The sequence below is a fragment of the Streptomyces sp. NBC_01288 genome (assembly GCF_035982055.1).
GTDB lineage: Bacteria > Actinomycetota > Actinomycetes > Streptomycetales > Streptomycetaceae > Streptomyces.
Genome location: NZ_CP108427.1, coordinates 9030157 through 9142300, shown reverse-complemented (window position 1 = coordinate 9142300; position 112144 = coordinate 9030157). Strand labels below are relative to the sequence as shown.

Annotated in this window: 110 protein-coding genes (2 of these 110 running past the window's edge); 54 read left to right on the top strand and 56 right to left on the bottom strand. The window is 70.3% G+C overall.

Translation table 11 applies throughout. The features are described 5' to 3' along the window. Positions 1-916 carry the 3' portion of an NAD(P)-binding domain-containing protein gene (locus OG194_RS41120; protein WP_327405799.1) on the top strand. It extends 161 nt beyond the left edge of the window, so only the last 916 of its 1077 coding nucleotides appear in the window; its start codon lies beyond the left edge, outside the window; it ends in the stop codon at positions 914-916. Positions 917-1124: 208 nt separating this feature from the next. Here OG194_RS41120 and mltG read toward each other — a convergent pair whose 3' ends face one another. Further along, positions 1125-1967: an endolytic transglycosylase MltG gene (gene mltG / locus OG194_RS41115; protein ID WP_327405798.1), complete on the bottom strand. Its 843-nt coding sequence runs from the start codon at positions 1965-1967 to the stop codon at positions 1125-1127. Positions 1968-2010: 43 nt separating this feature from the next. Further along, complete coding sequence (locus OG194_RS41110; RefSeq protein ID WP_327405797.1) at positions 2011-3813, bottom strand: ABC transporter ATP-binding protein; 1803 nt, start codon at positions 3811-3813, stop codon at positions 2011-2013. 130 nt (positions 3814-3943) lie between these two features. On the opposite strand from OG194_RS41110, the gene OG194_RS41105 reads away from it, so the two are divergent. Further along, positions 3944-4462: a MarR family winged helix-turn-helix transcriptional regulator gene (locus OG194_RS41105; protein WP_327405796.1), complete on the top strand. Its 519-nt coding sequence runs from the start codon at positions 3944-3946 to the stop codon at positions 4460-4462. Between the two features lie 173 nt (positions 4463-4635). Here the strand turns inward: OG194_RS41105 and OG194_RS41100 are convergent, their stop codons facing one another. After that, the gene (locus OG194_RS41100) at positions 4636-5274 is read right to left on the bottom strand and encodes an HD domain-containing protein (protein ID WP_327405795.1); all 639 of its coding nucleotides are present in this window, start codon (positions 5272-5274) and stop codon (positions 4636-4638) included. 106 nt (positions 5275-5380) lie between these two features. Between OG194_RS41100 and OG194_RS41095 the strand changes: the two genes are divergently transcribed. Then, a complete protein-coding gene (locus OG194_RS41095; protein WP_327405794.1) occupies positions 5381-6385 on the top strand; it encodes a GlxA family transcriptional regulator in 1005 nt (334 codons plus the stop codon). A 22-nt stretch (positions 6386-6407) separates the two neighbouring features. Here the strand turns inward: OG194_RS41095 and OG194_RS41090 are convergent, their stop codons facing one another. After that, positions 6408-7091, bottom strand: coding sequence for a TetR family transcriptional regulator (locus OG194_RS41090; RefSeq protein ID WP_327405793.1), 684 nt, complete (start codon positions 7089-7091; stop codon positions 6408-6410). Between the two features lie 83 nt (positions 7092-7174). On the opposite strand from OG194_RS41090, the gene OG194_RS41085 reads away from it, so the two are divergent. Beyond that, the gene (locus OG194_RS41085) at positions 7175-8038 is read left to right on the top strand and encodes an SDR family NAD(P)-dependent oxidoreductase (RefSeq protein ID WP_327405792.1); all 864 of its coding nucleotides are present in this window, start codon (positions 7175-7177) and stop codon (positions 8036-8038) included. A gap of 98 nt (positions 8039-8136) precedes the next feature. On the opposite strand, the gene OG194_RS41080 is transcribed toward OG194_RS41085, so the two are convergent. The 3 genes from OG194_RS41080 to OG194_RS41070 form a co-directional block, all read right to left on the bottom strand. After that, positions 8137-9549: a cation:dicarboxylate symporter family transporter gene (locus tag OG194_RS41080; protein WP_327405791.1), complete on the bottom strand. Its 1413-nt coding sequence runs from the start codon at positions 9547-9549 to the stop codon at positions 8137-8139. A gap of 174 nt (positions 9550-9723) precedes the next feature. Next, on the bottom strand, positions 9724-11385 hold the full coding sequence (locus OG194_RS41075) for a peptide-N4-asparagine amidase (RefSeq protein WP_327405790.1): 1662 nt from the start codon (positions 11383-11385) through the stop codon (positions 9724-9726). Positions 11386-11395: 10 nt separating this feature from the next. Then, a complete protein-coding gene (locus OG194_RS41070; RefSeq protein WP_327405789.1) occupies positions 11396-12157 on the bottom strand; it encodes a L,D-transpeptidase family protein in 762 nt (253 codons plus the stop codon). Between the two features lie 226 nt (positions 12158-12383). On the opposite strand from OG194_RS41070, the gene OG194_RS41065 reads away from it, so the two are divergent. From OG194_RS41065 to OG194_RS41050, 4 genes are all read left to right on the top strand, one after another. Further along, positions 12384-14291 carry an ABC transporter ATP-binding protein gene (locus OG194_RS41065; protein ID WP_327405788.1) on the top strand — a complete coding sequence of 636 codons (1908 nt, stop codon included), beginning with the start codon at positions 12384-12386 and terminating at the stop codon, positions 14289-14291. Then, positions 14288-16069 (top strand): ABC transporter ATP-binding protein, encoded by a 1782-nt coding sequence (locus OG194_RS41060; protein ID WP_327405787.1) that lies wholly within the window; start codon positions 14288-14290, stop codon positions 16067-16069. Before OG194_RS41065 ends, OG194_RS41060 begins: the two co-directional genes overlap by 4 nt. 342 nt (positions 16070-16411) lie before the next feature. Then, the gene (locus OG194_RS41055; RefSeq protein WP_327405786.1) at positions 16412-16888 is read left to right on the top strand and encodes a DUF5709 domain-containing protein; all 477 of its coding nucleotides are present in this window, start codon (positions 16412-16414) and stop codon (positions 16886-16888) included. Between the two features lie 51 nt (positions 16889-16939). Then, complete coding sequence (locus tag OG194_RS41050) at positions 16940-17212, top strand: type B 50S ribosomal protein L31 (RefSeq protein ID WP_327405785.1); 273 nt, start codon at positions 16940-16942, stop codon at positions 17210-17212. A 44-nt stretch (positions 17213-17256) separates the two neighbouring features. Here OG194_RS41050 and OG194_RS41045 read toward each other — a convergent pair whose 3' ends face one another. After that, a complete protein-coding gene (locus tag OG194_RS41045; protein WP_327405784.1) occupies positions 17257-18048 on the bottom strand; it encodes a metal-dependent hydrolase in 792 nt (263 codons plus the stop codon). A gap of 145 nt (positions 18049-18193) precedes the next feature. Here OG194_RS41045 and OG194_RS41040 point away from each other — a divergent pair, with 145 nt between their 5' ends. Then, positions 18194-20707: a DEAD/DEAH box helicase gene (locus tag OG194_RS41040; protein WP_327405783.1), complete on the top strand. Its 2514-nt coding sequence runs from the start codon at positions 18194-18196 to the stop codon at positions 20705-20707. A gap of 19 nt (positions 20708-20726) precedes the next feature. After that, on the top strand, positions 20727-21590 hold the full coding sequence (locus tag OG194_RS41035) for an acyl-CoA thioesterase (RefSeq protein WP_327405782.1): 864 nt from the start codon (positions 20727-20729) through the stop codon (positions 21588-21590). Between the two features lie 24 nt (positions 21591-21614). On the opposite strand, the gene OG194_RS41030 is transcribed toward OG194_RS41035, so the two are convergent. After that, a complete protein-coding gene (locus OG194_RS41030; protein ID WP_327405781.1) occupies positions 21615-22622 on the bottom strand; it encodes a DUF6397 family protein in 1008 nt (335 codons plus the stop codon). A gap of 126 nt (positions 22623-22748) precedes the next feature. Further along, positions 22749-23162 (bottom strand): roadblock/LC7 domain-containing protein, encoded by a 414-nt coding sequence (locus tag OG194_RS41025; protein ID WP_043668693.1) that lies wholly within the window; start codon positions 23160-23162, stop codon positions 22749-22751. Between the two features lie 92 nt (positions 23163-23254). Here OG194_RS41025 and OG194_RS41020 point away from each other — a divergent pair, with 92 nt between their 5' ends. Then, entirely contained in the window at positions 23255-23683 is a 429-nt protein-coding gene (locus OG194_RS41020; RefSeq protein WP_327405780.1) for a PPOX class F420-dependent oxidoreductase, read from the top strand. Between the two features lie 10 nt (positions 23684-23693). Here OG194_RS41020 and OG194_RS41015 read toward each other — a convergent pair whose 3' ends face one another. From OG194_RS41015 to OG194_RS40995, 5 genes are all read right to left on the bottom strand, one after another. Then, positions 23694-24299, bottom strand: a complete 606-nt coding sequence (locus OG194_RS41015) for a GTP-binding protein (RefSeq protein WP_327405779.1) — start codon at positions 24297-24299, stop codon at positions 23694-23696. Positions 24300-24481: 182 nt separating this feature from the next. Next, complete coding sequence (locus OG194_RS41010; protein ID WP_033278301.1) at positions 24482-24895, bottom strand: DUF742 domain-containing protein; 414 nt, start codon at positions 24893-24895, stop codon at positions 24482-24484. A 22-nt stretch (positions 24896-24917) separates the two neighbouring features. Continuing rightward, on the bottom strand, positions 24918-25355 hold the full coding sequence (locus OG194_RS41005) for a roadblock/LC7 domain-containing protein (protein ID WP_019062684.1): 438 nt from the start codon (positions 25353-25355) through the stop codon (positions 24918-24920). Further along, positions 25352-27877: a sensor histidine kinase gene (locus OG194_RS41000; protein ID WP_327405778.1), complete on the bottom strand. Its 2526-nt coding sequence runs from the start codon at positions 27875-27877 to the stop codon at positions 25352-25354. Before OG194_RS41000 ends, OG194_RS41005 begins: the two co-directional genes overlap by 4 nt. A gap of 49 nt (positions 27878-27926) precedes the next feature. Beyond that, a complete protein-coding gene (locus tag OG194_RS40995) occupies positions 27927-28700 on the bottom strand; it encodes an MHYT domain-containing protein (RefSeq protein WP_327405777.1) in 774 nt (257 codons plus the stop codon). A gap of 143 nt (positions 28701-28843) precedes the next feature. On the opposite strand from OG194_RS40995, the gene OG194_RS40990 reads away from it, so the two are divergent. The 3 genes from OG194_RS40990 (at position 28844) to OG194_RS40980 (ending at position 31152) form a co-directional block, all read left to right on the top strand. Next, the gene (locus OG194_RS40990; RefSeq protein WP_327405776.1) at positions 28844-29452 is read left to right on the top strand and encodes a class I SAM-dependent methyltransferase; all 609 of its coding nucleotides are present in this window, start codon (positions 28844-28846) and stop codon (positions 29450-29452) included. 299 nt (positions 29453-29751) lie between these two features. Continuing rightward, positions 29752-30048, top strand: a complete 297-nt coding sequence (locus OG194_RS40985; protein WP_327405775.1) for a hypothetical protein — start codon at positions 29752-29754, stop codon at positions 30046-30048. A 135-nt stretch (positions 30049-30183) separates the two neighbouring features. Then, positions 30184-31152: a hypothetical protein gene (locus OG194_RS40980; protein WP_327405774.1), complete on the top strand. Its 969-nt coding sequence runs from the start codon at positions 30184-30186 to the stop codon at positions 31150-31152. A gap of 202 nt (positions 31153-31354) precedes the next feature. Here OG194_RS40980 and OG194_RS40975 read toward each other — a convergent pair whose 3' ends face one another. Further along, a complete protein-coding gene (locus tag OG194_RS40975) occupies positions 31355-31537 on the bottom strand; it encodes a hypothetical protein (protein ID WP_043668661.1) in 183 nt (60 codons plus the stop codon). 133 nt (positions 31538-31670) lie between these two features. Continuing rightward, positions 31671-32735 carry a fatty acid desaturase family protein gene (locus OG194_RS40970; RefSeq protein WP_327405773.1) on the bottom strand — a complete coding sequence of 355 codons (1065 nt, stop codon included), beginning with the start codon at positions 32733-32735 and terminating at the stop codon, positions 31671-31673. A 375-nt stretch (positions 32736-33110) separates the two neighbouring features. On the opposite strand from OG194_RS40970, the gene rox reads away from it, so the two are divergent. Next, positions 33111-34535, top strand: a complete 1425-nt coding sequence (rox, locus tag OG194_RS40965) for a rifampin monooxygenase (RefSeq protein ID WP_327407371.1) — start codon at positions 33111-33113, stop codon at positions 34533-34535. 438 nt (positions 34536-34973) lie between these two features. Further along, complete coding sequence (locus tag OG194_RS40960; protein ID WP_327405772.1) at positions 34974-36320, top strand: esterase-like activity of phytase family protein; 1347 nt, start codon at positions 34974-34976, stop codon at positions 36318-36320. Positions 36321-36343: 23 nt separating this feature from the next. Here OG194_RS40960 and OG194_RS40955 read toward each other — a convergent pair whose 3' ends face one another. Next, positions 36344-36595 (bottom strand): hypothetical protein, encoded by a 252-nt coding sequence (locus OG194_RS40955; protein ID WP_327405771.1) that lies wholly within the window; start codon positions 36593-36595, stop codon positions 36344-36346. 350 nt (positions 36596-36945) lie between these two features. After that, complete coding sequence (xylA, locus tag OG194_RS40950) at positions 36946-38112, bottom strand: xylose isomerase (protein WP_327405770.1); 1167 nt, start codon at positions 38110-38112, stop codon at positions 36946-36948. A 184-nt stretch (positions 38113-38296) separates the two neighbouring features. Between xylA and xylB the strand changes: the two genes are divergently transcribed. The 7 genes from xylB (at position 38297) to exaC (ending at position 48293) form a co-directional block, all read left to right on the top strand. Further along, the gene (gene xylB / locus OG194_RS40945; protein ID WP_327405769.1) at positions 38297-39742 is read left to right on the top strand and encodes a xylulokinase; all 1446 of its coding nucleotides are present in this window, start codon (positions 38297-38299) and stop codon (positions 39740-39742) included. 28 nt (positions 39743-39770) lie between these two features. Continuing rightward, positions 39771-41027 carry an ROK family transcriptional regulator gene (locus OG194_RS40940; RefSeq protein ID WP_327405768.1) on the top strand — a complete coding sequence of 419 codons (1257 nt, stop codon included), beginning with the start codon at positions 39771-39773 and terminating at the stop codon, positions 41025-41027. Positions 41028-41264: 237 nt separating this feature from the next. Then, the gene (locus OG194_RS40935; protein WP_327405767.1) at positions 41265-42728 is read left to right on the top strand and encodes an APC family permease; all 1464 of its coding nucleotides are present in this window, start codon (positions 41265-41267) and stop codon (positions 42726-42728) included. Continuing rightward, positions 42725-43738 carry an acetamidase/formamidase family protein gene (locus OG194_RS40930; protein ID WP_327405766.1) on the top strand — a complete coding sequence of 338 codons (1014 nt, stop codon included), beginning with the start codon at positions 42725-42727 and terminating at the stop codon, positions 43736-43738. Before OG194_RS40935 ends, OG194_RS40930 begins: the two co-directional genes overlap by 4 nt. Positions 43739-43798: 60 nt before the next feature. After that, the gene (locus tag OG194_RS40925; RefSeq protein WP_327405765.1) at positions 43799-44398 is read left to right on the top strand and encodes an N-acetylmuramoyl-L-alanine amidase; all 600 of its coding nucleotides are present in this window, start codon (positions 43799-43801) and stop codon (positions 44396-44398) included. Positions 44399-44616: 218 nt separating this feature from the next. Continuing rightward, on the top strand, positions 44617-45894 hold the full coding sequence (locus OG194_RS40920; protein ID WP_327407370.1) for a GAF domain-containing protein: 1278 nt from the start codon (positions 44617-44619) through the stop codon (positions 45892-45894). Positions 45895-46769: 875 nt separating this feature from the next. After that, complete coding sequence (gene exaC, locus OG194_RS40915) at positions 46770-48293, top strand: acetaldehyde dehydrogenase ExaC (protein WP_327405764.1); 1524 nt, start codon at positions 46770-46772, stop codon at positions 48291-48293. A 65-nt stretch (positions 48294-48358) separates the two neighbouring features. Here exaC and OG194_RS40910 read toward each other — a convergent pair whose 3' ends face one another. The 13 genes from OG194_RS40910 to OG194_RS40850 all read right to left on the bottom strand — a co-directional run bounded on the left by OG194_RS40910 (position 48359) and on the right by OG194_RS40850 (position 60344). After that, positions 48359-49627 carry a sulfate adenylyltransferase subunit 1 gene (locus tag OG194_RS40910; protein ID WP_327405763.1) on the bottom strand — a complete coding sequence of 423 codons (1269 nt, stop codon included), beginning with the start codon at positions 49625-49627 and terminating at the stop codon, positions 48359-48361. A 2-nt stretch (positions 49628-49629) separates the two neighbouring features. Further along, complete coding sequence (gene cysD / locus OG194_RS40905) at positions 49630-50565, bottom strand: sulfate adenylyltransferase subunit CysD (protein WP_327405762.1); 936 nt, start codon at positions 50563-50565, stop codon at positions 49630-49632. Continuing rightward, entirely contained in the window at positions 50562-51143 is a 582-nt protein-coding gene (gene cysC / locus OG194_RS40900) for an adenylyl-sulfate kinase (protein WP_327405761.1), read from the bottom strand. The genes cysD and cysC overlap by 4 nt, the downstream gene beginning before the upstream one ends. Then, positions 51140-52276 (bottom strand): M20/M25/M40 family metallo-hydrolase, encoded by a 1137-nt coding sequence (locus OG194_RS40895; RefSeq protein ID WP_327405760.1) that lies wholly within the window; start codon positions 52274-52276, stop codon positions 51140-51142. The genes cysC and OG194_RS40895 overlap by 4 nt, the downstream gene beginning before the upstream one ends. Beyond that, on the bottom strand, positions 52273-53205 hold the full coding sequence (locus OG194_RS40890; RefSeq protein WP_327405759.1) for a [LysW]-aminoadipate kinase: 933 nt from the start codon (positions 53203-53205) through the stop codon (positions 52273-52275). The genes OG194_RS40895 and OG194_RS40890 overlap by 4 nt, the downstream gene beginning before the upstream one ends. 35 nt (positions 53206-53240) lie before the next feature. Next, entirely contained in the window at positions 53241-54266 is a 1026-nt protein-coding gene (gene argC / locus OG194_RS40885; RefSeq protein ID WP_327405758.1) for an N-acetyl-gamma-glutamyl-phosphate reductase, read from the bottom strand. Beyond that, complete coding sequence (lysX, locus tag OG194_RS40880) at positions 54263-55165, bottom strand: lysine biosynthesis protein LysX (RefSeq protein WP_327405757.1); 903 nt, start codon at positions 55163-55165, stop codon at positions 54263-54265. Before lysX ends, argC begins: the two co-directional genes overlap by 4 nt. A 4-nt stretch (positions 55166-55169) precedes the next feature. Next, complete coding sequence (locus tag OG194_RS40875; protein ID WP_327405756.1) at positions 55170-55346, bottom strand: lysine biosynthesis protein LysW; 177 nt, start codon at positions 55344-55346, stop codon at positions 55170-55172. Positions 55347-55399: 53 nt separating this feature from the next. Then, positions 55400-56371 carry a transketolase family protein gene (locus OG194_RS40870; protein ID WP_327405755.1) on the bottom strand — a complete coding sequence of 324 codons (972 nt, stop codon included), beginning with the start codon at positions 56369-56371 and terminating at the stop codon, positions 55400-55402. Then, the gene (locus OG194_RS40865) at positions 56368-57240 is read right to left on the bottom strand and encodes a transketolase (protein WP_327405754.1); all 873 of its coding nucleotides are present in this window, start codon (positions 57238-57240) and stop codon (positions 56368-56370) included. Before OG194_RS40865 ends, OG194_RS40870 begins: the two co-directional genes overlap by 4 nt. After that, a complete protein-coding gene (locus OG194_RS40860; protein WP_327405753.1) occupies positions 57237-58577 on the bottom strand; it encodes a DegT/DnrJ/EryC1/StrS family aminotransferase in 1341 nt (446 codons plus the stop codon). Before OG194_RS40860 ends, OG194_RS40865 begins: the two co-directional genes overlap by 4 nt. An 83-nt stretch (positions 58578-58660) precedes the next feature. Next, complete coding sequence (locus tag OG194_RS40855) at positions 58661-59734, bottom strand: BtrH N-terminal domain-containing protein (RefSeq protein WP_327405752.1); 1074 nt, start codon at positions 59732-59734, stop codon at positions 58661-58663. Continuing rightward, on the bottom strand, positions 59724-60344 hold the full coding sequence (locus OG194_RS40850) for a hypothetical protein (protein WP_327405751.1): 621 nt from the start codon (positions 60342-60344) through the stop codon (positions 59724-59726). Before OG194_RS40850 ends, OG194_RS40855 begins: the two co-directional genes overlap by 11 nt. A gap of 312 nt (positions 60345-60656) precedes the next feature. Between OG194_RS40850 and OG194_RS40845 the strand changes: the two genes are divergently transcribed. The 3 genes from OG194_RS40845 to OG194_RS40835 are packed head-to-tail and all read left to right on the top strand — an operon-like array spanning position 60657 to position 62997. Continuing rightward, positions 60657-61358, top strand: coding sequence for a sulfotransferase family protein (locus OG194_RS40845; protein ID WP_327405750.1), 702 nt, complete (start codon positions 60657-60659; stop codon positions 61356-61358). Between the two features lie 44 nt (positions 61359-61402). Next, the gene (locus OG194_RS40840; RefSeq protein ID WP_327405749.1) at positions 61403-61951 is read left to right on the top strand and encodes a MarR family winged helix-turn-helix transcriptional regulator; all 549 of its coding nucleotides are present in this window, start codon (positions 61403-61405) and stop codon (positions 61949-61951) included. Next, on the top strand, positions 61948-62997 hold the full coding sequence (locus OG194_RS40835; protein WP_327405748.1) for a DMT family transporter: 1050 nt from the start codon (positions 61948-61950) through the stop codon (positions 62995-62997). Before OG194_RS40840 ends, OG194_RS40835 begins: the two co-directional genes overlap by 4 nt. Here the strand turns inward: OG194_RS40835 and OG194_RS40830 are convergent. Continuing rightward, entirely contained in the window at positions 62958-63617 is a 660-nt protein-coding gene (locus OG194_RS40830; protein ID WP_327407369.1) for a response regulator transcription factor, read from the bottom strand. The two genes, OG194_RS40835 and OG194_RS40830, sit on opposite strands and share 40 nt — an antisense overlap. 645 nt (positions 63618-64262) lie before the next feature. Between OG194_RS40830 and OG194_RS40825 the strand changes: the two genes are divergently transcribed. Then, entirely contained in the window at positions 64263-64790 is a 528-nt protein-coding gene (locus OG194_RS40825) for a hypothetical protein (protein ID WP_327405747.1), read from the top strand. A gap of 72 nt (positions 64791-64862) precedes the next feature. Here OG194_RS40825 and OG194_RS40820 read toward each other — a convergent pair whose 3' ends face one another. Beyond that, positions 64863-65549: a DUF2848 domain-containing protein gene (locus OG194_RS40820; protein WP_327405746.1), complete on the bottom strand. Its 687-nt coding sequence runs from the start codon at positions 65547-65549 to the stop codon at positions 64863-64865. A 182-nt stretch (positions 65550-65731) separates the two neighbouring features. Between OG194_RS40820 and OG194_RS40815 the strand changes: the two genes are divergently transcribed. From OG194_RS40815 to OG194_RS40805, 3 genes are read left to right on the top strand one after another with little or no spacing between them, the layout of a single operon-like run. Beyond that, entirely contained in the window at positions 65732-67129 is a 1398-nt protein-coding gene (locus OG194_RS40815) for an MFS transporter (protein WP_327405745.1), read from the top strand. A 43-nt stretch (positions 67130-67172) separates the two neighbouring features. Further along, positions 67173-67964, top strand: a complete 792-nt coding sequence (locus OG194_RS40810; RefSeq protein ID WP_327405744.1) for a carbon-nitrogen hydrolase family protein — start codon at positions 67173-67175, stop codon at positions 67962-67964. After that, complete coding sequence (locus tag OG194_RS40805; RefSeq protein WP_327405743.1) at positions 67961-68290, top strand: cupin domain-containing protein; 330 nt, start codon at positions 67961-67963, stop codon at positions 68288-68290. The genes OG194_RS40810 and OG194_RS40805 overlap by 4 nt, the downstream gene beginning before the upstream one ends. Before the next feature lie 15 nt (positions 68291-68305). Here OG194_RS40805 and OG194_RS40800 read toward each other — a convergent pair whose 3' ends face one another. Next, positions 68306-68932, bottom strand: a complete 627-nt coding sequence (locus tag OG194_RS40800; RefSeq protein ID WP_327405742.1) for a GntR family transcriptional regulator — start codon at positions 68930-68932, stop codon at positions 68306-68308. A gap of 247 nt (positions 68933-69179) precedes the next feature. Between OG194_RS40800 and OG194_RS40795 the strand changes: the two genes are divergently transcribed. Continuing rightward, entirely contained in the window at positions 69180-69674 is a 495-nt protein-coding gene (locus tag OG194_RS40795; protein ID WP_327405741.1) for a peptidylprolyl isomerase, read from the top strand. Between the two features lie 119 nt (positions 69675-69793). Here OG194_RS40795 and OG194_RS40790 read toward each other — a convergent pair whose 3' ends face one another. From OG194_RS40790 to OG194_RS40760, 7 genes are all read right to left on the bottom strand, one after another. Further along, positions 69794-70762 (bottom strand): alpha/beta hydrolase, encoded by a 969-nt coding sequence (locus OG194_RS40790; RefSeq protein ID WP_327405740.1) that lies wholly within the window; start codon positions 70760-70762, stop codon positions 69794-69796. Between the two features lie 140 nt (positions 70763-70902). Further along, positions 70903-71760, bottom strand: coding sequence for an alpha/beta fold hydrolase (locus OG194_RS40785; RefSeq protein ID WP_327405739.1), 858 nt, complete (start codon positions 71758-71760; stop codon positions 70903-70905). Positions 71761-71801: 41 nt separating this feature from the next. Next, complete coding sequence (locus OG194_RS40780; RefSeq protein ID WP_327405738.1) at positions 71802-72977, bottom strand: DUF5624 domain-containing protein; 1176 nt, start codon at positions 72975-72977, stop codon at positions 71802-71804. Positions 72978-73058: 81 nt separating this feature from the next. Beyond that, positions 73059-74168 carry a hypothetical protein gene (locus OG194_RS40775; protein WP_327405737.1) on the bottom strand — a complete coding sequence of 370 codons (1110 nt, stop codon included), beginning with the start codon at positions 74166-74168 and terminating at the stop codon, positions 73059-73061. Positions 74169-74272: 104 nt separating this feature from the next. Beyond that, on the bottom strand, positions 74273-74884 hold the full coding sequence (locus OG194_RS40770) for a TetR/AcrR family transcriptional regulator (RefSeq protein ID WP_327405736.1): 612 nt from the start codon (positions 74882-74884) through the stop codon (positions 74273-74275). A 113-nt stretch (positions 74885-74997) separates the two neighbouring features. Further along, the gene (locus OG194_RS40765; protein ID WP_327405735.1) at positions 74998-75705 is read right to left on the bottom strand and encodes a response regulator transcription factor; all 708 of its coding nucleotides are present in this window, start codon (positions 75703-75705) and stop codon (positions 74998-75000) included. Next, positions 75702-76946 (bottom strand): sensor histidine kinase, encoded by a 1245-nt coding sequence (locus OG194_RS40760; protein ID WP_327407368.1) that lies wholly within the window; start codon positions 76944-76946, stop codon positions 75702-75704. The genes OG194_RS40765 and OG194_RS40760 overlap by 4 nt, the downstream gene beginning before the upstream one ends. Positions 76947-77220: 274 nt before the next feature. Here OG194_RS40760 and OG194_RS40755 point away from each other — a divergent pair, with 274 nt between their 5' ends. The 4 genes from OG194_RS40755 to OG194_RS40740 all read left to right on the top strand — a co-directional run bounded on the left by OG194_RS40755 (position 77221) and on the right by OG194_RS40740 (position 82104). Beyond that, positions 77221-77964, top strand: coding sequence for an ABC transporter ATP-binding protein (locus tag OG194_RS40755; RefSeq protein ID WP_442811702.1), 744 nt, complete (start codon positions 77221-77223; stop codon positions 77962-77964). Continuing rightward, positions 77961-80330 (top strand): FtsX-like permease family protein, encoded by a 2370-nt coding sequence (locus OG194_RS40750; RefSeq protein ID WP_327405734.1) that lies wholly within the window; start codon positions 77961-77963, stop codon positions 80328-80330. Before OG194_RS40755 ends, OG194_RS40750 begins: the two co-directional genes overlap by 4 nt. Before the next feature lie 100 nt (positions 80331-80430). Continuing rightward, positions 80431-80790, top strand: coding sequence for a DUF779 domain-containing protein (locus tag OG194_RS40745; protein WP_327405733.1), 360 nt, complete (start codon positions 80431-80433; stop codon positions 80788-80790). 75 nt (positions 80791-80865) lie between these two features. Then, positions 80866-82104: a phosphodiester glycosidase family protein gene (locus tag OG194_RS40740; RefSeq protein WP_327405732.1), complete on the top strand. Its 1239-nt coding sequence runs from the start codon at positions 80866-80868 to the stop codon at positions 82102-82104. A gap of 26 nt (positions 82105-82130) precedes the next feature. Here OG194_RS40740 and OG194_RS40735 read toward each other — a convergent pair whose 3' ends face one another. The 6 genes from OG194_RS40735 to OG194_RS40710 form a co-directional block, all read right to left on the bottom strand. After that, positions 82131-82325, bottom strand: a complete 195-nt coding sequence (locus OG194_RS40735; protein ID WP_026150825.1) for a hypothetical protein — start codon at positions 82323-82325, stop codon at positions 82131-82133. 107 nt (positions 82326-82432) lie between these two features. After that, entirely contained in the window at positions 82433-83296 is an 864-nt protein-coding gene (locus tag OG194_RS40730) for a phosphatidylinositol-specific phospholipase C/glycerophosphodiester phosphodiesterase family protein (RefSeq protein ID WP_327405731.1), read from the bottom strand. A 179-nt stretch (positions 83297-83475) separates the two neighbouring features. Next, the gene (locus tag OG194_RS40725) at positions 83476-84549 is read right to left on the bottom strand and encodes an acyl-CoA dehydrogenase family protein (protein WP_327405730.1); all 1074 of its coding nucleotides are present in this window, start codon (positions 84547-84549) and stop codon (positions 83476-83478) included. Further along, the gene (locus OG194_RS40720; protein WP_327405729.1) at positions 84546-85751 is read right to left on the bottom strand and encodes an acyl-CoA dehydrogenase family protein; all 1206 of its coding nucleotides are present in this window, start codon (positions 85749-85751) and stop codon (positions 84546-84548) included. The genes OG194_RS40725 and OG194_RS40720 overlap by 4 nt, the downstream gene beginning before the upstream one ends. Continuing rightward, entirely contained in the window at positions 85748-86725 is a 978-nt protein-coding gene (locus OG194_RS40715) for an NADPH:quinone oxidoreductase family protein (RefSeq protein ID WP_327405728.1), read from the bottom strand. Before OG194_RS40715 ends, OG194_RS40720 begins: the two co-directional genes overlap by 4 nt. 198 nt (positions 86726-86923) lie before the next feature. Beyond that, entirely contained in the window at positions 86924-87505 is a 582-nt protein-coding gene (locus OG194_RS40710; RefSeq protein WP_327405727.1) for a helix-turn-helix domain-containing protein, read from the bottom strand. Positions 87506-87551: 46 nt separating this feature from the next. Here OG194_RS40710 and OG194_RS40705 point away from each other — a divergent pair, with 46 nt between their 5' ends. The 5 genes from OG194_RS40705 (at position 87552) to OG194_RS40685 (ending at position 92294) form a co-directional block, all read left to right on the top strand. Then, positions 87552-88526: an NAD(P)/FAD-dependent oxidoreductase gene (locus OG194_RS40705; RefSeq protein WP_327405726.1), complete on the top strand. Its 975-nt coding sequence runs from the start codon at positions 87552-87554 to the stop codon at positions 88524-88526. A gap of 29 nt (positions 88527-88555) precedes the next feature. Next, positions 88556-90094 carry an ATP-dependent DNA ligase gene (locus OG194_RS40700; RefSeq protein WP_327405725.1) on the top strand — a complete coding sequence of 513 codons (1539 nt, stop codon included), beginning with the start codon at positions 88556-88558 and terminating at the stop codon, positions 90092-90094. Further along, positions 90091-90567 (top strand): NUDIX domain-containing protein, encoded by a 477-nt coding sequence (locus OG194_RS40695; RefSeq protein ID WP_327405724.1) that lies wholly within the window; start codon positions 90091-90093, stop codon positions 90565-90567. Before OG194_RS40700 ends, OG194_RS40695 begins: the two co-directional genes overlap by 4 nt. A 79-nt stretch (positions 90568-90646) precedes the next feature. Next, positions 90647-92032, top strand: coding sequence for an NADP-dependent succinic semialdehyde dehydrogenase (locus OG194_RS40690; protein ID WP_327405723.1), 1386 nt, complete (start codon positions 90647-90649; stop codon positions 92030-92032). 25 nt (positions 92033-92057) lie between these two features. After that, complete coding sequence (locus tag OG194_RS40685; RefSeq protein ID WP_059198358.1) at positions 92058-92294, top strand: DUF6213 family protein; 237 nt, start codon at positions 92058-92060, stop codon at positions 92292-92294. Positions 92295-92343: 49 nt separating this feature from the next. Here the strand turns inward: OG194_RS40685 and OG194_RS40680 are convergent, their stop codons facing one another. Both OG194_RS40680 and OG194_RS40675 read right to left on the bottom strand, forming a co-directional pair. Further along, positions 92344-92673: a hypothetical protein gene (locus OG194_RS40680; protein ID WP_327405722.1), complete on the bottom strand. Its 330-nt coding sequence runs from the start codon at positions 92671-92673 to the stop codon at positions 92344-92346. Then, positions 92640-92933 carry a hypothetical protein gene (locus OG194_RS40675; protein WP_327405721.1) on the bottom strand — a complete coding sequence of 98 codons (294 nt, stop codon included), beginning with the start codon at positions 92931-92933 and terminating at the stop codon, positions 92640-92642. The genes OG194_RS40680 and OG194_RS40675 overlap by 34 nt, the downstream gene beginning before the upstream one ends. 182 nt (positions 92934-93115) lie before the next feature. On the opposite strand from OG194_RS40675, the gene OG194_RS40670 reads away from it, so the two are divergent. From OG194_RS40670 to OG194_RS40655, 4 genes are all read left to right on the top strand, one after another. Then, entirely contained in the window at positions 93116-94180 is a 1065-nt protein-coding gene (locus OG194_RS40670) for a type III polyketide synthase (protein ID WP_327405720.1), read from the top strand. Between the two features lie 4 nt (positions 94181-94184). Continuing rightward, positions 94185-95399, top strand: a complete 1215-nt coding sequence (locus OG194_RS40665; RefSeq protein ID WP_327405719.1) for a cytochrome P450 — start codon at positions 94185-94187, stop codon at positions 95397-95399. A gap of 7 nt (positions 95400-95406) precedes the next feature. Then, on the top strand, positions 95407-95928 hold the full coding sequence (locus OG194_RS40660) for a cupin domain-containing protein (RefSeq protein ID WP_327405718.1): 522 nt from the start codon (positions 95407-95409) through the stop codon (positions 95926-95928). A 61-nt stretch (positions 95929-95989) separates the two neighbouring features. Next, positions 95990-96520 carry a GNAT family N-acetyltransferase gene (locus tag OG194_RS40655; protein WP_327405717.1) on the top strand — a complete coding sequence of 177 codons (531 nt, stop codon included), beginning with the start codon at positions 95990-95992 and terminating at the stop codon, positions 96518-96520. A 75-nt stretch (positions 96521-96595) separates the two neighbouring features. Here the strand turns inward: OG194_RS40655 and OG194_RS40650 are convergent, their stop codons facing one another. After that, on the bottom strand, positions 96596-97825 hold the full coding sequence (locus OG194_RS40650) for an acyl-CoA dehydrogenase family protein (protein WP_033278259.1): 1230 nt from the start codon (positions 97823-97825) through the stop codon (positions 96596-96598). 171 nt (positions 97826-97996) lie between these two features. Between OG194_RS40650 and OG194_RS40645 the strand changes: the two genes are divergently transcribed. After that, positions 97997-98641 (top strand): TetR family transcriptional regulator, encoded by a 645-nt coding sequence (locus OG194_RS40645; protein ID WP_019070916.1) that lies wholly within the window; start codon positions 97997-97999, stop codon positions 98639-98641. A 132-nt stretch (positions 98642-98773) separates the two neighbouring features. On the opposite strand, the gene def is transcribed toward OG194_RS40645, so the two are convergent. Continuing rightward, positions 98774-99319, bottom strand: a complete 546-nt coding sequence (gene def, locus OG194_RS40640) for a peptide deformylase (protein WP_327405716.1) — start codon at positions 99317-99319, stop codon at positions 98774-98776. 154 nt (positions 99320-99473) lie between these two features. Here def and OG194_RS40635 point away from each other — a divergent pair, with 154 nt between their 5' ends. From OG194_RS40635 to OG194_RS40605, 7 genes are all read left to right on the top strand, one after another. Further along, positions 99474-100712, top strand: a complete 1239-nt coding sequence (locus tag OG194_RS40635) for a Mur ligase family protein (protein WP_327405715.1) — start codon at positions 99474-99476, stop codon at positions 100710-100712. Positions 100713-100733: 21 nt separating this feature from the next. Beyond that, on the top strand, positions 100734-101462 hold the full coding sequence (locus OG194_RS40630) for a type 1 glutamine amidotransferase (protein WP_327405714.1): 729 nt from the start codon (positions 100734-100736) through the stop codon (positions 101460-101462). Positions 101463-101664: 202 nt separating this feature from the next. Next, positions 101665-102690, top strand: a complete 1026-nt coding sequence (locus OG194_RS40625; RefSeq protein WP_019059555.1) for a 6-phosphofructokinase — start codon at positions 101665-101667, stop codon at positions 102688-102690. A gap of 186 nt (positions 102691-102876) precedes the next feature. Beyond that, positions 102877-103827, top strand: coding sequence for a cytochrome c oxidase assembly protein (locus OG194_RS40620; RefSeq protein ID WP_327405713.1), 951 nt, complete (start codon positions 102877-102879; stop codon positions 103825-103827). A gap of 116 nt (positions 103828-103943) precedes the next feature. Next, entirely contained in the window at positions 103944-105245 is a 1302-nt protein-coding gene (locus OG194_RS40615; RefSeq protein WP_327405712.1) for a PASTA domain-containing protein, read from the top strand. A gap of 25 nt (positions 105246-105270) precedes the next feature. Then, positions 105271-107112 carry a serine/threonine-protein kinase gene (locus tag OG194_RS40610; protein ID WP_327405711.1) on the top strand — a complete coding sequence of 614 codons (1842 nt, stop codon included), beginning with the start codon at positions 105271-105273 and terminating at the stop codon, positions 107110-107112. Between the two features lie 13 nt (positions 107113-107125). Then, positions 107126-107284 carry a hypothetical protein gene (locus OG194_RS40605; protein ID WP_019070924.1) on the top strand — a complete coding sequence of 53 codons (159 nt, stop codon included), beginning with the start codon at positions 107126-107128 and terminating at the stop codon, positions 107282-107284. Positions 107285-107290: 6 nt separating this feature from the next. On the opposite strand, the gene OG194_RS40600 is transcribed toward OG194_RS40605, so the two are convergent. The 4 genes from OG194_RS40600 to OG194_RS40585 all read right to left on the bottom strand — a co-directional run bounded on the left by OG194_RS40600 (position 107291) and on the right by OG194_RS40585 (position 111393). Next, the gene (locus OG194_RS40600; protein ID WP_327405710.1) at positions 107291-108496 is read right to left on the bottom strand and encodes a sensor histidine kinase; all 1206 of its coding nucleotides are present in this window, start codon (positions 108494-108496) and stop codon (positions 107291-107293) included. Between the two features lie 67 nt (positions 108497-108563). Beyond that, the gene (locus tag OG194_RS40595) at positions 108564-110276 is read right to left on the bottom strand and encodes a sodium/solute symporter (RefSeq protein WP_327405709.1); all 1713 of its coding nucleotides are present in this window, start codon (positions 110274-110276) and stop codon (positions 108564-108566) included. 5 nt (positions 110277-110281) lie between these two features. Further along, complete coding sequence (locus OG194_RS40590; protein WP_327405708.1) at positions 110282-110641, bottom strand: hypothetical protein; 360 nt, start codon at positions 110639-110641, stop codon at positions 110282-110284. Between the two features lie 2 nt (positions 110642-110643). Next, positions 110644-111393, bottom strand: coding sequence for a LytR/AlgR family response regulator transcription factor (locus OG194_RS40585; protein WP_327405707.1), 750 nt, complete (start codon positions 111391-111393; stop codon positions 110644-110646). Positions 111394-111470: 77 nt separating this feature from the next. Between OG194_RS40585 and OG194_RS40580 the strand changes: the two genes are divergently transcribed. Further along, a complete protein-coding gene (locus tag OG194_RS40580) occupies positions 111471-111974 on the top strand; it encodes an Lrp/AsnC family transcriptional regulator (RefSeq protein WP_327405706.1) in 504 nt (167 codons plus the stop codon). A gap of 123 nt (positions 111975-112097) precedes the next feature. Beyond that, positions 112098-112144: the start of a dimethylargininase gene (gene ddaH, locus OG194_RS40575; RefSeq protein ID WP_327405705.1), read on the top strand. Its footprint extends 766 nt past the window's final position; the window shows 47 of its 813 coding nt (coding positions 1-47); it begins with the start codon at positions 112098-112100; its stop codon lies beyond the right edge, outside the window.

The window sequence follows — 112144 nt, the reverse complement described above, 5'->3', positions numbered from 1 at the left end:
GTCGTTGACGTACGGCAAGGTGCACGGAATGCACGCGCTGCCGGGCATGGAACTCACGGACGCCGATCCGACCCGGCCGTCCGCCGAGGTGATCGCCGAGTACTTCGCCGCGTACGAGCGGGCCTTCGACCTGCGGGTACGGCGGCCGGCGGACGTGAAGGCGGTACGGGAGGGCGAGGGTGGCCGACTGCTCGTCGAGACGTCGGACGGTACGTGGTCGACGCGGGCGCTGATCAACGCGACGGGTACCTGGGACCGGCCGTTCTGGCCGCGTTATCCCGGTCAAGAGACCTTCCAGGGGCGGCAGTTGCACACCGCGCAGTATCCGGGGCCGGAGGAGTTCGCCGGGCTGCGGGTGGTCGTGGTGGGCGGGGGCGCGTCCGGCACGCAGCATCTGATGGAGCTGGCCCCCTACGCGGCCGCGACGACGTGGGTGACCCGGCGCCCGCCGGTCTTCCGCGAGGGCCCGTTCACCGAGGACGTGGGCCGGGCGGCCGTGGCGCTGGTCGAGGAGCGGGTGCGACAGGGGCTGCCCCCGAAGAGCGTCGTCTCCGTGACCGGGCTGCCGCTGAACGACGCGATCCGGCAGGCGATCGCGGACGGGGTCCTCGACCGGCAGCCGATGTTCGACCGGATCACACCCGACGGGGTGGACTGGAACGACGGCCGCCATGTGGACGCCGATGTCATCCTGTGGGCAACCGGCTTCCGGGCCGCGATCGACCACCTGTCCCCGCTGAAGCTGCGCGAGCCGGGTGGCGGTATCCGCGTCGAGGGAACACGCGCGGTCGCCGATCCGCGGGTCCATCTCGTCGGGTACGGACCGTCGGCGAGCACCATCGGCGCGAATCGGGCGGGACGGGCGGCAGTGCGGGACATCAGACGGTTGCTGGCCGGGGAGCCGGTGGCAGTCTGAGGTTGTTCGGGGCACTTACCGGCCGGCCCAGGGTCTTTTGAGGGGCGCGGGGAACTGCGCGACCAGCCACAGCGGACCCGCACCCGCCAACGAATCACAAGCCACTCACCCCGAAACGCGCACATGAGCCTGCCGCCGCACAGCCCCGCGACACATCAGGCGGCGCCGGCCGGAAAGCCGAGCGCCGCCCTACGGCGTCCCGCTCGGGTCACTTCACGGGCGACGCACTGTTCTTCTGGGCCGCGTTGAACTCGGCCACGTTGCGCTGGTGTTCCTCGTAGGTCGCCGCGAAGCGGGTGTCGCCGGGCTTGACCGTGACGAAGTACAGCCAGTCGCCCGGGGGCGGGTTGATCGCGGCGCGCATCGCGTCCTCGCCCGGGTTGTCGATCGGGGTGGGCGGCAGGCCCATGCGCTGGTAGGAGTTGTAGGGGCTGTCGAGCCGGGTGTCACTGCCGGTGGTCTTCAACGTGGCGCGGTTGAGCGCGTAGTTGATGGTGGAGTCCATCTGCAACGGCATGCCGCGTTCGAGGCGGTTGAAGATGACCCGGGCCACCTTCCCCATGTCGGCCGTGGACGCCGCCTCGGCCTGCACGATGCTCGCGATGGTGACCGCCTGATAGACGTTCATCGCGTTGCGCTGGGCGCCGGCCGCGACCGGGGCTCCGTTGAACTTCTTGTTCGCGGTGTTGACCATGAACGACAGAAGCGACACGGGCGTGGACTTCTTCTCCAGCGGATACGTCGCCGGGAAGAGATAGCCCTCGGGGTTGCCCTCCGCATCGGTCGGCAGTTTCAGGCCCGCTTTCGCGATCGACTTCTTGGTGGTCCCGACCGGCAGCGTGAGGACCTTGTCCACGGCCTCGTAGATCTGGCCCGAGCGCCAGCCCTCCGGGATCACCAGCGAGGTGGGGCGTGTGTCGCCCTCGCTCTCCAGGCTCAGCAGCGGCACCGCCACGGCGGTGCCGGCCACGACGGCCCCCGTCGCGATGAGGGCGACCCGGCCCCTGCGGGTCAGTCGAATCGTGCTCCGTGGCGGAGTGTTCATCTGCATGCGGGCACGGTAACCCGCACATCGTCACAAACCCGGCATATCTTCAGCTTGTCGGTTCCAGTTGGGCATCCCGGCGTACGAGAGCCGCGTACCGCCCGTCCCGATCGAGCAGTTCCTCGTGCGTGCCCCGCTCCGCGATCTGCCCGGAGTCGAGGACCATTATCTGGTCGGCGCTCCGGATGGTGGACAGCCGGTGCGCGATGGTGAGCGTGGTGCGGTTGGCCGACAGGGCGTCGATGGCGTCCTGGACGGCGGCCTCGGTGCGGTTGTCCAGCGCGCTGGTCGCCTCGTCCAGGATGAGGACCGGCGGGTCGCGCAGGATCGTGCGGGCGATGGCCAGTCGCTGCTTCTCGCCGCCGGAGAACCGGTGGCCGCGCTCGCCGACGACCGTGTCGTACCCGTCGGGCAGGCCCGCGATGTGCTCGTGGATCTGCGCCGCGCGCGCCGCCGTGTGCAGCTCCTCGTCGGTGGCGTCGGGCTTGGCGAAGCGGAGGTTCTCGGCGACCGAGGCGTGGAAGAGGTACGTCTCCTGGGAGACGACGCCGACGGCACGCGCGAGCGTGTCGAAGTCCAGGTCGCGGACGTCGACCCCGTCGAGGGTGACCCGGCCGCCCGTCACGTCGTAGAGCCGGGGTACGAGATAGCCGAGGGTCGACTTTCCGGCGCCGGTAGGGCCGACGATCGCGAGGCTGTTGCCCGCGGGGACGGTGATGTCGATGCCGTCGAGGATCGCGCCGCTCTTGTCGTCGTAGTGGAACTCGACGTCCTCGAAGCGGACTTCGCCCTTGATGGTGTCGAGGTGGACCGGGTTGTCGCGCTCGGTGATGTCGATCGGCAGGTCGAGATACTCGAAGATGCGCGCGAAGAGCGCCAGCGAGGTCTGGATCTGGACGCCGGTCGACAGCAGGCTGACGGCCGGGCGGAACAGGCCCTGCTGGAGCGAGACGAAGGCGACGATGGTGCCGATCGAGGCGTCCGGGCCACCCAGGTGCAGGGTCATGCCGGCCGTCCAGTAGATGACGGCGGGCATCGCGGCCATGACGATCGAGATGACGGACATACGCCAGCGCCCGGCCATGTTCGACCGGACTTCGAGGTCGACCAGGCCCTCGGACTCCTCGGAGAAGGAGCGGGTGAGCGAGTCGGAGCGGCCCATCGTGCGGCCGAGCAGGATGCCGCTGACGGACAGTGACTCGGTGACCGTGGCGGCCATCTCGGCCATCTGCCGCTGGCGTTGGGTCGCGATCTTCTTGCGTTCGTTGCCGACGCGGCGGCTGATCCACACGAAGACCGGGAGCAGCAGCAGCGAGACGACGGTCAGCCGCCAGTCCAGGGCGATCATCGCGATGATCGTGGCGACCACGCTGGTGAGGTTGGACACCAGGGACGTGGCCGTGGAGGTGACGGTCGCCTGCATGCCGCCGATGTCGTTGGCTATGCGGGACTGGACCTCGCCGGTGCGGGTCCGGGTGAAGAAGGCGAGCGACATGCGCTGGAGCCGGCCGTAGACCGCTGTGCGCAGGTCGTGCATGACGCGCTGGCCGACCGTGGTGGAGATCAGGGTCTGGAGCACGCCGAAGATGCTGGTCAGGACGGCGCTCAGGATCATGCCGAGCGCGAGGAGGCTCAGCAGGCCGGTGCGGTTCTGCGGAATGGCGACGTCCAGCGTCTCCTTCAGCAGGAACGGGGTCGCCACGGTGACCAGGGACGCGGCGCCGACCAGGAGGCCGACGACCGCGAGCCGGGCGCGGTAGGGCTTGAAGAGCTTGAGGATGCGGCGCACCTGCCGGGGTTGGTCGGTCGAGGTGCCGGGGGACGGTGTCCAGTTGATGTCGTCGCGGGGCATGGTCTCCTACGGATGGTGAGGCGATCAGGACTGGTCAAGCGCTCAGAACTCGTGGAGCGATGAGGCTTGGTGGAGCATAGCTCATTGTTACCTATACTCACAATGAACCAGGTCCTGATATTGTTCCCGTATGACCACCCCCGATTCCGACGGCCTCCTCGCGGAGCAGTTGCTGCGGCTCACCCGCCGGGTGCACCGCATCCAGAAGCGCCATCTGGAGCAGCGCGACCTCGGCATCACCCCCGCCCAGTCCCGGCTGCTGCGCACCCTCGCGCACTTCGACGCCCCGCCGCGCATGGCCGACCTCGCCGAGCGGCTTGAGGTGGTGCCGCGTGCCGTGACGACGCTGGTCGACGGCCTGGAGGCGAGCGGCAAGGTACGGCGCGCACCCGATCCGTCCAACCGGCGGGTGATCCGGATCGAGATCACGGACGACGGCCGCAAGGCGCTGCAGGAACTGCGGGGTGCGCGGCGGGGGGCCGCGGACGAGATCCTGGCGCCGCTCACAGATGTGGAGCGTGAGGTGTTGCGGGCGTTGCTGGACACGTTGGTGGACGGGGCGCCCGGTGCGCACGAGGGGCATGAGGGGCATGACGCCCACGGGGTGCACGGGGTGCACGAAGGGCATGGGCGCGGCCGGTCCTGCTGACCCGCTACCCGCCGCACCCCGTTGACCCGTTGACCCGTTGACCCGTTGACCCGTTGACCCGTTGACCCGTTGACCCGTTGACCCGTTGACCCGTTGACCCGTTGACCCGTTGACCCGTTGACCCGTTGACCCGTTGACCCGCGCCGAGGCTGCCGCCTGAGACCGGGTTCGCCTCACTCCGGCCAGTTCGACGCCTTGATGCGCTCCACGAAGTCGCCTCGCACGAAGCCCGGCACGAAGTGGGCCAGCACGTCCGCCTTGATGTTGCCGAACGTGGTCTCGGGGCGGTCCCTGATGCCCTCGGTGAAGGCGGCGAGGATGCCGTTCTTGAAGTCCGGGCGGGGGTGTGCCGCCACGACGGCCGCGCGCTGCTCGTCGGTGACGGCGTCGTAGCCGATGCCCACGACGTCCAGCCCCACACCCCGGTTGACCAGGGCGATCTCGGCCGCCATGTGCAGCGGGATCTCCTGCGTGGTGTGCAGGGCGATGCTCGCCCAGACCCGGTCGGCCGGCTCACCGGTGATGCCGTGGATGTGCAGGAACCGGCGGGCCTCGTCGGCGCCGTCGATCTCGAAGCGCTGGTCGGTGCGGCGGAACTTCTCGGTGAGCCCGAGGTCGTGGAACATCGCGGCCACGTAGAGCAGTTCGGGGTCGTAGTCGAGCCCCTGCTCCCGGCCGCGCAGGGCGCCCCACAGGAACACCCGCCGGGAGTGGTCGAACAGCAACGGCGACGTGGCCTCGCGCACCAGCTCGGTCGCCTCCCGCACCAGGGCGGTGTCAGGGATCTCCACGCCTGCGATCACTTCACTCATCGTTCTTGCCTCTCCTGGATGCCGTTGGATGCCGTATGCCTCCAGGATCGTCAGCGGCGTACGCTGGGGCCATGTCCTCACAGCCAGGAAAACCACAGATTCGGACATGGCTTCGGACGCGGGTCCAGACGCGGCTTCCGGCATGACACACCGGGTCGGATTCCTCGTCTTCGACGGCGTGACCATGCTCGACGTCAGCGGCCCCGCCGAGGTGCTGCACCAGTCCGGCAAGCTGGGGCACCCCTACGAGCTGGTGCTGGTCTCGCCCCACGGCGGCACGGTGACCGCCTCGAACGGGCTGACGCTGACCGGTACGGTGACCGCGGCCGAGGCCGGGCCGGTCGATACCGTCATCGTCGCCGGAGGTGATCGGCTGGCCCAACAGCTCGCCGAGGACGGGCTGTTGACCGCGACCCGTACCCTGACCGACCACGCCACCCGGGTCACGTCCGTCTGCACGGGCGCCTTCGTCCTCGCCCAACTCGGCCTGCTGGACGGCCGATCGGCCACGACCCACTGGCGGCACGCCGAGACGCTGGCCCGCCGTTACCCCCTCGTGCACGTCGAGCCGGACGCCATCCACGTCCGCGACGGGCACTTCGTCACCTCGGCGGGCATCAGCGCCGGGATCGACCTGGCGCTCGCCCTCGTCGAGGACGACCACGGCGCGGACGTGGCCAGGGACATCGCGCGCGAGCTGGTCGTCTTCATGCAACGCCCGGGCGGGCAGTCGCAGTTCTCCGCCGCGACCGCCACCCCACCACCGCGCACCGATCCGCTACGGTCGCTGATCGCCTCGGTGTTGGCGGACCCTGCCGCCGACCACAGCCTGCCCACCATGGCGGCGACCGTGACAGTCAGCCCCCGCCACCTGACACGCCTCTTCCGCACCGAACTCGGGACCACGCCCGCCCGTTGGGTCGAGCGGGTCCGTCTCGACCGCGCCCGGCATCTCCTCCTCGAAGGCCACAGCGTCACTTCGGCCGCGCACCACAGTGGGCTCGGCACCGACGAAACCCTCCGCCGCGCCTTCGCCCGCCATCTGGACACGACGCCGACGCACTATCGCAGCCGGTTCGCCAGTACGCGCGACCGGACATCCCTGCCGTGAGCCGTGGCCTGCCGGCTTCAACTCACGCCGACGCGGAAGGCCGCGTTGGCACCGTCGAGGCGCGCAGCCCTGTCAGCAACGCGGCCAGGATGCGTGTCAGTTGGGGTTCGACGTCGACCAGCGCATGTGCCAACTCGGGGCGGGATTCGTAGAGCGTTCGGAGGCGGGTGCCGGGTGCGGCCATCTGCAGCAGCGCCCCGGCCATGCTCGTCGCCGTGGCGATCACATCGATGGCCGAACGCTCGGTGATCGCGAGTATCCGGCACAACTCGGTTGCCAGCGAGGTCACTTCGCTCAGTACGACCGTCTTGAACTCGTAAACCGAGTCCAGTGAGACGTTGCGCTCCAGGTTCAACGGCGCCTGAGCCAGCAGGTCGCAGAAGAACGGCCGCGCGACGAGCGTCTGCGCGACAACGGCGGCGACCGCGCCGGAATCCCCGTCGGCGACTTCGCTCAACCGCGCGCGCAGCTCCGCCGACCAGTCCTCCCAGCCTTCGGCGGTCAGCGCCAGGAAGATCTGCTCCCGGGTCTCGAAGTACCGCAGCATCGCGGACTTGTGCATGCCCACGGCGGCGGCGATGTCCGTGAGGGTGACCTCGCGCACGCTGCGTTCGGCGCCGAGGGACCGGGCGGCGTCGAGGATCGCCCGCTCGCGCTGCTGCTTGGCGGCCGCGCTGCGGGCGCGCTGGGGACTGGGCGTGCTCATGACCCAGAGCGTAGCGCAACTTGGTTGCATTAATGTAGCGCAACCGGGTTGCACTAATAACGAAACAGTGTTTCGCTAGAGACATGACTCAGACATGGTTCATCACCGGTTCGTCCCGCGGCTTCGGCCGCGACCTCACCGTCGCGGCCCTGGAGGCCGGCGATCAGGTCGTCGCCACGGCACGCAAGCCGGAGCAGCTGGACGACCTCGTGGAGAAGTACGGCGACCGCGTACTCCCCGTAACGCTCGACGTCACCGACCGGGCAGCCGCAACGGCGGCTCTACAGGCCGGAGTTGACCGCTTCGGCGGGATAGACGTGGTCGTCAACAACGCCGGGTACGCCAATCTCTCTCCGGTCGAGACGACACCCGAGGACGACTTCCGTCGACAGTTCGACACCAACTTCTGGGGCGTCTACAACGTCTCGACGGCGGCGCTCCCGTTCCTGAGGGCGCGGGGCGCGGGCACGGTCGTACAGTTCTCGTCCGTCGGCGGCCGGGTCGGCGGGAATCCCGGGCTCGGGTCGTACCAGGCGGCGAAGTTCGCGGTCGACGGCTTCACGCGCGTGCTCGCGGCCGAGACAGCGCCGTTCGGCATCAGGTACCTCGTCGTGGAACCGGCCGGCTTCGCGACCGACTGGGCCGGTTCGTCGATGCAGATCCCGGAGGTGGCGCCGGAGTACGACGAGACCGTCGGCGCGATGATCCGTCTCTTCGACGGTCCCGTGGTCGCCGCGGGCGACCCGAAGCGCGCCGGGGAGATCCTGGTCCGCATCGTCAAGCAGCCGGACCTCCCCTCCCACCTCCTCCTGGGCGCCGCTGCCGTGGACATGGCGCAGAGCTATTCACGCGACCAGATCGCGCAGGCGGCCGCATGGGAGCCGGTGAGCCGCTCGGCCGACTTCGACCAGGACTACCCGGTCGACCTCATAGACACCGAGGCATAGGAAACCGCCCCACCCGGGCCACCGAAAAACGGGCCGCGACTCCCCCACCGTAGAAACGGAGCAGGAGCCGCAGCCCGCCGCGACGAACCGACTCACCCTCAACTGGACTCGGGGGCAGTCTCCTTGACGCGCTGCGCGGGAATCTCAGCCTCTTCCCGAACGGCTTCTTCCGGCACGGCCTCTTCCTCTACGGCCGTGACATCGCCTTCTTCCACGTCCGTGATCTCGCCGTCGAGGACCTTCTTCGCCCGCTCGATGTCGAGGGCGCCCTCCCAGCGGGAGACCGCGAAGACGGCGACGCAGTTGCCGAGGAGATTGGTGACGACGCGCATCGAGTCCATGATGCGGTCGACGCCGAGGAGCAGGGCGACCGCGCCGGCCGGGATCGCGCCCAGGGAGGAGGCGGTCGCGGACAGGGCGAGGAAGGCCGAACCGGGGATGCCGGCCATGCCCTTGCTGGTGAGCATGAGGACCAGGACGACGGTGATCTGTTGGCCCAGGCTGAGGTCGACACCGACGGCCTGGGCGATGAACAGCGTGCCGATGGAGAGGTAGAGCGAGGCGCCGTCGAGGTTGAAGGAGTAGCCGGTGGGCAGCACCAGGCCGACCGCGTCGTCCCGGGCGCCGGCCTTGCGCAGCTTCTGCATCACGCGCGGCATGACGGACTCGGTGGAGGCGGTGCCGAGCGCGAGGAGCATCTCCTCACGGATGTAGCGGAGGAACTTCCAGAGGCTGAGCCCGGTGACCATGCGAAGGGCGACGGCGAGCACCACGAGGAAGAGCGCGGCGGCGACGTAGCAGAGGATGATCAGCTTGGCGTAGGTCTTCATGACGCCGAGCCCGTACTGGCCGACCAGGACGGCCATCGCGCCGAAGACGGCGAGCGGGGCGAGTCGCATGACGAAGCCGACGATCGCGAAGATGATCTCCTGGGCCTGCTCGATGGCGGGCAGGACCTGCGGCACCTTGGTGTGGCCGAGGTGGAGCAGCGCGGCGCCCACCAGGCAGGCCAGGATGAGGACTTGGAGCAGGGAGTTCTCGGCGAAGGCGCCGATGAAGCTCGTGGGGAGCGAGTTGACGATGAACTCGGTCGTCGAGGGCAGCGCGGCGCCGCCCGTCTTCGCGTCCACCGCCGAGGTGTTGAGCGTCGACGGATCGACGTGCATCCCGGAACCGGGCTGGACCACGTTGGCGAGGACCAGCCCGATGATCAGGGCCGCGGTGCTCGCGACCTCGAACCAGATCAGCGCCTTGAGGCCGATCCGGCCGAAGGCCTTCAGGTCACCGGCCTTGGCGATGCCGACGACGACCACGCAGAACACGAGCGGCGAGATGATCGTCTTGATGAGCCGGGTGAATCCGTCACCGAGCGGCTGGAGGTCCGTGGCCACGTCGGGCCACAGCTTTCCGACGAGGATGCCGAAGACGAGCGCGCAGGCGACCTGCGCGAAGAGTGAGGTACGCAGTATGCGTGCGACGCGTCGCGGCAGGGGCGGGACGGACGGCGGCACGGGCACTCCTTGAGGGGGGACGGTCGTTCGCGGAAGTCGATGGGGGACGACTTCTGCGATACGGAAAGCGGCTTCCGAGTGGACACTTTGAAGCCGTTGTTGATCGTCCGGAAAACCTCCGTGTGACGGCCGTGTAAATCACACACCTGAGTGACGCATCGCACGCACAACGCCTCAGCAGCCGCTGCGGTCCTCGGTGAGCACCCCCTGCGCGGTCGCCAGCGAACGGTCGTAGCAGCCGCCCGAGCCGTACAGCCGGTAGCGCTCGCTCGACGTCCCGACCGCGTGCCGCTGGTCGCGGGGCACGTTCAGCGTGTAGGTCGCGTCCCCGGCGTAGGTGTCGTCGAGCCGCGACCACCCGGTCCGCCGCCCGTCCCGCGTGTCGACGACCGCCGCCCGGTCGCCGAGCGTGAGAACGGTACGCAGCCGGTCGTCCGTCCCGATCGTCGTCGCGCCGTTCATCGTGTACGTCCGGTGCGTGGCCGTCGTCCTGGCCGGTCCACGCCCGTCCACGGTCACCGACTCGTCGTCCGTCCAGGTCGCGTCGAGCCCGTCCATGTTCTCGCCGTCGGTCCAGCGGTGTACGGAGGTGTTCGCGAGCGTCCGGTCGACGGTGGTCCGTACCCGGCCGTGCGAGGTGTCGACGTACCCGGCCGTGGTCAGCCGGTGGCCCGCGTCGGTGTCCACGCGTTCCTCCGAACCGGGCGTGTACGTCGAGGAGTTGGCTAGCTCTCCGGCCCGGTCGAGGGTGAGTTTTCCGGTGACGTGGGCGCGCTGCGCATCCTGCCAGACGAGTACGTTCACCGGCGCGCTCCACCCGCTCTGTCCCTCGGGCACGCCCACGACGGAGACGTCGACATGGTGCGGGCGACCGTCGTTGAGCAGCCCGGCGAAGGGAGTGAGGTCGTATTCGATCGGCTTGACGTCGAAGGCGCGCGGGCCGGGAATGACGTACCAGAGGAAGGGGTCGGACCAGCCGCCGGTCCACACGTTCGGGAACGGGGCGGCGATTCCGGCGAGTTGACCGTCGACCTTGATCTGCACCTCGCGATAGGGGCCTTTGTCGGCCTGGCAGGAGTACGGCGCCGAGTCGGGCACGGCGAGATACCAGAACTCCTCGCAGCCGCCGCCGGATCCGGTGGCGTAGACCTCGGCGACGATGCGTTCGGTGTTGCGCGGGGTGGTGAGGGTCGAGTCGGTGGCGAGGGTGAGGACGCGGTCGGGAGTCTGCGCCGCCGCGGGTCTGCCCTCGTAGAACGTCAGTGTGGCCTTGACGCCGATGACTCCGGTGTACGTGTCGTCGACGACGTTGCCGATGAGCATCTCGACGTCCTGCGTGCTGCGGAAGGTGGCACTGTAGCGGGTGACGTCCTTCTCGACGGACCAGGCGATGCCGTCGGGCGAGGGTTCCGGCGTCGATGTGCGGAGGATCTCGACGCCGCCGACGTGCAGGTAGCCGAGTCGGTCGTACTGCCGGCCCTTGACCGTGCCGTCGAGGCGCAGGACGACCTTGCTCCAGTGGTCGCCGCAGGCCTTGGGCGGGGTGTAAGTGCCCTGGTACGGGGTGAAGTCGCGGAACTCGGTGTCGGCGAGGGTGACTTGGCAGGACTTCGTCGCGGGCCTGGCGATGGGTGGGGCGGCGGTGAGGGGGTCGTGCCAGTCGGTGCCGAACTCGGCGGGGATGTCTGCGACTTGGGCCTTCGTGTCGACCGACCGGCTCTTCGTGTCGGCTACTTGGGCCGTCGTGTCGGCCGCCTGGGCGGGGCTCGCTCCGAGGAGGGTGCTCGCCAGGAGGGTCGCTCCGGCGAGCATGGACATGACTATCCGGCTTCTCATGGGCGGTGTTCTACCCCTTGAGGTCCGCCCTGTCCCCCATCAGCACCACGGGATGCCGGGCCGGGTCGAGTGTGCGCAGCAGGTACTCCATCGCCTCCTTGGAGAGGCTGACACAGGCGGACGTACCGCTGCCGTGGTCCAGGTGCAACCAGATCCCGCCACCCTTGTCCTCGCCCTCGGGCTGCTCCGCGTCGTCGGGCGGGGTGCCGGGGACGCGGTTGTAGTCGATGGCGATGACGTAGTCGAAGTCGTGCCAGTGCGACTCGTCCCAGTCGCGCGGCGCCTCGTACGACTCGTCCTGGGAGTACGGCAGTGCCGTGCCCGGGTCGTCGAGCACACCGCCCGCGGCGGTCAGCGTGAACACGCCGACGGGGCTGCGTTTGTCGCCGAGGTGGTGGTCGGTGGTCCAGCCCAGCTTGCCGTTGTGCGCGGGCCAACTGGCGGCCCGGGCCCAGGTGTTGCCATGCTTGGTGAACAGGACGGCGGTGGAGTCCGGAGAGTCCTTGCCGTTGCCGTAGACCGTGAGGACCTGGCTCGTGTCGGTGAGGACGGCGCGCTGGAGCCGGTCGCCGACGTCCGGGATACGGGTCGGGTCCGGGGCGGAGGTGGTGACGGCCGGTCTCGGGTGGGTCGCCCGGGCGCCGGGTCTCCCTTCCGTGCCGCCGGGGTGTCCGGAGTGCGCGCTTCCGCACGCGGACAGGGTCGTCATCGTCAGGAGGGAACCGAGAGCCGCCATCGCGACCGTCGCACGTCGTGTGCCGCCACTCTGCATCGAGCCATGGTCACATCGCATTCGATGGCATTGCGTGAGGTCACGGACATCTCGCCCCTGATGGGTGAACGCCGGTTCTGACCCCTGCCAGGGAAAACCGCTTGCTCCGGACCACTCTGCGACGCGAACCTTTCACGGTTTGTTGCCGTACTCCGCTCGCGGTGTGTTGCCGCGCTCCACGCTTCCTCCCTCCCCCTTCCCGTCTGACAAGAGCCACTGGGACGTCATGCAGATTCAAGACCTTCCGTATCCCGACCCGGGTGTGCCCGACGCGCGCTCGGGGCCCCGATTCCTGTGGTGGCTCGGCCGGAATCAGCTCGGTGGTCAGCTCAAGTCCCTGGCCTGGGGACTGCTGCACTTCGTGTCCGTCTCCGCGCTGCCGTTCTGTGTGGGGTTCGCCGTGCAGGCCGTGGTCGACCGCTCCGGGAGCCGGCTGGCCCAGACCGGCGGGCTGCTGGTGCTGTGCGGGGCGGGCATCGCCGTGGGCGACACCTTCCTGCACCGGGCCGCCGTCACCAACTGGATCACGGCCGCCGCCCGCGTCCAGCAACTGCTGGCCCGCCAGGCGGCCCACCTCGGCTCGGCACTGACCCGGCGGGTCGCCGCCGGTGAGGTGGTGGCCGTGTCCACGGGTGACGTCGAGAAGATCGGCTGGTTCGTGGAGGCACTGTCCCGCTTCCTGGCCGCCGCGCTGACGCTCGTCATCGCGTGCGTCGGCCTGCTCCTGTACCAACCCGCGCTCGGTGTCGTCGTCGCCGTGGGGGTGCCCGTGCTGGCGGTGTCCGTGCTGCCGCTGCTGCCCCGCGCCACCCGGCGCGCCGACGTGCAGCGCGAGAAGGCGGGCCGCGCCACCGAACTCGCCTCCGACACCGTCGCCGGGCTGCGGGTGCTGCGCGGCATCGGCGGCGAGGAGCTCTTCCTCGACCGCTACCGCCGTGCCTCCCAGGAGGTACGCCACGCGGCTGTGCGCAGTGCCCGGATGTGGGCGGTCATCTCCGCGATCCAGGTGCTGATGCCGGGTCTGCTGCTGATCGCGATCGTCTGGCACGGCGTGCGGCTGGCCCGCGAGGGACGGATCACCGTCGGCGAACTGGTCACCGTCTACAGCGCGGTGATGGTCATGTCCTACCCGCTGCGGCACTTCGAGGAGATCGCCATGGCGTACTCCTTCTCCCGGCCCTCCGCCAAACGCGCCGCGCGCGTCCTGTCCCTGGAGCGGGTCACCGACACCGGGGGGACGCGCGCGGCCGAGGTGCCCGCCGGCGATCTGTACGACCCCGACACCGGTCTGCTCGCGCCCTCCGGCCGGCTCACCGCCGTGGTGTGCGGCGACCCGGACGCGGCCGGGCGACTGGCGGAACGGCTCGGCGGACACCCCGCCGAGGCGGGCGTCTCCGTGCTCCTGGACGGCGTACCGCTCGACGAACTCCCCCTCGACTCGGCGCGCACCGCCGTCCTCGTCCAGGACAAGGACCCGGTGCTGCTGTCCGGTTCGCTGCGCGAACTGCTCGACGTGCCCGCCTCGGGTGCGGTCGGCGCGGCGGAGGCCCTGGCCGCCGCGCAGTGCGGGGATGTGCTGGTGGCGCTCGCGCAGGGTTCGCTCGACACCGAGGACCCGATGGACGCCCGCATCACCGAACGCGGACGCTCCCTCTCCGGCGGCCAGCGCCAACGGCTCGCCCTGGCACGGTCGTTGATCACGGACCCGGAGGTCCTCGTGCTGGACGAGCCGACCTCCGCCGTCGACTCCCACACCGAGGCCCGGATCGCCGACGGCGTACGGGAGTTGAGGACCGGCCGGACCACGGTGGTGTTCACCTCCTCGCCGCTGCTCCTGGACCACGCGGACCGGGTCGTGCTCGTGCACGAGGGCGAGGTGGTGGCGGTCGGTGCCCACCGCGACCTGCTCCGGAGCGAGCCCCGGTACCGGGCGGTGGTGACGCGCGAGACCGAGGAGGAGTCCGCGTCACGGGAGGCGTCGGACGGCGAACAGGCCTCCCTGCGGGGCGAGTCGAACCAGGACGAGGCTCCCCTCCTGGATGCCGTGGAAGACGACGATGCCTCCCTGCGAGGCGCCCTGGACGACGAAACCGCTCTGCGGAGCGCACTGGAAGAAATCGAGGAGAGCGCATGATCGGCGTGGCGCCCCCGGCCTACGACCCGGCGGCCCCGACCACGGCGAACACCCTGCCGGTCGGCGCCCCCGCGACCGTACGCGCGTACGTGTCCGAGCTGTTCCACCGGCATCGCCGTGCCTTCCTCCTTCTCGTCACCGTGAACACGGTCGCCGTGATCGCCTCGATGGTGGGTCCCTATCTGCTCGGCGATCTCGTCGAGCGGGTGTCGGACGGCGCGCGGGAACTCCATCTCGGCCTGACCATCGGGGTGTTCGTGGCCGCGCTCGCCGTGCAGGCCCTGTTCATCCGGCAGGTGCGGTTGCGGGGCGCGATGCTCGGCGAGCGGATGCTGGCCGACCTGCGCGAGGACTTCCTCGTCCGGTCGGTCGGGCTGCCGCCGGGCGTCCTGGAACGGGCGGGCACCGGCGACCTCCTGTCCCGCATCACCACCGACATCGACCGGCTCGCCAACGCGATGCGGGAAGCCGTGCCGCAACTGGCGATCGGTGTGGTGTGGGTGGTGCTGCTGATCGGCGGTCTCGTCGTCACCGTGCCGCCGCTCGCGCCCGCCGTGCTGATCGCGGTGCCGGTGCTGGTGATCGGCTGCCGCTGGTACTTCAAGCGCGCACCGGCCGGCTACCGCTCCGAGGCCGCAGGGTACGCCGCCGTGGCCGCGGCCCTCGCCGAGACCGTGGACGCCGGCCGGACCGTCGAGGCCCACCGCCTCGGCGACCGGCGCATCGCCCTCTCCGAGCGCCGCGTCAAGGAGTGGACCGCCTGGGAGAACTACACGCTCTGGCTGCGGTCGGTGCTCTTCCCGGTGATCAACGTCACCCATGTCACGGTGCTCTGCTCGGTCCTGATGCTCGGCGGGGTGTTCGTCCTGCGGGGCTGGATCGACGTGGGCGAACTGACGACGGGCGCCCTCATCGCGCAGATGCTCGTCGACCCGGTGAACCTGATCCTGCGCTGGTACGACGAGCTCCAGGTCGCCCAGGTCTCGCTGGCCCGGCTGGTCGGCGTCCGTGACATCGAGCCCGATGCCGGGGACGCCGCGCTGTCCCCCGAGGGCCGGGACGTGCACGCGGACCGGGTGCACTTCGGCTACCGCGAGGGCGTCGACGTGCTCCGCAAGGTGTCCCTGGAGGTCGCGCCCGGCACCCGGCTGGCCCTGGTCGGCCCCTCGGGCGCGGGCAAGTCCACGCTGGGCAGGCTGCTCGCCGGCATCTACGCGCCCCGGGACGGCCGGATCACCCTCGGCGGCGCCGAACTCTCCCGGATGACCGCGGAACACGTCCGCTCCCATGTGGCCCTCGTCAACCAGGAGCACCACGTCTTCGTGGGCTCCCTGCGCGACAACCTCCTGCTCGCCCGGACCGACGCGGGGGACGCCGAGCTGTGGGCGGCGCTGGGCGCGGTCGACGCGGACGGGTGGGCGCGGGCGCTGGACGAGGGTCTGGACACCGAGGTCGGCTCGGGCGGGCTCGCGCTCACCCCGGCCCAGGCCCAGCAGATCGCGCTGGCTCGGCTGGTGCTGGCCGATCCGCACACCCTGGTCCTGGACGAGGCGACCTCGCTTCTCGACCCGCGCGCGGCCCGGCACCTCGAACGGTCCCTGGCGCGCGTCCTCGACGGTCGCACGGTCGTCGCGATCGCGCACCGTCTGCACACCGCCCATGACGCGGACGTCATCGCCGTCGTCGAGAACGGGCGGATCAGTGAGCTGGGGAGCCATGACGAGTTGGTGGCGGCGGAGGGGGCGTACGCGGCGCTTTGGCGGTCGTGGCACGGGTAGCTCCGCTGGTTGAGCGGGGACTGGGGTGCGGGTCGGTGGGGGGCTGGTCGGGGAGGGACGTGAATGACCTGCGGATCGGTGGGAACCTGCGGGCCGGTGGGGGCTGGTCGCGCAGTTCCCCGCGCCCCTTTCGGGGCGCCTTGTCGCGCCGGAACCGGATGCGGGCCGGGGTCGTGGCGTTGCGCGGTGGGGAAAAGGGGTGGAAGGCTGGGGAGTGGCACCGGTTCGGGGAGTGCCCGGGGACCATGTGGTTCGTGCCGGGCGCCGAGTGTGCCCCGCACAGCGGCGACCCGCCGCCGACCGCGGTGAGAACGGGCCGGTCCCCACCACCTGGAGGTACCCGTGAACAGCGCCGACGGATGGGGAGACGACGTCTACCAGCCCGACGGATCCGAGGTGCAGGACGACGCGGGTCTGCTCGACGCGGAGGACACCCTGGTGGCCGACGGCGTGGAGGACCCCCTCGACCGCGGCTGGTCCCCACCGGACCGCCCCTGGGCGGTGGAACGCGACGACGTGACGGCCGCTGGGCGCGAGCACGGCGAGACGCTCGACCAGCGCCTCGCCGAGGAGGTCCCGGATCTCGGCGTGTCCGACGGCGACGGCATCGGCGACTCCGAGGACACCGACGGCGAGCTCCTGGACACCGAGGTCGGAGACACCCGCTCGGGCCGGCTCGTGGCACCCGACGAAGGAGCACACGAGGACCAGGAGAGCGGCCTGGTCGCCACGGACGTGGGCATCGACGGTGCCGCCGCCTCCGCCGAGGAGGCCGCGATGCACATCGTCGACGAGGACGAGGACTCCCTCTACGGCTGACCTCGCCGGCCCTTCGCCGTCCACCGCACCAACGTCGCAGGAGGAGCAGTCATGCAGCAGGACAAGCAGCCCGACTACCACCCCGTGGTCTTCCGGGACCGCGCCGCCGGATACGCCTTCCTGACCCGGTCCACCGCGACCAGCGACCGGACCATCGAGTGGGACGACGGCGAGACCTACCCGGTCGTGGACGTGGAGATCTCCTCGGAGAGCCACCCCTTCTACACCGGTAAGGCGCGGACGGTGGACACGGAGGGACGCATCGCCCAGTTCGAGCGGCGCTACGGCGGCGGCGAGGCGGGCCAGGGTTCCGACGGGGCGTGAGCCGGCATCCGCGTCGGTGCGGACGCCGGGACCGAGGCCGGGCCTCAGATCACGTTGAGCGCCGCCGCGCAGCCCACTCCCCCGAGGAGTATGAACACCGGCATCAGCACCTTGAGCTCGATCCAGCTGCCCGCGCGGAACCGCATCACCTTCGGCGGCCCGATCGGGTACCAACGCTTGCGGCCCAAGGGGATCGGCCACAGGATCGGGCAGCCGGAGACGGTCAGCGCGTCCCCGATGTCGTGCACCAGCGCACCCAGCACGACCGGCAGTCCCAGCCACAGGTACTGGTGCTGGTCCGTGAACAGCCAGTCCGAACCGTTGCCCGGCTTGTCCAGCACTCCGGCCAGGATCCACGCGCTGGTCGCCGCCAGCAGCCACACCAGGATGTCGCTGCTGGAGCCGCGGGCCGCCCGCCACAGCAACCCCTCGATGGCCAGCACCATGTGCACGAAGAGGATCACCAGCACCCCCCAGCGACCGCCCATGATCGCCACGGCCGCGCTCCCCGCCCCGATCAGAACCGCCCACAACCAGGTATGGGTAAGGGTGCGGTGCCCTCCGGAGCGGCGCGGGTCGCCCTGCTTCCTGGTCCCCTTGTACGCGGCGTACGAGAGCTTGTCGACGATCTCGCACAAAGCCTTGGATACGGGTCCGAAGGCCCGGGAGATGGTCGCCGCCTTGTGGTCGAGGTCCGGGGCGAGCGCGGCGCCGGCGCAGATCAGGGCGCCGACCAGGATCACCGGCCAGGGCATCGGATGCCCGGCCGCGGCAGTCGCCGCTCCGACGCCGAGCCAGGCCGCCGCTCCCGACAGTGAGTGTGCTGGTCCCATCATGGCCGTTCCCCGCCCCATTCCTCTTACGCCGCCGGTCAGTTGCTCGGGCGCCCTGACACTCTGTCGGCGACACAGCGTAGCGGTAGCGATCTTCGTCCCCGCAGCCGATTCCCCCATCGGCCACGGCGCCAGGCAAGATGGGGTCGTGACCCTCATCGACCAGTTGCCGCCGACCGCAGATCCCGACGCCCTCTACGAAGCCTTCGAGTCCTGGGCCAAGGAACGCGGTCTCACGCTCTACCCCCATCAGGAGGAGGCGCTGATCGAGGTGGTCTCCGGTGCGAACGTGATCGTGTCGACGCCCACCGGCTCCGGCAAAAGCATGATCGCCGCCGGTGCGCACTTCGCGGCGCTGGCCCGGGACGAGGTCACCTTCTACACCGCCCCGATCAAGGCCCTGGTCTCGGAGAAGTTCTTCGAGCTGTGCAAGATGTTCGGCACCGATAACGTCGGCATGCTGACCGGCGACGCGTCCGTCAACTCCGACGCCCCCATCATCTGCTGCACCGCGGAGGTCCTCGCGTCGATCGCCCTGCGGGACGGCAAGCACGCGGACGTCGGCCAGGTCGTCATGGACGAGTTCCACTTCTACGCGGAGGCGGACCGCGGCTGGGCCTGGCAGATCCCGATCCTGGAGCTGCCGCAGGCGCAGTTCATCCTGATGTCGGCCACGCTCGGCGACGTCGCGATGTTCGAGAAGGACCTCACCCGTCGTACCGGGCGCCCCACTTCGGTGGTCCGTTCGGCGATCCGGCCGGTGCCGCTGTCCTACGAGTACCGGCTGACCCCGCTCACCGAGACGCTGACCGAGCTGCTGGAGACCAGGCAGGCGCCGGTCTACATCGTGCACTTCACCCAGGCGCAGGCCGTGGAGCGGGCGCAGGCGCTGATGAGCATCAACATGAGCTCGCGCGAGGAGAAGGACCAGATCGCCGAGCTGATCGGCAACTTCCGCTTCACCACCAAGTTCGGCCGCAATCTCTCCCGTTACGTACGGCACGGCATCGGTGTGCACCACGCCGGCATGCTGCCCAAGTACCGGCGCCTGGTGGAGAAGCTCGCGCAGGCCGGTCTGTTGAAGGTCATCTGCGGTACGGACACGCTCGGGGTGGGGGTCAACGTGCCCATCCGCACCGTGCTGTTCACGGCGCTGGCCAAGTACGACGGCATCCGGGTGCGCACGCTGCGCGCCCGCGAGTTCCACCAGATCGCGGGCCGCGCCGGACGCGCCGGCTTCGACACGGCGGGGCTCGTGGTCGCGCAGGCCCCCGAGCACGTCGTCGAGAACGAGAAGGCGCTCGCCAAGGCGGGCGACGACCCGAAGAAGCGCCGGAAGGTCGTCCGCAAGAAGGCGCCCGAGGGCTTCGTCGGCTGGTCGGACGGCACCTTCGAGAAGCTCATCACCTCCGACCCGGAGCCGTTGACGTCCCGCTTCCGGGTCACGCACACGATGCTGCTGTCGGTGATCGCCCGCCCGGGCAACGCCTTCGACGCGATGCGGCATCTCCTGGAGGACAACCACGAGCCGCGCAAGCAGCAGTTGCGGCACATCCGGCGCGCGATCGCCATCTACCGCTCGCTCCTGGACGGCGGCATCGTCGAGAAGCTCGACACCCCGGACGCCGAGGGCCGCATCGTGCGCCTCACGGTCGACCTTCAGCAGGACTTCGCGCTCAACCAGCCGCTGTCGACCTTCGCGCTCGCCGCGTTCGAGCTGCTGGACCCCGAATCGCCGTCGTACGCGCTGGACATGGTGTCCGTCGTCGAGTCCACGCTGGACGACCCGCGGCAGATCCTGGCCGCCCAGCAGAACAAGGCGCGCGGCGAGGCCGTCGCCGCGATGAAGGCGGACGGCGTCGAGTACGAGGACCGCATGGAGCGCCTCCAGGACGTCAGCTACCCCAAGCCGCTGGAGGAGTTGCTCTTCCACGCGTACAACACGTACCGCAAGAGCCACCCCTGGGTTGGCGACCACCCATTGTCCCCGAAGTCCGTGATCCGTGACATGTACGAACGGGCCATGTCCTTCACGGAGTTGACCTCGTACTACGAGCTGGCCCGCACCGAGGGCATCGTGCTGCGTTACCTCGCCGGCGCCTTCAAGGCCCTCGACCACACCGTCCCGGACGACCTCAAGTCCGAGGATCTGGAGGATCTGATCGCCTGGCTCGGCGAGATGGTGCGTCAGGTCGACTCCAGTCTGCTGGACGAGTGGGAGCAGCTCGCGAACCCGGCGGAGATGACCGCAGAGGAGGCCCAGGAGAAGGCCGACCAGGTCAAGCCGGTCACCGCGAACGCGCGCGCTTTCCGAGTCCTGGTGCGCAACGCGATGTTCCGCCGCGTCGAACTCGCCGCCCTCGACCATGTCGACGAACTGGGCGGGTTGGACGCCGAGTCGGGCTGGGACGCGGACGCGTGGGGCGAGGCGATGGACAAGTACTGGGACGAGTACGAGGACCTCGGCACCGGCCCCGACGCCCGTGGGCCCAAGCTCCTGCTCATCGAGGAGGAGCCGCAGCACAGCCTGTGGCGCGTTCGGCAGATTTTCGCCGACCCGAACGGCGATCATGACTGGGGCATCAGCGCGGAGATCGATCTCGCGGCCTCCGACACCGAGGGCCGTGCGGTCGTCCGTGTCACCGACGTCGGCCAGCTGTGAGCACAGGAGAATCCCACCCATGACGAACCCGGCAGAGCGGCTCGTCGACCTGCTCGACCTGGAGCAGATCGAGGTCAACATCTTCCGTGGCCGCAGCCCGCACGAGTCGCTACAGCGGGTCTTCGGCGGCCAGGTCGCCGGCCAGGCGCTGGTCGCCGCGGGGCGCACCACGGAGGGCGACCGGCCCGTGCACTCGCTGCACGCGTACTTCCTGCGCCCGGGCCGGCCGGGCGTGCCGATCGTGTACCAGGTCGAGCGGGTGCGGGACGGGCGGTCGTTCACCACCCGTCGGGTCACCGGCGTACAGCAGGGCCGCACGATCTTCAATCTCACCGCCTCCTTCCACAAGCCTGAGCAGGGTCCCTTCGAGCACCAGCTGCCGGCCCGCGAGGTCCCGGACCCGGAGTCCCTGCCGACGGTGTCGGAGGAGGTCCGGGCCCATCTGGGCGTGCTGCCCGAGCAGTTGGAGCGGATGGCACGCCGTCAGCCCTTCGACATCCGGTACGCGGACGGGCTGCGCTGGAGCGCCGAGGAGATCAAGGACGCCGAGCCGCGCAGCGCGGTGTGGATGCGCGCGGTCGGGCCACTCGGCGACGATCCGCTGGTGCACACCTGCGCGCTGACGTACGCCAGCGACATGACGCTCCTGGACGCCGTCCGCATCCCCGTCGAACCCCTGTGGGGACCGCGGAACTTCGACATGGCGTCGCTGGACCACGCCATGTGGTTCCACCGGCCGTTCCGCGCGGACGAGTGGTTCCTGTACGACCAGGAGTCCCCGATCGCGACGGGCGGCCGCGGTCTGGCCCGCGGGCGCATCTACGACCTGGAGGGACGCCTGCTCGTCTCGGTCGTCCAGGAAGGGCTTTTCAGAGCGCTGTAACCGGTGGACGTGCTGCGCTGTGGCTCACGCACTTCTGCGGCGCAGCCAGCCCAACATGCCGCGTGATCGCTCGGGTTCCGGCACCGGTTCCTGCTCCGGCGGATGTTCGCTCAAGGACGCCAGCGGTCCGACAGGTTCGGCGGTCCGCGGCGATCCAGCCGGCTCGGCGGTCGCTCGTGGTTGAGTGAGCTCGGCGGTCGGTCGTGGTGCGGCCCGTTCGACGGTCGACCGCGGTGCGGCCGGTGCGGCTGTCGGCCGTGGTGCGGGGCGGTGGCCGCGGGCCTCGTCCAGCACCTGGGCCAGATCCGCTCGCAGCCATCCGATCTCGTCCGGGTCCTCCGCCGTCATGATCCGCTCGGCGAGGTGGGTGGCGGCCGAGCCGGGAGCCCCGTGAGCGGGCGGGTCCGGCCGGAAGCGGTTCAAGTAGGCGCGCTCGTACGGGTCCTGGACGATCTCGGCGACCTGGACGGGATCGAGCAGCGCGGCCAGGGCGCCGGCGCGCTCCCACGGGCCGTCGGCCTGGCGGAGCAGGAACCCGAGATGCCGTCCTCGCCAGTTGCGGGACCTAAGATCCAGGCCCTCTCGCAGTTGGTCCCGCATTCCCTCGGGCGTACGGCCGTTCAGCAGCGTGGTGTGGTTCTTGTCGGCCGCGAACTGCCGTAGCTCTTCGGCGAGATAGAGCCAGACCACGGCCCGATAGCGGTTCAGATAGAACTTCACCGGCACGACCAGTCCCAGCCGGGCGAGGCGGGTGAACCTGGCGGAGGTGACGTCCATGAGGGCCGCGCCGTCCGTGGTGCCCACGGTCCTGACGCTTTCCAGGAGTGTTTCCGGGAATCCGTCCGTCGAGCGCAGTCGGTCGATCTCGGCGTGGGCGACGCTTCGGCCGCCGCCGCCTTCGTCGGGCGCGGTGCGGATGCGTCCGAGATGTACGGCGAGGTCGAACTCGCCTCGCTTGAGCCCCAGTTCCCGTGCCGCGCGACTGGGCGTGCACGAGAGGTCGGACGGTTTGGTGATGGTGTTTCCTGCCATGGTCGATCTCCCCCGCGGAGTCCGATGCTCACGCTGTGTGCGTTTGCGATGAACAAACCGTAACCGGATCGGCGGATCTCGTGGCAGGCCTGTGGATAACTCTGCGGAGGCCAGTGAAGTCGCAGGTCAGAGCTCTGTGACGGGGGTCCGCTCGGGCTGGCGGGCGTCCACGCCGAGGTGCTCGCCGACCCGGTTGACGAGGAGCGTCATCTCGTAGGCGATCTGGCCGATGTCCGCTTCCGCGCCACTGAGGACGCACAGACAGCTGCCGCTCCCCGCAGCGGTGACGAACAGGACGGCGTCGTCGAACTCGATCATCGTCTGGCGCACGCCGCCCGCGCCGAAGTGGCGTCCCGAGCCCTTGGCCAGGCTGTGCAGTCCGGACGAGACGGCGGCGAGATGTTCGGCGTCCTCGCGGCGCAGTCCTGTGCTCGCGCCCGTCACCAGTCCGTCGTTGGACAGGACCAGCGCGTGGCGTACGTGCTCGACGCGCTCGGTCAGATCGTCCAGCAGCCAGCTCAGTCCCTGGTTCTGCGCCATGTTCCGGCCTCCCCGTGTCGCCTCTCCCCCTGGCCGGAGGATCTCCGGTCAGCCTTCCCCACCTCCGTCGCCCGGGCAAGGAGGATAGGCGCATGGCACAGAAGATGACCGACGAGGAATGGCGGGCGTTCGTCTCGCTCGGCACGCGCACCGGCAAGCTGTCGACCGTACGCGCCGATGGGAGCCCTCATGTGGCGCCGATCTGGTTCCTGCTGGACGGCGACGATGTGGTGTTCAACACCGCGAAGGAAACGGTAAAAGGGCGCAATCTGTCCCGTGACGGGCGAGTCGCCCTGTGCGTGGACAACGATCGGCCGCCGTTCGACTTCGTGGTGCTCCAGGGGCGCGCCGAGTTGTCCGAGGAGCCGGGTGAGCTCCGGTACTGGGCCGCCCGGATCGGGGCCCGCTACATGGGCGAGGAGCGCGCCGAGGAGTTCGGTGCCCGCAACGGGGTCCCGGGCGAACTCCTCGTCCGCGTCACGGTCGAGAAGGTTCTCGCGCAGAAGGGCATTTCGGAGTGAGACGCCCCCGTCAGCCCACCGAGTCGAGCATCCGGGCGGTGTGCATCCGCCCGGCGTACTCGACGAGCCGGATCAGCACCTCCTTCCCCGAGTCGCGGTCACGGGCGTCGCAGAGGACGACGGGTGTTCCCTGGTCGAGGTCCAGCGCGCGGGAGACGTCGCGGGCGCCGTAACTGCGGGAGCCCGTGAAGCAGTTGACGGCCACCACGAACGGGATGTGCCGGTGCTCGAAGTAGTCGACCGCCGGGAAGCAGTCCTCAAGTCGCCGGGTGTCCGCGAGGACCACGGCCCCCAGGGCGCCCTGCGACAGTTCGTCCCACAGAAACCAGAAGCGGTCCTGGCCCGGTGTGCCGAACAGGTAGAGGGAGAGGCCGGACCTGATGGTGATGCGGCCGAAGTCCATGGCGACCGTCGTCGTGACCTTCTGGTCCACGCCGTCGGTGTCGTCCACCAACTGACCGGCCTCGCTGAGGAGTTCCTCGGTGCGCAGCGGCCTGATCTCGCTGACCGCGCCCACCATGGTGGTCTTGCCCACGCCGAATCCGCCGGCGACCAGGATCTTCAACGCCAGGGCGGTCGTCTCGCCGTCCTCGGCGTCGGACTGCTCGGAGACCATCGATCACTTCTCTCGGGAGTGCCGGCAACGCTCGACGTCTGTAGGTGTGCATCGTGGCAAGTACGGCCTCCCCCAAGGGGGTTGGACCGCTATGTGCCCGATGTGACCGCCTCGCACCTGTTCGATGAGCGAAAGGGTGCACAAGTCGGCTTCGTACGCGTTCGGGTGGTTCTGAAGTTTCGTCACAGTGCCCGTAGTCCCTCGATCACCTCGCGCAGGATCCGTTCGTCGGGCAGCTGCGCGGGCGGCACCGGACGGCTGACGGTGACGCAGCCGAGCTCCAGGAGGTCGCCGAGGAGCACCCGGACCACTCCCAGTGGGAGGTCCGCTCCGGCGGCGAGTTCGGCGACGGACTGTGTTTCGGGGCGGCACAGGTCGATGAGGGCACGGTGTTCCGGTCCGAGTCCGGTGTCGTCGTCGAAGCCGGGCGCGCCCGTGTCCAGCGTGACGAGTGCGATCAGGTCGAAACGCACCCCCGTAGGACCTGATTTGGTACGTCCGCCCGTCATCGCGTAGGGGCGGACGAGAGGTCCGGCTTCCTGGTCGTACCACTGGCTGCCCGGTTCGCGCTGGGCGCCGGTCATGTCTTCGGTCATCGGAGCGGATCGCCCTCTCGCCTCATCCGGCTGCGGGCGGTCGCGCGCCGACGCGCGGCGGCGTGTACAGGTGCTCGCCTACGCGCTTGACCAGCCGCGCCATCTCGTACGCCACCAGGCCTATGTCGGCCGTGACGGCGGTGAGGACGGCGAGGCAGGAACCGTCCCCGGCCGCGGCCACGAAGAGGAAGCCGTCGTCCATCTCCACCATGGTCTGCCGCACTCCGCCGGCTCCGAAGTGCCGCCCCGCGCCCTTGGCCAGGCTGTGGAATCCGGAGGCGACCGCGGCGAGGTGTTCGGCGTCCTCGCGCTTGAGGTCGGTCGACGCGCCGACGGCGAGGCCGTCGTTGGACAGCACCACGACATGCCGTACCTCGCTCACGCGCAGCACCAAGTCGTCCAGCAGCCAGTCGAGTTCGCCGGACCGCTGGGCGGCCCTCATGCTCGGGTCCTGGATCACGCGGGGTCTCCTTCGCTGCTGTCGCTGCCCGTCGCGGGGCCTGGGGTGGCACCGCGGCCCGGTTGTCTGCCGCCGCCGCGCGTCCAGCCCTCGCGGTAGGCCGACATCCGGTCCCGTACGACCTCCGGGGTGCGGTGCTCGTCGCGTGGGGCGACCGGTGCCTGTTCCCGTTCCGCTGTGGGCTGTTCGCGGAGCTGGGGGGCGAGGTGCGCCTGACGTACGCGGCGTGGGAGGTCGTCGTTCTCGTCGGTCCCTTCGGCGTCCTCGGGGGGACGGTGCAGTCGCAAGGTGGTGACTCCGGGGGGCGGGGTGTCGTTCGCCGACTCCGCGGCGGCCCGTGCGGAGACCGCCAGGGCGGGCCGGTCGGCCGAGGCCGGGACGGACTCCTGGTGCTGGGGCGCGGTGGGTACGCGCGCGTACTCGCGTTCCACGGCCCGCTCCCCGTCCTCGACCGCCGCGCGCGGGGCACGTTCCGCCGCGCCGCCGTGCAGCAGCGCCGTAGGCAGCAGGACGACCGCCGTCGTTCCGCCGTAGGGCGAGGTCCGCAGGTGCACCTTGATGCCGTGGCGGGCGGCGAGCCTGCTGACCACGAAGAGGCCGAGCCGGTCGCTGTCGAAGAGGTCGAGGGCCTCGGACTGTTCGATGCGACGGTTGGCGTCGCCCAGGGACTCCGTGCCCATGCCCAGGCCCCGGTCCTCGACCTCCACGACGTAGCCGTTGCCGACGGGTTCGCCGGTGACCCGCACGCGTGTGTGCGGCGGCGAGAACTGGGCCGCGTTCTCCACGATCTCGGCGAGCAGGTGCGTGAGGTCGGCGACGGCGGCGCCGACGACGGCCGCCTCGGGGAGTTGGCGTACCTCCACGCGCGCGTAGTCCTCGACCTCGGAGACGGCCGCGCGGACGACGTTGGTCAGCGAGACCGGCATGCGCCAGGCTCGGCCGGGTGCCGCTCCGGAGAGGATGATCAGGCTCTCGGCATGCCGTCGCATACGGGTGGTGAGGTGGTCGAGGCGGAAGAGGTCGCTCAGTTCGTTCGGATCCTCGGAGCGGCGCTCCATGCTGTCCAGCAGGCTGAGTTGACGGTGTACCAGGACCTGGCTGCGGCGGGCGAGGTTGACGAAGACCCCGGAGATGCCGCTGGCGAGTTCGGCGCGTTCGACCGCGGCGCGCAGAGCGGCGCGGTGCACGGTGCTCAGGGCCTCCACGACCTGTCCGACCTCGTCCTCCCCGGGTGAACCGGGCGGGGCCTCCGCCCTGATGTCGATCTCCTCCCCCGCGCGCAGTCTCCGCATGGCCTCGGGGAGCTTGTGGCGGGCGATCCCCAGGGCGTCGTTGCGCAGACTCACGAGTTCGACGACGAGGCCGCGTCCGATGCGCACCGAGATGACGAGCGACGCGATGACGGCGGCGAGTCCGAGCAGGACCGCGGCACCGGCGGAGGTGAGCAGTCCGCGGGTGAAGGGATCGGCGCGGTCGGCGACCCCGCTGCCCGCGTCCGACTCGATGGTGCGCATGCCGTCCTGCACGCGTGCGTGCGCGTTGTTCCAGGTGGTCTCCGGAGCCGCGGCGATCGCCCTGGTCCCAGAGTTTGCGGCAAGGACCTTGTCCTCGACGGTGCCGACCGCGGCGTAGTCGCTGGTGTCGGCGAGGTGCTGCCAGGCGGCGCGTTCGGAGCCGCGCAGATCCTCCACGGCGGAGTCGGTGAGCGTACGTCGTGTGTCGACGGCGCCCGTGAACAGCCTCAGCCGCTCCCCGTCAAGCCTGCCGTCGAGACGGGCGCCGGCGAGCATCGCGTCCTCCTGGGACAGCGATTCCCCGGCCCGGGAGAATTCGAGGAGCACGCGCGCGTCGGACCCGAGGTCGGCGTCCTGGATCCCGGTGAGCGCCCCGCCCACGGCGAAGGCCGTCGCGATGGTCTTCGTGTACTGCCCGTAGGTCTCGTCCCATCCGGCGCGGTGGGCGAGCACGTCGGCCCGCAGTGAGCGCAGTTGTTCGGCTCCGGTGACGAAGGTCTTCAGGCGGCGGGCGACCCCGGCGGGCAGTTCCTCGCCGTCGGCGACGGTGTTGTCGTCGCCGAGCCGCAACCTGGCGACCGACCGGTCCGTGCTCACCGCCAGCTTCTTCAGGTCCCCGCTCCGCTCGGCGTCGGGGTCGGTCGCGTAGCGCACGGCGGCCGACCGCTCGGCCTGCAGCGCCGCCACGGCGTCCGCGACGGGGCTGCGCACCGCGGAGTCCACGCGCTGCAACTGCCGTAGCCGGGAGACGTCCTGGGCGGTACTGACGGTGGCGTACGCCCACAGTGCGAGCAGGGAGACGACCGGCACCATCAAGAGGCAGACGATCTTGGCCCGCACGGTGCGCGGACGCATCCGCCATCGTCCCGCGCGCGGGGGTATGTCCTCCGACGGGGCGTCCAGAGGGTCGTCGAAGAGTTCGTCGGCGGGTGGTCCGGCGTGCGCGCGACGACCGCGCACGGGCGGCGTCTCGGCGCCGGCTCTCGGGGTCCTACGGGGGGTACGCATGGCCTCCTCGCTCGGAAGTGGTTCTCAAGGGCGTGCTGCGCGGGCCGGGCTAGCGGGCGACGCCCTCGACCGGCCGCTGGGCCGAGGCGGTGGCCTCGCGTTCTCCCGTGGTCGGCGACAGCGCGACGAACGCCGAGGTCAGGAACAGGTAGGACCCGAGGCCCACGGCGAGGGGGAAGATGAACTGCATCGCCGTGGCGCCGGGAAGGACCGCTCCGGAGGGCGTGACGTGCACGCGCACCGCGAACATGCCGGTGTAGTGCATGCTGCTGACGGCCGCTCCCATGACGAGGGAGGCGGCGGTGACCGCCACGGGCGACTTGATGTTGAGGGCCGCCCACAGGGCCGCGGTCGCCGCGACCACGGCGATGAGCACGGAGAGCCCGACGAGCATCGGGTCGTAGCTCACGTCTCCGTGCAACCGCATCGCCGCCATGCCCAGGTAGTGCATGCTCGCGACGCCCAGTCCGGTGGTGAGGCCGCCGAGGACGAGCGCGCGGCCCCGGTCGCGGCCGTAGCCGACCGCGAAGACGCCCGCGCAGACGACGACCATGGCGACGAGGAGGCTGAGCACGGTCAGGGGGACGTCGTAACGGATGTCTGTGCCGCTGACGCCGAAGCCGAGCATGGCCACGAAGTGCATGGTCCAGATGCCGGTGCCGAGTGCTGAGGCCGCGGTGATGAGCCAGTTGCGGCGCGACCGGCCGGTCGCGCCGAGCGCGCGGACGGTGCAGCGCAGCCCGAGTGCGGAGCCCATGCAGGCCATCACGTATGACAGCACGGGGGTCAGCCAGCCGAAGGTGGCGTGGTCCAGGTGTCCCATGACCAGGGGACGCTAGTAGGGGCACGGGTGCACAAAGGGGGCGCATTTCGAAAGGTGTTGCAATGTGACGCAGAGAGGTACCTGAACGACCGCGTCACGCTCGAACATGTGCACCGAAGCGTCATCCGTGTCGGTGAGGGATCATGCGGAACATGAGCGACGACCACACACACGTCCAGGAGTTCTTCGGGGCGCGCGCCGCCGACTGGGACAGCCGCTTTCCGGACGACGGCCCCGCCTACGCCGCCGCGGTCGCCGAACTCGGACTGCGCGCGGGAGACCGGGTGCTGGACGCGGGCTGCGGGACCGGGCGTGCGCTGCCGCCGCTCCGTGGGGCCGTGGGCCGGTCCGGAGTGGTGCTCGGGGCCGACCTGACCCCGGCCATGCTGGAGGCCGGCGTACGGGCCGGACGGGGCCGCGACGGGCACCTGCTGCTCGCCGACGTCGCCGCGCTGCCGCTGCGGTCGGAATCGCTCGACGCCGTGTTCGCGGCGGGCCTCATCGCCCATCTGCCCCAACCCGAAAAGAATCTGCGGGAGTTGGCGCGTGTGGTGCGCCCCGGCGGCACGCTGGCCCTGTTCCATCCGATCGGCCGGGCGGCGCTCGCGGCGCGTCAGGGACGGCAGATCACACCGGACGACCTGCGCGCGGAGCCCAATCTCCGCCCGCTCCTGGCCGGTTCGGGGTGGCGCATGACGTCGTACGCCGACGAGGACGTCCGCTTCCTGGCACTGGCGTTGCGCGAGAGCTGAGCCCGCGCGCGGGTCACACGTTTCCCGCGACCGGCGCCGTGAAGGCTTCCGGGTTGTCGAACATGACACTGCGCCGGCGCGGCATCCTCACGATCGCCCGGGCCACGAGCCACACCGAACTGACCTGGCTGAGCGCCCCGTTGGACTCTCTCGACGGCTGACCCGCCCCCGCGCGGAGTGCTCGATGCGTGCGCTTCACCGCACCGTTCCTCTTCTGTCGCCGCGACTCCAACTCTACGTTGGGCAGCAGTAGATGAACGGTCAGCGACAGAGAACCACGCAGGGGGAAGGTGGTCAGCATGTTCGACAGGCCCCGTAAGACCTTCGCCAGATTTCTCACCTCCACGCGCGCGGAACCGAGCAGCAGCCCACAACGGCGCCCGCACAATCTCTTCGAGGCCGCCGCCGTGTACGTCTCGGCCCGCGCGGAGGACGATCAGGACCGGATCGACGAGGCCGCGGGCTGGGTGTCGCCGGAGGCGCTGTCCTTCGGGGTGAGCGAGCTGGCATGCCGGGCCGTCGTCGCGCTCGCCAGGGAGCGTGACGAGTCGCCAAGGACGGTGGCTCGTGCGCTTCTTGGGCTCCCCGCGGCCTGACAGTTCGGGTCACCGGAGGTCATTTCGCCCTGTCCAGCCGGAAAACTGCAGCTCCGGGTGTACTTGGGAGTCGTGACAAGCGCCTTCCGCGCACACTAGGGTGCGCGCGGTTGGACGAATGATGGGGAGGCTGGGATGGCCGACACGGATGAAGAGGCCGTCGCCGCCGAGGACGATGCGCTCTATGTGCTCACGGCGGTGCTGCTGACGCCGGCGAAGTTCCCGAGTGTGCTGGGCGACGACTACCCGGAGGCCTGTGCTGCGCTCGGTATGGCGCCGCTCGCCGACGGGTACGGCCTGGTTCTCGGCCAGGACGGCGACGGGTCGCGGTGGACGGTCGTCATCGACGACGTGTCACTGGTCGCGGTCGCCATCGCGTCCTGGGACTGCGGCATGGAGTACGACCTGTCGCCGAGCGAGCGCACGGTGGTCGCCGCCCTGCCGGGCTGGCCGCTCGCGGTCGCCGTCGCGGCTCCCAACGTGCCCGCGCCGCACGATCCGGACCCCGACCTCGTGGACCGGCCACCGCTGACTCCGCCGGACACCACCACCTGGGGTCCGGCACAACGACGGCTCGGTGCCGACGAGATCGCGCTGCAATGGGCCTTGTGGCGCGAGCAGATCGACGACTCGACCTTCTCGGCCCAGGAGGTTCAGGAGGCGCAGGAGGCCCAGCACGGGGCGGGCGACGCGTCGACGACGGGCAAGGCCGCCTCGGACGCCATCCGCGAAGCTGCCACCCCCGGCGCCGCGTCGGAGGCGGATGGGACTCCGGCGGACGACAACGCGGCGGACGGCGCCTCTGCGGGCGACACCGGGGAAGGCCCTCAGGCGGGCCACAGCGGGGTCCGTCGGGTGCTGACGGAGGTCCGCGCGTACGTCGACTCCCCGCCGCCCCTCGGCCGCGTCAGATCGTCCTTCGCACCGGGCGACGCACGCACGCTGCGCGCCGACGGCCCCGGCTGGTCGCTGGTCGCCCGAACCGACGACATAGCGTTCGTCCTCCTCGACGACGAGCCCGGCGAGGTACTGCCGGTCGGCCGGGGACCCGAGCTTCCCGGTCTCTTGGAGGCACTCGACAAGCTTGCCGTGCGGCCGAGTTGAGCCCTTGGGCGCGGATCTGGGCGTCCGAAGGCCCGCACGTCCGGGTCACGCTCGATCGACCGGGTCGACGAGGAGAGCCCGGTTCGTGGACGGTGTTCGGCAGCGCACCGTCCGCAGGGCTGCTACCGGCAGTCCCGCGGACGGCGCTGTGCTGTGATCTGCTCCCGTAGGCCACCCGGGATCGCAGCCGGGCATCCGTGGGTCAGCGGCCGATCTCCTTGCCTGCCACGCGGCGCAGCCGACGCCGCTGCGAGGGGTCCAGCGTGAGGTATGCGGCCGTCGGCACTCCCACGACGATCAGGAATGAGACCCACCAGGGCAGCCAGATCAACAGGATCAGTCCGACCGCCACACCTCCTACGGCGATCTTCGCGTTCTTCGACATATGTCGCCTCCTCCGCGGCCGCAGCCGCTCTCTGATCTGAAAACGGGTCCGCGCTCCGCACAGTTCCGGATCGCGACCCTGAGACATCCCTGAGGCGCTTCCCCTACTGGTATCCGGGCCGTCGGTCGTTCCGTCACTCCGTCCACTCCATGCGCAGCGGCTCCCCCACCTCGTGGAGGTGGCGCAGGGCCTGCCGGTAGGAGTCGACGAGCCCCGTCTCCACGTAGGGGATACCCACATCCTGACAGTGGGCGCGCACCAGGGGTTGTGCGAGCCGCAGATCGGGGCGTGGCATGCTCGGGAAGAGGTGGTGTTCGATCTGGTAGTTGAGGCTGCCGAGGAACCAGTCGGTCAGGACGCCACCCCGGATGTTCCGCGAGGTGAGGACCTGGCGGCGGAGGTGGCCCCACCGTTCCCCGTTCGGGTCCGGCATCTCCATGCCCTTGTGGTTGGGCGCGAAGGCCAGGCCAAGGTGCAGGCCGAACAGGGCCTGGTGCAGTGCGGCGAACGCGAGTGCCTTCCCCGGGGACATCGAGATGAGCAGCAGCGTCGCGTAGGCCACGACATGGCTCACCAGAAGAGCGCCTTCGACGATCCGCTCGCGACGGGGCTGGCGCCGCAGATCCTGGAAACCGTGGACCTTGAGGGCGACGCCTTCGAGCAGCGTGAGCGGGAAGAACAGCCATGCCTGGTTGCGGGTGAGCCACCGCCGGAACCCTGAACGGTCCTTGGCCTGCTCGCCGGTGAAGACGAGGACGTCGGCGACGACGTCCGGATCCTTGTCGATGTGATTGGGGTTGGCATGGTGACGGTTGTGCTTGTCGTTCCACCAGGAGTAACTCATCCCCAGCAGCAGATTGCCGTGGATCAGGCCGATGATCCGGTTGACGGCCTTGCCGCCGGCGATCTGGGAGTGGCCCGCGTCATGGCCTATGAAGGCCGTGCGGGCGCCGAACACAGCCAGCAGCGGGGCCAGGAGCAGCGTCAGCCAGGAGTCGCCGATCAGGACGATGCCGGTGACGATTCCGCCCAGCGCGAGGGTGTTGGCGGCGATGCAGCGCGCGTACCAGGCATATCGCCGCTCCAGCAGTCCTCTTCCCTTGACCGTGCGCAGGAGGGGCGCGAACTCGCTTCCTGGGGGCGCCACGACGGCATCCCCCGGATCCTGCGCGCCGATGACTGCGGTGGTCTGGGACATGTCCGATCTCCGGCTCTCTCAGGCAACGGGCTGACCTGAGCAAACGTACGAATCGGTGACCGGTCGCGACCATGGCGGAACCCCCCGTGTCCGTACGGGGGTCAGCCGGGTCCTCACAGGGGGGTTGACGACACCCTCGCCGAGTCGGTCCCCAGGGATCGAGCCTGCGGAGAGGTACCCGGAAAAAGGCGATGGCAAGGAGTTCGTCCACTCCTTGCCACACCCAAGGTATAGCGCAGCCGGGGGCTTGCGGCAAGGCCCGGGTCGTCCCGCAAAATGGCCGACCGAGGCCGGGACCTGCGGAAACGAAAGATCGCGAAGCGCAGTTCCACGGAGCGGCCGACCGGAAACGAATCTCCTTGGATGGGCGTTCTGATGATTGACGTGATCGTGGTCGGCGGCGGACCGACCGGCTTGATGCTGGCCTGCGAGTTGCGGCTGCACGGCGTGCACGTGGTCGTGCTGGAGAAGTTGACCGAGCAGACCGGGGAGTCCCGCGGGCAGGGTCTGCACGCGCGCAGTGTCGAGATCATGGACCAGCGCGGCCTCCTCGACCGGTTCCTCGCGGTCAGTGAGAAGTTCCAGGCGGGCGGTCTCTTCGGAGGCATCGTCAAACCGTGGCCGGACCGGTCGGACACGGCCCACCCGTACGGCGTCGCCACCCCGCAGCCGGTCACCGAGCGGCTGCTCGAAGAGCGCGCCGTCGAACTCGGCACCGAGATCCGACGCGGCTGCGAGGTGATCGGGTTGAGTCAGGCCGAGGACGGGGTGACCGTCGAGCTGTCGGACGGCTCGCAGCTGCGCTCGCGCTACGTCGTCGGATGCGACGGCGGCCGCAGCACGGTACGCAAGGTGCTCGGCGTCGGTTTCCCCGGCGAGCCAGCGACGGTCGAGACGCTGCTGGGCGAGATGGAGGTGGCGGAGGATCCGGCGACCATCGCCGCCGCCGTCGAGGAGGTCCGCAAGACCCAACTGCGGTTCGGCGTCAGCCCCGGCGAGAACGGCGTGTACCGCGTCGTCGTGCCCGCCGACGGCGTTGCCGAGGACCGTGCGACCGCGCCGACCCTCGATGACTTCAAGCAGCGGCTACGGGCCGTCGCGGGCTCCGACTTCGGCGTGCACTCGCCACGCTGGCTGTCCCGCTTCGGCGACGCGACCCGGCAGGCCGAGCGCTACCGGGTCGACCGGGTCCTGCTGGCCGGCGACGCGGCGCACATCCATCCGCCGACCGGCGGGCAGGGGCTCAACCTGGGTGTGCAGGACGCGTTCAACCTCGGCTGGAAGCTGGCTGCCGAGGTCAACAGCTGGGCGCCGGAAGGGTTGTTGGACAGCTATCACACCGAACGACACCCTGTAGGCGCCCGAGTCATCGCCAACACGCGCGCGCAGATCACGCTCCTGGGGACCGATCCCGGTCCGACCGCACTACGGGAGCTGTTCTCGACGCTGATGGACTTCGAGGAGGTGAACCGGTACGTGACCGAGATGATCACCGCGGTCGGGATCCGCTACGACTTCGGCGAGGGCCACGAACTGCTCGGCCGACGACTGCGGGACATGAAGCTGAAGCAAGAGCGCCTCTACGAGTTGATGCGCGCCGGCCGAGGCCTCCTGCTCGACCAGACCGGCCGACTCTCGGTCACGGGTTGGGCGGATCGCGTCGACTACGTAGTCGACGTCAGCGAGGAATTGGACGCACCCGCGGTGCTTCTGCGGCCGGACGGCCACGTGGCGTGGGTCGGCGACGACCAGGAGGACCTGTTCAGCCGACTGCCCAAGTGGTTCGGCGCGCCCCAGTAGATGCTCTCCCGAACCCTTGTGACCAGTAGGCCGGGAACGCCCAGCCCCCTGGTAGAACGGCTCCCGGTCCGCGCGGAACGCCGCCGTCGCTCGGGCCAGGGCTCCGGCTCGCAGTTCCTCGACGAGGCCGGCCGCGGGGAGGGACGCGAGCGTGGTACCGCCGAGGAAGGCCGTGCCGAGTTCGGCGGCGGTCAACCCGGTCACGGGCCCAGGCCTCGAACTCGCCCTCGGCGACCGGGCGGAAGGGTAGGGACCTGTCCCCGGGCCTGTGCAGTCGACAGCGCCACGGGACGCGATCGAATCACATGGCCGCCCCCTCCCAGATGCCGCGCTCGCCCGACAAGCGGCGGACACCCCGGATTCACCTCACCGTCGAGCATCGTTCCTCATGAGCGCCAACTCTGGCCGCTGTCAGCCAACTTGTCCTCAGGAGGCCCGATGTCCCCGCACGACCTCGTCCGACCCCGCGCCCGTCGTCCCGTCGCGGCGGGTATTCCGCTCGCCGTGGTGGTCGCCCTCGTGGCCGCCGGTACGGCCGCAGGAGCCCCCGCGAAGGCCGGGGCCGCCCATGTCACGCGGACGGCGACGCTGGGCGACATCCCGCTCGGCACGTTCAGCAACGCGCTGCTGCCCGGGACGGTGGACAACGACCGGGGAGTGGACCTCGGCGGTATCGGCAGCGACATCTATCCGGCCGGCCGCAAGGGCGAGTACTGGACGATCACCGACCGCGGGCCCAACGGCCAGATCAAGGTCGGCGGGACGAAGCGCCGAACATTCCCCGTGCCCGGTTTCGACCCGGCGATCGTGAAGATCCGTGTCTCCGGGGACACGGTGAAGGTCCTGGACGCCCACCCGATCACCACGTCCTCCGGGAAGGCGGTCACCGGGCTGTCGAACCAGCAGGGACGCGACGAGGCGCCGTACTCCTACGACGCGCAGACGGCGCTGTCGTACAACCCGAACGGGCTGGACACGGAGGGCATCGTGCGGGCCGGGGACGGCTCCTTTTGGCTCGTCGACGAGTACGGGCCCTCCCTGGTGCATGTCTCCGCGCGCGGGAAGGTGCTCACCCGGTACGTGCCCAAGGGGCTGCACCTGGCCGGGGCCGACTACCCGGTGGTGGAGGCGCTGCCGGCCGTCCTGCTGCACCGGAAGATCAACCGCGGCTTCGAGGGGCTCGCCCAACTGCCCGGCGGCGACCTGGTGATGGCCCTGCAGAGCCCGCTGTCGCTGCCGGACGGGGACGCCGGGGACGCGTCGCTCAACACCCGTCTGCTGCGCTTCTCCACGAAGAAGAAGGCGGTCACGGCGGAGTACGCGTACCGCTTCGACCCGGTGAACGTGGTCGACCCCAGTGAGGACGACACCTCCGAGCTCAAGATCTCCTCGGTGGTCGCCGTGGGCGACGACCGACTGCTGGTCGAGGAGCGCACCGACAAGGCGGCCCGGCTCCAACTGGTCCAGCTGGGGCGCAAGTCGAACATCCTTGGTGGTCGCTACGGCGACGACACGACGTCCCCGTCGCTGGAGCAGCTCGACGACCCGACCGCCGCGGGTGTCCCGGTGCTGGCCAAGAAGCTGGTCGTCGACCTGGGGACCGTCGCCGGGGTGCCGCAGAAGATCGAGGGCATCGCGCGCGTGGATCACGACACGCTCGCCCTTGTGAATGACAACGACTTCGGGATGACAGACGGCGCGGGCGCGTTCGACGCGCAGGGGCGGTTGGTCGACAGCGGTATCGAGACGACCGTGGTGTACCTGAAGCTGCCGCACGGCATCTGAGCGTCCGTCGGCTCCTGAGGCGGCTAGCCGAACAGGGACGGGAGCAGGGATTCGATGTCGCTGGGAACCTCGCTCGGCAGTTCCGAGGGGAGGTTCGACGGAAGCGCGGTCGGGAGCTTCGTCGGCAGGCTGGTCGGGAGCTTTGTCGGGAGAGTGAGGGACGGGCTGCGGCTCGTGCTCGAACTGCTCTCCGCCGGCGTCTTCTTGTCCGGTGAGTCATGTCCCCCGCGAGCCATCAGCACGATGGCGGTGACGGCTCCGGCGGCCACGACCACGGCGAGCAGGATGAACAGCGGCCGGGGGCGCCTGCGAGGAGGCGGCCCATGATCCCCGTCCCCGTAGTCCCCTCCCGGCGGGTGTCCGAAGTCTCCAGGAGGTGGCGGTCCGAAGCCGCCTCCCGGAGGCGGGGCGGCGCCCGGAGGCCCGGGCGGTCGAGGCGGTACGGGCGGCATGGCCATACCGCCAAGAGTCGCCTCGCAGAGGTCATGGCGCGACCCCCGCGCGGTGGTTGATACGGGCTCATGCCATGGATCGCATGATTCCGGAGCATTCCGCGCGGGGGTCGGTCACGATCGGCAACTCACGGACAGCAACGGGCTCGTGAGTGACGCACGCGTGCGTGCGGTCAGCCGCGTGCTCCCAGGAGGTGGTCCAGAGCGAGCTGGTCGAGCTGCTCGAAGGCCATCCCGCGCTGGGCGGCCGCCTCGATGTCGAAGTCCTCGAACGCCGAGCGGTCCGCGAGCAGCGACTTGAGGCCGTCCGCCGCGGTCTGCTGCGCCAGCTCGTCCAGACGCGAGGCGCGCAGCGCCTCCTGGACCACCGGGTCGCCGCGGAACGCGGCCGAACGCTCCTTGAGGATCAGGTAATTGCGCATGCAGCCGGCCGCGGACGCCCACACGCCGTCGAGGTCCTCGGTACGCGGCGGCTTGAAGTCGAAGTGCTTCGGGCCGGCGTAACCGGCGCTCTCCAGGAGGTCGACCAGCCAGAAGGCGGCGCGCAGGTCGCCGTTGCCGAAGCGCAGGTCCTGGTCGTACTTGATGCCGGACTGGCCGTTGAGGTCGATGTGGAAGAGCTTGCCCGCCCACAGGGCCTGGGCGATGCCGTGCGGGAAGTTGAGCCCGGCCATCTGCTCGTGGCCGACCTCGGGGTTGACGCCGTAGAGCTCCGGGCGCTCCAGGCGCTCGATGAACGCCAGGGCGTGGCCGACGGTGGGGAGGAGGATGTCGCCGCGGGGCTCGTTCGGCTTGGGCTCGATGGCGAACTTGATGCTGTAGCCCTGGTCGGTGACGTACTCGCCGAGGAGGTCGAAGGCCTCCTTCATGCGGTCGAGGGCGACGCGTACGTCCTTGGCGGCGCCGGACTCGGCGCCCTCGCGGCCGCCCCAGGCGACGTAGGTCTCGGCGCCCAGTTCGACCGCGAGGTCGATGTTGCGGATCGTCTTGCGCAGCGCGTAGCGGCGCACGTCGCGGTCGTTGGCGGTGAACGCGCCGTCCTTGAAGACCGGGTGTGTGAAGAGGTTCGTGGTCGCCATCGGCACCTTCATGCCGGTCGCGTCGAGGGCCTCACGGAAGCGCTTGATGTGCGACTCGCGCTCGGTGTCCGAGGACCCGAAGGGGATCAGGTCGTCGTCGTGGAAGGTCACACCGTGGGCGCCGAGCTCGGACAGGCGCTGCACCGTCTCGACCGGGTCGAGGGCACGGCGGGTGGCGTCGCCGAACGGGTCCCTTCCCTGCCAGCCGACGGTCCAAAGGCCGAAGGTGAACCTGTCCTCGGGGGTGGGCTGGTAGTTCATGACGCGGCTCCTTGTTGCTTCGCTGCGACTATTTCGTCATGGCGGTTTACAAATTAGTATGCACACGCAGCTCTGGGAAGGGACAAGGTGTCCCTGAAGGAGTGGGGTACGGGTCACCGCACCCCGGAAAGCCTTGAAAACACCAGCTCAGAGCCCGCAGAGCCGCGGAAAAAGGGAGAACCCGATGTCAGCAGCCGAGGGTCCGCTCGTCGTCGGCGTGGACACGTCCACCCAGTCCACGAAGGCACTGGTCGTCGATGTGTCCACCGGACGGATCGTCGCGAGTGGCCAGGCGCCGCACACCGTCACCTCGGGGGCGGGCCGCGAGAGCGACCCCCGCCAGTGGTGGGACGCCCTGTGCGAGGCCCTGCGCCAGTGCGGGGACGCGGCCCACGAGGCGGCGGCCGTGTCGATCGGCGGCCAGCAGCACGGCCTGGTCACCCTGGACGCCCAGGGCGAGCCGGTGCGCCCGGCGCTGCTGTGGAACGACGTGCGCTCCGCGCCGCAGGCCCGCCGCCTGATCGAGGAACTGGGCGGTCCGAAGGCCTGGGCGGAGCGCACCGGCAGTGTGCCCGGCGCCTCCTTCACGGTCACGAAGTGGGCCTGGCTCGCCGAGCACGAGCCGGAGGCGGTGCGCGCCACGGCGGCCGTACGCCTCCCTCACGACTACCTCACCGAGCGGCTCACCGGGCAGGGCACCACCGACCGGGGCGACGCCTCCGGCACGGGCTGGTGGGCGTCGGGGACCGAGTCGTACGACGAGGAGATCCTTCGGCATGTGGGGCTCGACCCGGCGCTGCTGCCCCGGGTGGTGCGGCCGGGCGAGGTGGCGGGGACGGTGCGCGACTGCCACGATCTGCCGTTCTCCAAGGGCACGTTGGTCGCGCCGGGCACCGGCGACAACGCGGCCGCCGCACTGGGCCTCGGGCTGCGCCCCGGGGTCCCCGTGCTCAGCCTCGGCACGTCGGGCACCGTGTACGCGGTGTCGAAGCACCGCCCCGCCGACCCGTCCGGCACAGTCGCGGGCTTCGCCGACGCGCACGGCGACTGGCTGCCCCTGGCCTGCACCCTGAACTGCACGCTCGCCGTGGACCGGGTCGCGGCACTGCTGGGCCTGGACCGGGAAGCCGTAGAACCCGGCACTTCGGTCACGCTGCTGCCCTACCTGGACGGCGAGCGCACCCCGAACCTGCCCAACGCCTCGGGCCTGCTACACGGCCTGCGCCACGACACCACCGGCGGCCAACTCCTCCAGGCCGCCTACGACGGCGCCGTGCACGCCCTGCTGGGCGCGCTCGACCTGGTCCTCGACGAGGACGCGGACCGCACCACGCCGTTGCTGCTGATCGGCGGGGGCGCCCGGGGCACGGCCTGGCAGGAGACCGTACGGCGGCTGTCGGGGCGGCCGGTCCAGGTGCCCGAGGCGAAGGAACTGGTCGCGCTCGGTGCCGCCGCGCAGGCCGCGGGGCTGCTGACCGGCGAGGACCCGGCCGCGGTGGCCCGGCGTTGGAACACGGCGGACGGGCCGGTGCTGGACGCCGTGGAGCGCGACGAGGCGACGCTGGCCAGGATCTCCGGGGTACTCTCCGACGCGGCTCCGCTGCTCGAACGGGGGCCGGACGCCCGTTGACGCACACCGACCGAGGACTGACGGAGGCATGAGCGCACCGCTGCACGAGGCGCACCCCGCGGGGTCCGGGCGTGCCCTGCCCGATACCCAGCAGGGCATGCGCCGGCGCAACCTCGCGCGCGTGATGCACACGGTGAGCGCCGAGGGTCCGCTGTCGCGTGCTGCCGTGGCCTCGCGCATCGGGCTGACCCGTGCGGCGGTGTCGACGCTGGTGGACGAGCTGATCCGGTCGGGGCTCCTCGAAGAGCTGGGCCCCGAGCGGCCCGGCCGGGTGGGCCGGCCCGGATCGGCGCTCGCCGTCAGCGGACGCGGCCCGGCCGGGATCGGCGCGGAGATCGGCGTCGACCATCTCGCGGTCTGCGCGGTCGATCTGCGCGGCGAGATACGCGCGCGTGCCGTACGGCACGGCGTGAACCGCGGCCGCTCCCCCGAACCGGTACTCGCCGAACTCACCGCCCTGGTACGGCAGATCGTCGCCGAGGCGGACGCGGAGGGCCTGTGGCCGGCCGGACTCGCGGTCGCCGTGCCCGGCCTGGTCGCACGCGACGGCCGTACGGTCGTCCGCGCCCCGAACCTCGACTGGCACGACACGGATGTCGGCGCCCTGCTGCCCGCCGAACTCCCGCCCACGGTGGACAACGAGGCGAACTTCGGCGGGCTCGCCGAACTCTGGCTGGGCGAGACCACTCCGCGCGACTTCCTGCATGTGTCGGCCGAGATCGGCATCGGCGCCGCGGTCGTGGTGGACGGGGGGCTGCTGCGCGGAACCCGAGGATTCGCGGGCGAGTTGGGGCATGTCCCGGTGCGTCCGGACGGGCCGGAGTGCGCGTGCGGCGGGCGGGGATGCCTCGAACAGTACGCGGGCGAGGAGGCGGTGCTGCGTGCCGCAGGGCTGGAGCCCGGCGCGGACCGGGTCGGTCTGCTCGCGACCCGCGCCGCAGACGGCGACGAGGCGGTACGACGTGCCCTGCACGACGCAGGTACTGCGCTCGGCATCGCACTGACCGGCGCGGTCAACCTGCTCGATCCGCAGTTGGTGGTGCTGGGCGGCGCGCTGTCCGGTCTCGCGCCCTGGCTACTGCCCTCGCTGGAGGCGGAGTTGGCGCGGCGCACGGCGGGGCCCGCCTGTCCGGTGTCGGTGTCGCGGCTGGGGCCCGAGGGTCCGCTGCTGGGAGCCGCGCACTCGGTGGTGCGGGCCGTCCTCGACGATCCGGCGGCGGTGGCCGAACGGACTGGGAGAATCGTGGCCGGACGAGCTGGGGACAACGTGGCCGAACAGGCCTGAAACACGGCCGGGTTCACCCGTCCGAGTGATCGAGTTATCCACAGCTCCGCCGTCGTCCACGGAAGCCGGCCACGCCCTACTGCCCAACCCGCAACCGCCGTACCGTGATTCACGCGAGGCGCAGCCGTCGTGTCATGACGACGGTGTGCGGATGCGGGTGCGGATGCGAGTGGACGAGGGGGGATTCACGTGTCGGGGGAGACAGTTCGAGGGCCGGAGACGGCTGCTGGGACAGGGATGCTGCGACGGGATGCCGTCGGGCTGCGTGAGGTCCTGTTCCAAAGCGTCACGGCGATGGCGCCGGCCGCCGCGGTCGCCGCCTCGATCCCGTCGGGCGCGGCCTTCGCGGGCGGAAGTCTGCCGCTGTCGGTGCTGATCGCGCTGGTGGCCTGCCTGTTCACCGCGTCCTGCGTCGCCGAGCTGGCCCGCGAACTGCCTGCCGCCGGCTCGGTGGCCACCTACGCGGCACAAGGACTGCATCCGGCCGTCGGCTTCCTGGTCGGCTGGGGCTACGTCTTCGTCGAATCACTGGTACCGCCCCTCCTGCTCCTCCAACTCGGCTTCACCACGGCGGGCACCCTGCACCAGGAGTGGCCCTCGTATCCGGAGAACCTGTGGTGGCCGTGGGCACTCGCGGGCGCCGCGATCATCGCCGTGGCGGGCTGGTTCGGAGTGCGCGCCTCCGCCCGCTTCGGCACGGTCCTCGGCGTCTTCGAGATCCTCGTCTTCCTGGTGTTCGCCATCTGGCTGATCGGCAAGGCCGGTAGCGCCAACACCCTCTCGGTGTTCGGCACTTCGCACACCGGCAAGGACCACTCGGGCCTCGGCGGAGTCTTCGCCGGCTCGGTCTACACGGTGCTCGCGTTCGCCGGGTTCGAGGCCGCGGCACCACTCGCCGAGGAGACACGGGACCCGCGCCGGACGATGCACCGCGCGGTGCTCGGCGCGGCCCTCGGGATCGGCCTGTTCTACGTGCTGACGACCTACGCCATGACGGTGTACTTCGGGCCGGACCGCTTCAGCGGGTTCGGAGCCTCCGGTGCCGCGTCCTGGGAGGGGGTGGCCCGCGCGTCGTTCGGACTGTTCTGGGTGCTGGTGTTCCTCGCCGTGGTCAACTCGACGATCGCCAACGCCAACGCGTGTGCCACCGTCTCGACCCGCACCGCCTTCGCCCTGGCCCGCATCCGGGTACTCCCCCGCATCCTGGCCACCCTGCACCCACGCCACCGCTCCCCCGTCGCCGGGATCGCCGTGCAGACCGTCGTGGCGGTGGGCGCCGTACTGGGTCTCGGCTTGGGCTACGACCCGGTGACCGCGTTCCTCCTCCTGGCCACGGTGATCGTCACGGTCGTCATCGGTGTCTACATCGTCGTGAACCTGGCCTGCGCGGGCTACTTCCTGCGCCGCAGGCGCGAGTTGCTCAAGCCGCTGCGGCACCTGCTGGTGCCCCTCCTCGGGATCGTCGCGTTCGTCCCCGCCCTGCTCACCGCGGCAGGCATCCCGGCCTTCGACTTCGTGACCGAACTGACCGCTCCCGTGTCCTACGCCGGTCCGGTCGTCGGCATCTGGATGGCGGCCGGGGTCGTGGTCCTGCTCGTTCTGCTACGACGGCACCCCGAGCGAATAGCCGAAACCGCCCGTGTCCATCTCGACGAACCCGCCTCCACCGGTCATCCGCAGAACGGAGCAGTACAGCCATGAACGACCCCCGGATCCTGACGGTGCGGCCCGAACCGGGCGAGTACGCCTGGACGTTCGGCGGCGCCCCGCCCGTGGCGCGCATCGCGCCCGGCACGGTCCTCGACCTGTACACGGAGGACTGCTTCGCCGGACAGGTGCGGTCCGAGAAGGACCTGGTGTCCGAGGTGTGCGAGTTCCCGTTCCTGAACCCGCAGACCGGTCCCTTCCATGTGGAGGGCGCGGAGCCGGGCGACACGGTCGCCGTGCACTTCGTGTCGATCGAACCCGCCCGGGACTGGGCCGCCTCGACCACGGTTCCCCTCTTCGGCGCGCTCACCTCCACCCACACCACGGCGACGCTGCAACCGCCGCTTCCGGAGACCGTCTGGATCTGGCAGTTGGACCGGACCCGGCGTACGGCGTTGTTCCGCGCGCGGGACAGCGACATCGAGGTCGAGCTGCCTCTCGACCCGATGCACGGCACGGTGGGTGTGGCCCCCGCCAACCTGGAGGTGCGTTCGGCGCTGGTCCCCGACGCGCACGGCGGGAACATGGACACGCCCGAGATGCGGGCCGGGGTCACCTGCTACCTCGGCGTGAACGTGGAGGGTGCACTGCTCAGCCTCGGTGACGGGCACGCCCGGCAGGGCGAGGGCGAGACCTGCGGGGTCGCCGTGGAGTGCGCGATGAACACCGTGGTGATCGTGGAACTGCTCAAGGGGGTCGCCACACCCTGGCCGCGCATCGAGTCGGACACGCACATCATCTCGACGGGTTCGGCACGTCCGTTGGAGGACGCCTTCCGGATCTCCCAGCTCGACCTGGTGCGTTGGCTGGTGCGGGACTACGGGTTCAGCGAACTGGACGCCTACCAATTCGCAACCCAGGCGGTCGAATCGCCGTTGGCCAACGTGTGCGACACCAACTACACCTGCGTGGCGAAGATCCGGAAGGAGTGGCTGCCCGCGCGCGAGACGCACCGCGGACTGCACGCGCGGCTGCGTGAGACCGCGGCGGCACTCCGGCACTGAGCCCGCCGCCCCCTCCGAACACCCCGACACACCCGAAGACCTCTGAAAGGCAACCCCGCAGTGGACCGTTCAAGACCGCTTCCGAGCAGGCGGCGCATCCTCAAGGGTGCCGCGCTGGCCGCCGTACCGTACGCGTTACTTCCCGACGCGGAAGCCGGTGCGCAGACCCAGGCCATCGACTATCCGTCGGCCGAGTGGCAGCCGGCGAGCGCCTCCAACTACACGGCGTCCAACCGCCCCAGCACCTATCCCGTGGACTACGTGATCATCCACGTCACGCAGGAGACGTATCCCAACACCCTGTCCATCTTCCGGAATCCGCAGAAGAAAGTGTCCTCGCACTACCTCGTGCGATCGGCCGACGGGCATGTAGCGCAGTGTGTGCGGGAGGCCGACATCGCCTGGCACGCGGGGAACTGGGACTACAACACGCGCAGTGTCGGTATCGAGCACGAGGGCTGGGTGGATCAACCCCAGTGGTTCACCGACACGTTGTACGAGCAGTCGGCCAGACTGACGGCGGCGATCTGCACGAAGTACGGGCTCCCGAAGGACCGGGCGCACATCATCGGGCACTACGAGGTGCCGGGTACGGACCACACCGATCCGGGGCCGAACTGGGATTGGACGCGCTACATAAGGCTGGTCAACTTCGCCTGAGCCGGGGCGGACCAGGGCCGGTTCCGAGCCAGTTCCGATCCGGTTCCGCGAGCGTCGCGGTTCGTTCGGGGCGTACCTGGTCGAAACGGTTGTCCGGATCGGTCTGCGGAGTGACGATGGCCGCATCCGTTGCGGCGCCGTGTCGCTGTCGTGTCATCGCCGTATCGCCGTTCTACCGCCGCTGCACCGCCGTCGTATCGACTTCAGGGGAGGCCGAGTTGACCGATCCATGGGTGGCCCTGGAGCCGGGGGCCGACCCTGCCGAGCGGGTGCGGGTGCTGCGCCGGGCGCACGAGACGTTCGCCGTGGCGGGTACGGTGCCGCAGCCGGTGCGGTCGGTGGTGGCCGATTCCTGGCGGCGTTCCGCGCGGGCCGGTGTCGGTCCCGAGGGCACGGCGAGTGTGGAGCTGACCGACGGCGACCTGGGTGTCTACCGCGCGGAGCATCCGCTGGCGCGGGTGATGCCGCTGATACGGGAGTTGGTGGGTACGTTCGCGGCGGACGGCGAGCATCTGCTGGCGGTGTGCGACGCGCAGGGCAGGCTGTTGTGGGTCGAGGGGGATCCGGCGACCCGGCGGAAGGCGGGCCGGATGAACTTCGTGCCGGGTGCGCGCTGGGCCGAGAGCTCGGTCGGGACGAACGCGCCGGGTACGGCGGTCGCCGTGGACCGGCCGGTGCAGGTGTTCGCGGCCGAGCACTTCATCCGGCGGGTGCAGCCGTGGACGTGCGCGGCGGCTCCGGTGCACGATCCGCGCACGGGGCGGGTGCTCGGTGCCGTGGACATCACCGGCGGGAACGGGCTGGCACACCCGCACAGCCTCGGCTTCGTGCAGGCGGTGGCGCGGGCCGCCGAGTCCCAACTGGCGCTGCTCGCCCCGGAACAGACGTATGTCGACGGGCCCGAGCTGACGGCGCTGGGTCGGGGCGAGGCCCAACTGTGCCTCCACGGCCGCAAGATGAGGCTGAGCCGCCGACACAGCGAGATCCTGGTGCTGCTGGCCCGGCATCCCGAGGGGCTGACCGGCGACGAGTTGCTGTGCGCGCTGTACGAGGACGAGTCGGCGCCGCCGGTGACGTTGCGGGCCGAACTGGCGCGACTGCGGCGGCTGTTGGGCCCGGGCCTGCTCGCCTCGCGTCCTTACCGGCTCACGTCACCGGCCGAGTCCGACGTGGCGATCGTCGAGCGGCGGCTGGAAGGGGGTGCGGTCATGGGGGCGGCGACGGCGTACACGGGTCCGTTGCTGCCCGGTTCGCAGGCACCGGCGGTGGTCCGGCTCAGGACCCGCCTGGCCGACGGCCTCCGTACGGCGCTGATCGCCCGCCGCGACCCCGACCTGCTGGCGGACTGGGCGCACGCGCCGTGGGGCGAGGACGACCTCGACGTATGGCGGGCCCTCGCGGCGATACGGCCGACGGCACCGGTGCGCTCGCGACTCGCCGCGCTGGAGTCCGAGCTGGCGGCACCGGCTGGATGGTCACGGCAGGCGGCCCGCTGACGCAACACGCGCTCGACGCACGCCACTTACCGCCCAGCCCGCCCTCCGACTCCCGGCGCCGGCACACCTTCCGCCCTCCACCCTCCCGGCTCCCGGCTCCCGGCTCCCGGCTCCCGGCTTCCGGTCTCCTCCCTCCTCCCTCCTCCCTCCTCCCTCCTCCCTCCGGCACCCAGCACCCAGCACCCAGCACCCAGCACCCAGCCCACCTTCCAGCTTCCGCGCTCCGGCTCCTGGTTCCCCCCTTCCGCCTCGCGCCTTCCGCCTCGCGCCTTCCGCCTCCCCCCTTCCGCCTCGCGCCTTCCGCCTCGCGCCTTCCGCCTCGCGCCTTCCGCCTCCCCCCTTCCGCCTCGCGCCTTCCGCCTCGCGCCTTCCGCCTCGCGCCTTCCGCCTCGCGCCTTCCGCCTCGCGCCTTCCGCCTCGCGCCTTCCGCCTCGCGCCTTCCGCCTCGCGCCTTCCGCCTCGCGCCTTCCGCCTCGCGCCTTCCGCCTCGCGCCTTCCGCCTCGCGCCTTCCGCCTCGCGCCTTCCGCCTCGCGCCTTCCGCCTCGCGCCTTCCGCCTCGCGCCCTCCGCCTCGCGCCCTCCGCCTCGCGCCCTCCGCCTCGCGCCCTCCGCCTAGCGGCCCACCTTCTGCCCTCTGGCTTCCGGCACCGGACTCCCGGCTCCCCGCCCGCCTTCCGACTTCCACCCCCGCTTTCCGGCACCGGGCACCCGACACCCGCCTTCCGGCACTCCCGCACCCCAGCACCCCCGCACCCCAGCACCCCAGCACCCCAGCACCCCAGCACCCGCGCAACGTACATGCAACGTCCCGCCCCCTAGCCTCGCGCCGAAAGCTGCCCAACGGCGGGCAGCGCTGTTCCGGGAGGCAGACCAGGATGACCCGTTACACGGCACCCGGCACCGAGGGCGCGATCGTCTCCTACCAGGCGCGCTACGACCACTTCATCGGCGGCGAGTACGTGCCGCCGGCCCGCGGGCAGTACTTCGAGAACCCGTCCCCGGTGAACGGGCAGCCGTTCACGGAGATCGCGCGCGGCACCGCGGAGGACGTGGAGCGGGCGCTGGACGCGGCGCACGCGGCGGCGCCGGGGTGGGGCCGGACGTCGGTGACCGAGCGTTCCGACATCCTGCTGAAGATCGCCGACCGGATGGAGGCGAACCTGGAGCCGCTCGCGGTCGCGGAGAGCTGGGAGAACGGCAAGCCGGTCCGCGAGACGCTCGCCGCCGACATCCCGCTCGCCATCGACCACTTCCGCTACTTCGCGGGGGCGATCCGCGCGCAGGAGGGTTCGCTGGGCGAGGTCGACGACGACACGGTGGCGTACCACTTCCACGAGCCGCTCGGGGTCGTGGCGCAGATCATCCCGTGGAACTTCCCGATCCTGATGGCGACTTGGAAGCTGGCGCCGGCGCTCGCGGCGGGCAACGCGGTCGTCATCAAGCCGGCCGAGCAGACCCCGGCGTCCATCCACTACTGGATGAGCCTGATCGCGGACCTGCTGCCGCCGGGCGTGGTGAACATCGTCAACGGCTTCGGCGTCGAGGCGGGCAAGCCGCTCGCGTCCAGCCCGCGCGTGGCGAAGGTCGCGTTCACCGGCGAGACCACGACGGGGCGGCTGATCATGCAGTACGCCTCGGAGAACATCAAGCCGGTCACGCTGGAACTCGGCGGCAAGTCGCCGAACATCTTCTTCGACGACGTGTCGTCGGCGAACGACGACTTCCTCGACAAGGCGCTCGAAGGCTTCACGATGTTCGCGCTCAACCAGGGCGAGGTGTGCACCTGCCCGTCCCGGGCGCTCATCCAGCGCGGCCACTACGCCGACTTCCTCCAAGCGGCCGTGGCCCGGACCGAGTTGATCAAGCCGGGCCACCCGCTCGACACGGACACGATGATCGGCGCCCAGGCGTCCAACGACCAGTTGGAGAAGATCCTCTCCTATCTGGACATTGGCCGGCAGGAGGGCGCGAAGATCCTCACGGGCGGCGAACGCCTCGACTACGACGGTGAGTTGAAGGGCGGATACTACGTCCAGCCGACGATCTTCGAGGGCGACAACCGGATGCGGATCTTCCAGGAGGAGATCTTCGGACCGGTGGTCTCGGTGACGTCGTTCGACGACTTCGACGACGCGATCAAGGTCGCCAACGACACGCTGTACGGCCTCGGGGCGGGCGTGTGGACCCGGGACATCAACACGGCGTACCGCGCGGGCCGGGCGATCCAGGCAGGCCGGGTGTGGACGAACTGCTACCACGCGTACCCCGCGCACGCGGCGTTCGGCGGCTACAAGCAGTCCGGCATCGGTCGTGAGAACCACAAGATGATGCTGGACCACTACCAGCAGACCAAGAACCTGCTCGTGTCGTACTCGCCGAAGAAGCTGGGCTTCTTCTAGGCCTATATGGGCCCAAAGGGTGCCTGACCTGGGGAAGCTCACGTCAGGCACCCAGCGCGGTGACCTCACCCATCGGCACCCGCGCACATCCCCGCCGCGAGCACGGCCCCGTCGGCGGGGTTGATCAGGAGGAAGGAACCGGTGAGGCGGGAGTCGGCGTACGCGTCGAACGGGAGCGGCTCGGCGGTGTGCAGCACCATCGAGCCGATGTCGTTGACGGCGAACTCGCCGGGGTCGGTGTCGTGGGCCAGGCCGTGGGTGAGGTCGACGCGGTGCGGGAGCTCCCGCACGACGGCCTTGACCGTACGGGTGCCGTGTTTGAGCAGGACACGTGAACTGACGTGCAGCGGACGCTCGTTGAGATGACAGACCGTGGCCCTGACGTCCTGCGTGGTGGCCGGTGCCTGCGCGCTGGGGGCGATGAGGTCGCCACGCGAGATGTCGATGTCGTCCGCGAGGAGAAGCGTCACCGACTGCGGCGCCCAGGCCCGGTCGACCGGCGTACCGAGGACGTCGATACCGGTGATCGTGCTGGTGAGACCGGACGGCAGGACGGTGACCGGGTCACCGACGCGCAGCACGCCGGAGGCGATCTGCCCGGCGTATCCCCGGTAGTCGGGGTGCTCGTCGCTCTGCGGACGGATGACGTACTGCACGGGGAAACGAGCCGCCGCACGCGCGAGGTCGGTGCCGACGGGGACGGTCTCCAGGTGTTCGAGAACGGTCGGCCCGCCGTACCAGTCCATGTGCGCGGACGGTTCTACGACGTTGTCGCCGGCCAGCGCCGAGATGGGGATCGCGGTGACCTCGGGGATGCCGAGTTCGCTCGCGCTGGCCGTGAACTCCTCGGCGATGGTGGCGAATACGGGCTCGCGGTAGTCGACGAGGTCCATCTTGTTGACGGCGAGGACGACGTGCGGGACGCGCAGCAGCGCGGCGATCGCGGCGTGGCGGCGGGTCTGTTCGACGACGCCGTTGCGGGCGTCGACGAGGATCACCGTCAGCTCGGCGGTGGAGGCGCCGGTGACCATGTTGCGGGTGTACTGCACATGGCCGGGGGTGTCGGCGAGTATGAACCGCCGTCGGGGGGTGGCGAAGTAGCGGTACGCCACGTCGATCGTGATGCCCTGCTCGCGTTCGGCGCGCAGGCCGTCGGTGAGGAGGGCGAGGTCGGGGCCGTCCTGGCCCCGGTTCGCGGACGCCCTTTCCACGGCCTCCAGTTGGTCGGTGAGGACCGACTTGGAGTCGTGCAGCAGCCGTCCGACGAGGGTCGACTTGCCGTCGTCGACGGAGCCCGCGGTGGCGAAGCGCAATGTGCCGATGGTCGTATCCATGATCAGAAGTACCCCTCGCGCTTGCGGTCCTCCATGGCGGCCTCGGACAGCTTGTCGTCGGCCCGGGTGGCGCCCCGCTCGGTCAGCCGGGAGGCGGTGATCTCGTCGATGACCTGCTCGATGGTGACGGCGCCGGAGTCGACCGCGCCGGTGCAGGACATGTCGCCGACGGTCCGGTACCGCACCTGTCGCTTCTCGACGGTCTCGCCGTCCCCCGCCCCGCCCCAACTCCCGGGCGCCAGCCAGAGTTCGCCCCGTCGGAAGACCTCGCGCTCATGGGCGTAGTAGATGGCGGGGAGGTCGATGCCCTCGCGGGCGATGTACTGCCACACGTCCAGCTCGGTCCAGTTGGACAGCGGGAACACGCGGACGTGTTCGCCGGGCGCGTGCCGCCCGTTGTAGAGATTCCACAGCTCGGGTCGTTGCCGACGCGGCTCCCACGCCCCGAACTCGTCCCGCAGCGAGAACACCCGCTCCTTCGCCCGCGCCTTCTCCTCGTCCCTACGACCCCCACCGAAGACCGCGTCGAACTTCTCGCTCTGGATCTTCTCGGTCAACGGCACGGTCTGGAGCGGGTTGCGGGTGCCGTCGGGGCGTTCGCGCAGCGCACCGCGGTCGATGTAGTCCTGTACGGAAGCCACATGGAGCCGCAACCCATGTGCGACGACCACACGGTCGCGGTACTCAATGACCTCGGGGAAGTTGTGTCCCGTATCCACATGCAGCAGCGAGAACGGCACCGGCGCGGGCGCGAACGCCTTCAACGCCAGGTGCAGCATGACGATCGAGTCCTTGCCGCCGGAGAAGAGGATCACCGGCCGCTCGAACTCACCCGCCACCTCACGGAGGATATGGACCGCCTCCGACTCAAGCGCGTCCAAGTGCGGCAGCGCATACGGGTTCTCCGTGCCGGCCATGTGCTTGGCGGCGACAGTCATGCCAACTCCTTTCGCACGAGCAACGCGTGCAGCGCGTCCACTGATTCGACGGCCCGCTCGGCGTGCGCGTCGATCCGCAGATCGGGGTGCGCGGGCTCCTCGTAGGGGTCGTCCGCGCCAGTCAGTCCGGAGATCCGGCCGGCCGCCTGCTGGGCGTACAGGCCCTTGACGTCGCGCTCCGAGCAGACGGAGGCCGGGGTCGCGACATGTACCTCCAAGTACTTCGTCCCGGACTTCTCGTGGCGCCGGCGGACCGACGACCTGGAGTCCGCGTACGGCGCGATCACCGGCACCAGGACCAACACCCCGTTGCGCGCGAGCACTTCGGCGACCAGGCCGATCCGCTGGACGTTGACGTGCCGGTCCTCGCGGGAGAAGCCGAGCCCGGCCGACAGGAACGTGCGGATCTCGTCACCGTCGAGCACCTCCACCCGCCTCCGGTCCTGGCGCAGCCGCTCCGCGAGCGCGGCGGCGATGGTGGACTTACCCGCGCTCGGCAGCCCGGTCAGCCATACGGTCGCGCCGGGCCAGCAGGTGCAGAACTCCGGCTTCGCCAGGGTGGATTGCCCAACGCTCATGACTCGCCCCCGAGTTCACCGGCGGAACCGGCGTCACCGGTCGGCAGGGTGGTCAACTCGCCCAGTGCCGTGGTCAGGACGGCGATACCGCGCAGGTAGTCGTCGACGAGGATGTGCTCCTCGTCGGAGTGGTCCAGCGCGCTGTCCCCGGGGCCGTAGGTCGCCATGGGGATGTCCCAGACCTCGGCCAGGGTGTTCATGTCGGAGGTGGCGGTCTTCAGCGTCGGCCGAGGGGTCCCGCCGATGGACCGGATCCCCGCGCTGAGGGCACGCACCACCGGCCCGCGCCGCTCCGCCTCCACCGCCCGCACCCCGTTCACGACCGCCAACCGGCCGCCCCTGCCCCGGACTTGATCCCGCTCGCGCAGAGCGGCGACGAACCCGTCCTGGTCGAATCCGACGGGCGTACGGATACTGACCTCCAGCTCCGCCTCGGTGATGTCCCCGCGCATCCCGACCAGGGTCGCACCCGGGGTGGCGAACGACGCGTGCCCCTGCTCGGGTCCGAGCAGCTCCAGCACGTCCTGCCAGAACGCGGCGGCCGACTCGGTGGCCTTCTCGACCGGGTTGCTCGGGTGCGTGGCAGGGCAGCCGACCCGATACTCAAGGTCCAGCTTCCCCTTGTAGCCGATGACGATCCCCGGCCACCCGCTGGGCTCCCCCACGATCAGTGCGTCCGGCCGCGCGAGGGTCCGCCCGATGTGCACCGCTCCACGCGACTTCGGGGTCTCCTCCTCCACGACTCCTACGACCACGAGCTGTCCGGGGAAGCCACGGTGGGCGGCGACCGCGCACACCATGGCCGCGAGGGGCCCCTGGGCGTCGGCCGCGCCACGGCCGTGCAGCCGGCCGCCTTCGAGGTGTACGGCCAACTGCCCCTGGACGGTGTCCATATGGCCCAGCAGCATGATGCGCGGGCCGGGACGGGCCGGGGTCTCGCCGATCACGTTGCCCGCGTCGTCGATGCGGGCGGTGAGCCCCCATCCCCTCATGACATCGGCCAGATGACGGGCCAAGGGGCCCTCCTCGCCGGACGGGGAGGGGATCTCCAACATGGACCGCAGCAGGTCCACAGCGGCACCGGGATCGGTACCGGCGAGGGCCGCAGGCGGTACGGCGGTTTCGGTGGTCATCGGTCACTCCCTGTCTGTTCCGGCACGTCCTGTTCCGACAATTCCTGTTTCTGATCGGGGTGTTGACGGGACGTCGGCCGGGTCTCCGTTCCCGCGTCGGGCGAAGGTGTGATCCGCACGTCCGTCCCGGCCCCCCGCAGCGCCTCACCGACCGCCCCCTCACCCCGCCCGTCGGCGACGGTCACCTGGCCGACGCCGCCGAGCAACGCCTCCCGGGCGGCGACGAGTTTGAGTGCCATGCCGCCCCGGGCGAACTCCCCCGGCGCGCCCGCCTGCGCGACTTCGCAGTCGGCCAGGACGCTGTCCTCGTCGTCCGGGTCGGCGAGCACCCCCGCCGCTCCGGTGAGCAACACCAGCCGGTCCGCGTCGAGTTCGGCCGCGAGTGCCGCCGCGATCCGGTCGGCGTCGGCGTTGACCCGATCGCCGTGCTCATCGGCGGCGGGCGGCGACACGACGGGAACGTACCCGTGCGCGAGCAGGGTCGCGATCAACTCCCCGCGTACCGCCTCGATCCGGCCGCTGTGGTCGTCGCGCACGACCACGGTGCGCCCGTCGACGACCGCCTTCTGCCCCTTCTTGCGACGGGTCAGCACGAGTCCGCCGTCGAGACCGGTGAGGCCCACGGCGGGGATACCCCGGCCCAGCAGCTCGCTCACGAGCTTCGGCTTCACCGAGCCGGCCAGCGCCAGCGTCACCACCTCCAGGGTGGCTTCGTCGGTGTGCCGGGCCGAGACCCCGTCGGGCGAGACCAAACGCCGCTGCGGTACGTCGAGTTCGTCGGCCAGCCGGTCGATCTCCGCCGATCCGCCGTGCACCACCACCAGACGGTGGCCCTCCTTCACCAGACCGGCGACGTCCGCGCAGATACCGGCGGCGTTCACATCGCTGTTGCCGCCGCACTTGACGACGACCAACTGGGGCGCGCCCATGGTCGGTTCTCCCTTCTCACACTCGCGCACGGTCCTCACACCGGGTGCAGCCCGGGAAAGGACAGTCCGTACGATTCGGGCCAGTCCATGCGTACGTTGAGGCACTGCACGGCGTTGCCCGCGCCGCCCTTGACGAGGTTGTCGAGGGCGGCGACGACCACCAGGCGACGCGAGACGTCGTCCCAGACATGGCCGATGTCGCAGTAGTTGGAGCCGAGCAGGATCTTGGGCTCGGGATAGCGGTAGGTGCCCCGCTTGTGGGCGACCATGCGGACGAACGGCTCGTCGGCGTAGGCCTCGCGGTACGCCGCCCGTACCGCCCGCTCCTCGACGCCCTCCGGCACCTCGGTGTGGCAGACGACCTGCACGCCCCGTACGGCCTCTACGCCGGTCGCCGTCATCCGGGCGTCGAGCCCGGTGTGCTGGGCGACTTCCGCCTCGTGCCGGTGGGTGGCGGGGGCGAACACCCTTAGGGCGCCGCTGCGTTCGGCGTGCAGGTTGGAGTCGCCGGCGGAGGCGCCCGAACCGCTGGATCCGGTACGCCCGTCCAACAGCACTGGTGAGAGGGCGAGTTGGTGGGCAGCCAGCGGGTGCAGTGCGAGGATCGCGGCGTTCGCCATGCAGCCCGGGACACTGATCAGCCGGGCGGCGCGCAGCCGGTCGCGGTGCAGTTCCGGTATGCCGGGGACGAACCGGTCGAGCAACTCCGGCGCCTCGTGCGGCACTCCGTAGTAGCGCTCGTACACGTCCGTGTCGCGGAGCCTGAAGTCGCCCGATAGGTCGATCAGCAGGTCCGTCCGGTCCGCCCAGTGCCGCACGAGATCCATGGTGGAGCGGTGCGGGGTGGCCAGGAAGACCACGTCGCAGTCGTCGGCCCGCTCGGGGGTGGTGAAGGTGAGGTCGGTCGCCGAGCGGAGGTTGGGGTGGACGCTGTCGAGGCGTTTGCCGGGGAACCGGGACGACACGGCGGCCGTCAGCTCCACCTCGGGGTGGCCGAGCAGCAGCCTCAACAGTTCGCCGCCGATGTATCCGGCGGCACCGAACACCGCGGCCCTGATCATGCGCCCACCTCCCTGACCGTCTCCCTGTCCATCCGCCTGTCCGCCCCCAACACCAGGCGCTCCACGATGAGTTCGGCGACGTCGATGCGGTCCGTGTGTGCTTCCTGGAAGCCCTTGAACTCGACTCCATGGTTGACTTCGAGGACTTGGAGGCCGCCGTCCGCATCCTCGACGAGATCGACTCCCGCGAGGTCCGCGCCGGTCTCCCGGGCCGCGGTGGCCGCGAGTTTGGCGAGGTCGTCGGTGAGGGGGCAGGCCGTGGTCGTCGCCCCGCGCGCCACGTTGGTCCGCCAGCCGTCCGACGTGCGGTACATGGCGCCGATCGGGATGCCGCCGACGACGATCACCCTGATGTCGCGATCGGGCTTGTCGACGTACCGCTGCAGATAGGCCAGTTTGGCCAGCGGTGACGGCAGCGCCTCGCTGTACTCCAGCACCGTCCGCAGCGCGGCGGCGTCCGGGATCAGGGCGACCCGCCGGCCCCAGGAACCCACCAGGGGTTTGAGGACCACCGGGTAACCGATCTCCTCGGCCGCCTCTTCCGCGGCCTGTGCCGTGAGGGCGAGGGCGGCGGGCGGTGTGGGGATCCCGGCGGCGCGCAGCGCGAGCGAGGTGCGCCACTTGTCGCCGCAAGTCTCGATCGCCGTAGCGGAGTTGATGACGGTGACGCCAGCGGATTCGTAGGTGAGGGCCGCGTACAGGGCCTTGGTCGCCGAGATCTCGCGGTTGAGCACCAGGTCCCACGGCGGCGGGGTGTCGTGCAGGTGGTGGCGGACGGTGCGGGTGTCGATGGCCGTACAGGGGATGCCCCGGCGGTCCAGGGCCTCCAGGAGGCGCTTCTCCTCGAAGCGCGTCCTGGAAGCCAGCAACGCCGTCCGGGGCGCTGTGGAGGAGACCACCTCGTTACTCCCCCCAGTCCTCTTCGACCTCGGGGGCCAGGGCGAGCAGCAGCGGCTCGGTGGCCACGACCTCCAACTCGCTGCGGCACTCGGGGCATTCGATGACCTCGCTGGCGCGGACGGTGTCGCCGACGTCCACCGGGCCGTCGCACTCCGGGCAGGTCTGGGTAGCGGTCGTCATGAAGTCGCCTTCCTGTGTTCGGTGTTGAAGTTGGTCACACTGGTGACGGATCGTCATTTGGTTTCGAGGGCCGCGGTCACGGCGGCTGCGGTGCGCGCGGCCGTGATGCCGTAGTGGTCGAGCAGGTACTCCTGGCCGCCGACGGTGTCGGAGAACTGGTCCGGCATCCCGATCCGCAGCACCCGCACCGGCTGCCGTTCGGCCAAGGCTTCGCAGACCGCACCGCCGAGGCCGCCGCTGCGCCAGTGCTCCTCCACGGTGACGACGAGCGAGGCGCCCGAGGCCGCCGTACAGAGGGACTCGGTGTCGAGCGGGCTCAGGGTGTGCATGTTGAGGACGGCGGCGGAGATGCCCGACTCGCCCAGCAGATCGGCTGCTTCGGTGCATGCGGCCACCGGGTACGGGCCGCAGCCGACGAGGACGACGTCGGTGCCCTCGCGCAACCGCTGTGCCCGGCCGATGACCATCGGTTCGTCGCTCGGGACGGCCGGGGTGGCCTTGCGGCCCAGCCGTACGTAGAGCGGGCCCGGCAGGTCGAGGCTCTGCTCGACCACGGCGGCGGTGGCGGCCGCGTCGGCGGGCACGACCACCGTCATGGCGGGCAGCGTCCGCATGACGGCCAGGTCCTCCAACGCGTGGTGCGTTGGCCCGAGATGGCCGGCGGCCAGTCCGCCGTGCGTCGCCATGATCCGTACGGGCAGCGCGGGATAGGCGATGTCGACCTTCACGGCCTCCAGCGCCCGCGAACTGGCGAAGCCCGCCATGGTGTTGACGAACGGCATGCGCCCGCCGAACGCGAGGCCCGCGGCGATGCCCATCAGATTGTGTTCCGCTATACCGAGGTTGACGTACTGGTCTCCCGCCGCCTCGATGTGGCCGGGACCGAACAGTCCGGTGTCGGTGTCCAGGCACATCAGCCGGGGATCGGTCCCGAGCAGCGGGATCAGCCGGTCGCGATAGGCCTCACGGGTCACGGCGGGAGCCGCTGCCGTAGTGGCCGCGGTGGGAGCTGCGGTGGTGGTCACCTGGTGTCCTCCTTCCTTGAACGGCCCAGTACAGCGCGGGCCTTGGCGTGGTTGCGCTCGGAGAAGGTGACGTAGTGGCACGCGGTGCGCCCCTCCAGGAAGGGCAGGCCGCGGCCCTTGACGGTGCGGGCGATCAGGACGCTGGGGCGGCCCGGTTCCCACGGCGCGGTGCCGAGCGCGCGCACGAGCGCCCCGAGATCGTGGCCGTCGGCCTCCTGGACGGCCCAGCCGAAGCCGCGCCAGCGGTCGGCGAGGGGTTCCATGGCGGCGATGGAGTCCGTATCACCCGTCAACTGGAGGGAGTTGCGGTCCACGACGGCGACCAGCCGGTCAAGTCCCAGTGAGGCGGCGCCTGTTGCCGCTTCCCACACCGAGCCTTCCTGGAGTTCGCCGTCGCCCATGAGGACGAACGTCCTGCTGTCGACGCCGTCCAGGCGGGCGCCGAGCGCGAAGCCGCAGCCCAGCGCGAGACCGTGACCGAGCGACCCGGTGGCCGCCTCGACGCCGGGTACCGCGCGGACCGGGTGGCCCATCAACCGGCTGCCGGGGCGGCCGTAGGTGGCGAGTTCGTCGAGGGGCAGGAAGCCGCGCTCGGCGAGGGTCGCGTACAGGCCGACGGCGGCGTGGCCCTTGCTGAGCACGAAACGGTCCCGCTCGGGGGCGTCCGGCCGGGCCGGATCGACGTTCATGACGTCGAAGTAGAGGGCGGTCATGATGTCGGCGGCCGAGTACGCGCCGCCGAGATGGCCTCCCTCGGGGCCCGCGCACATGTCGGCGACGTGCTCGCGGATACGGGTGGCACTCTCGCGCAGTTCGCCGAGCCGGGTGGCCCCGATCGCCCCGGTGGCCTCTGCGCCGGCCGTGGTCATGCGCTCACCCCCGCGAACTGCCCCACCACGTCGAGGTGTTGCCAGGTCTTCTCGAAGGCGTCGGCGTAACGGTCGAGGAGTTCACCGCTGCCGGGGTTGAGGTGCCGCTTCTGGAGGGTGAGGGAGTCGCGGAGGACATCACGGGTGACGGGGTAGTCGTCGTCCTGGGCCGGAGAACCGGTGAACTCCCCTTCTCCGTCTCGCCCTTGGGCTCCTTCGGCTTCGTCCTGGAGTGCCGCCCAGGGATATCCGTGTCCGAACCCGGTCCGGTCCCGGAAGACGGTCTGGTCCGGCAGTGGCATCAGCTGGTACCGCGACATCGGCACCCCTTCGGCCCGCATCACCCGCCGCAACGCGTCACGGAAGCGCTCCGGGGTGACGCCGGGCAGACCGGCGGCGGCCGGGTCGAGGCGGAAGCGCAGGATGTGCCAGACATGGGTGGTGCCGGGCGGCGCGGTGGGCACGGTCAGTCCCGGCAGCTCGGAGATCCGGTCCAGGAAACGGGTGATGTTGCGCTGCCGGGACCGCTCGTAGCCGTCGAATCGGGTCAACTGCGCCCGGGTGAAGGCTGCTTGGAGGGCGTTTATCTTGTGGTTCCAGCCGAGCCGGTGGGAGACGTAGTCGCGGTCCTTGCCGCTCTCGATGTCCTCGCCGAACTGCCGTGCCCGGCGCGCGGACTGCGCGAGGCCGGCGTCACCGGTCACCAGCAGACCGCCCTCTCCGCAGGTGGGGATGTTCTTGGTGACCTGGAGACTGAACGCCCCCATGTCCCCCAACCCGCCCACCGGACGCCCCCGGTACGTCGCTCCGGGCGCCTGCGCGGCGTCCTCGATCACGGCGAGGCCGTGCCGGCGCGCGAGTTGGTTGATCCGGTCCATGTCGGCGGGGGCACCGTGCAGATGGACGGGGATGATCGCGGCGGTCCTCGGCGTGATGCGCCGCTCGATGTCGTCCGGGTCGATGGTGAAGGTCACCGGGTCGATGTCGGCGAAAACGGGCACGGCCAGGTTGTGCAGCGGGGCGAGTCCGGTGGCGATGAAACTCAGTGCGGGGACGATGACTTCGGCACCCGGTCCGACGCCGAGCGCGGCCAGGGCCAGCGAGAGCGCGGCGGTTCCGTTGGCCACGGCGACACAGTGGCCGTAGCCGAACCGCTCGGCCCACTCGCGCTCCAGCAGGCTCACCGGCGTCTCTCCGTCGGTGTCGGAGACCAGCCGACCGCCGTCCAGCGCGTCGAGCACGGCCTTGCGGTCGTCGTCCTCGATCACCGGCCACTCGACCTGACGTCGTGCCGGTGGTACGGCGGCTGTTCCGCCCAGTACTGCGAGCTTGCTCATGTCGTCCTCTCGGCTCGGCTCTGCGTCCGTCTCTCGGCTCAGCTCACCGTTCGTCGTTGAAGTGGTGTGCGGGGAACGGGAGTTCACAGCTCGTCCAGGGCCCGCCGGACGGATTCGATCGCCTCGGTGTGGCGCCAGCGCAGGACTCCCGCGTGCCGGTGCAGGTCGTCCGCCGCGGCGGCCGGGTCGTCGAGTCCGTGGGCGGCGGTGATCCGCAGCGGGGTCCACGCGTGGGCCACGCTCTCCACGGCCCGCCCGGCTCCGGCCAGCGCCGGTGACCGCCACGCGGCCCCCCGGTCGCGCAACAGCTCGCCGTGCAGGGCGGCTTGGGCCTGCATGCCCCAGCCGAAGGGGTACAGCTCCTGCAGCGCGCGCACCTCACCGGCTCGCGCCCGGAAGGTCAACTCGCTGAGACAGCCGTCGAGTCCGGCCAGTCCGCCGAGTCCGGCGACGGTGCCGGGGTCGTCGAACCGCTCCAGGTTGGCCCGCAGCCAGCCGGCGAGTTGCTCGGGACCTGGGTCGGCGCCACCGCTTCCGGCGGATCCGACCGACACGGACAGACAGCGGCGGCTGATCTCCGAATCGCTGAAGAACGCGTCCTGTTGATCCTGCGGGTTCGCCGACCCCCAGCTCTTCAGGAAGTCGTCGAGCGGGATGGGCCCTTGGAACGCGGGCGGCATGGCGTCGGAGACGTGAACGAGCCCGCGCCGCTCGTCGAGGCCGTGGACGACCAGTAGATGTGCGGCGTGGACATCGCCGAAGGCGGGCCTGAACGGGAGGAAGAAGTTGTCCACGGCGGCGATGACCAGCCGCCCCTCCGTCATCGCCTCGCGTATCTCGCGCAGCGGATCGTCCGGGTCCGCCGGGCGCCACCACGAGGAACTCACGTCGTGGTGGGGGAAGAGGCTGCGGCCCAGGTCGCCCTCGTAGCGGCAGGGGTAGTAGAACTCCTCCGACCGCACGTCGTCCGGGACGTACAGGAACTCCCAGCCGGCGCCGAGCGCGAACAGCGGGTTCATACCGGCCCGGGCCAGCACCGACGCGAAGGTGGACTGGAGGCAGCTGATCGGGTCCCGGTACCAGAGGAGGGGTGCCTCGGTCTGGACGGAGTCCGGTACGGAGTCGGTCACCGCGGGCGTCGCGAAGTCACTGGTCATGGCCGGCCTCCGGGGCGATGGTGACGGGCTCCCGCGAGAACGCGGCCTTCTGCAAGGTCGCGGCGAAGACGTGGACGGCGGCATGACGCGGCAGCCGGAATCCGCTCAGGTCCGCCCGGCGGGTGACGGGGACGCGCTGCGACCACAGCATGGCCGAAACGCCCCGCTGGACATGGTGCGGATAGTGCATCACGGGCGTCGCGAACGCGGTCGTCTCGCCGAACCACGCGGGCGCGGCCCAGAAGTCCGAGACGCGCAGCCACTCGGGATCGACGCTGCCGTCCGCGAAGTGCATCTCCACGACGTCCTCGGATCGCCGTTCGGACGCGGTCAGCAGATGCAGCCAGTCAAAACGCCCCGCCTCGACCGCGATGAACTGCCCGTCGCAGCGCACGTTGTCGTCTCCCACCCCCACCCGCGGGAAACAGAACGGAACATCGCCGACGCTCACCGGAGCCCCCGATTCCGGCAGGTGTTCCGCCGGGAACGAGTTGCCCCAGACATTGAAAGCACCCCGCGAGGTGTGCCCGGCGGCGGAAATGCCGACGTTGTTGGAGTACGGCGCCAGATCCACGGCGCGATAGGCCGAGGCAGCCGAGGTATCGATCACGATCACTCCCCTGCTCGTAGGGATCTCGTCTCCCTGGAGTCAAACACTCGTACCTCCGGGAAACCTCCCCGAGACGATTACATCGGCGTGCCAATTTCGAGGACGGCAACAGCCGTACGGCTAATAATCCGACGAAGGCCCGCAGCTCACGCCGTAATCAGAATGATGACGCCGGACGCACCCTTCAACAGCACACCGTCTCAGTGCTACGGTCCGAAAGAGAAAGGAGGACCGATGAAGAATCCGAACCGAGAGAACAATCCGAACCGGACAAACAATTCAAACCGGCCCGAGAACCCGCGCATTATCGCGATGTGGAGCGCACCCCGATCCCGTTCCACCGCGTTCCTCCGCATGATGATGGAGCGCGAGGACCTCACCACGCTGCACGAGCCCTTCTCACACCTGGCGGACTTCGGTTCGACCGAGGTGGCGGGACGTGTGATCGAGACGGAGACGGGGCTGATCGAGGCCATTCGCGGACTGGCCCGGACCACCCCGGTCTTCTTCAAGGACACGACGGACTTCCGCTTCCCGGAGGTGCTGGCGGACCAGCGCTTCCTGACGGAGGCCCGGCACACGTTCATCATCCGGAAGCCGGACGAGGTCATCGCCTCCCACTACGCACTCAACCCCGACGTCACGGCCGACGACATCGGCTTCGGGCGGCTGCACGAACTGTTCGAGGCGGTCGGTACGGCGACCGGTGACGTACCCGTGGTGGTGGACTCCGACGACCTGCTCGACCACCCCGCCGAGACCGTCAGGGAGTACTGCGCCCAGGTCGGACTCCCCTTCCTCCCCGGCACCCTGAACTGGGCGACCGGGATGCGCGAGGAGTGGCGCAAGGCCCCGCAGTGGCACCAGGACGCGGGCCGGAGCGCCGGCTTCACACGTGCCCCCCGGGAGTACGAGTTCACCGTGGACAACCATCCGACGCTGGCGGACTTCCACCGCCGGCAGCTGCCGTACTACGAGGAGCTGCACCGGCACCGGCTGTCACCGCGGGGCTGACCCTGCCGTTGACACTCATGCATGAGTCATGCATGGTCGATGGTATGGACGCTTCACTGGACGGCCGTACCGGAAACCTGCTCGGGGCTCTGGTCACCGCGCTGGGCGACGCGCAGCGGGTGGCGAGCGAGAGCACGTCCGGGCAGAGCGGGGCGACGCCGGCCGCGCTCACGTACCTGTTGCAGGAGCCCGGCGCGGGCGTCGACCAGATCTCCGGGCCGCTCGGTCTGACACAGTCCGCGGCCACCCGCCTGGTCGACCGGCTCGAACGCGACGGCAAGGCGCGGCGGGAACCGGGGGCCAACGGCCGGAAGGTGGCCATCTTCCTCACGTCGGAGGGAACACGTGAGGCGAAGCGGCTACTGGAGCTGCGCGGCGGTCTGATGGAGGACGCGATGTCCGTGCTCCGACCGCGCGAGAGAACGGTGCTGACCGGCCTCCTGGAACGGATGCTGGCCCATCTGACGACCGACGCCGATCACGGCCAACGCATCTGCCGCATGTGCGCCCTGGACGAGTGCCCCAAGCAGACGTGCCCGGTCGACACGGCAGTCGACGGCGCGGTCGTCATCCGGACGAAAGGACCGTCATGAACGGCGTCATGAACGGCAGGTTCCGGCTCCGGCCGGCGCGCGACGATTCGGTGCGCGGCGATCCGGCGCACAGCGATCCGGCGCACAGCAGGTTACGACTGACCGCCGTGGTCGGGCTGTTGCTCGTCACGGCCGTCTGGGGCGCCACGTTCCTGGTGGTCAAGGACGCCACCGTGGGCATGCCCGTCTTCGACTTCCTGACCTGGCGGTTCGCCCTCGCCGCGGTGGTGATGGCGGCGATCCGCCCGTCGGTCCTACGGCGTATCGACCGGGGCACGCTGGCGCGCGGTGCGGGGGCGGGGTTCCTGCTGGGGATGTCGTACATCCTCCAGACCCTCGGCCTGCAGCACACGTCGGCGGCCGTCAGCGGATTCCTGACCGGCCTGTTCGTGGTGATCACCCCGCTGCTGGCCTGGGCGTTGTTCCGCCAGCACCTGTCCCTGACGGCCTGGGCAGCGGCCATGACGGCGACCGCGGGCCTGGCGCTGATCACGCTCAGCGGGGTCTCGTTCGGTTCGGGTGAGGCGCTCACGCTGCTGTGCGCGGTCTTCTTCGCGCTGCACCTGCTGGCGCTGGGCCGCTGGTCCCCGGGCCGGGACGCCTACGCCCTCACCGTGGTCCAGCTGACGACGGCGTCGGTGATGTGTCTGATCGGCGCGGTCCCTCATGGCGTACGGCCGCCCCAGAGCGGCAGCACCTGGATGGCGGTCCTCGTCACGGCGGTGCTGGCCTCGGCGTTCGCGTACATGGTGCAGACGTGGGCGCAGAAGCATGTGACCGCGACGCAGGCCGCGGTGGTCCTGACCATGGAGCCGGTCTTCGCGGGCCTGTTCGCCGTGCTCGTCGGCGGCGAACGCCTCACGGTCTCCACGCTGGTCGGCGGGGCGTTGGTGGTGGCGGCGATGTTCCTGATCGAGCTACCGGGTTCACCGTCGGCGGAGTCCGACGAGGAACTCCCTGAGGGCAGTGAGGAACCCTCTCAGGGCAGCCGGAACGAGAAGAGTGATCAGAGCAAGCCGGCGCTGTGGGCGAAGGAGACGAGCTGAGCGCGGTCCCGCACGTTGAGCTTGTGCCGCAGCCGGTAGATGTGCGTACGGACGGTCGCCGAGCCGATGACGAGCTTCGCGGCGATCTCCTCGATCGGCAGGCCCTCCCCCACGAGCACGAGGATCTCCCGCTCGCGCGGGGTGAGTGACTCGACCTGGGGATCGGGGTCGCGATCCGGCCCGAACTCCCGGCTCCTGAACCAGCGGACGAGCCTTCCGGTCACATGGGGCGCGAGCATGACCTCGCCCCGGGCCGCCGCCCTCACCGCGGTGAGAAGCATTTCGCGCCCGGTCTCCTTTTCGAGGAGGGTGATCGCTCCGGCCCGTAACAGGCTCTCGATGACCCGGTCCGTCATGTCACTGGCGAAGACCACGACCCCGGGCCGCCCGTCCCGCTCCCGCGCGTTCTCCCGGATCACCCGGTGAACGAAATCGATCCCGTCCATGCCTTCGGGACTGAGGTCGGTTATCAACACGTCGGGCTTTAATTTCCGGGTCATCACGAGACATTCGACGGCACTGCCGGTCGCGGAGACTCTCGTCACGTCCGGCGCCGCGGAAAGGAGAGATTTGAGGCCGTCCCGCACGACAGGAACCGAATCGCACACGAGCACTGTCATTGCCATTGATCCGCGTCTCCCGACTCTCCCGCGACATTTTCCGACACCGACGACCGACACAATTTGTTGACGAGCATAAGATCCAAAGTTACACGGTCGCAACCAAGTGCTTGCAAAGGCGTACCACCCGCGAAGTGAACCACCTGGAAAATCGCGGATGTATTCCGTGATCGTCGATCACGCCGGTACCCGTCACAGACAACAGCAACAGACAACAGCAACGAACATCGGCCGATTCTCTGCTTCCCCATCACCAAGCCGACACTCTCGCCGGAACGGACACCATTGAATTTCGGCCACCGAAAGATCGGAATATCCGGTCGGGCGCGGTCGCGCCGGCCATGTCCTGAAAACACCTTCACCGCCGACCGCAGCAGTCACTCGGGCCGCTCCTCGTCGGCGGTCTCGCCGGCCACGGCGAGGGCGCCCACGAGGGCCGGCAGGTCACCGATGCGCGCGCTGTCGCGTACCTCGCGGGCGCGGACGGCCACTTCCGGCAGAGGTCTCCTGGACGAAGCAGGGACACGGGAGGCGTGAAGTAGGGCCGTGGGAGCGGCTGTTGACCGAACTCCGGCGACCGGAGCCCGGTCGCCGAAATCGAGGAATCCGCTGTGCCCCGGCCTTGATGTGACGGAAGATCCCCGTATGACTCAACATCAGAGCGACCCGGCACCGGCGACCGGCGCGGCCGACTCCTACCTGGCTGGACTCCGTGAACGGCTCGCCGCCGACGGGTCGGTGGTGACCGGGACCACCTGGCGCGACCGCCCGGTGATGATAGGCAGCCGGTCGGACCGCAAGGCACGGTGGTTCGGCACCAAGGCGGAACTGTTCGTCCTCGCCGCCTCGGTCCCCCAGGTCGACCAGGCCTTGCTGACCGAGTACACCGGGTGGGCCCTGGACTACGCGAAGAACCTCCGGGGCGGACTGTCCGGCGCCCGCAACGCCGCGCTGATCCTGCCCGCACTGGTCACCGGCACCGCCCGGCCCGACGCGCGGACCTGGGCCGCCAAGGACGCCCGGGTCCTCGGAACATCCCTGATCGGGCGGCCCATCACCGTGGAGACGTCGGGATCGGGAGTCACCCGGGTCACCATGTACCGGGGCGGGAGCATGTACGGCGGGATGTTCACCGGGCACGTCCTGGAGAAGGCGGCACTGTACTTCCCCTAGCGACTCCCTCACCCAGCCCTGGTAACTCCCTCACACCATCCGTAGCCCCCCAACTCCCACTCCCTCACCTCGTCAGCCGATGGGCTCCGGCATCGGCCGGACGTCGTAGGAGAGGCCGATGACGTCGCCGCCCGCCGGGTCGGCCAGTTCGACGCGCCAGCTGTCGGCGAACTGGTCGACACCCGCGGCCATGGGGATGGTCCCGGAGATCAGGACGGTCCCGGGGATCAGGTCGCCGCGGGACCGCAGGACGTCGACCCAGTAACCCGGGGTGAGAAGTTCGGCCAGCGTGCCGGTCTGGATCTCGGTCTCCGTGCCGGCGTGGCCGACCCACGCGCGCAGGGTGAGTTCGTCGAGCCGGGACTCCACATCGGCCAGCCGCCAGGCGCGGCGCGCGAGGACGTCCGGGCCCGCGTTCTTGCTCCACGCCACCCCGTGCACCTCCAGCTCGCGGTCGGTGTGATCGCACGCGGCGGTCAGCAGCAGCTCCCCGCCCTCCGCGACGACCAGCGCCCACTCGGCCTCGCCGGACGTGCGCCCGTGCTGGACCGCGACCCGCTCCGTCTGCTGGGCGAGGTACGGGGAGACGGGATAGAGCGCCGGCGTCACGGACGGACCCGGCACGCCCAGCTCGGCGAGTTCGGCGACGTGCGCGGCGACATCGTCCTGGCTGCGCCCGGCGTACCCGGCGTTGAGGACCTGGACGACATCGACCTCGCGGGTCGATCCGTCGGGCAGTTCGAAGGTCAGCACGGACATGAGGGCACTCCCAGAGATCGGGGAACAGGGAACGGGCCACGGGAAACGGGGGCCGGAGAGCCGAGAGCGGGCCTCCGGAACCTGATTTCTCCGCGGTTAACTTCCGGCGCAGGGCTTGCGCATACGACCTGTATACAAGAAGTATGCCGGAAGGTCGATGTCTCCGAGCAAGGATGGGCACCATGCACGACACCCCGAAGAGCGGCACCGACGCTCCGAAGAGCGACGCCGGCGCCCCCCGGAGCGACACCGCCGCCTCGGCGAAACGCTCCGGCGTCCGCCGCGCCTTCGTCGCCAGCCTCACCGGCACCGCCCTGGAGTGGTACGACTTCGCCGTCTACTCCGCCGCCGCGGCCCTCGTCTTCGGCGACCTCTTCTTCCCCTCCGAGGACCCGCTCACCGGCACCCTCCTCGCGTTCTCCACCTACGCGGTCGGCTACCTCTCCCGCCCCCTCGGCGGCTTCGTCTTCGGCCGGCTCGGCGATGTGATCGGCCGCAAGAAGGTGCTGATCGCCACCCTCGTCCTGATCGGCGTGGCCACCTTCGCCATCGGCCTGCTGCCCGCCTACGGCACGATCGGCGTGGCCGCGCCCATCGCCCTGGTCGTGCTGCGCTTCGCCCAGGGCGTCGGCGTGGGCGGCGAGTGGGGCGGCGCGGTACTGCTGTCCAGCGAGTTCGGCGACTCCCGCCGCCGGGGCTTCTACGCCTCCGCCGCCCAGGTGGGCCCGCCCGCGGGCAACCTGCTCGCCAACGGTGTGCTCGCCGCCCTCGGCGCCCTGCTGACCGAGGCGCAGTTCGAGTCGTGGGGCTGGCGGGTTGCGTTCCTGCTGTCCGGCGTCCTGGTCGGCTTCGGGCTCTGGATCCGGGCCAAGCTGGAGGAGACCCCGGTCTTCAAGGCGATGGAGGCCGAACAGTCCCGCCCCCAGACCCCGATCCGCGAGGTCTTCACCACCCAGCCCCGCGCCCTCACCGCCGCGATCCTGTGCCGGGTCGGCCCCGACGTCCTCTACGCGATGTTCACCGTCTTCGTCCTGACCTACGCCACCCAGGAACTCGACATGTCGCGCGGCTCCGCCCTCGCGGCCGTCCTCATCGGCTCCTCGGTCCAGGTCTTCCTGATGCCCCTGGCCGGCGCCCTCTCCGACCGCGTCAACCGCCGCCTGCTGTACGGCATTTCAGCGATCGCCGCCGCCGTGTGGCCGTTCGTGTTCTTCCCGATGGCCGCAGGCGGTTCCTGGCTGCCGCTCGCCGCCGGAGTCCTCGTCGCCCTGGTGATCCACTGCTGCCTCTACGGCCCGCAGGCCGCCTTCATCGCCGAACAGTTCTCGCCCCGCCTGCGCTACACCGGCTCCTCGCTGGCCTACACCCTGGCCGGCATCATCGGCGGCGCGATCGCCCCGCTCCTCTTCACCACCCTGCTGAGCGCCTACGACAGCTGGGTGCCGCTGGCCCTCTACATCGCCCTCGCCTCCGCGATCTCCCTGGTCGGCGTCATGCTGGGCCGTAACCCCGAGGCCGCCGTGGACGAGGACGAACAGCTCGCGGCGCCGAAGACCCCGGCCACGGCAGACCTCCACTGACACCACCCACACCAACCCTCCCCGGACAAGGAGGCACCGCCCCATGCGGATCGCCCTGAGCCAGCTCACCACCGGCCCCGACCCCGAGAAGAACCTGCGCCTCGTCGAGGAGTGGACGCGCCGCGCCGCCGACGCCGGAGCCCGCGTCGTCGTCTTCCCGGAGGCGTCGATGGCCTGCTTCGGCACCCCGCTGACCCCGCTCACGGAGCCCCTCGACGGCTCGTGGGCCGACGGCGTCCGCGAGATCGCCCGCACGACCGGCACGGTCGTCGTGGCCGGCATGTTCACCCCGGCCGACGAGGGCCGGGTGACCAACACCCTGCTGGCCACGGGACCCGGCGTCGAGGAGTCGTACGACAAGATCCATCTCTACGACGCCTTCGGCTTCCGCGAGTCCGAGACCGTGGCCCCGGGTTCGCGCCCCGCCGTGATCGACGTGGACGGGGTCCGGCTGGGCCTGGCCACCTGTTACGACGTCCGCTTCCCGGAGCTGTTCCGGGCGCATGCCGACGCCGGGGCGGTGGGCACCCTGCTGGCGGCCTCCTGGGGTGCGGGCCCCGGCAAGCTCGACCAGTGGCAACTGCTGGTGCGGGCCCGCGCGTTGGACGCCACCGTCTGGGTCGCCGCCGTCGGCCAGGCCGATCCCGGCACCGGTCCGGGCCCGGTGCCGACCGGCATCGGGCACAGCCTGGTGGTCGGCCCCGACGGGACCGTACGGGCGTCCCTCGGCGCCGAGCCGGAGCTGCTCGTGACCGACCTGGACGTCGACGAGGTCGGCGCGGTCCGCGAGAAGACGTCCGTACTGGCGAACCGGCGGCCTGAGGTGTGGCGATGAGCGGACCCGAGCTGGAGTTCCACCGCCCCGACGGACCCTGGGTCGGCGCGGGATCCGGCGTCGAGGAGTGCGTGCTGGCCGAGGACCCGGACAGCGGGCGGCGTACCGCGCTCGTCCGGTGGGCGCCGGGCACGGACTCCTCGGCCGCGGGCGTGGCCCTGCACGACGTGTGGGAGGAGGTCTATCTCGTCGAGGGAGCGATGCACGACCTGACGCTGGACCGCACCTTCACGGCGGGCATGTACGCCTGCCGTCCTCCGGGTATGCCGCACGGGCCGTGGACCTCGGCGGACGGCGTGACGATGCTCGTGATCACGTATCCCTGACTCCGCGGAGCGGCCTCAGCCGTCGAGGAGCACCTTGAGGGTCGACCGCAGGTGGTGGTCGATGGCCGCGCACGCGGCCTGCGCGTCACCGGCGGCGAGGGCGTCGACGATGGCCTCGTGCTCGTCGAGCACCGCCTTCTGCCGACCCTGCTGGTTGAAGACGGCGACCACTCCGGCGCGGACCTGGCGGCTGCGCAGACCGTCGTAGTGCCGGTCCAGAAGGGTGTTTCCCACGGCCGACACGAGGGACGCGTGGAAGCGGTGGTCCACGGCGATGAACTCGTGGGTCTCCTCGGCGCCGGTGAGCGCGCGCTGCTGTTCCAGCAGGGAGCGGAGTTCCTCCAGGGGCACCCGCTCGGCCTCGACGAGCCGCTCGGCCGCGTACCGCTCGACCAGGCCGCGCAGCTCCATCAGCTCCCGGACCTCGCGCCCCGTCAGCGGCGCCACCCGGGCACCGCGCTTGGGCACCAGCTCGACCAGGTCCTCCGCGGCGAGCATCAGCAGCGCCTCGCGGATGGGGGTGCGGGAGACACCGATACGATCGGCCAGCTCCTGCTCCGACAGGAACGCCCCCTGCATCTCGGGGTCCGTCAGCACCGTGTCCTTGAGATACGTGTAGGCCTTCTCCCGACCGGACGCCACGGCAACCCCCAGACATCGCATACAGTTTGTATACCGACGCTACCACGCGCGTTCCCGCCCGAGAGAGCCGTACGGCGTCGGCCTGCGCCCCGCCTCCGGAAGCCGGCGCCTACGCACGAGCTCTGCTCAGTGGATAGAGTTCGACGGACTGGACTCCGATCAGAGCCCTTTGACGTAACGGCCTGGTGTTCGGCACACGGCCACACCAGGCAGAGGGTGCAATACACCGAAAGTGACAGAATTGACCATGAGCAACGTCTACTTCGACATCACCATCGACGGCGCCCCCGCCGGCCGCATCGTCTTCAACCTCTTCGACGAGGTCGTCCCGAAGACCGCCCGCAACTTCCGCGAGCTGGCCACCGGGCAGAACGGTTACGGCTACGCCGGTTCCGGCTTCCACCGCGTCATCCCGCAGTTCATGCTGCAGGGCGGTGACTTCACCAACCACAACGGCACCGGTGGCAAGAGCATCTACGGTGAGAAGTTCGCGGACGAGAACTTCGACCGGAAGCACGACCGCCCGTACCTGCTGTCGATGGCGAACGCCGGCCGCAACACCAACGGCTCGCAGTTCTTCGTCACCACCGTCGTCACCTCGTGGCTCGACGGCAAGCACGTCGTCTTCGGCGAGGCCGTCGAGGGCACGGAGATCATCGACAAGATCGAGTCCCTGGGCTCGCAGTCGGGCTCCACGAAGGCCAAGATCGAGATCGCGGCGTCGGGCGTCGTCGAGGGCTGAGCCGCCCCCGTACACAATCGTGATCGCGGGCCCCGGTGATGATGTCTCGTCGCCGGGGCCCGCGGCATGTCCGGCGCGGGACCGCGGGGCAGACGCCACGCAGGCGCCGGGACACGCCCTCAGCCGTGCAAGGTCCGGGCCAGGAAATCCGTGACCAGGTCCATCGTGCGGCGGGTCGACCAGGGCAGCCCGACCTCCTCGTCGTCGAGGACGGCCAGGTCGCCGTGGCCGGCGCCGAGGAGGACGACGCGGGTCGAGTCGGCGCCGTGCGCGCGCAGGGCCTCGTGCAGCAGCAGCGTCTGGCTGGGCGAGACGACCGGGTCGGCGGTGCCGTGCAGGAGCAGGAAGGCGGGCAGCGCCGGGTTGGAGTCGAGGTGGCTGATCGGGTTCGCCTCGGCGGCGGCCTGCGGGGCGTCGGCCAAAGAGGCGCGGCTGGTACGGCCGTTGACGAACATCGCCGCGATGTTGTCCGCCCCCTCGAACCTCGCCCGCGTCGCCGGGTCGAAGTCGGCCACGATGCGGGTCAGGTCCGAGGCGCCGAAGTTGTCCACGACGGCCTGGACCGCGGCGTCGGGGTCCGCGGCCTCGGGATCCGTCGTCGCGGGATCGGACAGGGACCGTCCGCCGAGCGCTCCGGTCATCGCGACCAGGTAGCCCCCGGCCGACTCGCCCCACAGCGCGACGCGCTCCGTGTCGATGCCGTACTCCTCCGCATGGGCACGCAGGTGGCGCAGCGCGCTCTGCACGTCGGCGACGGCGTCGCGGAAGGTGGCGTCCTGGGGAATGGTGCGGTACTCGATGCTGGCGACCGCGAATCCCGCCTCCGCCACATAGGACTTGGTGTCCGGCGCCAGTTCCTTCCTGGAGATCATGAAACCGCCGCCGGGGACATAGACCACGAGCGGCGCGGGTTCGTCCGTGTCGGGGACCATCAGGTCCAGCCGTAGCGGAACCGGGGTGCCGTCGGTGCCCCTGCGCGTCGCATACACGATGTCGTGCCGCTCGGAGAGCTTCCGCTTGCCCAGCGTGATCTGGGGCTCGTCCATGGGGTCTACGACGATGCTGGTGCTGGTGTCGCTCTCGGCCACCGAGGTGGCGTAGGCGAGGACTTCGCGGGGCGTGGCATCGGCCGGGGTGAACTCGGGGCGCGGGGTGGTGGGTTCGGTCAGGGTGTCGCTTCCTCCGGGGGTCGGGAAGGCGGCGGGCGCCTTCGCCGAGGTGGGGGCGGTCAGCTGGTCAGGAAGGAGTCCAGGAGACTGTTGACCAGCTCCGGGCGGGTGGCGAAGGCGAAGTGGTCCGCGCCGGGCAGCTCGGCCAGGCGGGCGTCGGCGATGGTGGTGCGCAGGTACAGGGAGACCTCGGTGGGCACCTCCTGCCCGATGGTGCTCGCCATCAGAAGGGTGGGCGCCTCGACGGCCGGGAGCAGGGCCCGGTCGTCGTCCAGGGAGATGTCCTCGAAGAAACCGAGCAGGGTCCGTACGCCGGCGTTGTGGCTCATCTCCCGGAACCAGGCGCCGAGTTCGGCCGCGCGGGCGGCGTCCACGTCGGCGAAGACGACCTCGGGGTCGAGCACGGCGTCGGTGATGCCCTCGATGCCGCCCTCGGCCGCCGCGTCGGTGAAGCGGGCGATCCCCTTCTCATCGAAGCCGTAGGGCCAGTCGGCGGAGCGACGGAACGTGGGCGAGCCGTTGATGACCGCCAACTTGCCCACGAGGTCCGGGTGTTCGGCGGCGAAGCGCAGCGCGACGTGTCCTGCGGAGGCGAAGCCGACCAGCAACGGGGCCGTGAGTCCCAGGTGTTGGATCAGCGCCGCGAGGTCGGCGACGTACAGGGCGGTGACGCCGGTTACGGCGGGCGGCAGTTCGCTGGAGGCGCCGTAGCCGCGCAGGTCGAGGAAGACGTTGCGGGCGCGGGTGTCGAAGAACTCCCGCTGGGCCGACCAGGAACGGGAGTCGAGGGGCAGGCCGTGCACCCAGACGATCACCGACGCGGCGGGATCGGTCAGGCCGGTCTCGTAGTAGGCGATACGGCCGCCCGGTACGTCGAGGTGGCGGGCCTGGCCGAGGCCGAGAGGGGTCGCGGGCATGACGGAGTCTCTCCCAGAAGGTGTGCGCGGGGCGGCGGGGTCTACAGGTCGGTGGGGTACGCGACCCCGTCCAGGCCGGGGACGACGACCTTCGCGGGGTCGTTGCCGGCCTCGACGAGTTGGCGTACGGCGAAGTCGGTGACGCAGCCGGAGAGCAGTTGGCGTGGGTCCTCCAGGACCATGCGCAGCCGGGTGGTCATGGCGCGCCAGTCGTCGGGGCCGTGGATCACCGGCATCTCGCTGATCTCCGCGAGGGCGGGGTCCGCGACGTCGGGAGCCGTCAACTGCCCCGGTGCGTAACGGGGATAGCCGTCGAACATCAACTCCCCCAGCTCCACGGTGGCACGCGTGTTGAACCAGATACGGCGCAACGGCTCCTCCAGCGCGGCGACTTCGGTCAGGTCGCCGTCGACGGGGGTGGCGAAGGTGGGGGCGTGCGGCGCCATGTAGAGCCGCTCCAGGGGCAGTTGGTAATCGGAGGCGCCCAGGATCATGGTGGCGACGCTGGAGGTGTTCCACGTGACGCCCGCGGTGGGGCGGCCCTGCTGGCCGGCGATCACGACCATCGCGCGGGCCCAGTCGATCTTCTGCGTGGTGAACCAGCGCAGGATGCGGTAGGAGATGTCCAGGCCGGCGAGGAAGAACGTCGCGATCATCATCTGGTTGACCGGGACGGGCAGTTGGCCACAGGGGCCGCCTTCCAGGTAATCCTCGCGCAGGGTACGGGAGTTGAGGTACGACTCGTCGGCCAGGGCGGCGCGCAGATAGCGGGCGGTGACCGCGCACGCGTAGTCGACCATGTCGGCGATCGCCTGCTCGCGACCCCGGTACGCCTCCACGGCGATGGTCTCGCGCCACAACTCGGCGCTGTTGGCGGCGCGCGAGCGCTCGACCTCGCGCAGCAGCCGCTCAGCCTCGGCGCGCCAGCCGAAGTCGGCGTACTTCTCGTGGAGTTGGACGAGGGTGGCCACGGCGGGGCCTAGATGCGAGACACCGGCCAGTTCCTTGAAGCCGCGGGTGGAGACGCGGAAGCCTTCGACGGTGGGCGGCCGGCCGTCGCCGGGATAGAGCGCGAAGTCGGCGCTGGTGGCCACGATCAGCGGGTCGGCGCTGCCGTGTTCGACGGCGGCCCGGGTCAGATGCGAGCCGATGCTGCCGGGCCCGGCCGTGTAGGTCGTGAACAGGTCGACGAGTTCGGGACTTTGGTGGGACGGCATCGGCGGTTCCTTTCTCCAGATCTCCAAAGGCCGTGATCTTCAAAGGGCACGATCTTCAAAGGGCGTGGCCTCGGCCGACTCCTACTGGTCGAAGCGGTACAGCACGGTCCGGGCCGCGAAACGGACGTCCGCGCTGAGGCTGTTGCTGACGGCGACCAGCAGGCTCCCGTCGTGGCCGCGCAGCACGGCGGCATCGGTGGCGCCCGTGGTCGGGAAGGACCGCACGGCCGTGAGGCGTCCGTCCGCGAACCGGTAGAGCTCGGAGTCCAGCGCGGTGACGGGCTCGGCCTGGGTGCCGAGGATGAAGTTGACGCGTACGACGTACAGCCCGTGCTCGGTGTCGAGGACGGCGAACTCGCGCGCCCCGAGCCCGTCGAGCACCTGGTGTTCGACGAAGCGCTCCCCGTCCCAGCGCAGCAGCCGGGAGGGGCTCGCCAGACAGGCGACCAGCAGGTAGGTCTCGCCCTGCGCGTCGGTGAAGTGGGCGAAGGCGCGGCCGTGTTGGGGCGCGAGGTCCTGGACGTGCTCGAACTTCTCGCCGTTCCAGCGGAGCAGTACCGAGGGGCGCACATGGTCGGCGTAGGCGAGGAAGTGCTCGCCGCCGAGTTCGAAGGCGTGCCAGTTGTAGCCCCAGAGCGCGTCGACGTCCTGGAGTGCGGTGAAGCGGGTGCCGTCCCAGGTGTAGATGCGGGAGGGCTGGTTCTCGTCCTCGTGGCCGGGGACGGTCACTCCCTGGGCCAGGGCGAGGAAGTGCCGCTCACCGATGGTGAAATGGCGCCACTGCTTGGCCGCGAAGCCCAAGACGCTCTGGAAGGGCTTGAATTGGGTTCCGTCCCACTCGAAGACCGTGGAATCGGTGGTGTATTCGTACGGCCCCTTGCCCGAGCGGATGTCGGCCACGGCCAGGAAGGCGCGCTCGCCGATCCGGAAGAACTCCGCGTCCTCGCCACCGGGCGCCGGCAGGGCCTGGAAGGGCTCGTACGTGTCGGCGCCCTCGGCCCGGCGCAGCAGGAGCAGTTCGGTGTCGCTGTCCCCGCCGTTCATGCCGGCCGGGGTCCCGGGGATGTCGTAGGCGAGTTGGGGGATCGCCAGCAGCTGCATGCCGTCGAGTTCGAAGGGCTCCACGGCACGCGCCCCGGATGTGGGCAGTGCGCCTACCTCCGTCAGGCGGGGTGTGTGGGTGGCGGACATGTGGTTCCTCGATTCGGGGTACGGCAGCGGTTCGGTGCACGACGGCGGGAGCGCGGGGCGACTCGATCAGCGGGGCGGGTCGGACTGAAGCCGGCCGTCTGCTGTCACAGGCGAGGCAGGTCGGGCTGGAGCAGGCCGTGTGCCGCGAGCCGGGTCAGCGCCTCGACCGCCGCATCGCCCTCCGCCTCGCTCTCCGGCGGGGCCACGAGCTGACAGAAGCGCTCGATCATGGCGACGACCGCGAGCGCGGTGAGTCGCGCGTCCACATCCGGAGCGGCGAGCCGACGTGCTTCCGCCACATGTGCGGTCCAGATCGTGACGTGCCGTGCCCGCATCCCCTCCCAGTGCGCGGCGAACTCCGCGCTGACCAGCGAGGCCTCGTATATGGCGGTCATCTCCGCGCGGTGGTCGCAGTAGATGTCCCAGTAGGCGCGCACGTGCCCGCGGATGTCGTCGACCCCGTCGAGGGCATGCCCTTCCCCGGACTGCTCGACGACGCGTTCGCGCAGGGCGGCGGCGAAGTCGTCCGCTAGCGAGCGCAGCAGGTCGTCCTTGTCGGTGAAGTACCGGTAGAAGATCCCGGCCGACTTGCCCGCCTCGGCGGTGATGTCGCCGATCTTCGTCGACAGGTAGCCCTGGCGCGCTATCACCCGCAGGGCGGCGGCCTTGAGCTCGGCCGCGGAGCGTTCACCCTTGGACGTGGCGGTTGCGGGCATGGGTCCTCCGACGATCACGTGAGCAGAAAACTAAATCTGAATTCAGTTTCAGTTATGCCCACGCACTTGTCAACCGGAGCGGAATCCGGGCAGAGACTGGCGCTCCGCGGGTACTACGCCGGCACTTCGCCGCCGGCGGCGTCCTCGTGCCGCGCCCCCGGGCTGACGAGCCCCGTCTCGTACGCGACGACGACCGCCTGGGCCCGGTCGCGCAGGGAGAGCTTGGCGAGGATGTGGGAGACGTGGGTCTTGACCGTGGCCTCGGAGAGGTGGAGCCCGGCGGCCAGTTCGGCGTTGCTCAGGCCTTGGGCGAGCAGGCGCAGGACGTCGAGTTCGCGGGGCGTGAGAGCGGCCAGGTCGCGATGGAGGGCGGCCGTTTCCGGGGCCCGGCGGGCGAACCGCTCGACCAGGCGGCGCGTGATCGCGGGGGCGAGCAGCGCGTCACCGGCACGGACCGTGCGGACTGCGGCGACGAGATGTTCCGGCGTGACGTCCTTGAGGAGGAAGCCGCTCGCTCCGGCGGCCAGCGCGGCGTAGACGTAGTGGTCGAGATCGAACGTGGTCAGCATGACCACGCGCGGCGCGTCCACGGCACCAACATCCGTGAGAATGCGCCGCGTTGCCTCCAGACCGTCCATCTCCGGCATCCGGATGTCCATCAGCACCACGTCGGGCCGCGTGCGCCGGACCGCGTCGACGGCTTCGGCACCGTCGGTCGCCTCGGCGACGACCTCGATGCCGTGGGCGTCGAGGATCAGCCGGAATCCGGTCCGTACGAGGGCCTGGTCGTCGGCGACCACGACGCGCGGGGCACGGTTCACGGGGCCTCCAGGGGGATCAGGGCCCGCACGCGGTAGCCGCCGAGCGGGCGGGGGCCGGTGCGCAGGGTGCCGCCGTAGACGGCGAGGCGCTCGCGGAGGCCGATCAGTCCGCGGCCGTTGCCGGTGGCCGCGGCGGGGCCCGGCCTGCCGCCGGTGTCGGTGACCTCGACCTGCAATTCGCCGTCGCTGTACGACACTTGGACGCTCGCGTCGGCGCCGGTCGCGTGTTTGACGGTGTTGGTCAGGGCTTCCTGGACCACGCGGTAGGCGGCGAGTTCGATGCCGGCGGGGAGGGAGCGGGGCGCTCCGGAGACAGTCAGTTCGACCGGCACGCCGGCGCCGCGCATGCGGCCGATCAGTGCCTCCAGCCGGTCGAGCCCCGGTTGCGGATCCAGGTCCGGGTTCTCCAACTCGTATGCATCCTGGCCCAGTTCCATGGTCAGCAGGCCCATCACGTCACGCAGCTCCCCCATCGCCGCCCGGCCGCCCGCCTCGACGGCGAGGAGTGCCTCGCGCGCCCGCTCCGGGGACTTGTCCATGATCGTGCGGGCGGCGCCGGCCTGGATGACCATCACGCTGACGTTGTGCGTGACGACGTCGTGCAACTCCCGGGCGATCCGGGCCCGTTCGTGTTCTACGGCCCGACGCAGCTCCTCGGCCCGGGCGCTCTCCACCGCGGTGAGCCGGGTGCGGGTCTCGGCGGCCCGGAGTTTCCAGGTGCGCAGTCCGATGGCGGCCACGACGATCGGCACCGAGATGAACAGGGGCACGTACTGGGTGGGCACGGTCGGGGCGACGTAGAAGTACGGGTCGACCGGGCCGACCTGGCCCGATCTGCTGATGACGGCGACCGCCACGGCGAGGCTCGCCAGGGTCGGCAGGCGGTGCGGGCTGTAGGCCGCCGCGCTGTAGGCGGCGATGACGCAGGCGTAGAAGGTGAGCCGGGCGACGTCGTCCGGGGTCAGTGCCGTCGCGACCGTCACGAGCCACAGGACGGCGAGGGGGTAGCGGCGCCGCCACGCGAGCGACGCCGAGGCGAGGAACACCAGAATGACCAGGTCGGTCATGCGGTGCCGGTGGGCCTCGTCGTAGCCGTCGCCCCACGCGTACTGCACCGACACGAAGGTGAGAACGAGCGCGAGCGCGGCGTCGACCAGCCGCTGTTGCCCTGCGGGGCGCGGCAGTTGACCACCGGGGCGCAGCAACGCGCCGACCGCCCGGCGCAGCCGGACCGGGACCAGCCGAGCCGGAAACGACCGATCCGGTACTGGTCGAGCCGAGACCGGTCGAGCCGGAGCTTCCTCTCCCACCGTCACCGGCCCATTCTCTCGGGTACCGACAGCGCCCGGAATCCCTCCGGCGGACGGGCCGCCTACATCCGTCGGCTACATCTCAAGGATGACGCCATGGCCCATCACCCCAGTGCGGTACGGCAATTGGTCCGGGCGACCGGCGCGCCCGGGCCGGTCGGCTTCCTAGCGTCGTGGCATCCGATCCAGAAGGGCCACCACGCCGATGCCGAACCCGCTGCCCCTGCCCCTCCCCCAGCCCCTGCCACCACCGCTCATCGAACTCCTCGATGTGAGCCGCCGCTACGGCAGCGGGCCGCCCGCACTGGAGGACGCGTCGCTGAGCGTGCGGGCCGGTGAGGCCGTCGCGATCCTCGGGCCGTCGGGCAGCGGCAAGTCCACCCTGCTGAACCTCATCGCCGGTCTGGACCGGCCGGACTCCGGGTCCGTCACCGTGGACGGGGTGCGGGTGGACCGGCTGGGCGAGGCCGGGGCGGCGCGGTACCGGCGGGCGAAGATCGGGATGGTCTTCCAGTTCTTCCATCTGCTGGACGATCTCTCGGTCGCCGACAACGTGGCGCTGCCCGCGCGGCTGGCGGGCCTAGGGCGACGCGACTCGCAGAACAGGGCGGCCGAACTGCTGGAGTCACTCGGCGTCGCCCGGCACGCCGGCGCCCATCCGAACCGGCTGTCCGGCGGCGAACGCCAACGGGTAGCCGTGGCAAGGGCGTTGATGAACCGTCCCCCGCTCCTCCTCGCCGACGAGCCGACCGGCGCGCTGGACTCCGCGTCCGGCGAGGAAGTAAGCCGCCTGCTAAGGGAGTTGAACACCGACGGCCAGACGATCGTCGTCGTCACACACGACACGGAGCTGGCGCGATCGTGCACGCGGCGCACGATCCGCCTCGTCGACGGCCGGATCACGTCCGACACCGCCAACCCCGTCGCGGATCCGGAGTCCGTCCGATGAGCGCGCTGAGCCGGGTGATCCGCTCGGGCATGGCCCGTCGCCGGGTACAGACGCTGGTGATCGGACTGGCCACGATGCTCGCTGTGACCGCGTCCGTCCTCGGCGGTGCGCTGCTCATGTCGTCCGAGGCACCGTTCGACAAGGCCTTCGACCGGCAGAACGGGGCGCAGTTGACGGCACAGTTCGACGCGAGGATGACTACGGCCGCCCAACTCGCTGACTCCGCAAAGGCGTTGGGAGTCACGGCAACGTCTGGCCCGTTCCCGACCGCGACCGTCACGCCGGGGTTCGACGGCCAGAGCGGCGCACCGCTCTCCGTTGCGGGCCGCTCGACACCCGGCGGCGAGATCGACAAGATGACGATGACCAAGGGCCGTTGGGTCAAGAGCCCCGGCGAGATCGTCCTCTCGGCGGATACCGGACCCGAGGGCCGGCTCGGCCGGAAACTGGAGTTCCCGGACCTGCCCGGCAGCCCGACACTGACGGTGGTCGGGGTGGCCCGCTCGGTCAGCCGTACCGCCGACGCCTGGGTACTGCCGTCGCAGATAGCCGAGTTGACCCTGTCCGGCAAGGTCACCGGCTACCAAATGCTCTACCGCTTCACCCACGCCGACACCTCGGCTCGGATGTCCCGGGACCGCGAGGCGATCACCGCGACGACACCCGCGAACTCACTCACGGGGGCGCAGTCCTGGCTCGGCGTGAAGAAGGTCGCCACACGGGAGACCGCCCTGTTCGTACCGTTCCTGGTCGCGTTCGGCGTGCTGGGCCTGGTCATGTCGGTACTGATCGTGGGCAACGTGGTCGCCGGCGCGGTGGCGACGGGCCGACGCCGCATCGGCATCCTCAAGGCCGTCGGTTGCACGCCGGGCCAGGTCGTACGGGCATGCGCGGGACAGGCCCTGATCCCGGCAGCAGTAGGGGCCGCACTGGGTACGGCCGCCGGTCATCTGCTCGCCGCCCCTGTCCTCTCCGACACCGCGGACGCCTACGGCACGGCCGGGCTCGGCGTCGAGTTGTGGGTCGATGTCGCGGTGATCGGCGGGGTGTTGGGCCTGGTCACACTCACCGCGTGCGCGAGCGCCTGGCGGGCGGGGCGGCTGCGTGCGGTCGACGCGCTGGCGGTCGGTCGGACGCCGGGGGTGGGGCGGTGGCGGCGGACAGCCCGACTCGCCGCCCGGCTGCCGGTGTCGCGGGCCGTTGGGCTGGGGCTGGCGCGGCCGTTCGCGCGGCCCGCGCGTGCCGTCGCGATGGTCGTCGCGGTGTTGTTCGGTGTCGCGGCCGTCATCTTCGCCGTCGGCCTGTCCTCGTCGTTGGGCGAGGTGATCGCGTCCAAGAACCACAACGCGGCCGACGTCACCGTCAGTTCAGCGGTCGGGCCGGGCCAGGCGGTCCGCCAGGGACAGCCGACCTCCGCCGATCCCACCCATTCCACCGATCCCGCCACCGTCGCCTCGATCACCGCCGCCATCGCCGCCCAACCCGGCACCCGCGCCTCCTACGGCAGCGCCACCACAGACGCGACCGTCTCGGGGATGAGCGGACCCGTCACCGTGACCGCGTTCGACGGTGACGCCTCCTGGGGCGGCTACACGATGGTCAGCGGGCGGTGGTTCACCGGGGCAGGCGAAGCCGTCGTGCCCAGCACCGTCCTCACCGCCACCGGAGCGAAGGTCGGCGACACCGTCACACTCACCGTGCGGGGCAAGGCAGTTGAGGTCCGGATCGTCGGCGAGGTATTCGACACCGGCCACGACGGCAGGACCGTCCTCACGGACGCGGCCACGCTCAAGCCCGCCGTACCCGGCCTCAACTCCACCACCCTGTACGTCGATCTGAAACCCGGCACAGACCTGCACGCGTATGTCACCGCGCTCAACACCGAGTTGAAGCCTCTGGGGGTCACCGCGAGCACCGGCAAGTCCTCGAACGGCAGCGGCACCGTCAACGTCCTCGACTCGCTCACCGCGCTGCTCACCCTGATGCTGGTGTGCGTCGCCGGGCTCGGTGTGCTGGGCGGGGTCGTCCTCGACACCCATGAGCGCGTCCACGATCTCGGCATCCACAAGGCGCTCGGCATGACACCCCGGCAGACCGTCACGATGGTCGTCACCTCGGTCGTCCTGCCCGGACTGGCCGGCGGCGCCCTCGGTGTGCCGCTGGGCCTGGCCGTGCACGGCGCGGTGATCCCCGCGATGGGCCACGCGGCGGGCCTACGGCTGCCCCGCTCCGTCATCGAGGTCTACGACGCCCAGGGCCTGGTCCTGCTCGGACTCGCCGGTGTCGGAGTCGCCGTACTCGGCTCCCTGCTGCCGGCCGGCTGGGCGGCACGCATCCGCACGGCGACCGCGCTCCGCGCCGAGTAGAGCCCAATGGATGCGCCGCGAGGGCACGCAACCCTCTCGCAACCTTGCCTGTGATGTGCTGGCCCACCCGCACCCCACCCGGCTCCCTGGGACGGCTGACATGGACGACACCACCCCGCGCGTCGAACTCACCTCCGCCGCGGCCGACCTGCTGCGCCAACTCCACGCACAGCACGGCCCGTTGATGTTCCACCAGTCCGGCGGCTGCTGTGACGGCAGTGCGCCCATGTGCTACCCGGAGGGCGAGTTCCGCACCGGCGGTTCGGACGTGCTGCTCGCCGAGCTGGTGGTCGAGGGCGTGCCGGAGCCCGTGACGTTCTGGATCTCGCGCAGTCAGAACGAGGTGTGGAGCCATACCCGGCTGATCGTGGACGTCGTAGCAGGGCGCGGCAGCGGTTTCTCGTTGGAAGCACCCGAGGGGGTGCGTTTTCTCACTCGTTCCCGTGTAGTCGGCGCCTAGCGGCCCCGCCGGTCATCGTCATCTGCTGCACTTCCCCTGAGACTTGAGAGAGTTGACGAGACATCAGGGGTTCCTGTGACGCACCGTCAAAAACGTTTAAGAGCAGGCAAATTCGTCCTCGCACAGCTCACGGCATTCGGCGCGCTGGCCGGTGCGGCCCTGGTCGGGGCGGCACCGGCCGACGCCGTCCCGGGCACCACGCGGCTCGCGCCCGGTGTCACCTACCGGCAGTTCGACATCACCGCGGCCAAGGGTGTGACCCACGCCCATGTGGTCGTCGTGGACCTGCGCAACACCCATGTGCGCGTCAACCTGCTGTACCCGGGCGCGGTGGCGGCCCGGGAGCCCGTCTCCCAGCTGGCCGACTCCGCGGGCGCCGTCGCGGGCGTCAACGGCGACTTCTTCAACATCAGCGAGACCCAGCACCCGGGCGTCGAGGCCACCGGCTCCACCGACGGACCCGCCATCGCCAGCGGCATCGCGCTCAAGGCGGCGGTGCCGGACGGCCAGCGCTTCGGGCCCGAGCTGCCGCCGGGCACGAACACCCGGAACGTGCTCGGTGTGGGGGTCGACCGCGTGGCCCGGCTGGACAGCCTCGCCCTCAGCGGGTCGGTCCATACCCCGCACGGGCGGCTGACGCTCGGCGGGTTCAATCAGTACGCGCTGCCGGAGAACTCCATCGGTGCGTTCACCACACAGTGGGGCAGCGTCTCCCGGGTGCGTGCCACATGTGGCACGGACACGAACCGGGCCGGCGCCTGTAGTGCCGACACCTATGAGGTGACGGTGCGCGGAGGCCGGGTCGTGTCGGAGTCCAACACCCCCGGCAGGGGTGCCATCGCCGCGGGCACCACCGTCCTCGTCGGACGCGAGGCGGGTGCGCAGCGGCTGCGGAAGCTGCACTCCGGCGAGCCGGTCCAGGTGAAGCACCGTCTCGTGGCGTCGAGGTCCGGAGTTCCGTACCGCTTCGCCCTCGGCGGCTACCCCGTCCTGCGCAACGGCCGACCGCCGGCCGGTCTCGACAACACGACCTCGGCCGTCCGCACCGCCGTGGGGATCGCGAACCACGGCCACCGTCTGCTGCTGTTCGCCACGGATGGCGCGGTCGCCTACCGCGGCGGCCTCACGATCGCCGAAGTCGCCACCCAGATGCGGGAGTTGGGCTCGGTCGACGCCTTCAGCCTGGACGGCGGCGGCTCGACGACCCTGGTTGCCCGCGCACCCGGCGCGAGCGCCGTCACGGTACGGAACCATCCCAGCGGCGGCGCCGAACGTCCCGTACCGAACGGTGTCGGAGTCTTCTCGACCAACTGATCAGTCAGCCGATCGACCGGCTGATCTCACGGATGCAGGCCGCTCACCAGATCCGCGGTGGCCGTCAGGCCGCTGTGGATCGTGGGCGCCATGCTGGTGCTCGCCATGAAGAACCCGAGCAGTGCGCAGACCAGCGCGTGGGAGAGCTTCAGCCCGCCGCTGCGCATGAAGATCACCGCAAGGATCAGGAGCAGCAGCACCACAGAGATGGAAATCGCCATCGTCACCCTCCTCCGCCACGCCGCCATGTCTGGTTCACGGCGTTCGGCCGCAAGTGTGGCGTAGCGGAGGGTTCGTCCGGGCTACTGACGTGTCCCCCGAACGGGTGTCACACAGACCGGCGCGCGTCCAGGAACGCTTCCAGCCCGGCCAGGTCGTCGGTGTTGAGGAAGTCCACACCTGCGGTGAACAGTTCGTCCCACAGCGCGTCACGGGCCGGGCCCGCCACGTCCGGGGTGTTCCAGAACCGCACGGTCTGCTCGTGGGCGTGCGCCTGCGCGACGATCGAGCGCAGTTTCCGCCGTTCGGCGTCGGGGAAGGGGCCGGTGCCGAGCCAGGTGAAGTTGGCCTGCCAGTCGTCGCTGATGAGCGAGATGAAGGAGGCGGGCGCCGGGCTGCCGAGGTCGGCGAGCCGGCCGTCGTAGAAGGCACGTCGTACGGTCTGTGCCTCCATGGGGACACGGGCCGCGCGGTCGCCGGAGATGACGTTGGTGATGGCGCCGGGGTGGACGCGTCCGTGGGCGTAGGTCGTGAACAGGTGCTTGTAGCGCTGGAGATGGCGGTCGAGTTCGAGGTACGTCGAGGAACCCTCGGTCTTGATGTCGATCAGGAGTTGCAGCGGATGGCGCCAACCCCGGTACACCGAGCCGTGGTTGGCCTTCACGAGGGCGGCGAGCGGGTCGAGGTAGAGGGATTCGAGTGTGCGGCTCGGATCGAGTTCGGACGCGGAGTGACCGATGAGGAGTTGGTCGCCGACGAGGAAGATGTCGGCCTCGACGCTGCCGAAGCGGTGGTCGAGGGCGTCGAAGAGCGGGCGCGGGTGCTCGTAGTCGTTGTGGGCGTGGGCGCGCCACAACGGCCGCTCGCGGTGCCCTTGTTCGCCGGCGAACGCGCTGCCGGCGGGCGGCGCGAGGACTGCCGCGACGGTGGCGCCGAGCGCGGTGAGGGCTCTGCGACGGGTGATGAGGGCCATGGTGTTCCTCCCTGTGGGGCGGGTTCGAACCACAGGGAGTATGAGGCGGTGAGCACGCCAACGAACCTGTACATGCCAGGAGTTGGCCGGACCGCCCTCGCTTGTTCACTCCTTCGGCGGGGGCGCACGGAAAAGCCCGCCCCAGGTGGGACGGGCTTCACCGAAGGGACGACCGGTGGTCAGGGAGCGCTCAGATCGACCAGTTCCGCCAGCGCCTCGCGATGGGCGCCCGCCGTGCCGTAGGCGATCGAGTCGGCCTTGGCCCGCTTCAGGTAGAGGTGGGCCGGGTGCTCCCACGTCATGCCGATGCCGCCGTGCAACTGGACGGCCTCCTCGGCCGCGTGGACGGCGACGGACGCCGCGTAGGCCTGCGCGACGGCCACCGCCACATCGGTGTCGTCACCGGTCGTGAGGGCGTCGGCCGCGTTGCGCGCGGCGGCCCGCAGGCTGACGACCTCCAGCCACAACTGCGCGAGCCGGTGCTTCAGCGCCTGGAACCCGCCGACCGGCCGGTTGAACTGCTTGCGCTCCTTCAGGTACCGGACCGTCTCCGTCAACGTCCAGTCGGCAAGGCCCAGTTGCTCGGACGCGAGCAGCCCGGCCCCGGCCCGCAGAGCACGTCGTACGGCGGGTTCGACGTCCCCGATCCGACGCCCCGCGGCCCCGTCGAACACCACCCGCGCCAACGGCCGGGTCAGGTCGAGGGACACCTGCGGTACGACGGTCACGGCGCCCGCGTCGACGGCGTACAGCCCGCCGTCCTCGCCCGGCACCAGCAGCACATCGGCGGCGGCAGCGTCCGCGATGCCGGTCAACTCCCCGTACAGGGAGCCGTTTTCCTGCCGTACGACCTTGTGGGCGCCGCCCGGTGCGACGCCCAGGGAGACGGCGAGGACGCCGATCTTCCGCCCGGAAGCCAGCTCGGCGAGCAGGTCGTCCGCATCGCACGCGAGGAGTGCCTCGGTGGCGACGACCGCGCTCGTGAGGTACGGGACGGGGGCGACCGCGCGGCCCAACTCCTCCAGGACGACGGCGACTTCGCGGTGCGTGGCGCCCTGGCCGCCCTGTGCCTCGGGCACCAGGAGGCCGGCCAGGCCCATGCCGTCGGCGAGGGACTTCCAGAGGGACAGGTCGTGCGGGGCGTCCGACTCGGTGCGCACGATGACGCTCGCCGCGTCGCAGTGGTCGGTGAGCAGGTCCCGGACGGCGGCGCGCAGCGCCTCTTCCTCCTCCGAGTAGAGAAGATCTGTCATCGGGAGAGGTCCTTCCACGCGACGTTCTTGTCGGTGCGCGGCTCGGCCGGGAGGCCCAGGACGCGCTCGGCGACGATGTTCAGGAGGACCTCGCTGGTCCCGCCCTCGATGCTGTTGCCCTTGGAGCGGAGGTAGCGGTAGCCGGCGTCGCGGCCGGTGAAGTCCACCAGTTCCGGACGCCGCATGGTCCAGTCGTCGTACAACAGGCCTTCCTCGCCCCGGAGTTCGACCTCCAGGCCGCTGATCTCCTGGTTGAGGCGGGCGAAGGCGAGCTTCATGCCGGAGCCCTCGTGGCCTGGCTGGCCCGCGACGAGCTGTTGGCGCAGCCGCTCGCCGGAGAGGCGGGCGACCTCGGCCTCGACCCAGAGCTTGAGGAGGCGCTGGTGGAGGTCGTGGGTGCGCAACTCCGGGCGTTCGCGCCAGGTCTGGCTGATCGGGCCGATCATGCCGCCCTCGCGCGGGATGCGCATGCCTCCGATGGAGACGCGCTCGTTCATCAGCGTGGTCTGCGCGACCCGCCAGCCGTCGCCGATCTCGCCGAGGCGATGGGCGTCCGGGATACGGACGTTGGTGAGGAAGACCTCGTTGAACTCGGCCTCGCCGGTGATCTGGCGCAGCGGCCTGACCTCGACGCCGGGGTCGGTCATGTCGCAGATGAAGTAGGTGATGCCAGCGTGCTTGGGGACGTCCGGGTCGGTGCGCGCGATGAGGATGGCCCAGCGGGCGAGGTGGGCGCTGGACGTCCACACCTTCTGCCCGTTGACGACCCACTCGTCGCCCTCACGCACCGCGCGCGTGCCGAGCGCGGCCAGGTCGGACCCGGCGCCCGGCTCACTGAAGAGCTGGCACCAGACCTCCTCGCCGACCCAAAGCGGCCTGAGGAAGCGCTGCTTCTGCTCCTCGGTGCCGAAGCGGAGGACGGTCGGCGCGGCCATACCCAGGCCGATGCCGATCCGGCGCGGGTCGTTGTCGGGAGCGCCCGCCGACTCCAACTCGGCGTCCACGACGGCCTGGAGAGCGCGCGGGGCACCCAGTCCGCCGAGGCCCTCGGGATAGTGCACCCAGGCGAGCCCGGCGTCGAAGCGTGCCTTGAGGAAGTCGAGCTGGTCGGTCTCCAGCGGTGGGTGCGCGGCCAGCAACTCCTGGGTGCGGCGGCGCAGTTCGGCCGCGGCCGAGTCCGCTCCCGTGGTCTCTTCGCTCATACGGCGGCTCCGTTCTCCAAGGACGGTACGACGACGACCCGGCCGGTGGTGACACCGTCGCCGACCCGCTGCACGGCGGCGGCCGCACCGGCCAGTGGGACGCGCTCGCTCACCAGCGGCTTGATGGCGCCGCGCGCGGCCAGGTCGGTCAACCGCTCGTGGCAGTCGAGGATCAGCTTCGGGTTCTTGATGGCGTACAGGCCCCAATGCAGGCCCAGGATCGAGTAGTTCTTCACCAGGGCGTGATTGAGGCCGGGGCTCGGGATCGTGCCGCTCGCGAAGCCCACGACCACGATCCGGCCCTCGAAGGCGACTACCTTCGTGGACTGCGTGTAGGCGTCGCCGCCGACCGGGTCGAAGATCACGTCGGCACCGCGTCCGCCGGTGGCCTCCTTGACGGCCGCGACGACGTCCTCGGTACGCCGGTCGATCACGACGTCGCAGCCCAACTCCCGTGCCACGACCGCCTTTTCGGCACCGCCGACGACACCGATGACGGTGGCACCGGCTGCCTTGCCGAGCTGTACGGCCGCGCTGCCGACCCCGCCGGCGGCGGCGTGCACGAGGAGGGTCTCGCCTGCCTCCAGGTGGGCGCGCTGGTGGAGGGCGAACCAGCCCGTCTGGTAGCCGATGTGGAGGGCGGCGGCCTCGGCGTCGTCCAGGGAGTCGGGGGCGGGCAGCATGGCGGCGGCGTCCGCGACCGCGTACTCGGCGAAACCGCCGTACGGCAGTGCGGGGTTGGCGATCACCCGGCGGCCGTCCTCGGTCTCGCCGCAGATCTCGACGCCGGGGGTGAACGGGAGCGGGGGCTTTACCTGGTAGTGGCCTCGGCACATCAGGACGTCCGGGAAGTTGATGTTCGCGGCGCGCACCTTGAGCAGGACCTGGCCCGCACCGGGTGTCGGCTGCTGCACCTCCTCCAGGCGCATCGCCTCACTCGGCTCGCCGTTCTGGTGCACTTGCCATGCCTGCATGCGGGGCCTCCACGGGACTGCTCTGTCTGACCGGGGTCGATTGCATACTAAGCGGTCGCTTGCCCATCAGGGAAGCGTTGGGTTCGTCACGGGCCGGTGGGTGCGGGTCGTTCTTTGACCGCAGGCCGGCGGGGGCTGGTCGCGCCCACGCGGCGGAGCCGCAAATCGATACAGCCCCGCGCCCCTTTCGGGGCGCTTCTACTGGGCCTTCTTGGGGCGTGCCCGGACGTGCATGCGCTCCCCCTGTGGGCCGAACAGGCTCAGGAACTCCGCGGGACCCTCCCCCGTGGACCCGAACCAGTGCGGCACCCGGGTGTCGAACTCGACGGCCTCCCCCGTCGCGAGCACGACGTCGTGTTCGGCGAGCACGAGCCGGAGCCGGCCGGACATCACGTAGAGCCACTCGTAGCCCTCGTGCGTGCGCAGGTCGGGTTCCTCCTTGCGCTGCGGGACCAGAACCTTGAAGGCCTGGAGTCCGCCCGGCTGACGGGTGAGGGGCCAGTAGGTGCGGCCGTGCCGCTGGATCGGCTCGGACCGGACCCGGGGATCGCTCACAGCCGGCGTCCCCACCAGCTCGTCCAACGGCACCTGATGGGCCCGTGCGATCGGCAGCAGCAGTTCCAGGCTGGGCTTGCGGAGGCCGGACTCCAGGCGGGAGAGCGTGCTCACCGAGATGCCGGTCGTCTCCGAGAGCCCGGCGAGGGTCGCGCCCCGCTCCTTCCGGATCCGCCGCAGTCGCGGGCCGACCTCCGCCAGAACCTCGTCCGTGTCGTCGTTCATGACCGATATTGCAGTTTCGGCAAACACGTTTGTCAATACGGCAGCGATGGGGCGACCTTCGGGGGTGGAGGTGGTCACCGTGACCGAGACACGTACCGGAACCTACGAAGTGGTCGTCATCGGCGGCGGAACGGCGGGGCTCTCCGCCGCGCTGGTCCTGGGCCGGTCCCGGCGCCGCACACTGGTCGTCGACGCCGGCGAGCCGCGCAACACGCCCGCCGCGCACATGCAGGGCTACCTGACCCGGGACGGCATGTCACCCGCCGAGTTCCTCGCCCTGGGCCGCGAGGAGATCGCGCGCTACGGCGTCGACCTGGTCCGGGACCGCGCGGTGGACGTCACGAAGGGCGAGGACTTCGCCGTGGCGCTTGCCGGTGGGGAGACCGTGCACGCGCGGCGGATCGTCGTCGCCACCGGGCTCAAGGACGAGCTGCCCGCCGTCCCCGGAGTCGCCGAGCGCTTCGGGCGGGACGTGATCCACTGCCCGTACTGCCACGGCTGGGAGGTCCGTGACCAGGCCTTCGGGGTGCTCGCGACGACGGCGATGAGCGTGCACCAGGCGCTGATCGTCTCCCAGTGGTCCAAGGACGTGACCCTGTTCCTGCACACGGTCGCCGAGTCCGAGCTGACGGACGACGACCTGCGGAGGCTGGCCGCGGCCGGGGTCGCCGTCGTGCCGGGTGGGGTCGCGGAACTGGTCGTCGACGACGATCGGCTCACCGGCGTCCGCCTCACGGACGGCACCACGCACCCCCGCGAGGCCCTGTTCGTGGCCCCGCGGGCCGTCCCGCAGACCGGGCTCCTGGAGAAGCTGGGCGCCGAGCTTCAGGAGACCCCGTTCGGCGCGTACCCCGTGGTCGATCCGACGGGGCTGACGACCGTGCCCGGGGTGTGGGCCGTGGGCAACGCGATGGGCTTCGCGGAGCAGGTGGTGAACGCGGCCTCCGCCGGGTACCGGGCCGGCGCCACGATCAACGGCGAGCTGCTCATGAGCGATCTCGACGCGGCCGTCCGGGTGTAGACCGCCCGGCTCCGTTGCACGATGGCTGCATGCTGCTGACCCGGCTCGCGCATGTGTCCCAGGAGGTCGCCGCCACCTCGGCGCGGTCCCGGAAGATCGCCCTGCTCGCGGAGCTCTTCCGGGACGCGGCGCCGGATGACGTCCCGATCGTCATCCCCTACCTGGCGGGACGCCTGCCACAGGGGCGACTCGGCATCGGCTGGAAGGTGCTGAGTCGGCAGGTCGACCCGGCTCCCGAACCCACCCTCACCGTGCGCGAGGTGGACGCCCGGCTCACCGACCTCGGCAAGGTGTCGGGGGCCGGTTCGCAGGCCGAACGCGCCCGCCTGGTGGGTGAGTTGATGGGTGCGGCCACCGCCGACGAGCAGCGTTTCCTGTTCGGGCTGATCACCGGTGAGGTCCGGCAGGGAGCACTGGACGCGGTGGCCGTGGAGGGGCTGGCCGAGGCAACTGGCGCGCCCGCGACGGGTGTTCGGCGGGCCGTGATGCTGGCGGGTTCGCTCCAGACGGTGGCCGAGGCCCTCCTCGCGGACGGGCCCACCTCCCTCGACCGCTTCCGGCTGACCGTGGGCCGCCCGGTCCTGCCGATGCTCGCGCACAGCGCTTCGTCCGTCGCGGAGGCGGTCGAGAAGCTGGGCGGTTGCGCGGTCGAGGAGAAGCTCGACGGCATCCGCGTCCAGGTCCACCGCGACGGCGATGTCGTACGGCTCTACACCCGCACCCTCGACGAAATCACCGACCGCCTGCCCGAACTCACCGCCGCCGCGCTGGAGTTGAGAGGCGAGCGGTTCATCCTGGACGGTGAGGTCATCTCCTTCGACGAGGACGGGCGGCCCCGTTCCTTCCAGGAGACGGCGGGTCGGGTCGGCTCCCGGGTGGACGTGGCCGCGGCCGCCGAGACCGTCCCCGTCTCCCCCGTGTTCTTCGACGTGCTGTCCGTCGACGGCCGCGATCTGCTCGACCTGCCGTTCGCCGAACGGCACGCGGAACTGGCCCAGTTGGTGCCCGAGCCGATGCGCGTCCGCCGAACTCTCGTGTCCGGCCCGGAGGATGTCCCGGCGGCGGAGGCCTTCCTCGCCGAGACCCTGAAGCGCGGCCACGAGGGGGTCGTGGCCAAAGGCCTTGACGCTCCGTACAACGCGGGCCGCAGGGGCGCCTCTTGGCTGAAGGTGAAGCCCGTCCACACCCTGGACCTGGTCGTCCTGGCCGCCGAGTGGGGACACGGCCGCCGCACCGGCAAACTCTCCAACCTCCATCTGGGCGCCCGGAGTTCGGACGGTTCCTTCGTGATGCTCGGCAAGACCTTCAAGGGGATGACCGACGCCCTGCTGGCCTGGCAGACCGAGCGACTCCAGGAGCTGGCCGTGGAGAGCGACGGCCACGTGGTGACCGTACGGCCCGAACTCGTCGTAGAGATCGCGTATGACGGACTACAGAAGTCGACCCGCTATCCGGCCGGTGTCACGCTGCGCTTCGCGCGGGTCGTGCGGTATCGGGAGGACAAGCGGGCGGAGGAGGCGGACTCGGTGGAGACGTTGTTGGCGGCGCATCCGGAGGTGAAGCCGTGAGGGGGGACGCGAGGGGGAAGCGGAGCGCCGGGCTGTTGTTGTTCCGGCACACCGATCGTGGGCTGGAGGTGTTGCTCGGCCATATGGGTGGCCCGTTCTTCGCGCGCCGGGACGCGGGGGCGTGGAGTGTGCCGAAGGGTGAGTACGAGCCCGACGAGACCGCCTGGGACGCGGCCCGGCGCGAGTTCCAGGAGGAGCTGGGGCTCGTGCCGCCCGAGGGTGAGGCGATCGAGCTGGGTGAGGTGCGGCAGAGCAACGGGAAGGTCGTCACCGCGTGGGCGATCGAGGCGGATCTGGACCCGGCGGCCATGGTTCCCGGCACTTTCCGGATGGAGTGGCCGCCGAAGTCGGGGCAGGTCCAGGAGTTCCCGGAGCTGGACCGGGTGGAGTGGCTGAGCCTCGAACGGGCGCGGGAGGTCGTCGTCACAGCGCAGGCCACGTTTCTCGACCGGCTGACGGAGCACTCGGACTGAGCGCGCGACGTGTGTACGCGTTGCGGTCACCCGTGCCACGCGGGAAGGTCGAAGCACAGCCCGCTCCAGGAGGTCAGCCATGCCCATCGCGACGGTCAACCCGGCGAACGGCGAGACGCTCAAGACGTACGAGGCCATGGGTGCCGAGGAGATCGAGCGCCGGCTCCAGCTCGCGGAGGCCACGTTCCGCACGTACCGGACGTCCGCCTTCGCCGAGCGCGCCCGGCTCATGCACCGGGCCGCCGACCTGCTCGACGAGGACCAGCAGGACATCGGCCGGATCATGACCACGGAGATGGGCAAGCCGGTCAAGCAGGCCCGCGCGGAGGCGGCCAAGTGCGCGAAGTCGATGCGCTGGTACGCCGACCACGCCGAGGAACTCCTCGCCGACGAACAGCCCGCCGCGGCTGACATCAAGGACTCCGGCGGTTCACGGGCCCTGGTGCGGTACCGGCCGCTGGGCCCGGTGCTCGCGGTGATGCCGTGGAACTTCCCGCTGTGGCAGGTGATCCGCTTCGCCGCGCCCGCGCTGATGGCGGGCAACGTCGGCCTGCTCAAGCACGCGTCGAACGTCCCGCAGACCGCCCTCTACCTGGAGGACCTGTTCCACCGCGCGGGCTTCCCGGAGGGCGCCTTCCAGACCCTGCTGGTCGGTTCCGGCGCGATCGAGGAGATCCTGCGCGACGAGCGGGTCAAGGCCGCCACCCTCACCGGCAGCGAACCCGCCGGGCGCGCGGTCGCCTCCGTCGCCGGGGACATGGTCAAGAAGACGGTGCTGGAACTGGGCGGCAGCGACCCCTACGTCGTCATGCCGTCCGCCGACATCGAGCGGGCCGCGCGGATCGCGGTGACCGCGCGGGTGCAGAACAACGGGCAGTCGTGCATCGCCGCCAAGCGGTTCATCGTGCACGCGGATGTCTTCGACGCGTTCGCCGAGCGGTTCGTGGCCGGGATGAAGGCGCTCACGGTCGGTGATCCGCTGGAGGAGGAGACCGAGGTCGGACCGGTCGCGAGCGAGCAGGGCCGCAGCGATCTGGAGGAGCTCGTCGACGACGCGGTGGAGAGCGGGGCGACCGTGCTGTGCGGGGGTGAGCGGCCGGACGGGCCCGGCTGGTTCTACCCGCCGACCGTCCTCACCGACATCACCCGCGAGATGCGCATCCACCGCGAGGAGACGTTCGGGCCCGTCGCCACGCTGTACCGGGTCGCCGACCTCGACGAGGCCGTCCTCCTCGCCAACGACACGCCGTTCGGGCTGAGTTCCAACGTGTGGACGCGGGACGAGGCGGAGGTCGAGCGGTTCGTACGGGACCTGGAGGCGGGTGGGGTGTTCTTCAACGGGATGACCGCGTCGCATCCGGCGTTCCCGTTCGGCGGGGTGAAGCGGTCCGGGTACGGGCGGGAGTTGTCGGGGCACGGAATCCGCGAGTTCTGCAACATCACCACGGTATGGCACGGAGCGTGAGCGTTCCGCGGCTACGATCCCCTCTGTGAACCGCGAAGTGACTCTGCCTCTGATCGTCGACGACCGCGGGACCTTGCAGGTGGCTGCCGCGGATGTCAGCAAGCTTTTGCGTACCGTGGGTGGGCGGTGGCTGCACCTTGTCGAGGCCGGTGAGGAGGGGCTTGATGAGGACACGGTGGCCGCGTTGACGATCGAGCTGGCGAAGTTGGCTGATCGGATTGACGTCGCGTGTATCGCGCACAGCAGTGGGGGCGCGTCGTAGTTTTGCGGGTGCGGGCTCGTTGTGGCTGGTCGCGCAGTTCCCCGCGCCCCTAGGAAGTTGCGCCTAGCGTGTTCCAGAAGCTTGCCTCGTAGTACTTGAGCAGGCGGCTGTAACGCCGCACCAGTTCGTCGTCGACCTGTCCCGCACGCATCGCTGCCGCTGCTTTCTCGTCCAGCTCCGGCGCTGGCTCTGCGAAGAAATCGAAGAAGCCGCAAGCCTCGTCCGTGAAGGCGTAGTCCTCGCGCAACGCAGAGGCGATTGTTGAGCAATAGCCGCCCCATTCCGCGAAGTTGGATGTCAGGGCCAGTACTACGTCTGTTGGATTGGCGTTGAGGGCGAGCCAGGCTACGTAGGCCGGATAGGACTGGCAGCCGGGCAAGGGTTCGTGGTCAGCCGGGTTTCGCTCACGCCGCAGGCCTCCGCGAACGCGATCAGCCGCTCCCCTGCCATTGCCTCGCCCGCCGCCAGGAACTCGAAGAAATCCGATGCCTCCGGGGTGGCCGTCCCGCGTTGCGCCAGATGCAGGAAAGCGCGGCGGTCGGCCGGGATCACCCGGTGTTGTTCCAGGGCCAGGGTTGCGAGGGTTTCCCGGGGTGCGGCACCGGTCTCGATCCGGGCTACCAAAGGGTTGGTGGTCATCGCGTCCTTCTTCGGCCGGGGTCCGGATACTGATCCGACCTTTACACAGGGTCCCTGAATTGGAGTAGTCCACCGAGAGATCGTCGCCCTCAAGGGTGATCGTGGGTGCACCACCCTCTGAGGTGAACCACCTTCTGACCGGCGGGCGAAGGCCTTCCGGAAGGCGAAAGCAGGGACGGTTCATGGCGACTTTGTGCAAGCCCTCGGTGTCGGTTCCCGAGTACGTGATCACGATGGAGGAGACGCTGGAGCTGGCGCGCTCCCGTCACGCGGACCACCCCAACCTGCCGCTGGCCCTCCGGCTGATCGAGAACACCGGTGTGCGCACCCGGCACATCGTGCAGCCCATCGAGGAGACCCTGAAGCACCCCGGGTTCGAGGACCGCAACCGGATCTACACGGCCGAGGCGAAGGCCCGGGTCCCGTCGGTCGTGCAGCGCGCGCTCGACGAGGCGGAGCTCCTCACCACCGACATCGACGTGATCATCTACGTCTCGTGCACGGGCTTCATGATGCCCTCGCTCACGGCGTGGCTGATCAACGAGATGGCGTTCGACGCCACCACCCGCCAGATCCCCATCGCCCAGCTGGGCTGCGCGGCCGGCGGCGCGGCCATCAACCGGGCGCACGACTTCTGCACGGCCTACCCGGACGCCAACGCGCTCATCGTCGCCTGCGAGTTCTGCTCGCTGTGCTACCAGCCGACCGACCTCGGCATCGGTTCCCTGCTCTCCAACGGCCTGTTCGGCGACGGCATCGCCGCGGCGGTGGTGCGCGGGCGCGGCGGCACGGGCATCCAGCTGGAGCGCAACGGGTCGTACCTGATCCCCAAGACCGAAGAGTGGATCATGTACGACGTCCGGGCCACCGGGTTCCACTTCCTGCTGGACAAGCGAGTGCCGGCCACCATGGAGCCCCTCGCGCCGGCGCTCCAGGACCTCGCGGGACTGCACGGCTGGGACGCGGCCGACCTGGACTTCTACATAGTCCACGCGGGCGGGCCCCGAATACTCGACGACCTGAGCAAGTTCCTCCAGGTCGACCCGCACGCGTTCCGGTTCAGCCGGGCCACCCTCACCGAGTACGGCAACATCGCCAGCGCCGTCGTCCTGGACGCGCTGCGCCGGCTCTTCGACGAGGGCGGCGCCGAAGACCGGGCACGTGGACTGCTCGCCGGGTTCGGACCCGGTATCACCGCCGAGATGGCCCTGGGCCGCTGGCACAACGACGACCGAGAGACGGCTTGAGTACGTGACTGAAGAGACGCTCACCGAGACCCTGCCCCCGGTCCGGCCCTGGCCGGCCCTCGACCTGACCGGGGTGGACTTCGACCCGGTCCTCGCCAAGCTGATGCGGGAGGGTCCGGTCAACCGGATCAAGCTGCCCAACGGCGAGGGCTGGGCGTGGCTGATCACCCGGCACGACGACGTGCGGATGGTCACCAACGATCCCCGGTTCAGCCGCGAGGCGGTGATGGACCAGCCGGTGACCCGGCTCGCCCCGCACTTCATCCCGGCGCGTGGCGCGGTCGGGTTCCTCGACCCGCCGGACCACACCCGGCTACGGCGCTCGGTCGCCCCGGCGTTCACGGCGCGCGGGGTGGAGCGGGTGCGGGAGCAGTCCCGGCTGCTGCTCGACGAGTTGATCGACGAGCTGCTTGAGAACGGGCCGCCCGCGGACCTCACCGAGACCGTGCTGAGCCCCTTCCCGATCGCGGTCATCTGCGAGCTGATGGGGGTGCCGGCGGCCGACCGGCACGGCATGCACACCTGGACCCAGCTCATCCTGTCCTCCTCGCACGGCGCCAAGGTCAGCGAGCAGGCGAAGCAGGAAATGGGCGCCTACTTCGGCGACCTCATCGGTCTGCGGGAGGGCGGCGACGGCGAGGACGTCGCCTCACTGCTCGGTGCCGCCGTGGGCCGGGAGGAGATCACGCTGGAGGAGGCGGTGGGGCTCGCGGTGCTGTTGCAGATCGGCGGCGAGGCGGTCACCAACAACAGCGGGCAGATGTTCTACCTGCTGCTGACCCGCCCGGATCTCGTCGAACGGCTGCGCGCCGAACCGGAGTTGAGGCCCCAGGCCATCGACGAGCTGCTGCGCTACATCCCGCACCGCAACGCGGTCGGCCTGTCCCGGATCGCCATGGAGGACGTGGAGATCCGCGGGGTGCGGATGCGGGCGGGCGACCCGGTGTACGTGTCGTACCTGGCCGCGAACCGGGACCCGGACGTGTTCCCGGACCCGGACCGGATCGACTTCACGCGCAGCCCCAACCCGCACGTCTCCTTCGGCTTCGGACCGCACTTCTGCCCCGGCAACATGCTGGCGCGGCTGGAGTCCGAGCTGCTGGTGGACGCGCTGCTGGACCGGTTGCCCGGGCTGCGGCTCGCGGTACCGGCCGATGAAGTCCCGTTCAAGAAGGGCGCGTTGATCCGCGGGCCCGAGGCACTGCCGGTGACGTGGTGAGGTGCCGATGACGGCGACGGAGGGGTTGCTGGTGCCGCCGGGTCACGGCCGGGTCGTCCAGACACCCGCGCAGCACGTGACGTTCAAGGTGACCGGCTCGCACTCCCGGACCGCGTCGACCTTCGAGGTGGTGGTGCCTCCGGGGTTCGATGTCGGGGCCCATGTGCACACCCGTAGCGAGGAGTTGTTCTACGTGCTCGAAGGCGAGCTGGATGTCCTCGCCTTCGAGCCGCGGATCAGGACCCCTGACAACTGGCAGCGGTGGGAATCGAGTTCGGGCACGCGGGTGGTACGGGCGACACCGGGCACGGTGATCGTCGTGCCGCCCGGATGTCCGCACGCGTTCTCGAACCCTACGGAGACGGCGGCGAAGATGTTCTTCCAGGCGTCTCCGCCACCGGATCATGAGCGGTATTTCGAGGAGCTGTTGGAGATTCTCGGGGGTGGGGGGCCGCCGGATCATGCGGCCATCGAGGAGTTGCGGGGACGGTACGACATCGAGCAGCTGACGCCCCTCAAGCACCGGTGACCCTTCGACGCGGGCGGTAATCGGGTTGATCGGCGGCGAGAGGGTCGGCTAAGAACAGGCCATGCTACGAGGAACCAGGATCGGGCTCCGAGCCCGGCACGAGTCGGATGTCCCGGTCCTGCACGCCGAGTTGTACGACGACGTGGCGACGAGATCGCGGGTGGACTCACGCCCCTGGCGCCCTCTCTCACCGGGCGCCGAGGCCTCACCCTTCGCGGTCACCGAACCCGACGACGACGCCGCCCCCTTCGCTGTCGTCTCCCTCGACAACGACGAGTTGGCGGGGACCGCGGGGCTGTGGGGCATCGACACCCACAACAGGAGCGCCCACCTGGGCATGTCCCTGCGGCCGGGTTTCCGCGGCCGCGGACTCGCCGTCGACGTCGTCACCGTGCTGTGCACCTACGGCTTCACCGTCCGCGGACTGCACCGGCTCCAGTTGGAGACCCTGGCCGACAACACGCCGATGATCCGGGCCGCCTCCCACGCCGGGTTCGTCCAGGAGGGGAGGCTCCGCCGTGCGGCGTGGGTCAACGGCGAGTTCGTCGACGAGGTGATCCTCGGGTTGCTGGCCGAGGACTGGCACGGCTGACCCGGTGAACATCCGCGCCCCCAAAGGGGCGCGGGGAACTGCGCGCTCAGCCCCCACCGCGCCCGCACCCGAAACTCAACGAATCGGCATCCCCGACAGCGTCCTCGCGATCACCAGCCGCTGAATCTCACTCGTGCCCTCGAAGATCGTGTAGATCGCGGCGTCACGGTGCATCCGCTCAACCGGATACTCACGGGTGTAGCCATTCCCGCCCAGGATCTGAATCGCCTGCCCGGTGACCTTCTTCGCCGTCTCGCTCGCGAACAGCTTCGACATCGATCCCTCGGCCGCCGTGAACTGCTTGCCGTTGACGGCCATCCAGGACGCCCGCCACACCAGCAGCCGCGCCGCGTCGATGGACGTACGCATGTCGGCGAGCTGGAAGGCGACACCCTGGTTGTCGATGATCGGGCGGCCGAACTGCTCGCGGGTCATCGCGTAGTCGAGGGCGACCTCGTACGCGGCCCGGGCCGTGCCCACCGCCATCGCGCCGACCGCGGGGCGGGACGCCTCGAACGTGGCCATCGCCGCGTTCTTCACGCGCTCGCCGCCGCCGGCCTTCGCGCGCTCACGGGCGCGGGCGAGCCGCTCGTCGAGCTTCTCCTTGCCGCCGAGCAGGCAGGAACCGGGGATGCGGACGTCCTCCAGGACGACCTCGGCGGTGTGCGAGGCGCGGATGCCGTGCTTCTTGAACTTCTGCCCCTGGGACAGGCCCGGCGTGCCCGACGGGACGATGAAGGAGGCGTGGCCCTTGGAGCCGAGGTCCGCGTCGACGACCGCGACGACGACGTGGACGTTGGCGATACCGCCGTTGGTCGCCCAGGTCTTGGTGCCGTTGAGCACCCACTCGTCCTTGGCCTCGTCGTACACGGCACGCGTGCGCATGGAGGCCACGTCGGAACCGGCGTCGGGCTCGGAGGAGCAGAAGGCGGCGACCTTGACGTCGTTGGCGTCGCCGTACATCTGGGGAATCCAGGTGCCGATCTGTTCCTCGGTGCCGTTGGCGAGGACGCCGACCGCGGCGAGACCGGTGCCGACTATGGAGAGGGCTATGCCCGCGTCGCCCCAGAACAGTTCCTCCATGGCCATCGGGATGCCGAGGCCGGTGGGGTCGAAGTACTGCTGGGCGTAGAAGTCCAGGGAGTAGATGCCGACCTTCGCGGCCTCCTGGATGACCGGCCAGGGAGTCTCCTCACGCTCGTCCCATTCGGCGGCGGCGGGGCGGATGACGTCGGCGGCGAAGCCGTGCAGCCAGTCCCGCACCTCCTTCTGTTCGTCGTTGAGTTCCATGGTGAACTCGGCCATGACTCCTCCAGCAGCGCACTAGCATGTTACTTGCGGTAACGACAGAGTCTGTTACCGACGGGTAGGAAAAGTCAACTCCCGATGACCACTCGGCAGCCCGTTCGAGGCGTTGGGGCTATTGAGTGTTAGTTTGCGCAGGCGTCACCGATTCAGCACGGGTGGGGAGAGATCATGGACACCACGCAGCGGACCGATCAGCAGAGGTCCGCCGACCGCCGACGGCGCGAGTTGTTGGAGGCCGCGGACAGAGTGGTGCTGCGTGATGGTCCGCAGGCCTCGATGAACGCGATCGCCGCGGAAGCGGGTATTACGAAGCCGATTCTGTACCGGCACTTCGGGGACAAGGGTGGACTGTACGCGGCCCTTGCCAAGCGGCATACGGATGCCCTGTTGTCTTCGTTGCGGGCGGCGTTGGATGCGCCCGCTGAGCGTCGGGAGCGGGTTGAGGCCACGCTCGACACGTACCTTGCCGCGATCGAGGCTCTTCCTCAGGTGTATCGGTTCCTGATGCATCCCGTGGAGGGTGGGCAGACTGCGGATCAGGGGTTCGACACCGGGAATCACTCTGTTCCGCTGCTCCGGCGTATGGGCGAGGAGTTGGCTCAGGTCATCGAGGAGCGGGTGGATCTCGGGCCCAACAGTCAGCAGCTGGCTCGGGTGTGGGGGCATGGGATTGTCGGGATGATGCACGCGGCCGGGGACTGGTGGCTGGGTGAACGGCCTTGTTCCCGGGCTGAGTTGGTGCGGAGTCTGGCCGATCTGTTGTGGGGGCGGTTGGCTGCCGCCGGGGACAAGGTCGGTGGGCCGGGGTTTTAGGGGTCGTATGTCGGCTGCGAGTGCGTGGGGGCTGGTCGCGCCCGCGCGGCGGAGCCGCAGATCGAGACAGGTCCGCGGCCCTAAAAAGCCTCGCCGCACCGGTGCCGAGAGGTGGTCGCGCGCCTAAAAGCGTCATCCCCGCCGGTGCCAAGAAGCCCGAGCCACCTGTCGCGTCAAGCGTTTTTGGCGCCAGCCCGTCAGGTGGTCCGCGTATACCCGGCCCTCCACGTGGTCGTGCTCGTGTTGAAGGCAGCGAGCGAACCAACCCGTGCCGTGCACGGTGATCGGGTCCCCGGTCACCGTGAAGCCCTCGATCACGGCATGGTCGTAGCGCTCCGTCCCCGCCTCCAGGCCCGGTAGGGAAAGGCAGCCCTCCGGGCCTCTCAACACCACACCGTCCGTCTCCACCAGGCGTGGGTTGACCACATGGCCGAGGTGGCGGGTGTCCTCGTCGTCGGGGCAGTCGTAGACGAACACCCTTAGGGACTCGCCTACTTGGTTCGCGGCGAGGCCCACCCCCTGGGCCGCGTACATCGTCGCGAACAAGTCCTCTACGAGGCGGGCGAGTTCGGGGCCGAAGTTCGTGACCTCCTCGCACGGGGCATGCAGGAGGGGGTCGCCGAGCAGGGTGAGGGGACGGACTCGCCCGTGGGCGCCCGGGATGGAGCCGTATCGCATGGGCGCAAGGGTACGGTTCTCTACGGCGCACGCCCGCCGCGAGGGGTTCGCGGTGCCGCGGTTCGGGCACCGATAAGGATCTCGATAGGCTGAGGTCCACACCACGTTGCCGGAGGCAGAGGCGCGGCGCGTACGCAAGGAGGATCGAGAACTGATGGCAGGCAACTCGGACCCGCTCACGCCGCGGGCCAAGCTGGCCGTGACGGCGGGCAAGGCGGTCGCGGCGGCATCGCGTGCTGCGGGGCGGGGCAGCGGATCGGTGATCGGCGGCCGAGTGGCACTCAAACTCGACCCCGACCTGCTCGCCCGGCTCGCACAGAACCTGGACGTGACGCTCGTCTCGGCCACCAACGGCAAGACCACGACGACGCGTTTGATCGCCGAGGCCCTCGGGGCCGCCGGTGAGGTCGTCTCGAACGCGCTCGGCGCCAACATGCCCGCCGGCATCACCTCGGCGCTGGCCGGTGGCTCGGACGCCAAGTTCGGTGTCATCGAGGTCGACGAGAAGTACCTCGCCGGCGTCGCCCGTGACACCGACCCCAAGTGCATCGCCCTGCTCAACCTCTCCCGCGACCAGTTGGACCGCGCGGCCGAGACCCGCATGCTCGCGGAGAACTGGCGTGAGGGGCTTGCCGGTTCGAAGGCCGTCGTCGTCGCCAATGCCGACGACCCGTTGGTCGTGTGGGCCGCTTCCTCCTCCCCCAACGTGATCTGGGTCGCCGCCGGACAGATGTGGAAGGACGACGCCTGGTCCTGCCCGTCCTGCGGTGGCGTGATGCAGCGGCCGGGCGACGACTGGTTCTGCGGCGAGTGCGGATTCCGTCGGCCGACGCCGAGTTGGGCGCTGTCCGGGGATCATGTTCTCGATCCGCACGGCTCCGCCTGGCCGATCCATCTTCAGCTGCCGGGGCGCGCCAACAAGGCCAACGCCGCGTCCTCCGCCGCGGTCGCCGCCGTCTTCGGGGTGCCGCCGCAGGTCGCCCTGGAGCGCATGTACCGGGTGCAGGCCGTCGCCGGACGCTATGACGTCGTCCAGTTCATGCAGCGCGACCTGCGCCTGCTGCTGGCGAAGAACCCGGCGGGCTGGCTCGAAACGTTCAGCCTGATCGATCCGCCGCCGACCCCGGTGATCCTCTCGGTGAACGCGCGCGGCGCCGACGGCACCGACACCTCGTGGCTCTGGGACGTCGACTACACCCGACTGACCGGCCACCCCATCTTCGTCGTGGGCGACCGCAAGCTGGACCTCGCGGTCCGCCTGGAAGTGGCCAACCAGCACTTCCAGGTCTGCGACAACCTCGACCAGGCCGTGCAGCAGGCGCCGCCCGGCCGGATCGAGGTCATCGCGAACTACACCGCGTTCCAGGACCTGCGCCGCCGCGTCGGCAACTGAGACTCAGAGGACGAATTGACCATGAGCGACAACCAGCTGCGTCTGGTGTGGATCTACCCGGACCTGCTGAGCACCTACGGCGACCAGGGCAACGCCCTTGTCGTGGAACGCCGGGCACGGCAGCGCGGCCTCGACGTGGCCCGGATGGACGTGCGCAGCGACCAGCCCATCCCGACCTCGGGCGACATCTACCTCATCGGCGGCGGCGAGGACCGCCCGCAGCGCCTCGCGGCGGAGCGCCTGCGCCGTGACGGCGGCCTGCACCGGGCGGTCGGCAACGGCGCGATCGTCTTCTCGGTGTGCGCCGGCTACCAGATCCTCGGCCACGAGTTCATCAACGACCTCGGCCAGCGCGAGCCCGGCCTCGGCCTGCTCGACGTGGTATCGACGCGCGGCGAGGGCGAGCGGTGCGTCGGTGACGTCCTCGGCGACATCGACGCCCGCCTGGGCCTGCCCCAGCTGACCGGCTTCGAGAACCACCAGGGCGTCACCCATCTCGGCCCCACCGCCCGCCCGTTCGCCCAGGTGCGGCTCGGCAAGGGCAACGGCACGGGCGACGGCACGGAGGGCGCGTACAACGACACGGTGTTCGGTACGTACATGCACGGGCCCGTGCTCGCCCGCAACCCGCTGATCGCGGACCTGCTGCTGAAGCTGGCCCTCGATGTGAACGCGCTGCCGCCGATCGACGACCGCTGGTACGAGGCGCTCCGCAACGAGCGCATCAGCGCAGCTCAGCAACCTGCCTGAACCAGGTCCGAGGGCGGGTGTCCATCTCCTCGTCGGATACCGGCAACCAGCCCGTCTGACGGCTCGTCCGCGCAGGTGAGCGGGGTCGTCCAGCAGGCGGACGCACGCTACGACCCCGCCCCCTTCTGCCGCTAGGGTGGCGGGGTTCATACCGGACAACGTGGTCCGGTCCCGGTCCACGTCGAGAAGGTTCTTTCGGGTTATGCGCATTGGTGTCCTCACGTCCGGCGGCGACTGCCCCGGCCTGAACGCCGTCATCCGGTCCGTCGTGCACCGCGCCGTCGTCGACCACGGCGACGAGGTCATCGGCTTCCGGGACGGCTGGAAAGGCCTCCTGGAGTGCGACTACCTCAAGCTCGACCTGGACGCGGTGAGCGGCATCCTCGCTCGCGGCGGCACCATCCTCGGCTCCTCCCGCGTCCAGCCCTCCCAGCTCCGGGACGGTGTCGAGCGGGCCCGGGGCCATGTCGAGGAACTCGGCCTCGACGCGATCATCCCGATCGGCGGCGAGGGCACGCTCAAGGCGGCCAAGCTGATGTACGACGCCGGTCTCCCGGTCGTCGGCGTCCCCAAGACCATCGACAACGACATCGCGGTCACGGACGTCACCTTCGGCTTCGACACGGCCGTCGGTGTCGCGACCGAGGCGCTCGACCGGCTCAAGACCACCGCCGAGTCCCACCAGCGCGTCCTCGTCGTGGAGGTCATGGGCCGCCACACCGGCTGGATCGCGCTCCACTCCGGCATGGCGGCCGGCGCGCACGCCATCGTCGTACCTGAACGGCCCTTCGACATCGAGGAGTTGGCGGCTCGGGTCGGCGAACGCTTCGAAGCGGGCAAGAGGTTCGCGATAGTGGTCGCTGCGGAGGGCGCCAAGCCCCGTGCGGGGTCCATGGACTTCGACGAGGGCAAGAAGGACGTCTACGGGCACGAGCGTTTCGCGGGGATCGCACGGCAGCTGTCCATCGAGCTGGAGGAACGGCTCGGCAAGGAAGCGCGGCCGGTGATTCTCGGGCATGTGCAGCGTGGGGGTACTCCGACCGCGTACGACCGGGTGCTTGCCACTCGGTTTGGGTGGCATGCGGTGGAGGCCGCGCATCGGGGGGAGTTCGGGAAGATGACCGCGCTTCGGGGGACCGACATTGTGATGGTGTCGTTGGCGGATGCGGTGGAGACTCTGAAGACCGTGCCTGCTGATCGGTATGAAGAGGCTGAGTGCGTGCTCTGAGCGTTCTCAGGTAGTTCGTCGAGTGCGGGCCGTGGGGGCTGGTCGCGCCCACGCGGCGGAGCCGCAGATGTCACAGCCCCGCGCCCCTAGGGAGTTTCGCTGGCCCCGGTCACATGCTCGGGTGGGGACAGTTCTAGTCTGTCTGCGGACAGATGACGCACACCCCCACGAATCAGGAGCCGTTCGATGGATCACGGCGGGCACGGTATGACCATGGATCTGCCGCCGTTCACCTTTGCGCGGGGGCTTGAGTGGTCGGCCGACCCGTTCTTCCTGACCGCCTGCCTGCTCGGGCTCGGGCTGTATGGGTGGGGGGTCGTGCGGTTGCGGCGGCGGGGGGACTCGTGGCCGGTGGGGCGGACGATCTCCTTCGTCATCGGTGTGCTGACCATCGGGCTGGTGATGTGCACCAAGCTCAACGACTACGGCATGGTCATGTTCAGCGTGCACATGGTGCAGCACATGGTCATCAGCATGTTGACGCCGATCCTGCTGCTGCTCGGCGCTCCGGTCACCCTGGCCCTGCGTGCACTGCCCCCGGCGGCCCGGGGTCACAAGGGGCCCCGTGAGCTGCTGTTGATGTTCCTGCACAGCCGGTACATGAAGATCATCACGCATCCGGCGTTCACCATCCCGCTGTTCATCGCGAGCCTGTACGCGCTGTACTTCACGCCGATCTTCGATTTCCTGATGGGGTCGAAGACCGGGCACATCGCGATGATGGTGCACTTCCTCGCCGTGGGTGTGGTGTTCTTCTGGCCGATCATGGGTGTGGACCCGGGGCCGAGTCGGCCCGGTTATCTGATGCGCATGCTGGAGCTTTTCGCCGGGATGCCGTTCCACGCGTTCTTCGGCATCGCGTTGATGATGGCGTCGGAGCCGATGGTCCAGACGTTCAAGAACCCGCCCGCCTCGCTCGGCATCGACGCGCTCTCCGATCAGAACGCGGCCGGCGGTATCGCCTGGGCGTTCAGCGAGGTGCCGTCCGTGCTGGTGCTGATCGCCCTGCTGTTCCAGTGGTACAGCTCGGAACAGCGCCAGGCCAAGCGCCAGGACCGGGCCGCCGACCGGGACGGCGACAAGGAACTTGCGGCGTACAACGCCTATTTGGCCTCATTGAACACACGAAGCAATTGAACACATGCGGCAACTGAACGGAAATTTCGTTCAGTAGCATAAGCGCGATGGGGGAACCGCCACCGGGGGGAGCGGTAATGACATTTCGCGCTGTTGTGCAAAGGACCGGAATTTCGGTGATCCGCAGGATCGCCGTGCTGATCGTCTGCGCCCTGGTCATGAGTGGACTGGGGGGATGCGGCAGGGGCGCACATTCGTTCGCCGTACAGGCGGTCGCCGCCGGAGTTCCGTCGCTCGCGCCTTTCTTCGACGAGAAACAGGGACTGGGACAGGACGCCGCAGTGCGCTCGATGCCCGTGCGGGGCAGCTTGCAGCAGGGGGACACGCCTGGGCTGTACGGGGGTACCAAGAAACCGACCGTCTGTGACGTGGCGAAGCTCAAGAGGTTCCTGACCGATCCCGCGAATCGCCCGAAGGCCGTTGCCTGGTCGGGCGTACTGGGTATCGCCACGGATCAGATTCCGGGCTATCTGGATCGACTCACACCCGTACTCCTGCGTCACGACACTCTCGTACAGAACCACGACTACAAAGAGGGAAAGGCCACGCCCTACAACTCCCTTCTCCAGGCGGGAATCGCGATTCTCGTCGACGAGCAGGGGGAACCCGCCGCGAAGTGCTCGTGCGGAAATCCACTGCGTCCCTTCAAGGGCGACGCGAGCCGTATTTCCGTCAAGTTCGCGGACGGCAACAAGAAGTGGAACGGATATCGCGCGTCCTCGGTCGTGGCCGTGCGTCCGGCGCCGCGGAGGATGGAGGGGCTCGCTCTCGTCGACGTCGACGATCCCGACACCGGCATCACGCGTCCGGTCGGTACGACGGGCAAGCACGACACCACCTTCGACACCCGGCAGCAGCACGCTGTGCCCGACCTCGCGGGGATGACATTCGGGGCGGCGCGACGGCAACTGGTGAGCGGGGGGCTGGCCGTGGGCTACGGCGGGAGTGCGCTGCCGGCCGACGACGCGCAGGTCACGGCGTCCGATCCGCCGGCCGGGACCGAGCTGCGGTTCGGGGAGTACGTGATGGTGAGCGTGGCCGGTGGGACGAGTGGCGGCGCTGCTTCCACTCCCCCGGGCCCGACGCCCTCCGGGCCGACGCTTGCTCCGCCGACCTCCACGGCACCGCCCTCGACGTCCGCACCAGCACCACCCACGTCCTCGTCACCGCCTTCGTCGCCACCACCGTCCTCACCCACGAGCGAGCCGCCGTCCGACCCACCGCCGTCGAGCGGTTCGCCTACGACCGGTTCGCCCTCGGTGGTGTCCCACTCGCCGTCGACGAGCGCACCGGTCACCAGCAGCGCCCCGTTGACGAGCGCTCCCGTGACCACCAGCAGCGCACCCGTCACCGCAGGCGCCTCCGTGACGACCGGCACGCCCACCACCACCGTCTCCGCCACCACGACCGAGACGTGACGCGGACCCGGAAGGAGGAGTCCGGATGCCACAGGGATCGCCGACCTCGGGAGTGGGCCGGGTCATCGCCGGCCGTTACCTCCTGCTGAACCGCCTGGGCAGTGGCGGGATGGGACATGTGTGGCTCGCACATGACCAGCGGCTGGCCTGTGAAGTCGCGCTCAAGGAGATCGTGTTCAGCAACCCGGCCTACGCCGACGCCGAACGGGAGGCCCGGGTCGCGCGTGCCCGGGCCGAGGCACGGAACGCGGCGGGGCTGCGCGGGCATCCACATGTGGTAACCGTCCATGACGTGCTGGAGCACGAGGGACTGCCCTGGATCGTCATGGAGTACGTGGCGGACGCCGTGGACCTGCGCGACATGGTCGGCCGGTACGGCTCCCTGGCCCCCGCGGAGTGCGCCCGCATCGGGCTCGCCGTACTCGACGCGCTCACCGCCGGGCACCGGCGGGGCGTGATGCACCGGGACGTGAAACCGGCGAACATCCTGCTCGCGCCGGACCGCACCGGTTCGCCGTACGCCCGCGTCCTGCTCACCGACTACGGCATCTCGGTGCAGCCGGACGCCGGGGAGACGCGGTACACGCTGACGTCCGTGCTCGTCGGTACGGCGGGCTATCTGGCGCCGGAACGGGCCACGGGCGGGCCGCCGACCGCCGCGGCCGACCTGTTCTCGCTGGGCTGCACGCTCTACCACGCCGTCGAGGGCCACGGCCCCTTCGTCCGCGAGACCCCGCTCGCGGAGATCACCGCGGTGGTCATGGAGGACCCGCTCCCCCCGGTCCGCGCGGGCGCCCTGGCCCCGGTGCTCCACGCGATGCTGGAGAAGGATCCGCTACGGCGGATTCCGGCGGCGGAGGCCGAGGCCGAGCTGTCGCGGATCGTGGCGCCGCGGACGGACCCGGGGGCAGAGGCGGGATCGTATGCCCGGACCCAGACCGACCTGGGTTCGCGGTCGCCGTGGGAGGGCCAGGCGGAGCCGTTCATCACCGGGCCGCCTCCCTCGCACTCTCCCGGTGGCCGACGCCGCCGCTCGCGCCCCCGGCTCCGCCAGGCCGCCCTCGCGGGCCTGCTCGGGCTCGCCCTCGCCCTGGGCGGTGTCTGGTACGCGATGGCCCATCAGTCGTCCGGCGACAACACGAGCACGAAGAAGGACAGTTCGCCGTACGGCAGCACCGTCGGGCTCTCCGCGCCGCTCAAGGACGGCGACTGTGTCACCGCCGACTGGCCCGGTGGGAAGCGGTTCGAGGGGACGCCGAGGCTCGCCGTCGACTCCACCTGTCGGAACTCGGTGCCCGACGGGCAGGTGATGGCGTTGGTCTCCAGCGCGTCCGCGGGCGAGGCGCACAAGGTCGGGGCGGACCGGTGTGCGCAGCGGACACAGGAGATGAGAGGGAAACTCGCGGATGTGCGGGCGCTCGCCGTCGTACCGACCGACGCCGGTTTCGAGGCCGCCGGGCATCGCACCGCGTGTCTGGTGCTGGGCGCGCACGGGCCGGTCTACGGGCCGCTGGGCAGTCGTCGCGCCCTCGGGTCCGCGTTCGCGGACACGTCGACCATGCAGAAGGGGGACTGTCTGGCCGTGCCGTCCGACCGGGCCGCGAGCCTGGTCTCCTGCACCGGCAAGCATGATCAGGAAGTCCTCGGGTTCACCCGGTTGGGCGCCGGCGTCACGCTGCCCCAGGCGCGTACGGAATCGGACGCCGCGTGTGCCCGGGACGTCCCGCCGGCCGACTACGGCTTCGGTCCGTCGGTGTACGAGGCGGCCTCCTGGACGAGTCAGGGACCGTGGAAGTCGGGCACACATTTCGTCGTGTGCGCCGTTCGGAGGCAGAACGGGGGCACCATGGAGGGGGACGAACCATGAGGAGGGTGTTGCGATGCCCGGTTCCACGAAGACCATGGGGGTCATCACCGTCGGCGGTCTGGTGGTGGTGACGGCCTACACGGTGGCGCTCGGGAGTAACGGCTGGCTGTGGTTCGGCTGGGTCGTGCTCGGGCTGATCACCCTCGGGATGGTGGCCACGCGCAGCACCTGACGCCCGCTACGGCTCACTCCGCCGGCTCGCCGAGTGCACGCCCGGCTGGTACTTCGGCAGCCGGGCGGTGATCTTCATGCCCGCTCCTACGGCGGTCTCGATGACGAGGCCGTAGTCGTCGCCGTAGACCTGGCGGAGCCGGTCGTCGACGTTGGACAGGCCGATGCCGCCCGAGGGGCTGACCTCGCCTGCCAGGATGCGGCGGAGCAGGTCGGGGTCCATGCCGGCGCCGTCGTCCTCGATGACGACGAGTGCCTCGGCGCCCGCGTCCTGCGCGGTGATGCTGATGCGGCTCTTGTCGGCCTTGCCCTCCAGGCCGTGCTTGACGGCGTTCTCGACGAGCGGTTGCAGGCAGAGGAACGGGAGCGCGACCGGGAGTACCTCGGGGGCGATCTGTAGGGTGACCGAGAGTCGCTCACCGAAGCGGGCGCGGACGAGCGCCAAGTAGTGGTCGATGGCATGGAGTTCGTCGGCGAGGGTGGTGAAGTCGCCGTGCCTGCGGAACGAGTAGCGGGTGAAGTCGGCGAACTCCAGGAGCAGTTCGCGAGCGCGTTCGGGGTCGGTGCGGACGAAGGACGCGATCACCGCGAGCGAGTTGAAGATGAAGTGCGGGGAGATCTGGGCCCGAAGTGCCTTGATCTCGGCCTCGATCAGGCGGGTGCGGGACTGGTCCAGATCCGCCAACTCAAGTTGTACGGAGACCCAGCGGGCCACCTCTCCGGCGGCCCGGACGAGGACGGCCGACTCGCGCGGTGCGCAGGCGACCAGGGCGCCGTGGACCCGGTCGTCGACGGTGAGCGGGGCGACCACCGCCCAGCGCAACGGGCAGTCGGGGGCGTCGCAGGTGAGCCGGAACGCCTCGCCCCGGCCGGTCTCCAGGGGGCCCGCGAGCCGTTCCATGATCTCGGTCCGGTGATGGTCGCCGACGCCGTCCCAGGCGAGGACCTGCTTCTGGTCGGTCAGGCACAGCGCGTCGGTGCCGAGCAGTGTCCGCAGTCTCCGGGCGGAGCGGCGGGCCGTCTCCTCGGTGAGGCCGGCGCGCAGCGGGGGCGCGGCGAGGGACGCGGTGTGCAGGGTCTGGAAGGTGGCGTGCTCGACCGGGGTGCCGAGCCCGCCGAGGCTCTCGGGGCGTGCGGTGCGGCGGCCGAGCCAGAACCCGGCGGCGAGCAACGGTAGTATTGCGACGCAGAGGCCGGCCAGGAATCCGCTCATGTGGCCTCCTCCGCAAGGCAGTTGGGCGATCCACCCACGGCGGCGCCGAAGCCGCGCCCGGACTCCGTCATGCCTTCACCTCCGCCCGCAGTTCCTCCGGCAGATGGAACCGCGCCAGGATCGCCGCCGTTCCCGTCGGCACCCGGCCCGGGGTGGCCAGGGACACCAGCACCATGGTGAGGAACCCCAGCGGCACCGACCAGAGCGCGGGCCAGGCGAGCAGGGCGTGCAGCGGGCCCGTGCCGGGGAAGCCCGCCATGGTCGCGGCCACGGCGACGAACGCCGACCCGCCGCCCACCAGCATCCCGGCCGCCGCACCGGGCGGGGTGAGCCGCGTCCACCAGATGCCGAGGACCAGCAACGGGCAGAAGGAGGACGCCGACACGGCGAACGCGAGCCCCACGGCGTCGGCGACGGGCAGCCCGCCGACGAGGACGCTCGCCACCAGCGGTACGGCCATGGCGAGGACCGTGCCGAGCCTGAAGTGCCGTACTCCGCGCGACGGGAGGACGTCCTGGGTGAGGACCCCGGCGACGGCCATGGTCAGCCCGGAGGCGGTGGACAGGAACGCGGCGAAGGCGCCGCCCGCGACCAGCGCGCCGAGCAGGTCGCCGCCGACGCCGCCGATCATGCGGTCGGGCAGCAGGAGGACGGCCGCGTCGGCGTCGCCGGTGAGGGTGAGTTCGGGGGTGTACAGGCGGCCGAGGGCGCCGTAGACGGGCGGGAGGAGGTAGAAGGCGCCGATCAGGCCGAGGACGGCGACCGTGGTGCGGCGGGCGGCGACTCCGTGCGGGCTGGTGTAGAAGCGGACGACGACGTGCGGCAGGCCCATGGTGCCGAGGAAGGTGGCGAGGATGAGGCCGTACGTCGCGTACAGCGGGCGTTCCTCGCGGCTCGCGGCGAGAGAGGTCGACATGCCGCCGTTGGTGCCGCGGTCGGCGACGGGGACGGGGGCGCCCTTGGCGAAGGTGAGGCGGGTGCCGCGCTCGATGTGGTGGGTGCCGGCGGGGAGTTGGAGCTTCGCGGCGTCGTGGGTGTGGCCGTCGACCTTGCCGGTCACCGTGACCGTGAGGGGGCGGTCGAGCCTGAGGTCGAGTGTCTCGTCGACCCGAACTGCCCGTTGTTCGCGGAACGTCGCCGGTTCCTCGAAGGCGTGCCGGGGTGCTCCGTCGCTCTGCCAGGCGAGGATCAGGAAGAGGGCGGGGACGAGCAGCGCGGTGAGCTTCAGCCAGTACTGGAAGGCCTGCACGAAGGTGATGCTGCGCATGCCGCCGGCCGCGACGGTGGCGACCACGACGACGGCCACGATCAGTCCGCCGAGCGAGTCGGGTGCGCCGGTGAGGACGGTCAACGTGAGTCCTGCGCCCTGGAGTTGGGGCAGCAGGTACAGCCAGCCGACGCCGACGACGAAGGCTCCCGCGAGGCGTCGTACCGCGTGCGAGGCGAGGCGGGCCTCGGCGAAGTCGGGGAGGGTGTAGGCGCCGGAGCGGCGCAGCGGGGCGGCGACGAACAGCAGGAGGACCAGGTATCCGGCCGTGTAGCCGACCGGGTACCAGAGCATGTCGGGGCCCTGCACGAGGACCAGGCCGGCGATGCCCAGGAACGAGGCCGCGGAGAGGTATTCGCCGCTGATGGCGGCCGCGTTGAGGCGGGGGCCGACGGTGCGGGAGGCGACGTAGAAGTCGGACGTGGTGCGGGAGATGCGCAGGCCGAAGGCGCCGACAAGGACCGTGACCACGACGACGAGGGCGACCGCCGGTACCGCGTAACTGGAGTTCACCCGGCTCAGCGGTCCTCGACGAGGCGGACGAAGTCGCGTTCGTTGCGTTCGGCGCGGCGCACGTACCAGAGGGCGAGGAGGACGAGCGGGGCGTAGAGGCAGAAGCCGAGGATCAGCCATTCGAGGCGGTGGGAGTCCGGGGTGGCCGCGAAGACGAGGGGCAGGGGGCCGACCAGGAGGACGAGGACCGCGAACACCGTGAGGGCGGCGCGGAGTTGGGTGCGCATGAGGGAGCGGACGTAGGTGTGGCCGAGGGTGGTCTGTTCGTCGATCTCGGTGCGGGGGCGGGAGTAGCCGGAGGCACGGCGGGTGCGGCGGGGCGGGGCGGTGACGACAACCCTGCGTTCGGTGGGGTCCTGAGGCACCGTCAGGACCTCCGCATCAGCAGGTCGCGCAGTTCGCGGGTGTGGCGGCGGCTGACCTGGAGTTCCTCGCCGCCCACGAGAACGCTCACCGTGCCCGCGTCCAGGCGGAGTTCGCCGATGTGGCGCAGGGCGACGAGGTGGCGGCGGTGGATGCGGACGAAGCCGCGGGCGCGCCAGCGGTCCTCCAGGGTGGACACCGGGATGCGGACGAGGTGGCTGCCCCGGTCGGTGTACAGGCGGGCGTAGTCGCCCTGTGCCTCGACGTGGGTGATGTCGTCGACGGCCACGAAGCGGGTGACGCCGCCGAGTTCGACGGCGATGTGGTCGGGGTCGGGTTCGTGCACGGGTATCCGCGGTGCGGAGCCGCCGAGTTCGGCCGCCCGGCGCACGGCCTCGGCGAGCCGTTCCTTGCGGACGGGTTTCAGCACGTAGTCAACTGCCTTGAGATCGAAGGCCTGTACGGCGAAGTCCTCGTGCGCGGTGACGAACACGACGAGCGGCGGCTGCGCGAATCCCGTCAACAGCCGTGCCATGTCGAGGCCGTCGAGGCCGGGCATCTGGATGTCGAGGAACACGACATCGATGGCTTCCGGGCCGTCCGGGCCTGATTCCAGGGCCCTGTTGATACGGCGCAGCGCCTCGGTCGCGTCGCCCGCGCCCTCCGCGCTGCCGATGCGTGGATCGGCGTTGAGCAGGTAGAGCAACTCCTCCAGCGAGGGGCGTTCGTCGTCGACGGCGAGGGCGCGCAGCATGAAGGTGGAGTGTAGGAGTAATTCGTACGCCTGGACATGTACCCGGCGTGGACGTTCGCGCTGGATACAGTGCCGACATGAACAGCAGGACCACCCCGTTCGACGAACTCGACCGAAAGATCATCACCGCGTTGATGGCGAACGCCAGGACCAGTTTCGCCGAGATCGGCGGGGCGATCGGGCTGTCCGCGACGGCGGTGAAGCGGCGCGTGGACCGGCTGCGGGAGACGGGTGTGATCACCGGGTTCACGGCGACCGTGCAGCCGTCCGCGCTCGGCTGGCGCACGGAGGCGTACGTGGAGGTGTACTGCGAGGGCGCCGCGCCCCCCAGGCGGCTCGCGGAGGTGGTGCGCAACCATCCGGAGATCACCGCGGCGATGACGGTGACCGGGGGCGCGGACGCGCTGCTGCATGTACGGGCGACCGATGTGGTGCACTTCGAGGCGGTGCTGGAGCGCATCCGGCAGGAGCCGTTCATCCGGAAGACGATCAGCGTCATGGTGCTGTCCCACCTCCTCCCGGAAAGCCCGGAGGCCGGGGCCACCCACCCCGCACCGGACGACGCATCAGACCTGCGCTGACGCTGTCAAAGACGCAGCATTCCTGCGCAGACACGCAGCCTTCATCGCTTGTCGCGCGTATTGGTCTCTTTCTACCGTGGTGTCAACCCCAGTCGTCATCACAGGAAGCGGAGGGACCCCTCTGTGCCTGACACCCGTGTGCGGCGCCGGCGGCGCTTTCTCGTCTGCGA

Coding starts and splice junctions, on each gene's coding strand:
- OG194_RS40730 (WP_327405731.1), bottom strand. CDS start 83,296: ATGGCCCTCATCACCCGTCGCAGAGCCCTCACCGCGCTCGGCGCCACC.
- OG194_RS40650 (WP_033278259.1), bottom strand. CDS start 97,825: ATGGCCGAGTTCACCATGGAACTCAACGACGAACAGAAGGAGGTGCGG.
- OG194_RS40845 (WP_327405750.1), top strand. CDS start 60,657: ATGTGGAGCGCACCCCGATCCCGTTCCACCGCGTTCCTCCGCATGATG.
- OG194_RS40625 (WP_019059555.1), top strand. CDS start 101,665: ATGCGCATTGGTGTCCTCACGTCCGGCGGCGACTGCCCCGGCCTGAAC.
- OG194_RS40700 (WP_327405725.1), top strand. CDS start 88,556: ATGCTGCTGACCCGGCTCGCGCATGTGTCCCAGGAGGTCGCCGCCACC.
- OG194_RS40620 (WP_327405713.1), top strand. CDS start 102,877: ATGGATCACGGCGGGCACGGTATGACCATGGATCTGCCGCCGTTCACC.
- OG194_RS40770 (WP_327405736.1), bottom strand. CDS start 74,884: ATGCCCGCAACCGCCACGTCCAAGGGTGAACGCTCCGCGGCCGAGCTC.
- OG194_RS40895 (WP_327405760.1), bottom strand. CDS start 52,276: ATGACCACCGAAACCGCCGTACCGCCTGCGGCCCTCGCCGGTACCGAT.
- OG194_RS40690 (WP_327405723.1), top strand. CDS start 90,647: ATGCCCATCGCGACGGTCAACCCGGCGAACGGCGAGACGCTCAAGACG.
- OG194_RS40815 (WP_327405745.1), top strand. CDS start 65,732: ATGCACGACACCCCGAAGAGCGGCACCGACGCTCCGAAGAGCGACGCC.
- OG194_RS40630 (WP_327405714.1), top strand. CDS start 100,734: ATGAGCGACAACCAGCTGCGTCTGGTGTGGATCTACCCGGACCTGCTG.
- OG194_RS41020 (WP_327405780.1), top strand. CDS start 23,255: ATGGCACAGAAGATGACCGACGAGGAATGGCGGGCGTTCGTCTCGCTC.
- OG194_RS40735 (WP_026150825.1), bottom strand. CDS start 82,325: ATGGCGATTTCCATCTCTGTGGTGCTGCTGCTCCTGATCCTTGCGGTG.
- OG194_RS41050 (WP_327405785.1), top strand. CDS start 16,940: ATGCAGCAGGACAAGCAGCCCGACTACCACCCCGTGGTCTTCCGGGAC.
- def (WP_327405716.1), bottom strand. CDS start 99,319: ATGCGATACGGCTCCATCCCGGGCGCCCACGGGCGAGTCCGTCCCCTC.
- OG194_RS41015 (WP_327405779.1), bottom strand. CDS start 24,299: ATGGTCTCCGAGCAGTCCGACGCCGAGGACGGCGAGACGACCGCCCTG.
- OG194_RS40805 (WP_327405743.1), top strand. CDS start 67,961: ATGAGCGGACCCGAGCTGGAGTTCCACCGCCCCGACGGACCCTGGGTC.
- OG194_RS40725 (WP_327405730.1), bottom strand. CDS start 84,549: ATGACAGATCTTCTCTACTCGGAGGAGGAAGAGGCGCTGCGCGCCGCC.
- OG194_RS40810 (WP_327405744.1), top strand. CDS start 67,173: ATGCGGATCGCCCTGAGCCAGCTCACCACCGGCCCCGACCCCGAGAAG.
- OG194_RS41010 (WP_033278301.1), bottom strand. CDS start 24,895: ATGACCGAAGACATGACCGGCGCCCAGCGCGAACCGGGCAGCCAGTGG.
- OG194_RS40910 (WP_327405763.1), bottom strand. CDS start 49,627: ATGGATACGACCATCGGCACATTGCGCTTCGCCACCGCGGGCTCCGTC.
- OG194_RS40720 (WP_327405729.1), bottom strand. CDS start 85,751: ATGAGCGAAGAGACCACGGGAGCGGACTCGGCCGCGGCCGAACTGCGC.
- OG194_RS41045 (WP_327405784.1), bottom strand. CDS start 18,048: ATGATGGGACCAGCACACTCACTGTCGGGAGCGGCGGCCTGGCTCGGC.
- OG194_RS40840 (WP_327405749.1), top strand. CDS start 61,403: ATGGACGCTTCACTGGACGGCCGTACCGGAAACCTGCTCGGGGCTCTG.
- OG194_RS41110 (WP_327405797.1), bottom strand. CDS start 3,813: ATGCCCCGCGACGACATCAACTGGACACCGTCCCCCGGCACCTCGACC.
- cysD (WP_327405762.1), bottom strand. CDS start 50,565: ATGACTGTCGCCGCCAAGCACATGGCCGGCACGGAGAACCCGTATGCG.
- OG194_RS40670 (WP_327405720.1), top strand. CDS start 93,116: ATGGCGACTTTGTGCAAGCCCTCGGTGTCGGTTCCCGAGTACGTGATC.
- OG194_RS40660 (WP_327405718.1), top strand. CDS start 95,407: ATGACGGCGACGGAGGGGTTGCTGGTGCCGCCGGGTCACGGCCGGGTC.
- OG194_RS40600 (WP_327405710.1), bottom strand. CDS start 108,496: ATGAGCGGATTCCTGGCCGGCCTCTGCGTCGCAATACTACCGTTGCTC.
- OG194_RS40750 (WP_327405734.1), top strand. CDS start 77,961: ATGAGCGCGCTGAGCCGGGTGATCCGCTCGGGCATGGCCCGTCGCCGG.
- OG194_RS40715 (WP_327405728.1), bottom strand. CDS start 86,725: ATGCAGGCATGGCAAGTGCACCAGAACGGCGAGCCGAGTGAGGCGATG.
- OG194_RS40655 (WP_327405717.1), top strand. CDS start 95,990: ATGCTACGAGGAACCAGGATCGGGCTCCGAGCCCGGCACGAGTCGGAT.
- OG194_RS40960 (WP_327405772.1), top strand. CDS start 34,974: ATGTCCCCGCACGACCTCGTCCGACCCCGCGCCCGTCGTCCCGTCGCG.
- OG194_RS40755 (WP_442811702.1), top strand. CDS start 77,221: ATGCCGAACCCGCTGCCCCTGCCCCTCCCCCAGCCCCTGCCACCACCG.
- OG194_RS40890 (WP_327405759.1), bottom strand. CDS start 53,205: ATGGGCGCGCCCCAGTTGGTCGTCGTCAAGTGCGGCGGCAACAGCGAT.
- OG194_RS40580 (WP_327405706.1), top strand. CDS start 111,471: ATGAACAGCAGGACCACCCCGTTCGACGAACTCGACCGAAAGATCATC.
- OG194_RS40995 (WP_327405777.1), bottom strand. CDS start 28,700: ATGGGACACCTGGACCACGCCACCTTCGGCTGGCTGACCCCCGTGCTG.
- OG194_RS40785 (WP_327405739.1), bottom strand. CDS start 71,760: ATGCCCGCGACCCCTCTCGGCCTCGGCCAGGCCCGCCACCTCGACGTA.
- OG194_RS41075 (WP_327405790.1), bottom strand. CDS start 11,385: ATGAGAAGCCGGATAGTCATGTCCATGCTCGCCGGAGCGACCCTCCTG.
- OG194_RS40980 (WP_327405774.1), top strand. CDS start 30,184: ATGGCCGACACGGATGAAGAGGCCGTCGCCGCCGAGGACGATGCGCTC.
- OG194_RS41090 (WP_327405793.1), bottom strand. CDS start 7,091: ATGAGCACGCCCAGTCCCCAGCGCGCCCGCAGCGCGGCCGCCAAGCAG.
- OG194_RS41105 (WP_327405796.1), top strand. CDS start 3,944: ATGACCACCCCCGATTCCGACGGCCTCCTCGCGGAGCAGTTGCTGCGG.
- OG194_RS40835 (WP_327405748.1), top strand. CDS start 61,948: ATGAACGGCGTCATGAACGGCAGGTTCCGGCTCCGGCCGGCGCGCGAC.
- OG194_RS40930 (WP_327405766.1), top strand. CDS start 42,725: ATGAACGACCCCCGGATCCTGACGGTGCGGCCCGAACCGGGCGAGTAC.
- OG194_RS40970 (WP_327405773.1), bottom strand. CDS start 32,735: ATGTCCCAGACCACCGCAGTCATCGGCGCGCAGGATCCGGGGGATGCC.
- rox (WP_327407371.1), top strand. CDS start 33,111: ATGATTGACGTGATCGTGGTCGGCGGCGGACCGACCGGCTTGATGCTG.
- OG194_RS40975 (WP_043668661.1), bottom strand. CDS start 31,537: ATGTCGAAGAACGCGAAGATCGCCGTAGGAGGTGTGGCGGTCGGACTG.
- OG194_RS40830 (WP_327407369.1), bottom strand. CDS start 63,617: ATGACAGTGCTCGTGTGCGATTCGGTTCCTGTCGTGCGGGACGGCCTC.
- OG194_RS41060 (WP_327405787.1), top strand. CDS start 14,288: ATGATCGGCGTGGCGCCCCCGGCCTACGACCCGGCGGCCCCGACCACG.
- OG194_RS41085 (WP_327405792.1), top strand. CDS start 7,175: ATGACTCAGACATGGTTCATCACCGGTTCGTCCCGCGGCTTCGGCCGC.
- OG194_RS41000 (WP_327405778.1), bottom strand. CDS start 27,877: ATGCGTACCCCCCGTAGGACCCCGAGAGCCGGCGCCGAGACGCCGCCC.
- exaC (WP_327405764.1), top strand. CDS start 46,770: ATGACCCGTTACACGGCACCCGGCACCGAGGGCGCGATCGTCTCCTAC.
- OG194_RS40635 (WP_327405715.1), top strand. CDS start 99,474: ATGGCAGGCAACTCGGACCCGCTCACGCCGCGGGCCAAGCTGGCCGTG.
- OG194_RS40610 (WP_327405711.1), top strand. CDS start 105,271: ATGCCACAGGGATCGCCGACCTCGGGAGTGGGCCGGGTCATCGCCGGC.
- OG194_RS40935 (WP_327405767.1), top strand. CDS start 41,265: ATGCTGCGACGGGATGCCGTCGGGCTGCGTGAGGTCCTGTTCCAAAGC.
- OG194_RS40990 (WP_327405776.1), top strand. CDS start 28,844: ATGCGGAACATGAGCGACGACCACACACACGTCCAGGAGTTCTTCGGG.
- OG194_RS40705 (WP_327405726.1), top strand. CDS start 87,552: ATGGGGCGACCTTCGGGGGTGGAGGTGGTCACCGTGACCGAGACACGT.
- OG194_RS40855 (WP_327405752.1), bottom strand. CDS start 59,734: ATGACCAGTGACTTCGCGACGCCCGCGGTGACCGACTCCGTACCGGAC.
- OG194_RS40585 (WP_327405707.1), bottom strand. CDS start 111,393: ATGCTGCGCGCCCTCGCCGTCGACGACGAACGCCCCTCGCTGGAGGAG.
- OG194_RS40775 (WP_327405737.1), bottom strand. CDS start 74,168: ATGTCCGCCACCCACACACCCCGCCTGACGGAGGTAGGCGCACTGCCC.
- OG194_RS40825 (WP_327405747.1), top strand. CDS start 64,263: ATGACTCAACATCAGAGCGACCCGGCACCGGCGACCGGCGCGGCCGAC.
- OG194_RS40675 (WP_327405721.1), bottom strand. CDS start 92,933: ATGACCACCAACCCTTTGGTAGCCCGGATCGAGACCGGTGCCGCACCC.
- OG194_RS40860 (WP_327405753.1), bottom strand. CDS start 58,577: ATGAGCAAGCTCGCAGTACTGGGCGGAACAGCCGCCGTACCACCGGCA.
- OG194_RS40745 (WP_327405733.1), top strand. CDS start 80,431: ATGGACGACACCACCCCGCGCGTCGAACTCACCTCCGCCGCGGCCGAC.
- OG194_RS40985 (WP_327405775.1), top strand. CDS start 29,752: ATGTTCGACAGGCCCCGTAAGACCTTCGCCAGATTTCTCACCTCCACG.
- OG194_RS40820 (WP_327405746.1), bottom strand. CDS start 65,549: ATGTCCGTGCTGACCTTCGAACTGCCCGACGGATCGACCCGCGAGGTC.
- OG194_RS41095 (WP_327405794.1), top strand. CDS start 5,381: ATGGCTTCGGACGCGGGTCCAGACGCGGCTTCCGGCATGACACACCGG.
- mltG (WP_327405798.1), bottom strand. CDS start 1,967: ATGCAGATGAACACTCCGCCACGGAGCACGATTCGACTGACCCGCAGG.
- OG194_RS41035 (WP_327405782.1), top strand. CDS start 20,727: ATGACGAACCCGGCAGAGCGGCTCGTCGACCTGCTCGACCTGGAGCAG.
- OG194_RS40605 (WP_019070924.1), top strand. CDS start 107,126: ATGCCCGGTTCCACGAAGACCATGGGGGTCATCACCGTCGGCGGTCTG.
- OG194_RS41065 (WP_327405788.1), top strand. CDS start 12,384: ATGCAGATTCAAGACCTTCCGTATCCCGACCCGGGTGTGCCCGACGCG.
- OG194_RS41100 (WP_327405795.1), bottom strand. CDS start 5,274: ATGAGTGAAGTGATCGCAGGCGTGGAGATCCCTGACACCGCCCTGGTG.
- OG194_RS40645 (WP_019070916.1), top strand. CDS start 97,997: ATGGACACCACGCAGCGGACCGATCAGCAGAGGTCCGCCGACCGCCGA.
- OG194_RS41030 (WP_327405781.1), bottom strand. CDS start 22,622: ATGGCAGGAAACACCATCACCAAACCGTCCGACCTCTCGTGCACGCCC.
- OG194_RS40940 (WP_327405768.1), top strand. CDS start 39,771: ATGAGCGCACCGCTGCACGAGGCGCACCCCGCGGGGTCCGGGCGTGCC.
- xylB (WP_327405769.1), top strand. CDS start 38,297: ATGTCAGCAGCCGAGGGTCCGCTCGTCGTCGGCGTGGACACGTCCACC.
- OG194_RS40780 (WP_327405738.1), bottom strand. CDS start 72,977: ATGCCGTCCCACCAAAGTCCCGAACTCGTCGACCTGTTCACGACCTAC.
- xylA (WP_327405770.1), bottom strand. CDS start 38,112: ATGAACTACCAGCCCACCCCCGAGGACAGGTTCACCTTCGGCCTTTGG.
- OG194_RS40865 (WP_327405754.1), bottom strand. CDS start 57,240: ATGACCACGGCCGGCGCAGAGGCCACCGGGGCGATCGGGGCCACCCGG.
- OG194_RS41025 (WP_043668693.1), bottom strand. CDS start 23,162: ATGGCGCAGAACCAGGGACTGAGCTGGCTGCTGGACGATCTGACCGAG.
- argC (WP_327405758.1), bottom strand. CDS start 54,266: ATGATCAGGGCCGCGGTGTTCGGTGCCGCCGGATACATCGGCGGCGAA.
- OG194_RS40795 (WP_327405741.1), top strand. CDS start 69,180: ATGAGCAACGTCTACTTCGACATCACCATCGACGGCGCCCCCGCCGGC.
- cysC (WP_327405761.1), bottom strand. CDS start 51,143: ATGAGCGTTGGGCAATCCACCCTGGCGAAGCCGGAGTTCTGCACCTGC.
- OG194_RS40710 (WP_327405727.1), bottom strand. CDS start 87,505: ATGAACGACGACACGGACGAGGTTCTGGCGGAGGTCGGCCCGCGACTG.
- OG194_RS40875 (WP_327405756.1), bottom strand. CDS start 55,346: ATGACGACCGCTACCCAGACCTGCCCGGAGTGCGACGGCCCGGTGGAC.
- OG194_RS41070 (WP_327405789.1), bottom strand. CDS start 12,157: ATGCAGAGTGGCGGCACACGACGTGCGACGGTCGCGATGGCGGCTCTC.